Annotated in this window: 98 protein-coding genes and 1 tRNA gene (1 of these 99 running past the window's edge); 44 read left to right on the top strand and 55 right to left on the bottom strand. The window is 66.1% G+C overall.

Going from position 1 to position 99,861, the window contains the following annotated elements:
* Positions 1-16: the end of an efflux RND transporter periplasmic adaptor subunit gene (locus tag FOF45_RS16930; protein WP_158986926.1), read on the top strand. 1,109 nt of this gene lie to the left of the window's left edge; 16 of the gene's 1,125 nt are visible here — the last part of the coding sequence; its start codon lies beyond the left edge, outside the window; its stop codon occupies positions 14-16.
* Between the two features lie 22 nt (positions 17-38).
* Here FOF45_RS16930 and FOF45_RS16935 read toward each other — a convergent pair whose 3' ends face one another.
* The 10 genes from FOF45_RS16935 to FOF45_RS16980 form a co-directional block, all read right to left on the bottom strand.
* Positions 39-737 carry a MarC family protein gene (locus FOF45_RS16935; RefSeq protein WP_158986928.1) on the bottom strand — a complete coding sequence of 233 codons (699 nt, stop codon included), beginning with the start codon at positions 735-737 and terminating at the stop codon, positions 39-41.
* Between the two features lie 70 nt (positions 738-807).
* Positions 808-3,903: a discoidin domain-containing protein gene (locus tag FOF45_RS16940; RefSeq protein WP_158987631.1), complete on the bottom strand. Its 3,096-nt coding sequence runs from the start codon at positions 3,901-3,903 to the stop codon at positions 808-810.
* Between the two features lie 41 nt (positions 3,904-3,944).
* Entirely contained in the window at positions 3,945-4,727 is a 783-nt protein-coding gene (locus FOF45_RS16945) for a carbohydrate ABC transporter permease (RefSeq protein ID WP_158987633.1), read from the bottom strand.
* 35 nt (positions 4,728-4,762) lie between these two features.
* Positions 4,763-5,647 (bottom strand): carbohydrate ABC transporter permease, encoded by an 885-nt coding sequence (locus FOF45_RS16950; RefSeq protein WP_158986930.1) that lies wholly within the window; start codon positions 5,645-5,647, stop codon positions 4,763-4,765.
* Positions 5,644-6,942: a sugar ABC transporter substrate-binding protein gene (locus tag FOF45_RS16955; protein WP_158987635.1), complete on the bottom strand. Its 1,299-nt coding sequence runs from the start codon at positions 6,940-6,942 to the stop codon at positions 5,644-5,646. The genes FOF45_RS16950 and FOF45_RS16955 overlap by 4 nt, the downstream gene beginning before the upstream one ends.
* Before the next feature lie 16 nt (positions 6,943-6,958).
* A complete protein-coding gene (locus FOF45_RS16960; RefSeq protein ID WP_158986932.1) occupies positions 6,959-8,599 on the bottom strand; it encodes a glucoamylase family protein in 1,641 nt (546 codons plus the stop codon).
* An 85-nt stretch (positions 8,600-8,684) separates the two neighbouring features.
* Entirely contained in the window at positions 8,685-11,714 is a 3,030-nt protein-coding gene (locus tag FOF45_RS16965; protein ID WP_158986933.1) for a TonB-dependent receptor, read from the bottom strand.
* Between the two features lie 89 nt (positions 11,715-11,803).
* Positions 11,804-12,817: a LacI family DNA-binding transcriptional regulator gene (locus FOF45_RS16970; protein WP_233264179.1), complete on the bottom strand. Its 1,014-nt coding sequence runs from the start codon at positions 12,815-12,817 to the stop codon at positions 11,804-11,806.
* A gap of 180 nt (positions 12,818-12,997) precedes the next feature.
* Positions 12,998-13,291: a BolA family protein gene (locus tag FOF45_RS16975; protein ID WP_233264245.1), complete on the bottom strand. Its 294-nt coding sequence runs from the start codon at positions 13,289-13,291 to the stop codon at positions 12,998-13,000.
* The gene (locus tag FOF45_RS16980) at positions 13,291-13,590 is read right to left on the bottom strand and encodes a YciI family protein (RefSeq protein WP_158986935.1); all 300 of its coding nucleotides are present in this window, start codon (positions 13,588-13,590) and stop codon (positions 13,291-13,293) included. Before FOF45_RS16980 ends, FOF45_RS16975 begins: the two co-directional genes overlap by 1 nt.
* A 357-nt stretch (positions 13,591-13,947) precedes the next feature.
* Between FOF45_RS16980 and FOF45_RS16985 the strand changes: the two genes are divergently transcribed.
* From FOF45_RS16985 to FOF45_RS16995, 3 genes are all read left to right on the top strand, one after another.
* Positions 13,948-14,862 carry a segregation and condensation protein A gene (locus FOF45_RS16985; RefSeq protein ID WP_158986937.1) on the top strand — a complete coding sequence of 305 codons (915 nt, stop codon included), beginning with the start codon at positions 13,948-13,950 and terminating at the stop codon, positions 14,860-14,862.
* Positions 14,863-14,936: 74 nt separating this feature from the next.
* Positions 14,937-15,881, top strand: coding sequence for an SMC-Scp complex subunit ScpB (gene scpB / locus FOF45_RS16990; RefSeq protein WP_158986939.1), 945 nt, complete (start codon positions 14,937-14,939; stop codon positions 15,879-15,881).
* The gene (locus FOF45_RS16995) at positions 15,874-17,541 is read left to right on the top strand and encodes a pseudouridine synthase (protein ID WP_158986941.1); all 1,668 of its coding nucleotides are present in this window, start codon (positions 15,874-15,876) and stop codon (positions 17,539-17,541) included. Before scpB ends, FOF45_RS16995 begins: the two co-directional genes overlap by 8 nt.
* A 74-nt stretch (positions 17,542-17,615) precedes the next feature.
* On the opposite strand, the gene FOF45_RS17000 is transcribed toward FOF45_RS16995, so the two are convergent.
* The 7 genes from FOF45_RS17000 to FOF45_RS17030 form a co-directional block, all read right to left on the bottom strand.
* On the bottom strand, positions 17,616-18,374 hold the full coding sequence (locus FOF45_RS17000) for a slipin family protein (protein ID WP_199244520.1): 759 nt from the start codon (positions 18,372-18,374) through the stop codon (positions 17,616-17,618).
* Between the two features lie 21 nt (positions 18,375-18,395).
* Positions 18,396-19,826: an NfeD family protein gene (locus FOF45_RS17005; protein ID WP_158986943.1), complete on the bottom strand. Its 1,431-nt coding sequence runs from the start codon at positions 19,824-19,826 to the stop codon at positions 18,396-18,398.
* Positions 19,827-19,908: 82 nt separating this feature from the next.
* Positions 19,909-22,158, bottom strand: a complete 2,250-nt coding sequence (locus tag FOF45_RS17010; protein ID WP_158986945.1) for an AsmA family protein — start codon at positions 22,156-22,158, stop codon at positions 19,909-19,911.
* Between the two features lie 63 nt (positions 22,159-22,221).
* Entirely contained in the window at positions 22,222-22,683 is a 462-nt protein-coding gene (locus FOF45_RS17015; RefSeq protein WP_158986947.1) for an aminoacyl-tRNA deacylase, read from the bottom strand.
* A gap of 159 nt (positions 22,684-22,842) precedes the next feature.
* Complete coding sequence (locus FOF45_RS17020; protein ID WP_158986949.1) at positions 22,843-23,430, bottom strand: OmpA family protein; 588 nt, start codon at positions 23,428-23,430, stop codon at positions 22,843-22,845.
* 357 nt (positions 23,431-23,787) lie between these two features.
* The gene (locus tag FOF45_RS17025; protein WP_158986951.1) at positions 23,788-24,585 is read right to left on the bottom strand and encodes an amidohydrolase; all 798 of its coding nucleotides are present in this window, start codon (positions 24,583-24,585) and stop codon (positions 23,788-23,790) included.
* An 8-nt stretch (positions 24,586-24,593) separates the two neighbouring features.
* Positions 24,594-25,742: a pyridoxal phosphate-dependent aminotransferase gene (locus FOF45_RS17030; RefSeq protein ID WP_158986953.1), complete on the bottom strand. Its 1,149-nt coding sequence runs from the start codon at positions 25,740-25,742 to the stop codon at positions 24,594-24,596.
* Between the two features lie 163 nt (positions 25,743-25,905).
* On the opposite strand from FOF45_RS17030, the gene FOF45_RS17035 reads away from it, so the two are divergent.
* From FOF45_RS17035 to FOF45_RS17155, 25 genes are all read left to right on the top strand, one after another.
* On the top strand, positions 25,906-26,379 hold the full coding sequence (locus FOF45_RS17035) for a DUF3293 domain-containing protein (RefSeq protein ID WP_158986955.1): 474 nt from the start codon (positions 25,906-25,908) through the stop codon (positions 26,377-26,379).
* Between the two features lie 94 nt (positions 26,380-26,473).
* Entirely contained in the window at positions 26,474-27,124 is a 651-nt protein-coding gene (gene ccmA, locus FOF45_RS17040) for a heme ABC exporter ATP-binding protein CcmA (protein ID WP_158986957.1), read from the top strand.
* Positions 27,121-27,810, top strand: a complete 690-nt coding sequence (gene ccmB, locus FOF45_RS17045) for a heme exporter protein CcmB (protein WP_158986959.1) — start codon at positions 27,121-27,123, stop codon at positions 27,808-27,810. The genes ccmA and ccmB overlap by 4 nt, the downstream gene beginning before the upstream one ends.
* 104 nt (positions 27,811-27,914) lie before the next feature.
* Entirely contained in the window at positions 27,915-28,667 is a 753-nt protein-coding gene (gene ccmC / locus FOF45_RS17050; RefSeq protein WP_158986961.1) for a heme ABC transporter permease CcmC, read from the top strand.
* Positions 28,664-28,837, top strand: coding sequence for a heme exporter protein CcmD (locus FOF45_RS17055; protein WP_158986963.1), 174 nt, complete (start codon positions 28,664-28,666; stop codon positions 28,835-28,837). The genes ccmC and FOF45_RS17055 overlap by 4 nt, the downstream gene beginning before the upstream one ends.
* A gap of 21 nt (positions 28,838-28,858) precedes the next feature.
* Positions 28,859-29,332, top strand: a complete 474-nt coding sequence (ccmE, locus tag FOF45_RS17060) for a cytochrome c maturation protein CcmE (RefSeq protein WP_158986964.1) — start codon at positions 28,859-28,861, stop codon at positions 29,330-29,332.
* Complete coding sequence (locus FOF45_RS17065; RefSeq protein ID WP_158986966.1) at positions 29,333-31,309, top strand: heme lyase CcmF/NrfE family subunit; 1,977 nt, start codon at positions 29,333-29,335, stop codon at positions 31,307-31,309.
* Entirely contained in the window at positions 31,306-31,878 is a 573-nt protein-coding gene (locus tag FOF45_RS17070; protein ID WP_158986968.1) for a DsbE family thiol:disulfide interchange protein, read from the top strand. Before FOF45_RS17065 ends, FOF45_RS17070 begins: the two co-directional genes overlap by 4 nt.
* Positions 31,875-32,324: a cytochrome c-type biogenesis protein gene (locus FOF45_RS17075; protein WP_425481943.1), complete on the top strand. Its 450-nt coding sequence runs from the start codon at positions 31,875-31,877 to the stop codon at positions 32,322-32,324. The genes FOF45_RS17070 and FOF45_RS17075 overlap by 4 nt, the downstream gene beginning before the upstream one ends.
* Complete coding sequence (locus tag FOF45_RS17080; protein WP_158986972.1) at positions 32,324-33,331, top strand: tetratricopeptide repeat protein; 1,008 nt, start codon at positions 32,324-32,326, stop codon at positions 33,329-33,331. Before FOF45_RS17075 ends, FOF45_RS17080 begins: the two co-directional genes overlap by 1 nt.
* Positions 33,332-33,463: 132 nt before the next feature.
* Positions 33,464-34,600 (top strand): homoserine O-acetyltransferase MetX, encoded by a 1,137-nt coding sequence (metX, locus tag FOF45_RS17085; protein WP_158986974.1) that lies wholly within the window; start codon positions 33,464-33,466, stop codon positions 34,598-34,600.
* 102 nt (positions 34,601-34,702) lie between these two features.
* Positions 34,703-35,281, top strand: coding sequence for a cysteine dioxygenase family protein (locus FOF45_RS17090; protein WP_158987643.1), 579 nt, complete (start codon positions 34,703-34,705; stop codon positions 35,279-35,281).
* 77 nt (positions 35,282-35,358) lie between these two features.
* Positions 35,359-35,811, top strand: a complete 453-nt coding sequence (locus FOF45_RS17095; protein WP_199244521.1) for a DUF2214 family protein — start codon at positions 35,359-35,361, stop codon at positions 35,809-35,811.
* Positions 35,812-35,850: 39 nt separating this feature from the next.
* Positions 35,851-35,937 (top strand) — tRNA-Leu (locus FOF45_RS17100).
* A gap of 228 nt (positions 35,938-36,165) precedes the next feature.
* Positions 36,166-37,389 (top strand): tyrosine-type recombinase/integrase, encoded by a 1,224-nt coding sequence (locus tag FOF45_RS17105; RefSeq protein ID WP_158986976.1) that lies wholly within the window; start codon positions 36,166-36,168, stop codon positions 37,387-37,389.
* Positions 37,390-37,392: 3 nt separating this feature from the next.
* On the top strand, positions 37,393-37,980 hold the full coding sequence (locus FOF45_RS17110) for a hypothetical protein (protein ID WP_158986978.1): 588 nt from the start codon (positions 37,393-37,395) through the stop codon (positions 37,978-37,980).
* Positions 37,981-38,113: 133 nt separating this feature from the next.
* On the top strand, positions 38,114-38,311 hold the full coding sequence (locus FOF45_RS17115) for a helix-turn-helix transcriptional regulator (protein WP_233264247.1): 198 nt from the start codon (positions 38,114-38,116) through the stop codon (positions 38,309-38,311).
* A gap of 140 nt (positions 38,312-38,451) precedes the next feature.
* Positions 38,452-38,709, top strand: a complete 258-nt coding sequence (locus FOF45_RS17120; protein WP_158986980.1) for a CHC2 zinc finger domain-containing protein — start codon at positions 38,452-38,454, stop codon at positions 38,707-38,709.
* Positions 38,706-39,188: a DNA primase gene (locus tag FOF45_RS17125; protein ID WP_158986982.1), complete on the top strand. Its 483-nt coding sequence runs from the start codon at positions 38,706-38,708 to the stop codon at positions 39,186-39,188. The genes FOF45_RS17120 and FOF45_RS17125 overlap by 4 nt, the downstream gene beginning before the upstream one ends.
* On the top strand, positions 39,185-40,363 hold the full coding sequence (locus FOF45_RS17130) for an AAA family ATPase (protein WP_158986984.1): 1,179 nt from the start codon (positions 39,185-39,187) through the stop codon (positions 40,361-40,363). Before FOF45_RS17125 ends, FOF45_RS17130 begins: the two co-directional genes overlap by 4 nt.
* 325 nt (positions 40,364-40,688) lie before the next feature.
* Positions 40,689-41,033: a nucleotide pyrophosphohydrolase gene (locus tag FOF45_RS17135; protein WP_233264180.1), complete on the top strand. Its 345-nt coding sequence runs from the start codon at positions 40,689-40,691 to the stop codon at positions 41,031-41,033.
* A gap of 212 nt (positions 41,034-41,245) precedes the next feature.
* On the top strand, positions 41,246-42,019 hold the full coding sequence (locus FOF45_RS17140) for a hypothetical protein (RefSeq protein WP_199244522.1): 774 nt from the start codon (positions 41,246-41,248) through the stop codon (positions 42,017-42,019).
* Positions 42,020-42,134: 115 nt separating this feature from the next.
* On the top strand, positions 42,135-43,916 hold the full coding sequence (locus tag FOF45_RS17145; RefSeq protein ID WP_158986988.1) for a GmrSD restriction endonuclease domain-containing protein: 1,782 nt from the start codon (positions 42,135-42,137) through the stop codon (positions 43,914-43,916).
* Between the two features lie 112 nt (positions 43,917-44,028).
* Positions 44,029-44,955, top strand: coding sequence for a PIN domain-containing protein (locus tag FOF45_RS17150; RefSeq protein ID WP_158986990.1), 927 nt, complete (start codon positions 44,029-44,031; stop codon positions 44,953-44,955).
* Positions 44,956-44,957: 2 nt separating this feature from the next.
* Complete coding sequence (locus FOF45_RS17155; RefSeq protein ID WP_158986992.1) at positions 44,958-47,363, top strand: hypothetical protein; 2,406 nt, start codon at positions 44,958-44,960, stop codon at positions 47,361-47,363.
* 88 nt (positions 47,364-47,451) lie between these two features.
* On the opposite strand, the gene FOF45_RS17160 is transcribed toward FOF45_RS17155, so the two are convergent.
* The 4 genes from FOF45_RS17160 to FOF45_RS17175 all read right to left on the bottom strand — a co-directional run bounded on the left by FOF45_RS17160 (position 47,452) and on the right by FOF45_RS17175 (position 49,911).
* Entirely contained in the window at positions 47,452-47,874 is a 423-nt protein-coding gene (locus FOF45_RS17160; protein ID WP_158986994.1) for a hypothetical protein, read from the bottom strand.
* Positions 47,875-47,934: 60 nt separating this feature from the next.
* Positions 47,935-48,819, bottom strand: coding sequence for a FliH/SctL family protein (locus FOF45_RS17165; protein ID WP_158986996.1), 885 nt, complete (start codon positions 48,817-48,819; stop codon positions 47,935-47,937).
* A gap of 73 nt (positions 48,820-48,892) precedes the next feature.
* On the bottom strand, positions 48,893-49,453 hold the full coding sequence (locus tag FOF45_RS17170; protein WP_158986998.1) for an AbiU2 domain-containing protein: 561 nt from the start codon (positions 49,451-49,453) through the stop codon (positions 48,893-48,895).
* Positions 49,454-49,509: 56 nt separating this feature from the next.
* A complete protein-coding gene (locus FOF45_RS17175) occupies positions 49,510-49,911 on the bottom strand; it encodes a hypothetical protein (protein ID WP_158987000.1) in 402 nt (133 codons plus the stop codon).
* 721 nt (positions 49,912-50,632) lie between these two features.
* On the opposite strand from FOF45_RS17175, the gene FOF45_RS17180 reads away from it, so the two are divergent.
* Entirely contained in the window at positions 50,633-50,857 is a 225-nt protein-coding gene (locus tag FOF45_RS17180) for a hypothetical protein (protein ID WP_158987002.1), read from the top strand.
* A gap of 27 nt (positions 50,858-50,884) precedes the next feature.
* Here FOF45_RS17180 and FOF45_RS17185 read toward each other — a convergent pair whose 3' ends face one another.
* A complete protein-coding gene (locus FOF45_RS17185; protein ID WP_158987004.1) occupies positions 50,885-51,391 on the bottom strand; it encodes a DUF1579 domain-containing protein in 507 nt (168 codons plus the stop codon).
* Positions 51,392-51,435: 44 nt separating this feature from the next.
* Positions 51,436-51,642, bottom strand: coding sequence for a hypothetical protein (locus FOF45_RS17190; RefSeq protein WP_158987006.1), 207 nt, complete (start codon positions 51,640-51,642; stop codon positions 51,436-51,438).
* Positions 51,643-51,821: 179 nt separating this feature from the next.
* On the opposite strand from FOF45_RS17190, the gene FOF45_RS17195 reads away from it, so the two are divergent.
* Both FOF45_RS17195 and FOF45_RS17200 read left to right on the top strand, forming a co-directional pair.
* On the top strand, positions 51,822-52,619 hold the full coding sequence (locus tag FOF45_RS17195; RefSeq protein WP_158987008.1) for an NRDE family protein: 798 nt from the start codon (positions 51,822-51,824) through the stop codon (positions 52,617-52,619).
* Between the two features lie 113 nt (positions 52,620-52,732).
* Positions 52,733-53,650 (top strand): rhodanese-like domain-containing protein, encoded by a 918-nt coding sequence (locus FOF45_RS17200; RefSeq protein WP_158987010.1) that lies wholly within the window; start codon positions 52,733-52,735, stop codon positions 53,648-53,650.
* 6 nt (positions 53,651-53,656) lie between these two features.
* Here the strand turns inward: FOF45_RS17200 and FOF45_RS17205 are convergent, their stop codons facing one another.
* The 8 genes from FOF45_RS17205 to FOF45_RS17240 form a co-directional block, all read right to left on the bottom strand.
* Positions 53,657-54,103 (bottom strand): hypothetical protein, encoded by a 447-nt coding sequence (locus FOF45_RS17205; RefSeq protein ID WP_158987012.1) that lies wholly within the window; start codon positions 54,101-54,103, stop codon positions 53,657-53,659.
* Positions 54,104-54,135: 32 nt separating this feature from the next.
* A complete protein-coding gene (locus FOF45_RS17210; protein WP_158987013.1) occupies positions 54,136-54,345 on the bottom strand; it encodes a PspC domain-containing protein in 210 nt (69 codons plus the stop codon).
* Between the two features lie 46 nt (positions 54,346-54,391).
* Complete coding sequence (locus tag FOF45_RS17215) at positions 54,392-54,778, bottom strand: YfeK family protein (protein ID WP_158987015.1); 387 nt, start codon at positions 54,776-54,778, stop codon at positions 54,392-54,394.
* A gap of 7 nt (positions 54,779-54,785) precedes the next feature.
* A complete protein-coding gene (locus tag FOF45_RS17220; RefSeq protein ID WP_233264181.1) occupies positions 54,786-55,487 on the bottom strand; it encodes an SGNH/GDSL hydrolase family protein in 702 nt (233 codons plus the stop codon).
* A 109-nt stretch (positions 55,488-55,596) separates the two neighbouring features.
* The gene (locus FOF45_RS17225) at positions 55,597-56,673 is read right to left on the bottom strand and encodes a class III poly(R)-hydroxyalkanoic acid synthase subunit PhaC (RefSeq protein ID WP_158987017.1); all 1,077 of its coding nucleotides are present in this window, start codon (positions 56,671-56,673) and stop codon (positions 55,597-55,599) included.
* The gene (gene phaE, locus FOF45_RS17230; protein ID WP_158987019.1) at positions 56,673-57,710 is read right to left on the bottom strand and encodes a class III poly(R)-hydroxyalkanoic acid synthase subunit PhaE; all 1,038 of its coding nucleotides are present in this window, start codon (positions 57,708-57,710) and stop codon (positions 56,673-56,675) included. Before phaE ends, FOF45_RS17225 begins: the two co-directional genes overlap by 1 nt.
* A gap of 62 nt (positions 57,711-57,772) precedes the next feature.
* Positions 57,773-58,387: a CDP-alcohol phosphatidyltransferase family protein gene (locus FOF45_RS17235; RefSeq protein WP_158987021.1), complete on the bottom strand. Its 615-nt coding sequence runs from the start codon at positions 58,385-58,387 to the stop codon at positions 57,773-57,775.
* Between the two features lie 97 nt (positions 58,388-58,484).
* Positions 58,485-60,305 carry a D-(-)-3-hydroxybutyrate oligomer hydrolase gene (locus FOF45_RS17240; protein WP_233264182.1) on the bottom strand — a complete coding sequence of 607 codons (1,821 nt, stop codon included), beginning with the start codon at positions 60,303-60,305 and terminating at the stop codon, positions 58,485-58,487.
* A 96-nt stretch (positions 60,306-60,401) separates the two neighbouring features.
* On the opposite strand from FOF45_RS17240, the gene FOF45_RS17245 reads away from it, so the two are divergent.
* Entirely contained in the window at positions 60,402-61,067 is a 666-nt protein-coding gene (locus FOF45_RS17245; RefSeq protein WP_158987023.1) for a response regulator, read from the top strand.
* Positions 61,068-61,168: 101 nt separating this feature from the next.
* Here the strand turns inward: FOF45_RS17245 and FOF45_RS17250 are convergent, their stop codons facing one another.
* Together FOF45_RS17250 and FOF45_RS17255 are read right to left on the bottom strand one after the other, a co-directional pair.
* A complete protein-coding gene (locus tag FOF45_RS17250; RefSeq protein ID WP_158987025.1) occupies positions 61,169-64,519 on the bottom strand; it encodes a hybrid sensor histidine kinase/response regulator in 3,351 nt (1,116 codons plus the stop codon).
* A gap of 302 nt (positions 64,520-64,821) precedes the next feature.
* The gene (locus FOF45_RS17255; protein ID WP_158987027.1) at positions 64,822-67,059 is read right to left on the bottom strand and encodes a TonB-dependent receptor; all 2,238 of its coding nucleotides are present in this window, start codon (positions 67,057-67,059) and stop codon (positions 64,822-64,824) included.
* Between the two features lie 201 nt (positions 67,060-67,260).
* On the opposite strand from FOF45_RS17255, the gene FOF45_RS17260 reads away from it, so the two are divergent.
* Positions 67,261-68,658: a GntP family permease gene (locus tag FOF45_RS17260; protein WP_158987029.1), complete on the top strand. Its 1,398-nt coding sequence runs from the start codon at positions 67,261-67,263 to the stop codon at positions 68,656-68,658.
* 5 nt (positions 68,659-68,663) lie between these two features.
* On the opposite strand, the gene FOF45_RS17265 is transcribed toward FOF45_RS17260, so the two are convergent.
* On the bottom strand, positions 68,664-70,073 hold the full coding sequence (locus FOF45_RS17265) for a pyridoxal phosphate-dependent decarboxylase family protein (RefSeq protein ID WP_158987031.1): 1,410 nt from the start codon (positions 70,071-70,073) through the stop codon (positions 68,664-68,666).
* Between the two features lie 128 nt (positions 70,074-70,201).
* Here FOF45_RS17265 and FOF45_RS18415 point away from each other — a divergent pair, with 128 nt between their 5' ends.
* On the top strand, positions 70,202-70,837 hold the full coding sequence (locus tag FOF45_RS18415) for a hypothetical protein (RefSeq protein ID WP_233264183.1): 636 nt from the start codon (positions 70,202-70,204) through the stop codon (positions 70,835-70,837).
* Positions 70,738-72,045 carry a cation:proton antiporter domain-containing protein gene (locus FOF45_RS17275; RefSeq protein WP_233264248.1) on the top strand — a complete coding sequence of 436 codons (1,308 nt, stop codon included), beginning with the start codon at positions 70,738-70,740 and terminating at the stop codon, positions 72,043-72,045. The genes FOF45_RS18415 and FOF45_RS17275 overlap by 100 nt, the downstream gene beginning before the upstream one ends.
* A gap of 26 nt (positions 72,046-72,071) precedes the next feature.
* On the opposite strand, the gene FOF45_RS17280 is transcribed toward FOF45_RS17275, so the two are convergent.
* On the bottom strand, positions 72,072-72,425 hold the full coding sequence (locus tag FOF45_RS17280) for a YciI family protein (RefSeq protein WP_158987035.1): 354 nt from the start codon (positions 72,423-72,425) through the stop codon (positions 72,072-72,074).
* 164 nt (positions 72,426-72,589) lie between these two features.
* Here FOF45_RS17280 and FOF45_RS17285 point away from each other — a divergent pair, with 164 nt between their 5' ends.
* Complete coding sequence (locus FOF45_RS17285; RefSeq protein WP_158987037.1) at positions 72,590-73,789, top strand: serine hydrolase domain-containing protein; 1,200 nt, start codon at positions 72,590-72,592, stop codon at positions 73,787-73,789.
* 171 nt (positions 73,790-73,960) lie between these two features.
* On the opposite strand, the gene FOF45_RS17290 is transcribed toward FOF45_RS17285, so the two are convergent.
* From FOF45_RS17290 to FOF45_RS17305, 4 genes are all read right to left on the bottom strand, one after another.
* Positions 73,961-74,389, bottom strand: a complete 429-nt coding sequence (locus FOF45_RS17290; protein WP_158987039.1) for a VOC family protein — start codon at positions 74,387-74,389, stop codon at positions 73,961-73,963.
* A 67-nt stretch (positions 74,390-74,456) separates the two neighbouring features.
* Complete coding sequence (locus FOF45_RS17295; protein ID WP_158987041.1) at positions 74,457-74,984, bottom strand: BON domain-containing protein; 528 nt, start codon at positions 74,982-74,984, stop codon at positions 74,457-74,459.
* A gap of 112 nt (positions 74,985-75,096) precedes the next feature.
* Positions 75,097-76,023, bottom strand: coding sequence for a hypothetical protein (locus tag FOF45_RS17300; protein WP_158987043.1), 927 nt, complete (start codon positions 76,021-76,023; stop codon positions 75,097-75,099).
* Positions 76,020-76,352 (bottom strand): hypothetical protein, encoded by a 333-nt coding sequence (locus FOF45_RS17305; RefSeq protein ID WP_158987045.1) that lies wholly within the window; start codon positions 76,350-76,352, stop codon positions 76,020-76,022. Before FOF45_RS17305 ends, FOF45_RS17300 begins: the two co-directional genes overlap by 4 nt.
* 486 nt (positions 76,353-76,838) lie before the next feature.
* Between FOF45_RS17305 and FOF45_RS17310 the strand changes: the two genes are divergently transcribed.
* The gene (locus FOF45_RS17310; protein ID WP_158987047.1) at positions 76,839-80,174 is read left to right on the top strand and encodes a hypothetical protein; all 3,336 of its coding nucleotides are present in this window, start codon (positions 76,839-76,841) and stop codon (positions 80,172-80,174) included.
* A gap of 71 nt (positions 80,175-80,245) precedes the next feature.
* Positions 80,246-80,791: a peroxiredoxin gene (locus FOF45_RS17315; protein ID WP_158987050.1), complete on the top strand. Its 546-nt coding sequence runs from the start codon at positions 80,246-80,248 to the stop codon at positions 80,789-80,791.
* A 65-nt stretch (positions 80,792-80,856) separates the two neighbouring features.
* Here the strand turns inward: FOF45_RS17315 and FOF45_RS17320 are convergent, their stop codons facing one another.
* Together FOF45_RS17320 and FOF45_RS17325 are read right to left on the bottom strand one after the other, a co-directional pair.
* Positions 80,857-81,324, bottom strand: coding sequence for a YciI family protein (locus FOF45_RS17320; protein WP_199244523.1), 468 nt, complete (start codon positions 81,322-81,324; stop codon positions 80,857-80,859).
* A 29-nt stretch (positions 81,325-81,353) separates the two neighbouring features.
* Entirely contained in the window at positions 81,354-82,268 is a 915-nt protein-coding gene (locus tag FOF45_RS17325) for a dienelactone hydrolase family protein (protein ID WP_158987052.1), read from the bottom strand.
* Between the two features lie 162 nt (positions 82,269-82,430).
* Between FOF45_RS17325 and FOF45_RS17330 the strand changes: the two genes are divergently transcribed.
* A complete protein-coding gene (locus tag FOF45_RS17330) occupies positions 82,431-84,374 on the top strand; it encodes an outer membrane protein assembly factor BamB family protein (RefSeq protein ID WP_158987054.1) in 1,944 nt (647 codons plus the stop codon).
* A 129-nt stretch (positions 84,375-84,503) separates the two neighbouring features.
* Entirely contained in the window at positions 84,504-85,130 is a 627-nt protein-coding gene (locus tag FOF45_RS17335; RefSeq protein ID WP_158987056.1) for a DUF4136 domain-containing protein, read from the top strand.
* Between the two features lie 4 nt (positions 85,131-85,134).
* Here the strand turns inward: FOF45_RS17335 and FOF45_RS17340 are convergent, their stop codons facing one another.
* A complete protein-coding gene (locus FOF45_RS17340) occupies positions 85,135-85,860 on the bottom strand; it encodes an extensin-like domain-containing protein (RefSeq protein WP_158987059.1) in 726 nt (241 codons plus the stop codon).
* 193 nt (positions 85,861-86,053) lie between these two features.
* Between FOF45_RS17340 and FOF45_RS17345 the strand changes: the two genes are divergently transcribed.
* Both FOF45_RS17345 and FOF45_RS17350 read left to right on the top strand, forming a co-directional pair.
* Positions 86,054-87,046 carry a GGDEF domain-containing protein gene (locus FOF45_RS17345; RefSeq protein ID WP_158987061.1) on the top strand — a complete coding sequence of 331 codons (993 nt, stop codon included), beginning with the start codon at positions 86,054-86,056 and terminating at the stop codon, positions 87,044-87,046.
* An 86-nt stretch (positions 87,047-87,132) separates the two neighbouring features.
* Positions 87,133-87,786, top strand: coding sequence for a VIT1/CCC1 transporter family protein (locus tag FOF45_RS17350; RefSeq protein WP_199244524.1), 654 nt, complete (start codon positions 87,133-87,135; stop codon positions 87,784-87,786).
* Positions 87,787-87,789: 3 nt separating this feature from the next.
* On the opposite strand, the gene FOF45_RS17355 is transcribed toward FOF45_RS17350, so the two are convergent.
* Complete coding sequence (locus FOF45_RS17355; protein ID WP_158987063.1) at positions 87,790-88,071, bottom strand: hypothetical protein; 282 nt, start codon at positions 88,069-88,071, stop codon at positions 87,790-87,792.
* 81 nt (positions 88,072-88,152) lie between these two features.
* Positions 88,153-89,316 (bottom strand): glycoside hydrolase family 18 protein, encoded by a 1,164-nt coding sequence (locus FOF45_RS17360; protein WP_158987659.1) that lies wholly within the window; start codon positions 89,314-89,316, stop codon positions 88,153-88,155.
* 188 nt (positions 89,317-89,504) lie between these two features.
* Here FOF45_RS17360 and FOF45_RS17365 point away from each other — a divergent pair, with 188 nt between their 5' ends.
* On the top strand, positions 89,505-90,989 hold the full coding sequence (locus tag FOF45_RS17365) for a hypothetical protein (protein WP_158987065.1): 1,485 nt from the start codon (positions 89,505-89,507) through the stop codon (positions 90,987-90,989).
* A 38-nt stretch (positions 90,990-91,027) separates the two neighbouring features.
* Here the strand turns inward: FOF45_RS17365 and FOF45_RS17370 are convergent, their stop codons facing one another.
* The 11 genes from FOF45_RS17370 to FOF45_RS18420 form a co-directional block, all read right to left on the bottom strand.
* Positions 91,028-91,951, bottom strand: a complete 924-nt coding sequence (locus FOF45_RS17370) for a M14 family metallopeptidase (protein WP_158987067.1) — start codon at positions 91,949-91,951, stop codon at positions 91,028-91,030.
* A 71-nt stretch (positions 91,952-92,022) separates the two neighbouring features.
* Entirely contained in the window at positions 92,023-93,222 is a 1,200-nt protein-coding gene (locus FOF45_RS17375; protein WP_158987069.1) for a site-2 protease family protein, read from the bottom strand.
* Positions 93,223-93,280: 58 nt separating this feature from the next.
* Positions 93,281-94,165 carry a bifunctional helix-turn-helix transcriptional regulator/GNAT family N-acetyltransferase gene (locus tag FOF45_RS17380; protein ID WP_158987071.1) on the bottom strand — a complete coding sequence of 295 codons (885 nt, stop codon included), beginning with the start codon at positions 94,163-94,165 and terminating at the stop codon, positions 93,281-93,283.
* Between the two features lie 82 nt (positions 94,166-94,247).
* Positions 94,248-94,670, bottom strand: coding sequence for a YqaA family protein (locus FOF45_RS17385; protein ID WP_158987073.1), 423 nt, complete (start codon positions 94,668-94,670; stop codon positions 94,248-94,250).
* 20 nt (positions 94,671-94,690) lie between these two features.
* The gene (locus tag FOF45_RS17390; protein ID WP_158987075.1) at positions 94,691-95,791 is read right to left on the bottom strand and encodes a Gfo/Idh/MocA family protein; all 1,101 of its coding nucleotides are present in this window, start codon (positions 95,789-95,791) and stop codon (positions 94,691-94,693) included.
* 152 nt (positions 95,792-95,943) lie between these two features.
* Positions 95,944-96,399, bottom strand: a complete 456-nt coding sequence (locus tag FOF45_RS17395; RefSeq protein ID WP_158987077.1) for a hypothetical protein — start codon at positions 96,397-96,399, stop codon at positions 95,944-95,946.
* Between the two features lie 103 nt (positions 96,400-96,502).
* A complete protein-coding gene (locus FOF45_RS17400) occupies positions 96,503-96,955 on the bottom strand; it encodes a hypothetical protein (RefSeq protein WP_158987079.1) in 453 nt (150 codons plus the stop codon).
* A gap of 13 nt (positions 96,956-96,968) precedes the next feature.
* Positions 96,969-97,454, bottom strand: coding sequence for a hypothetical protein (locus FOF45_RS17405; protein ID WP_158987081.1), 486 nt, complete (start codon positions 97,452-97,454; stop codon positions 96,969-96,971).
* Positions 97,444-97,911, bottom strand: a complete 468-nt coding sequence (locus FOF45_RS17410) for a hypothetical protein (protein ID WP_158987083.1) — start codon at positions 97,909-97,911, stop codon at positions 97,444-97,446. Before FOF45_RS17410 ends, FOF45_RS17405 begins: the two co-directional genes overlap by 11 nt.
* Before the next feature lie 13 nt (positions 97,912-97,924).
* A complete protein-coding gene (locus FOF45_RS17415; protein ID WP_158987085.1) occupies positions 97,925-98,389 on the bottom strand; it encodes a hypothetical protein in 465 nt (154 codons plus the stop codon).
* A 1-nt stretch (position 98,390) separates the two neighbouring features.
* Positions 98,391-99,861: phospholipase effector Tle1 domain-containing protein (locus FOF45_RS18420; protein WP_199244525.1), on the bottom strand; the 1,471-nt coding region annotated here is incomplete at its 5' end.

Below are 99,861 nucleotides of genomic sequence, written 5' to 3' on the forward strand. Positions count from 1 at the left end.
CGTGGAGAAGAAGTAACCGGGCGATTACCCGGGCTGCGTCAGCGCGGTCCGGGCATCAGCGGCCCGAGCGCGCCCGTGTCCAGTGGCAACCCCAGCTGCGCCAGTGCGACCACCATCAGCTGCAACGCCAGTCCGACCTGCAGGATGCCGAGCACCGCGCCCAGGATCTGCAGCGGCAACAGCCCGATCGTGCGCATCAGTGGCCGCACGAACAGCATCGCCAGCAGGTTCAGCGCCATCACCGCGATGGCCAGTCCCAGCACCGAGAACGAACGCTGCATGTCCGCGCTCATCGCCATCATCACGATGACCGTCGCCACGCCGTAGGGCGTGACGGTGACCGGGAACACCAGCCGCAACAGTTGCGGTTCCACCGACTCTCCTTGCGGCGAGTCGGTCTCCTGGTACTGCGACAGCACCATCTGCAACGCGACCAGCAGGAAGATGAGGCCCGCCGCGAGCTGCATCACCGGCGGCGCGATGTGCCAGTTGCGCAGCAGCACGCGACCGAGCAGGCCGGCGATGAGGATCGCCACCACCGCCAGCGCGAACACCTTCCACGCCATCGCGCGGGCCTGCTTCGCCGGCAGCTCCCGCGTCTGCACGAAGTACGGGCCGAGCAGCTTGAGCGGCCCGAGCATGATGAAGAAGAACAGGAAGATGTTCGACGACGAGATCAGGTACGCGCGCGGCTGCGGCTCCACCACCGCGGCCTGCATCAGCATTTCCAGCGTCATGGCCGCTCCTGCGTCGGGAGCGGCTACTGCATTCCGGCAGGCGTGAAAGCCGGGTGAATCCGACAGCACCTCAACGCGGCGGCAAGGCGACTTCCACCTTCGACGGCGCCTTGCGCAGTCGCAGCTCGCCGTTCTCCCACTGCGCCGGACGACCGTCCACGCGTGTCACGCCCGGTGCGTGCTCGTACGGCCAGGCCAGCACGACGCCACCGGCCGGAACGCGCAGGCCCTTCGCCAGTGTGAAGACCAGCGTCCGGTTCGTTTCCTTGAGCGTGTAACCCAGCGGCCCGTTCGGCGTGCGCAGGCCCGAGACCTCGACGCCCTGCCCCGCGAGCCAGTCGGAGGGAATGCCCGCGGCCACGACCAGCGCATCGTCGATGTCGCGCGTATACGCGAACAGGTCGAGCGCCGACCGCACGTAATCCGAACCGACCCACGCGTGCGGCAGGTCGCCGACGAAGAACGGTTTGCGTGGCGTGCGCGAAACGACTTCGGCCCACTGGTTCCAGCTGCGCGGCTGCTGGTCGGCGAAGAAGAACGCCAGGGACTCGTGCGCGCGCTCGCGCCAGCCCAGGCGGACGAACGTACCGATGGTGCGCAGTTCGTAAGGCGTGTAGTCCTTCCACTCGCGCGTGCCGTCGCGGCGCGCCACGAACTCGCGCCAGTAGCGTTCGAAGGTGTTGTCGAGCAGGTCCTGCGGCAACCGCCCCTGCTCGCCGCCGGGTGCGAGCGCGATGGTCGTGGACGTCGCGTCGAAATCGCCCAGCTCGGCCGCGCCGGGCAGGAAATCGATGTCGTGTTGCTGAGTGGCCGAACGCAGCGATGCGTACAGATCGTCGCGGAACTGGTCGCGCGACGCGGCAAAGCGGCGCGCATCCTCGTCGCGACCGAGCCACTGCGCGATCTCCACCGCATCCTTGTAACCACGCAGCGCCCAGAAGTTGTCCCAGTACGAATGCATCGGCTTGGCCGAATAGCCTTCGTGGCTGATCGAGGCCGGCATCATTCCGTAGAACGCCGGATTTCGTGCGCGATTGGCTTCGGTGCGCTCGCTCACTCGCAGCTGGTCCATGTACGCCACCGCGCCGACGACATGCGGCCACATCACTTCCAGCAGCGCACGGTCCTGCGTGTAGCGGTAGACCTCGGCGACGGTGAAGACCAGCTCACCGTGGCTGTCGTTCTCCGGGACCGGATCGCTGCCGCGATCGTCCACGCAGCACGGCACTTTTCCGTTCTCGAACTGGTACGGCGCGTACCAGCGCAGGAATTCTTCGGCCACGTCCTCGCGGCCCATGCGCAGCAGGCCTTCGCCGATCATCGCGCCGTCGCGGATCCACGCGCGCGAATACGAACGCGTGCCCGGCTGCAGGCGCGGACCGATGCGGCTGATCAGCATGTGCGCCAGCGCCGTTCGCAGCGTGTCGACGACGTGCTGCCCCTGCGCGGGCACGCGCAGGCGCACGCGGTCGAGCTTGTCGCGCCATTGCGAGGCGACGGCGCGCTGCATCGCTTCTGCGTCGCCGGGCGCGAACCCCGTCGGCATCGCACCGGTCATCGGCGCGATCCAGTCGAGCTCGAACGACTCACCCGAACCCAGCCGAACCGGGTAGTCGAGCGCGCCACTGGCCAGCCCAGTCGGATCGTCAACCGATGCGACCTGCTGCGACGGTTGTGCGTCGCCCTCACCATCGAACGTCGTGGCGAACCACGCGCCGGCGTTGCGCGACATCGAAACGCGCGCGCGGCCGTCCACGTCGATGCGCTCGCCATCCACGCGCAGCGTATGGATCGGACTGACGCCACCGACCGTGTTGAGGAACTGCGTCGGCGGATTCACCTGCAGCGGACGTACTTTCAGGCGCAACACGTAATCGCGGGCCTGCGACGTCGGGTTGCTCAGGCGATAGCGACCGACCAGCTGCGACTGCGCCTGCGTGCCCTGTGCGAAACCGGTGATGTCGAGGTGGAGGTCGGCGTGTTCCCAGTGCACGGTCGGTACCGGTAGATAACCGTTCTGCAGCGACTGGGTGATGCGCGCGTCGGCCCATGTGGTCGCGCGACCGGACGCGATCACCACCGGCTCCACGCTGAAGGCGCCCTTGCCCAGCTCGATCGCACCGTCCTCGCCGATCAGGCCCTGCTCGGTGCCGCCGTCGATGCCGAGGATGGTCCAGTACGGCTGCTCGCCGCTGAAACCGCGCGGATACGTGCCTCGCGGTGCCGCCGCCGCGACCGAGCGCACGAAATCGTTCGGCGTCGCCGCGAACGCGAGCGGTCGTACTTGCAGGCTCGCCAGTCCGATGCGTCCACCCGGCGCACGCAGCGGTGTCAGTCGCAGGTAACGCGCTTCCGATTCGGGCAGCGCGATGAAATCGGTGCCGCCATCCGCGCCAGCGACGTCGCGCACGACGCGCCAGTGCTCGCGATCATCGGAGAGTTCGATGCGGTAATCGCGTGCGTGCTCACCCGGCAACCATTGCAGGACCACGCCACCGAACTCGCGCGGCTTGCGCAGGTCGAGCACGAACTGTGGCGGCGCGACTGGATCGACTGGCGCGCGCCACGCCGTGCTGGCGGAATCGTCGAGTGCATCGCGCGCAGGGCCGCTGCGGTCCTGCGACGTCGCCGTGGCCTCGCCGATCAGCGGCGAATCGTCCTGCGGCGGCAATGCGCGGAACGTCAGCTCGTCGAAGCACACCGAGCCCTTTCCGCCGGCGCTGTTGTAGATCGTGAATTCGATCTTGCGGCTGTGTCGTAGGGTCGGGTCCGGCGCCGGACCCCAGGCACGGCTGATGTGACGTTGCTTGTAGACGACCTGCGTCCACTCGCGCGGGAATTCGTAACGCGGACGGTTGACCCACCACACGTTGTCGCCGCTGTCGTCGACCAGCTTGAACTGCAGATCGTTCGCCGGCGAATCGCCGCGCAGGCGGAACGAGAACGCATAGTTGCCGGGATAGTCGATGGGCAGCTCGCGCTGCAGGCCGGCGTAGCCCGAGACACCGTGGAAGTCGTAGTCCAGGCACACGGCCTTGCCGCTCACGCCGGCCACGCTGCGCAGGCTTCCGCCCACCTGGTCGGACGTGACGACCTGCCACGGCGTGCTCGACTCGAATCCGTCCAGCACTCGCGCCGATCCGCCCTTCTGTGCCAATGCCGGCATCGCCAGCAATGCCAGCAGCACCGCACCGCCCTTCCGCACGCTCACCCCTTCACGCTCCCGACCAGCAGGCCCTGCAGGTAGTAGCGCTGCAGCACCAGGAACAGGACCAGCACCGGAAGCACCGTCACCACCGAGCCCGCCATCATCAGTTCGTTGTCCTGCACGTGTTCGCGCGAGAGCGACGCCAGCGCGACCGGCAGGGTGAAATGACTGCTGTCGCTGAGGATGATCAGCGGCCACATGAAGTCGTTCCACGCGCCGAGGAAGACGAAGATCGCCAGCGTCACCAGGATCGGCTTGAGCACCGGTAGCACGATCTGGAAGAAGATGCGCAGCTCGCCGGCGCCGTCGATGCGCGCCGCTTCCAGCAGTTCGTCCGGAATGGAGCGCGCGTACTGTCGCACCAGGAAGATGCCGAACACGCTCGCCATCAGCGGCACGACCGCACCGGCATAGCTGTTGACCAGCCCGATCTGCTTGAGCATCAGGAACAGCGGCATCATCGTCACCTGCGCGGGAATGATCAGCGCCCCGAGCAGCAGCTGGAAGATGCGCTCGCGACCGGCAAATCGCAGCTTGGCGAAGGCGTAGCCGGCCATCGTGTTGAGCAGCAGCGCGACCAGGGTGGCGGCGCTGGCGATCAGGAAACTGTTGAGCAGGTAGCGGCCCATGCCGGCGCGCGCGAACAGCTCGTGGTAGTTGTGCAGCGTCGGCGCCTTCGGCCACAGTGGCGGCGGGAAGGCGCTCGCCTCACCGGCCTGCATGAACGACACCGACAGCATCCACAGCAGCGGCGTCAGGCTGATCACCGCCAGCGCGATCATCAGACCGTTGACGATGGCCCGGGCCAGGCGCGGGTTCACGATTCGGCTCCCTTGCGCCGTGCGAACCACATCAGCCCGCTGGTCACGGTCACCATCAGCACGAACAGCAGGAACGCGACCGCCGAGGCGTTGCCGAGGTTCCACCACATGAAACCCTGTTCGTACATCAGGTACAACACACTCACGGTGCTCTGCATCGGCCCGCCGCGGGTCATCACGTAGGGTTCGGCGAACAGCTGGAAATAGCCCGACAGCGTGATGATGCTGACCAGCAGCAGCACCGGCCCGAGTTGCGGCAGCGTGATGTGCCGGAACTGCTGCGTGCGGCTGGCGCCGTCGATGCGCGCGGCTTCGTACAGGTCTTCCGGGATCGACTGCAGGCCAGCGAGGAAGATGATCATGTTGTAGCCGAAGTTCTTCCACACGGCGAACAGGATGATCGTCGGCATCGCCCACGTCGGATCCCCGAGCCAGTCGATGGGGTCGATACCGAACCACGAAAGGCCCCAGTTCACCAGCCCGTAGCGCGTGTGGAACAGGTAGCGCCAGATCACCGCCACCGCGACCACGGTGGTGACCACCGGCGCGAAGTACGCGGTGCGGAAGAACGGCTTGAACGAGCCGAGCTTCGAATGCAGCAACAACGCCGCGCCCAGCGACACCGCGATCGACAGCGGCACGCCGACCACGACGAAGTACATCGTGTTGCCCAGCGCCTGCCAGAACAGCGCGTTCTGCAGCAGCGCGGCGTAGTTGCCCAGCCCGACGAAGCGCAGGTTGCCCATGTCGGCCAGCGCGTAGATGTCGAAGTCGGTGAGGCTCAGCGCGAAGGCGGCCAGCACCGGCAGACCGAAGAACACGCCGATCACGGTCAGTGCGGGCGCGGCAAACATCCAGCCGGCAGTCGACGCGCGGATCATGGCGCGGCTCCGATCGTCCGGTGGTCGAGCATCCAGCGGCGTTTCTCGAGGATGGCGTCGGTGCGGCGGTCGAGCTCTTCGGCGGCACCGTCTACGTCGTAGCGTCCGCCGATCATCTCCTCGCCGACGATGCGGATCTCCTGCGCGATGCGCTCCCATTCCGGCACCTTCGGTGCGGCACGGGCGCGTTCCAGCTGCTCGCGGAACGCGCGCGCATACGGGTCGCGCGTGAGCGCGGGGCTGGTCCACGCACTTCGACGTGGCGGCAGGTCGCCGGTCAGCGCATGGAACTGTGTCTGCACCTGCGGCTCGGACAGGTAGGCAATGAGCTTCCACGCCGCGTCCTTGCGCTGCGAGGAACGGAAGATCACGAAGCTGGTGCCGCCCATCACCGATGCTCCCGGACCATCCGGACCGGGCAGCGGCATCGTCATCCACGAGCCAGCCACGCTCTGCGGCAGGCGCTTGCGGAACTCGGCGATATTCCAGGGACCGCTGACGTAGAAGCTGAAATAGCCGCGACCGAACTCATCCCAGACATTGGATATCTGGTTATTGCTCACCGGCGGCGCCCAGCGCTGGTCGAACATCTCCTTGTAGAACGCCAGCGCCCGACGGAATCCCGCGCTGCGAAAATTGCCATAACGCCCGTCGTCGCGCAGCAGCGGATCGGGCTGCTGGATCGCCAGGTTCAACAGTGGCTCGAACTCGTTGAGCGGCAGAAGGATTGCGTAGCGGTCCGCGCCCGCGCGTTGCTTGACCGCGGCGAGTGCCGCGCGCCATTCATCCCAGTTGCGCGGCGGCGCGGCGATGCCGGCTTCGCGCAGCAGATCGGTGCGGTAGAACGGCACCCGGGTCTCGGCGTACCACGGCACCGCGTACACGCTGCCCTGCAGCTCACCGGATTCCCATGCACCGTGGAAGTAATCGCCCGGTTCCACCGACGGTGTGGCCGCCAGGTAGGGATCGAGCGGCGTCAACGCGCCGAGCAGCGCGAATTCCGGGATCCACGTGTTGCCGAGCGAGCACACGTCCGGCAGCGCATCGCCCGCGAACGCGGTCAGCAGCTTTTCGTGCGCGGCGGTCCACGGTAGCTGCTGCACGTCGACGCGGACGTCGGGATGGCGCCGTTCGAACTCCGGGATCAGCCGGCGCACGATCTCGCCTTCGCTGCCCATCGCCCAGAAGCGCACGACCTGGCGATCGTCCTGTTCGCGCGCGCACGATGAAAGCAGCAGCAGCGACAGAAGCGCCGCTGCGACAAGCCCCCATCGCCGTGTGCGCGTCGCCCGCATGCCGGTCACCCTACCCTCATTTCGACTTCTGCGGCGTCTCGGGCGTGGGCTTCGGCGACTGCGACGCACGTGTGGCGCGCGATTCCGCCTCGCCCAGCGCGCGTGCGGTGGCGGCGTCCTTCTCGGATTGCGTCTGCGGCTTGGGCTGCGTCGCCGGCTCTTCGCCTTCCTTTACCGGCTCCAGCCATCCGCCCTTGAAGCCGGCCTTCTGCAGGCCGTCGCGGATGTACTTGTTCTTCTTCATCACGTTCCAGACGAAGTCGTTCCGGTAATTGCTGATCATCGCCAGGATCGGCCCCTGGTCGATGCCGATGTAATCGCTGGCGACCCAGCCTTCGCCCGGCACGAGGCGCCCGGTCTTGAGCGGGATGTCGTAGGTGAAGCTGGGATTGAACGAATCGAGGAATCCGTAGCTGGAGTACAGGAACTCGCCATAGCGTTCGTGCAACGCCACGGTGCTGGGGATGACGATCTCCGGCGCGAACGGCAGCGAAGCGATCGCCGCGGTCGGCGCGATGGTGCCGTCGTCGAAGGTGTCGCGCAGGCCGGCACCGCGCGCGGAGTAGTGGCGGAACTGGCGCTGTTCGCCGCGATATTCCTGCAGCGTCTGCTGCGGACCATCGCTCGCGGTCAGGCCCCATACTTCGGGACCGTAGTCTTCCCACTTCATCGGATTGGCGATGGCGTAGGCACGCTGCGCGTAGGCCGCGCGACGGCTGTTCTCGAAGTAATCGATACCGCGCTCGCGCATGTAGTCGTCCTGGATTCCGCGGAAATCGATCCAGACGTGGCTGTACTGATGGCCGAACAGCGGGCCGAACGCGAGGTATTCCTCGCCCTGGTACACGCCCCAGACATCGTTGTAGGTACGCGTCCACACCGACCATGCCGCCGGCTCGACCGGATGGGTCGGCGAAGCCATCGCCAGCACGTACAGCAGCATGGCTTCGTTGTAACCGGTCCAGTCGTGCTGGATGAAGCCGCTCTCGGGGAACCAGCCCATCGAGATCAGCGGCTTGTTGCGCTGCAGCCACGTCCAGTCGACGCGCTTGTAGAGTTCATCGGCGAGGTCGCGGATCTGCTTCTCGCGCGGATCGTCGCGGTCGTAGTAACTCTGGGCGAACAGCACGCCCATCATCAGCAGGGCCGTGTCCACGCTCGAGAGCTCCACCCAGCTCTGGTAGCGATGACCCGTGTCCATGTCGAGGAAGTGGTAGTAGAAGCCGTTGTACGCGCCCTTCTCCGTGGCCTGCGGGCCGGACGGAATATCGCGGAAGAACTTCAGCGTGGTCAGCGTGCGGTCCACCGCCTGACGGCGGCTGACCCAGCCGTTCTCGATGCCGATCGGATACGCGGTCAGCGCGAATCCCACCGAGGCGATGCTCGCGAACGGGCGCGACGGGAAACGGTCGGGCGTGAGACCGTTGATCTCGCTGGTCGTGTCCCAGAAGAACTGGAACGTGCGCTTCTCGATGTCGCGGAACAGCGGCGGCAGCTCGAGCTTGGTCGCCTTCAGCGGTTCCACCTGCACCGGCGGCGCCGAGGCGATCGGATACGTCGTCGAAGCCGGCTCGCTCTGCCGGCCGCAACCGGCCACGAACACGAGCACCGCCATCAGCGATGCAGCCCCCCAACTGCGTCGGAACGAATCGAACATCACCACGCCACACCATCATCGAGTGAAGGAACATGCCCGAAGGCGCCGCCGGCCGCCACGACGAGTAGACGGCCGGCGGCCCGGGTCACCAGGAAATACCGAAGGACAGCTTGAACGAACGCGTCGGCAGAGTGATCTCGTCGGTGTGGTCGCCGTACACCGGGTTGATCACGCCGTCCACGCCACGGAAGTTCTGGAAGCCGGTCCAGTTGCGCGCATTCGTCACGTTGAACACGTCGCCGCGCACCATGTACTTAAGGCCCGCGCCGGTGTCGAATTCCTTCTGCACCGCCAGGTCCCACTGGAAGAAATCGGCGTCGTCGAAGAAAGCCGAATCGATGCGACCGAAAGCGCAGTTGTCGAGCGCCGGGTCGGGCGTCGGCGCGAGGCAGTCGGTGATGTCGCGCGCGATCGGGCTGCTCCACGTGACCTTGGTCGAGAACGTGAAGCCCCAGCGCTGGTAGATGCCCGTACCGACGAAGCGGTGCTTCGGAACACCGACCGAGGCGACCCACGGATGGTCGTCCAGGTTGGGATAGTCGAAGACGTAGTGCTCGTCGGTGTTGGCGGCGTTGGCGCGGTTCTCTTCGCCATCCGAATAGGTATACGCCAGCGTCACGCCCCACGGCGATTCCGCGGTGAGCGGCTTTTCCGCCCACAGCAACAGCTGGTTGAGCTTGGTCTCCACACCGTTGTCGGCCTTGATCAGCGAACCGAAGCCCGGGATCGTCTCGCCGAACGGAGCGCCGCCGAAAGTGCGACCCGGCCCGTAGAAGGTACCGTCGTCGTAGCGATTGCCCAGCGTGAAGATGATGCCGTCGTGGCTCTCGATGCGGACCAACGTCACCGACGTGTTCCAGTCCACGCTGCCCAGCTTCACGGCATTGCGCATGCCCAGGCTGAACTGGTCGGAGTACGGAACCTTGAGGTCGTTGTTCATCAGGTTCACTTCCGAACCGAGGTCCGGATTGGCCGCGACCATCGCGTACAGCTCCTGCAGGTTCAGGAATCGCGGATCCCACTCGAAGCACGTGGTGTTGTTGACCGTGCAGGGATTGCCCGGCGTGTTGAAGAACCGCGTGTAGGTCGGGAAGGTGCTCTTGGACTGTTCGAGCGCGAGGTAATCGAACAGGTTGCGGTCGTAGGCACGGCCGGCGCCGCCGAAGAACACATGGCGCTGGTCGGCGAACAGGTCGTACGAGAAGCCCAGGCGCGGCTGCCATGCATCCTTGAACGCATCGCGGTTGTTGCCGGTGCTGATGTAATCCTCGATGTCGTAGCCGACACCCGGCTGATGGATGTTGCTCCAGCCGCGCAGCGCGGCGACCAGGTCGGGCGGCGTGACGTAATCCTCGTAGCTCGGCGTGCTCTCGTAGTCGTAACGCAGGCCGAGGTTGACGATCAGCTTGTCGTTGACCTGCCAGTCGTCCTGGAAGTAGATGCCGTACTGCTTGTTCTTCGAGGCGATGTTGCGGTCGCCCACGCCCGGCAGCGGCGCACCGAAGCGCACCTGGTAAGGCTGGAACGTCGACAGCGACGTGTTGCCCATCAGCACGACGTTGGCGGGATAGTTGATCGAATACTGCGCGTTGAACGGCTGCTGTTCGAACGCGTTGATCTCCACGTCCTTGTACTTGAAGCCGGCCTTGAGCGTGTGGCCTTCGATGCCGGTGTAGGTCAGATCGTCCTGGAAGCCCCAGCCCTTCTGGCCCTTGTCCTGGTAGTCCTGGCCACCGCCGACGTTGAGCACGCCGCCGCGTTGGCTGTTCTGGATGATGAAGCCGGGCGCGAGGGTGATCGCACGGGGATTGAACTGCTCGTCCTCGTGCGTGATGTGCATGTCGTTCAACCAGTCGGTGTTGCTCCACTGGTAGCGCAGGTCCAGGCGCGTGCTGTCGTTCTTGTTGGTCTTGCCGTAGCTGTCGGTGTTCTGGCCGCCGAGATCGGTGATCTCTTCTTCCTCGCGTACCTTCGCGCTGAATTCGACCAGGTTGTTGTCGTTGACCTGCCAGGTCAGCTTGCCGAACCACAGGTCTTCGTTGAAGGGTTCGGTGGTCGGACCGGTCAGCGCCAGCAGTTCAGGAGTGAGAGTGAAGCCTGGATCGAGCGATCCCGGCGCGATGGTGTCGGGCGTCTCGAACTCCTTCGCTTCGTACGTTACGAAGAAGAACAGGCGGTCCTGGATGATCGGGCCACCGAACGATGCGCCGTACTGGGTCTCGCCCGAAGGGCTCTTGCCCTGCCCGGCGCGTTCTTCGGCCGGAGTCTGTTCGCGCCACTCGGGAATGTTGGCCTTGTCCCAGAAGAACTGGCCCTGGAACTCATTGGTGCCGGACTTGGTCACCGCGGTGACGGCCGCGCTGCTGATCTGGTCGTACTCGGCCTTGTAGTTGGACGTGATGACCTTGTACTCGCCGATCGCGAGCTGCGGGAACGGATTGCCCTTGCTCTGGTCCTGGCCGCTGATGCCGCCTTTGAGCACGTAGTTCTTCTGGCCGACGCCGTCGATGAAGACGTTCACGCCGTTGGAACTCTGCGCGCCGCTACGCAGCTGCGAAGTGCCGTTGGACTTACGGTCGAAAATCATGCCGGGCACGATGTCGGCGAAGGCGAGGAAGTTGCGCGAGGACTGCGGCAGCGATTCGATCTGCACCTGCGAAACGTAGGTTGCCACTTCCGGCGTGGTGGTCTCGAACACCGGCGCGGCGGTGACCGTGACGGTATCGACCGTGGTGGCCGGACCCGACGGCGCGGTTTCGGCGACGCCGCCGGCGGACAGGTTCAGCGTCGCGGTCTGGCCGACCTGCACGACGATCGTGCGCGAAGCGGTCTGGCCATTGACGTTCGCGTCGATCCGGTAGGTGCCCGGCGGCAGGCCGCCGATGTTGTACGAGCCGTTGCTGGCCTGGACGCGACGGGTCAGCCCGGTAGCGGTGTTGGTGGCGGTGACTTCGGCCTGCGCGGCCGGCGCGGAATCGACGGTGATCTGGCCGCGGACGGTCGCGGCGGTGCTTTGCGCGAACGCCGACGGTGCGGCCATCGCAAGACAGCTGGCCAGTGCGCAAGCCAGCAGGCGGGGGGCCGGCCTGCGGGGGGATCTGGACTGCGACTTCATATGCTTCCTCTCTCCAAAAGCATTCGAAATGTGTGGAATCGTTTACAGCGAACAGCCACACGGGCACGTGATTGCCGCAGGGAACGGCGTCACGAAAGCGTGCGGGGCGGGATGCCGCTGGACTCGCGGACGATCAGCTCCGTGGCGATCACGGAGGTTTCGCTGGCCGCTTCTCCGGCGACCTGGGCGATGAGCAGGCGCGCGGCACGTGCGCCAAGTTCTGCGATGTTGACCCGCATCGTCGTGAGTGCGGGGTGTACGTAGCGCGCCAGCGGAATGTCGTCGAATCCCGCCAGTGCGATATCGCCGGGGATGGCGACGCCGGCCTGCGCGAACGCGAACAGGCAACCGAGCGCCATCATGTCGTTGGCCGCGAACACCGCGTCCGGGCGCGGCGAAGCGGCGAGCAGTTCGTGGCCGGCACGATGTCCGGAGGCTTCGTCGAAGTCGCCCTGCACCACCCATTCGTGCGAACCGGGCTGCAGTCGTGCGAGCGCGTCGCGATAGCCGCGCAGGCGCTCGTGCGCGTCGAAGTTGTCGCGCGGACCGGCGATGAAGGCGATGCGGCGATGGCCGCGCGCAACGAGGTGCTCGACCATCGCCACCGCGCCACCGTAGTTGTCCACGCCGAGCACGGCAGTGCCGTCGAGCCCGGCCTGGCTGTTGATCAGCACCGTCGGCAGCGAAGGCTCAAGTTCCTCGCTCAGCAGCGCGGGGGCCGCGACGATCGGCGACATCACCAGCAGCCCGTCGACGCGCCCGCGCATCGCGCGCAGGGCCGCGCCCTGCTCTTCCGGATTGCCGTGGTAACTGGATACGAGCAGGTGCAGGCGGTGCGCCCGCGCGACCTGGTCGATGCCACGCATGAGTTCGGAGAAGAACTCGCCGTGCAGGTCGGGCAGGACCACGCCAAGGGTCTGGGTGCGGCGGCTGCTCAGGCTGCGCGCGGCGGCATGCGGCGTGTAGCGCAACTGCTGGGCGGCGGCGAACACGCGGGTGCGGACGTCTTCGGCGACGTTGCCGTGGCCATTGAGGGCCCGCGACACGGTGGCCACCGATACCTGGGCCACCCGTGCGACATCTTTGATGGTCACGTTCGCCACGCTTTCACCATCCCGGCGCTCAATGCGCGCGGACTGTAAACGTTTACAAACACGAATGTAAAGCAGATGTTACGAAAGCTGCGACAAGGTCGCGAACTCGCGGCCAACGTCACTTCTTTGCGAGGTCCCGATGCTGCAACGCCGCATCATCGGCGCGCGTAGGCAGTCGCCCTGTCGGAGTCAGGATGCTGCTTCGCGCGGCGTGCGCGCACGGATCGACAACGCGTGGATGTCGGTGTTCATCAGATCGCCGAGCGCGCCGTAGATGGCACGGTGTCGCGCGATCGGACCGAGCCCTTCGAATGCCTCGCTGACCACGTCGACACGAAAGTGGCCGCGCCCGTCCGCCGCACCGGCATGGCCGGCATGCCGATGGCTTTCGTCCTCGATCTCCAGCGACCGGGGCGCCAACGCCGCCTCCAGCGCGGCACGGATCGCCGCGACGCGCTGCTCGCGCGGCAGCGATCCCGGGATCACGGCAGCACCTTGCGGAACGGCCGGACCTGGACCCGCTCGTAGACGCCGGCGGCCACGTAGGGGTCGGCATCGGCCCAGGCGCGGGCGGCTTCGAGGGATTCGAACTCGGCGATCACCACGCTGCCGCTGAAGCCGGCCGGGCCCGGGTCCTCGGAATCGATGGCCGGGCACGGCCCGGCGAGGAGCAGCCGGCCCTGATCGCGAAGCGCCACCAGCCGGGCCAGATGTTCCGCACGCGCCTGCATCCGGCGCTCCAGCACGTCGTTGCCGTCATACCCTTCAATCACGTACCACATCACGAAAGTGCTCCATCGAGCCCTGAACCGGCCCGAATTGTAGTCGCGGCGCGGCTGGACACGACCGGGACGAGGCCGTACCCTAGCTTTCACGCCCAAGGCCGGCTGCAGCGGCCCGTCGCGACCGGTCTCCCCACACCGTCGCCACGCAAGCACCCCCGGTGCGACGCTGCCCCCCGACGGTCCACGCGCCCGCAACCCTACGTCGTTCGCCGCCGCACGCCCGTGCGACGCGCAGACCGTAGCCGTCCGGTCGCAGCACGACCTTATCAGCAGTCCGTTTGCATCCACGGTGGCCCAGGGCCCCCGCACCGAAGCGATTTAGCAGTGCCGACGGCCCGGAGGGGCCGGTCCCGAATGACCGAAGAACGCGCAGCCGACGCGAGCGATCCGCAATCCGTGGCCGCCCCGGCCTCCATCTCGCCTCAGCAGCAGGAAATGCCGCTGGCGATGGTGCATGGCCAGCCGGTGCTGCAGATCCCGCAGGACCTGTACATCCCGCCGGACGCGCTGGAGGTCATCCTCGAGGCGTTCGAAGGACCGCTCGACCTGTTGCTGTACCTGATCCGCCGGCAGAACCTGGACATCCTCGACATCCCGGTGGCGGACATCACCCGCCAGTACGTCGAGTACATCCAGGCCATGCACGAGATGCGCTTCGAGCTGGCCGCGGACTACCTGGTCATGGCCGCGATGCTGGCCGAGATCAAGTCGCGCATGCTGCTGCCGCGCGCGCCCAACGAGGAAGGCGAGGAAGAGGATCCGCGCGCCGAGCTGGTCCGCCGCCTGCAGGAGTACGAGCGGTTCAAGAAGGCGGCGGAGGACATCGACTCCCTGCCCCGCCAGGACCGCGACACCGCGCCGGTACAGGCGTTCGTGCCGGACCGTGCGTCGGTGCGACTGCCGCCGCCGGTGGATCTGAAGGAAATGCTGCTGGCCCTGCACGACGTGCTCAAGCGCGCCGAGCTGTTCACCCAGCATGCGATCAAGCGCGATGCGCTCAGCGTCCGCCAGCGCATGGGCGAGCTGCTGGAACGCATGAAGGACGGCAGCTTCCACCGCTTCGAGTCGCTGTTCACCGCCGAGGAAGGAAAGCTCGGCGTGGTGGTGACGTTCCTCGGCCTGCTCACGCTGGCCAAGGAACAACTGATCGAGATCGTGCAGGAGGCCGCCTTCGCGCCGATCTACGTCAAGTCGCTGGCCTTGCTCAAGGAAGGCGAGGAAATCGAACTCAGCAGCGAGTTCGACGAGCCGGCGGCGAACGATGAGTAAGCGGCCCACGATTCGGGCCGCTGCAAAGGGGTTCCCGCCCGCGCGGGATTGAACCAACGAGATCTGTCCATCCTATGGATCAACAGCTAGTCACCCGCATCGTCGAGGCCGCCCTGCTCGCGGCCAACCAGCCGCTGACCCTGGCGCAGCTGCACGCGCTGTTCCCCGAGGACCAGCCGGCGCCGCCGGACAGCGTCGAACAGGCGCTGGAAACGCTGCGCGACGCCTGCGCCGAGCGCGGCGTGGAGCTGGTCGAGGTGTCGTCCGGCTTCCGCTTCCAGGTCAAGGCCGACGTCCACCCGTGGGTCGCGCGCCTGTGGACCGAGCGGCAGACGCGCTACACGCGCGCCACGCTGGAGACACTCGCGCTGATCGCCTACCGCCAGCCGATCACGCGCGGCGAGATCGAGCAGGTGCGCGGCGTGGCGGTGAACAGCAACATCATCAAGGCGCTGGAAGAGCGCGAGTGGATCCGCGTCGTCGGCCACCGCGACGTGCCGGGCAAGCCGGCGCTGTTCGGGACCACCAAGGTGTTCCTGGACTACTTCGGCCTCAAGCGCCTGGACGAACTGCCGCCGCTGTCGGAACTGAAGGACATCGGCGAGCTGGAACCGCAGTTGCAGTTCGAGAACGCACCGATCGCCGCGGGCGGCATCGCCACATCGGACGATGACACCGCCGGCAACGACGCCGATCCGATCCCCGCGCAGGACATCGCGGACGAGGCGGACACGGCATCGGAAGACACAGGCACCAGTGCTGACAACGACATCGTCAGCGCCGATGCCGGAACCGCGGACGCGCAGGCGGACGCGGGCGACACCCACGACGACGACGAGGTCGACGACCTCGACATCGACGAAACCGAATACGCCCCCGAGGGCAACCCCGAAGCCGCGCCGGGCGAGCGCGCGGCGGACGTGAACGATCCCGAGCAAGACAACGCCGTCGAGACGACGACCGTTCCGATTGATGACGAGGCCGAACCGGCTTCGTCGGAGCAACACAGACATGACTGAAGAAAAGAGCCGCAAGCTCACCCTCAAGCGCATCGGCGCCGACGCCACGGCCGAAGCGCCGCGCCTGGAAGAACGCCTGCACAAGGTGCTCGCGCAGGCCGGACTCGGTTCGCGCCGCGCGCTCGAGCAGCGCATCGCCGACGGCCTGGTGAAGGTCAACGGCGAGATCGCGCAGGTCGGCATGGGCGTCAAGAGCGGCGACAAGATCGAGCTCGACGGACGCCAGTTCGTCGCCAGCGCGCTGACCGATCCCTCGCGCGTGCTGATGTACAACAAGCCCGAAGGCGAAGTGACCACGCGCGAAGACCCCGAAGGCCGCGCGACGGTGTTCGAGGCCCTGCCCGCGCTGAAGGGCGCGCGCTGGATCGCGATCGGCCGCCTCGACATCAACACCACCGGCCTGCTCCTGCTCACCACCGACGGCGAGCTGGCCAACGCGCTGATGCATCCCTCCTTCGAGGTCGAGCGCGAGTACGTCTGCCGCGTGCGCGCCCCCGAAGGCGAGGACGTGGTGCCGGACAACATCGTCGACCGCCTCGCGCGCGGCGTGGCGCTGGAAGACGGCCCGGCCAAGTTCGACGAGATCGAACGCATCGGCGGCACCGACTCGCACGACTGGTTCCGCGTCGTGGTGAAGGAAGGCCGCAACCGCGAAGTGCGTCGCCTGTGGGAGTCGCAGGGCTGCCAGGTGAGCCGCCTCAAGCGCGTGCGCTACGGCGAGGTCTCGCTGCCGCGCGAACTGCTGCGCGGCCAGTCGCGTGAGCTGACGACCGACGCGGTCGAAGCGCTGCGTGGCAAGCTCGGCCTGGAAGACGGCACGCCGTCGGCGCTGACGCTGCAGCCGGTGATCGGCCAGCGCAAGGCGACCAAGGCGACCATCGACCTGACCGGCAAGAGCCGTTCGCACGGCTACGTGGGCGGTCACAACACCGCCGACGAAGGTCGCGAGCTGCGTCGTTTCGATCACGTGCGCGAAGACCGCGGTCGCGGTCGTGGCGGTCCGCGCAAGCACGGCGGCCTGACGGTCAGCGGCGAAGCCGCCGCGAAGGCCGGCAACAAGCCGTTCAAGCAGCGCAAGGACAAGGGTCCCAAGCCCCTGCCCGAAGGCAATCCCGCCGCGTTCCGCACCTGGTACGTGCCGGACGGCGTCGAGACCGGTCCGAGCGGCCATCGCAATCCCGATGGCGCGCGCGGTCCGCGCAAGCCATACGGCGGCAAGCCCGGTGGTGGCGGTGGCGGTGGACGTCCCGGTGCCGGTGGACGCCCCGGTGGCGGCGGCGGCCGGCGTGAAGGCGGCTTCGGCGACGAGCGCCGCGGTCCCGGCGGCGGTCAGGGTCAGGGCCAGCGCAGCTCGCGTCCGTACGGACATCCGGGCAACGCGCCGAGCTTCCCGTCCGATCACGCCAATCCGGGTGGCTTCAATCCGTACGGCGACAAGCCGCGCAGCCCGCGTCCGGGCGGCAGCCGTCCCGGTGGCAATCGCCCCAGCGGCAACCATCCCGGTGGCAATCCGGGCGGTGGCCCCGGCGGAAATCGTCCGGGCGGCAATCGCCCCGGCGGAAATCGTCCGGGTGGCAACCGCCCCGGCGGCGGTCCGCGTCCGGGCGGCCCGCGCGGTGGTGGACGCCCCGGTGGCGGGCGCGGTCCGCGCGGCGCGTAACGCAACGCCGACATGACGAAGAAGGGCGCCCACGGGCGCCCTTCTTCGTTTAGGCATCGACGTTCGGTTCGGAATCACGAACGCCCGCGCGTCGTATCCAGCATCGACTGGATCAGTTCGATCGGCAGCGGGAACACGATCGTCGAACTCTTCTCGCCGGCGATCTCGGTCAGCGTCTGCAGGTAACGCAGCTGGATCGCACGCGGATCGCCACCGAGCAGCCGCGCCGCTTCGACCAGCATCGCCGCCGCCTGGCGCTCGCCCTCGGCGTGGATCACCTTGGCACGACGCACGCGCTCGGCCTCCGCCTGGCGCGCGATCGCCCGCACCATCGTCTCGTTGAGATCCACACGTTTGATCTCGACATTCGCCACCTTGATGCCCCAGGCATCGGTCTGGCTGTCGAGGATGGTGCGGATGTCGTCGTTGAGCTTCTCGCGCTCGGCGAGCATCTCGTCCAGGTCGTGCTGGCCCAGCACCGAACGCAGCGTGGTCTGCGCCAGCTGGCTGGTGGCTTCGTAGAAGTGCTCGACGTTGATGATCGCCTTCTGCGGATCGACCACACGGAAGTACACCACCGCGTTGACCTGCACCGACACGTTGTCGCGCGAGATCACGTCCTGCGGCGGCACGTCCATCACCACCGTGCGCAGGTCCACGCGCACCATCTGCTGCACCACGGGAATCAGCAGGATCAGGCCCGGCCCCTTCACCTTCCAGAAGCGGCCGAGCTGGAACACCACGCCACGCTCGTACTCGCGCAGCACCTTGATCGCGGTGAGCAGCACGAACACCACCAGCACGATCAGCGGGAAATACATCGCCAGGTACATGAGCCTCCTCCTTCGCCCGGTTCATTCGGCCGCGGTCGCGCCGCCTTCGGGCACGACCTCCAGCACCAGTCCGTGCAGCGCGTGCACGCGCACGCGCTGTCCGCGCCGCACCGGCGACGCCGAATCGGCCTGCCATTCCTCGCCACGGATGCGGACGCGTCCGCGCCCGTGGAAATCGCGCGTCGCCACCGCGACCTGTCCGACCAGTTCCTCGATGCCGGTGACCACCGGCCGACGCCGTGCGCGCGCGGCGAGCCAGATCATCGCCATGAAGCCCAGCGCGCTCGCCACACCGACACCGGCAATCAGCGCCCCGGGCACGCCGAAACCCGGCACGTCCGTGTCGAACAGGATCAGCGAACCGGCCAGCAGCGACACGACGCCGCCGATGCCGGCCGCGCCGAGACTGGGCATCGCGAACTCCAGTGCGATCAACACCACGCCGATCACGATCAGTGCCACGCCCGCGTAGTTCACCGGCAACACCTGCAATCCGTACGCGGCGAGCAGCAGGCAGATCACGCCGACCATGCCGGGCAGGATCGCGCCGGGGCTGTAGCCTTCGAACACCAGTCCGTACAGGCCGATGAGCAGCAGCAGGTAGGCGACGGTCGGTTCGGTGAGCACCGCCAGCAAGCGCGCGCGCCAGTCCGGCACCACCCGTGTCACCGGCTGCCCAGCCACGTCGAGCGCGAGCTCGCCGCGCGCGAGCCGCACCTTGCGCCCCTGCGCCTGTCGCAACAACGAGTCGAGATCGTCGGCGACGATTTCCACGACCTGTCGTTCGCGCGCCTGCGACGCGGTGAGCGTGGCCGCATCGCGTACCGCCGCTTCGGCGAACTCGGCGTTGCGGCCGCGCAGTTCGGCGAGGCTGCGCAGGTAGGCGACGGCATCGTTCACCGCCTTGCGCTCCATCGCACTGCGTGGTTCGTGTCGTTGCGCGGGAGCTGATGAAGGCTCGCCGGATTCGCGCGCGGGTTCGTCCTTCTGCCGCGGTTCCCGTTGTTCGGGACCGCGTTGCTCCGGTTCTTGCCCGAGTCCCGGGCCGCCCATCGACACCGGCGTCGCGGCGCCGAGCGAGGTCGCCGACGCCATCGCGGCGAGGTGGCAGGCATAGAGGACGTAGGTGCCGGCGCTGGCGGCGCGCGCGCCGGACGGCGCGACCCAGCCGATCACCGGAATCTCGGAAGCGAGCAGGTCCTGGTTGATGTCGCGCGTCGCCGCATCCAGCCCGCCGGGCGTGTCGATGCGCAGCACGACCGCGCGTGCGTTCGCCTCACGTGCGCGCTTCAGGCCCGCACGCACGTAGTCGCGCGTGGCCGGACCGATCCCGCCCTTGATGTCGAGCAACAGGACGCCGCCGTCCGTCGCGGGCGTTTCGGGGGCGGCACGCAGCACCGGCACCAGCAGCAGCGCGGCGAGCAGCCAGAAGACTCGGAAGGTCTTCGCCATGACGCAGGCCACGGCGGCATCGGAGCCACCGTCGCGACATCAGTTAACACCCGCCGCCGTTAAGCGGCGGCGACGCCATGCCTCAGCGCAGCAGTGCCGGCTGCCCGTCGTACCACTCCCGCGCACGGATCATGTGGAAATCGCGCTGGCCGTTGTTCACCGCCACCGCGCAGCTCAGCACGCCCCATTTCGCGTACAGGCTTCCAGTGCGGCTCTTGCCGCGCAGGCGCAGGCGTGCCTTCAGGTCGTAACGCTGGTTGCTCGCGTCGACGCGGTCCAGCACCAGCACGTCGCCCTTCCACTGCACGTTGCCGCTGACCTGCGCCTGGCCAGAGTCGATCATCTTGTAGACCCATTTGGGGTAGTCGCGTTGGCGCGAGAACATAGACAGCAGGAACCCGACGTCCTTCATCGCCACGCGCGCACGCGCATCGATGCTGATCGGACGATCCCAGTCCATGCGCGCGCGTTCGAGCTGGATCCGCGCCCACCAGCCACTGCGCGATTCGCCGCCCGGCTCGGTGAAGCTGATGCCGGTCAGGTTCAAGCGTGTGCCGTCGATGTTGAAGTTGTGCCCGCTCAGGTCGGCGCGGCGCAGTGGCGTGTCGACGTCGATGTTGCCGCGCAGACCGATGCCGGCGGCGTGCAATTGCGCGTTGCTGGCCTTGATGCGCACGCTGCCGCTGCCCACGTCGCCGGCACCGTCCAGGCTCAAGTCGCCGCTGAGCGTGCCCGAACCGCCGTCGAAACGCAGGTGCGACTGCGGCAGGTAGCGGTTGTAGGCGCGCAGGTCCGGTACGCGCGCATCGCTGAAGGTAAGCCGCGCCTTCATCGCTTCGCGCACCTGCTGCATGGCATCGGGCTTGCGCAGATCCTCGCGCTGGAACGAGGACACCGTCTGCATCGTCAGGCGCAGGTCGTGCCCATCGACGTACGGCTGTGTCGGCGCATCGTCGGCGGCGATGTTGAACTGCTCCATCACCAGTTCCAGACTGGGCAGCGGCTTGCCGTCCGGGCCCGCATCGAGGCGGCCGTCCGCGCGTGCGCGTCCGCGGATGCGATTGCCCATCACATGGGCGACGGCATCGACTTCGGGCACGCTGATGCGGCTGCCTGCGGCCACGCGTCCATCGACGATGCGCACGTCGGCATCGACCGCGCCGGCGCCGTCGAGCGCCAGCCACGGCGCATTCGTGAAGAATGCGCCGAGCCAGCGCAGCGAGGCGAACTGCCAGCGGCCGACCACGTGACCGGAGCTGCGCGGGATCAGGCTGTGGAAATCCTTCAGCGGAATCTGGTTGCCGCGCACGCGCAGATCGGCATCGAGCGTGAGGTTGCTGTCGGTTCGCGAGGGCGCCCTCGCCTTCACCACGATGTCGCGATCCACGTCCATCGAAAGATCCAGCGCGCCACTGCGCGGACGGCCGGCGACATCGGTGCCGGTGATCGGCATGTGCCATTGCAGTTTGCTGCCGGGCGTCAACACACCACGCGCGAAGCCGAGTTTCGCACTCGCGCGGCCGTCGCCCGGAACGGTGTCGACGGTGAAATGGCCTTTCGAATCGATACCGGTCTTGAGCGTGGTGGTCACACCGTCCAGTTGCAGCTGCGCGTCGGTGAGCAGCAGCTTCTGCGCGCCGGGCGCCTGCGCACGCGTGTGCCGGGCGATAGCGAAGCGCGCGTCGATGGTCGCGTCGTGCAGCATCTCGTCGCCCTTCAACGCGAGCTTCGCCTTGTCGAAATGGGCGGTGGACGGCATCAGTTCGAGCGCACCGCCGCGCAGCTGCTTGTAGAAACCGACTTCGGCGCGACCGGTGCCTTCGAGCGTCAGTGTCTGGAAACGCCCCTTGCGGATCGAGTCGCTGCGGATGCGTTCGAAGTTCAGTACCCAGCCGCCGGGACGAGCGACCGGCGGCGGCCGGCGCGTGGGCAGCATGTCGACCTCGCCACTCACGTCGGTGGCGAACACGTCGGGGACGCGAACTTCCTTGCGCAACAGCGGCCAGATCGCGACGCGTCCGCTCGTCTTGCCGGCGACGACGGACCACTTCGTGCGACCCGCCTGCCCGCCCATCTTCACGTCCCACACCGTCACGCGGCCGGGCCAAAGGGTGAAGCCCGGCCCCCATTCGATGTGGAACTTCTCCGGCTTGCGGTTCGCGGTCCACTCGCCGATCGGCGTGTTGATGAAGACGTTGCCGGCGAGCAGGTACAGCGCGTAGAGGAGGACCAGCGCGAACAGCCCGCGGCCGATCCACGACTGTCGCCAGCGCGGCGGGATCCGGGCGAGGAACCGGGCGAAGCGCTGGCGATCCTTCGGGGCGCTGTTCATGTCCGCAGCATAGCCACGGGGTGCATGCGCGGCGTCAACGCCGGGGCGCCGCGCAGGAGGGCGTCAGTGCCGGGCGAGGCTGGCCAAGCGCGGGTGCACGAGGCGCACGAAATCGTGCCACTCCATGCGCATCAGTTCGCGATGGTTGCCCGAGTTGAACGCAATCCGGTCGCCGTCCAGCGTCACGGACGCATAGACATCCATGCCGTACAGATTGCCGAACGGTGGCATCGCACCGACCTCGCATTCGGGGAAGCGATCCTTGAAGTCGGATTCGCTGGCGAGCGCGACCTCGTGCGCACCGCTTGCATCGCGCAATCGCGCGACGTCGAGCCACTCGTCCGCCGGCAGCACGGCCATCGCCAGTCGGCCGTCGAGTTTCACCATCACGGTCTTGGCCATCTCGTGGCCATCGATATGCGCACTGGCCGCGGTTTCCTGCGCGGTGAACGCATGCGGGTGGGTCATCGTGTCGAAGGCGACGCGATTGGAATGCAGGAATTCTTCGAGACGTGGTGAGGACATGGCACGCTCCTGTGATCGAGCGGAGGCCGGTCGCACCGCAGCGAGAGCGACGCGGCGCGCCGGCGTCCTTGTCTGCAACAGAATGGGCCGCGCATGGCGGCCCATCCAGTGTACTGCGCGAAACGCGCGTGGGCGGATGTCCGCCCGTCGCGTCGCGAATTACAGAGAAGCGGTCGGCGCAGCGGTGGCCTGTGAGACGCCGGCGTAATCGACCACGAGCGAGACACGGCGGTTGTCGCGTCCGGCATCGCCGCTCTGGCCTTCGCGCACCTGGCGATTGCGGTCCTCGCCGTAGCTGACCGCGCGCACCTGGTTCGCATTCAGGCCCGCGCTGACCAGGTAGTCGCGCACCGACTGGGCGCGCTTGAGGCCGAGGCGGCGGTTGAGTGCGGCCGATCCCGACGGATCGGCGAAGCCTTCCACCGTGATGAGCGCGTCGGAGTGGTTGTCGCGGATCACGCGCGCGAAGTCGTCCAGCAACGGCTTGTCTTCCTCGCTCAGCGTGGCGTCGTTGGTGGCGAAGTGGGCGCCGGTCTCCACGCGCACGCGCCCGGCGAGCTGGGTCACCAGCGCGTCGTGCTTCTGCGAGAGCGAATCGATCTGCCCCTGCAGCTTCTGGTCGGTCGCGCGCAAGTCGGCGATGGTGGTGTCGAACTCATCGCGCTTGATGTACTTGGTGCAGCCGGTCAGCGCGACGGCACCCAGCGCCACGGCGAATCCGGCATTACGAATGGTGCGAGCAACCATGATTTCTCCTTCAATTCGCGTGCGGGGGCACGCAATGTCGTGCAGGTCCGGGGAAGGCCCTGCAGCTCTGTGTTGTGCTTCTACTTTTGTGTTCTTTGCGCGGGGCGCGCGGTGTAGCGGCTGGTCAGGTTGTTGAGGGAGACGTATGAATGCCACGCCGAACATTAATGGCTCGTTGCCTGAACAGGCCGCAGCGCGTCGCCAAAGGCGAAGCTGCGCACGGTTCAGTGAAGTCAAGACGGATTTAACGCGCGACGTATCGGCGCCATTCATCGTTCGCGGCACGGCGCGAAGGCGCGGAGATGATGTTCGAACAGTCGGGGCGGCGCGCGGCGCCGCCCTGTTCACGCGGTCGGATCAGACCAGGTTGAACGCATCGCCATCGAGCATGGCGGGGAAGCGTTCACGGTGCGCGAGCAGTTCCGCCGCCTGCAGCGTGGTGGTGACCACCACTTCCTCGTCGGCGCACTCGCTGATGGGATGGCCGAGGAAATCGATGACCGCGCTGTCGCCTGCGTAGTGCAGGCCGTTGCCGTCGGTGCCGACGCGGTTCACCGCGGCCACGAAACTCAGGTTCTCGATCGCCCGCGCACGCAGCAGCGTCTTCCACGGATAGCTGCGCGCCGACGGCCAGTTGGCAACGAACAGCATCAGGTCGTAGTCGAGGTGGCCCGCGCGCTCGACGTCGAAACGATTGCGCGAGAACACCGGGAAGCGCAGGTCGTAGCAGACCAGCGGACAGATCCGCCAGCCGCGCCACTCGACCGTGAGACGGTCGCGACCGGAGGCATAGCGTTCGTGTTCGCGTGCATACCGGAACAGGTGACGCTTGTCGTACGTGCTGATCGCACCGTCGGGCGTGGCGAACAGCAGGCGGTTGAACACGCCCTCCTGCGTGCGCAGCTGCACGCTGCCGGTCACCGCCGCGTCCAGGCGCGCGGCCTGCTCGCGGATCCACTCGACGGTCGGCCCGTCCATCGTTTCGGCGTTGCCGATGGCGTCGTTGGAGAAGCCGCTGGTGAACGTCTCCGGCAGGATCACCAGGTCGGTCGTGCCGTGCAGCGGCGCGATCAGGCGGCCGTAGTACTCGCGATTGCCGGCCGGATCGTGCCAGCGGGTGTCGCCCTGGATCAGCGAGACGCGAAGGTCATTCATGTGTGCCCTCAAAGCTTCTGCAGTCGTTCGATCGCCCTGTCCAGCGTGGCTTCGTTCTTGGCGAAGCACAGGCGCGCCAGGCGCTGTCCGGACGGGGGCGACTCATAGAACGGAGAAAGCGGGATCGCCGCGACGCCCTTCTCCACCGTGAGCCAACGGCAGAACGCGGCATCATCGAGGTCGCTGACCGCCGAATAGTCCACCAGCTGGAAGTAGCCACCCGGCACCGGCAGCGGCTTCAGGCGCGTGGTCAGCAGCTGCTCGCGGAAGCGGTCGCGCTTGGACTGGTAGAACGCGCCGAGCTGTTCGTAATGCTCCGGCTCGGTCTGGATCATCTCGGCGAACGCCCACTGCGCCGGGGCGAAGGTGCAGAAGGTGTTGTACTGGTGGACCTTGCGCAGCTCCAGCGACAACGCCGGCGGCGCGATGCAGTAACCGACTTTCCAGCCCGTGCAATGGTAGGTCTTGCCGAAGCTCGACACCACGAACGCGCGTTCGCGCAGTTCCGGATAGCGCAGCACCGATTCGTGGCGGCGGCCGTCGAACACGATGTGTTCGTACACCTCGTCCGATAGCAGCCAGATGCCGGTGTCGCGCAGCAGCGCGGTGAGCTGGGCGATGTCGTCGGCGCTGAACATCGCGCCGGAGGGATTGTGCGGCGAGTTGATCATCAGCAGCCGCGTCTTCGACGTGACCGCGGCGCGGATGAGGTTCCAGTCCGGCGCGAAGGTCGCCGGATCCAGAGGCACGTGCACCGCGCGGCCGCCAGCCAGGTCGATCGCCGGCTCGTAGGAGTCGTAGCAGGGATCCAGGACGATCACTTCCTCGCCCGGGCGCACGACCGCGGCGACGGCGTCGAAGATCGCCTCGCTCGCACCCGATGCCACGGTGATCTCGCTGTCCGGATCGGGACGATGGCCGTAGCAGCGCAGGGTCTTGTCGGCGATGGCCTGGCGCAGCGCCGGGATGCCGGTCATCGGCGCGTACTGGTTCTTGCCCTCGCGCATGGCGCGGTCGAGCGCCTCGATCAGACGCTCGGGGACGTTGAAGTCGGGAAATCCCTGGCCGAGGTTGACCGCGTCGTGCTCCATCGCGAGCTGCGACATGACGGTGAAGATGGTCGTGCCGACCTTCGGCAGCTTGGTTTGCAGGGTCATCGGAAGGTGGGGGTCAGTAATCAGGAAACGGGAAACGGCGAAGTGTAAGGATGCACGTTGCGGGACGTCATGACGAAACCTCATCACGCGATCCCGCTGAGGGTAACGACGGGGGTGACCCTCAGCCGTTGCACGACCGCCACCGCCCCAGCAAACTTGGGCCATGCGCGAGCTGCAGATCGTCGACGCCGTCGAACTGGCCACCGCCTACGCCGCCGCGGACTACGCGGTGGTGCTGGACGGGGATCCGTTGCCGCTGCGCGTGGGCGAACGCGCCATCGACCTGGAAGCCTACGCGCCAGCAGCGCGCTACGCTTTCATTACCGCATGGAATCCCGCGTCGCAGCCCCGCTCGGACACCGCCAACGAGGCGGCCGACGCGCTGCTCGTGGCTCAGCTGGACGCCGCCGGCGTGGTCCGGCATCCGGCCTGGGCACAGGGTCCGCTGGGCGAGTGGCGCGAACCGGGCTGGCTGGTCGCCGGGCTGGACGAGGCATCCGTGCTGCGGCTGGCGATGGAGTTCGGCCAGGCCGGGGTGCTCGACTGGAACGCCGGCGAACCGGTCCGGCTGCGCATGCTGATGCCACGCCCGCACGCCGCGAACGGGGCCACCCACACCGAGTGGGTCACCGCCTGAACCCACGCCGGACCGCCGGCAGCCGCCAAGCGGCGCGTGGAGCCAGTCGAATAGAATGGCGCACCGCGGCCGACCGGCCGTTCATGTCAGCCCGATGACGCCCAACGACCGCCCTGTCCCGCCGCTGCTCGCAGCCCGCGGCCTCCGCTTCGCGCGCAACGACGAGCCGGTCTTCGGCCCGCTCGATTTCAGCGTCGACGCCGGCGAAGCCCTGCTGGTGCAGGGCGACAACGGCGCGGGCAAGACCACGCTGTTGCGGGTACTGGCCGGCCTGCTGCGCGCCGAGGGCGGCGAGATCGACCTCGACGGCGAACCGGCCGGGATCGCCCGCCGCGCCCGCGCCATCGCCTACCTCAGCCACCTGCCCGGCCTGAAGGCCGACCTCAGTGCGCTGGAGAATCTCAATTTCCTGTGCGGCCTGCAGGGACGCCGCCGCGCGCAGTTGCCGGAGAACGCGCTGTCGATCGTCGGCCTGGCTGGTTACGAGGACACGCTGGCGCGGCAGCTCTCCGCCGGGCAGAAGAAGCGCCTGTCGCTGGCCCGCCTGTGGATGTCGCCGGCGCCGCTGTGGCTGCTCGACGAGCCCTACGCCAACCTCGACCTGGAAGGCATCGAACTGGTCAACCGCATGGTCCAGGCGCACCTGCGCGAGGGCGGCGCGGCGCTGGTCACCACGCATGGCGCGTATGCAGCGCCGCCGGTGCGCACGCGGATGCTGGTGCTGTCGCGCGGAGGCATGGCATGAACCCGGGAACCCCGACGCTCGCCGGCGCCGCGCGTGCCCTGCTCGCCCGCGACCTGCGCCTGATCTGGCGCCGTCGCGGCGACGCCTTGCAGCCGGCACTGTTCGCGCTGCTGGTGGTCGTGCTGTTCGCACTGGCGCTGGGCGGCGAGAAACAAGCACTGGCGAAGGTCGCCGCGGCGGTGCTGTGGCTCGCCGTGCTGTTGGCTGGCCTGCTCGCGCTGGACACGCTGTTCCGCGGCGATGCGGAAGACGGCTCGCTCGAGCAGTGGATGCTCGCCCCCGTGCCGCTGGCCTGGCTGGTCGGCGTGCGCACCTTCATGCACTGGGCGACGACCGCGCTGCCGTTGCTGGTCGCAACGCCCTTCCTGGGCGAGCTGCTGCACCTGCCGCACGCGCAGCTGCCGGTGCTGATGGCCTCGCTGGCGCTGGGCACGCCACTGCTGAGCCTGCTCGGCGCGGTGGTGGCCGCCCTGACGGTCGGGATGCGGCGCTCCGGTATACTCGTGGCCTTGCTGGCGCTGCCTTTGTACGTGCCGGTGCTGGTGTTCGGCGCGGGCAGCGTGGCTGCCTCGGCGCAGGGGCTGGATCCGATCGGCGCGCTGCTGTTGCTAGGCGCAGGGCTGGCGGTTGCCCTGGTGCTGGCCCCGCTCGCGGCGGCCGCCGCCATCCGGATCGCCCTGAGCTGAGGGCATCACTTGAGCCGGATCAAGCCCCAGCGCGGCGCTGCCGCGACAATCCGCCGCAATCTGCCGCTGCCCGGCCCGACGGTCCGGAGGCGGAGCGAGAAACGATGAATCCGATCATCCGCTGGTTCCACAAACTCGGTTCGCCCCCCTACTTCGACCGCTTTGCCGCGCGATGGGCGCCCTGGGGTTACGGCCTGGGCCTGCTGGTCATGGCCTGGGGCCTGTACGGCGCACTGTTCCAGGTGCCGGCCGACTACCAGCAGGGCGACAGCTTCCGCATCCTCTACATCCACGTGCCCAGCGCCTGGATGAGCATGGCCGTGTTCGGGCTGATGGCCGTCTATGCCGCGATCGCGCTGATCTGGCGGATCAAGCTGTGCGAGATCCTGGCGATGGCCTGCGCGCCGATCGGTGCTGCCTTCACCCTGATCACGCTGCTGACCGGTTCGATCTGGGGCAAGCCGATGTGGGGCACCTGGTGGGACTGGGATCCGCGCCTGACCACCGAGCTGATCCTGCTGTTCCTCTACCTGGGCGTGATCGGCCTGTACAACGCCATCGACGACCGTCGCGCCGCCGCGCGCGCCGCCGGCCTGCTCGCGATCGTCGGCGTGGTGCTGTTGCCGGTGATCCGATATTCCGTGGTGTGGTGGAACTCCCTGCACCAGGGCCAGACCATCCGCCTGCTGGGTGAGTCGAGCATGGACTCGAGCATGATCGGCCCGCTGGTGTGGATGATCGTCGGCACCAAGCTGTGGTTCGTCGGCGCACTGCTGGCGCGTGCGCGCGCCGACAACCTGCGCCGCGAGAGCGGCAAGGCGTGGGTCGCCGGACTCGCGCAGGGGAAGCAAGCATGAGCTATGCCAACTACGTCATCGCCGCCTACGCGGTATTCGCGGCCGTGCTCGGCTGGGACTTCCTCAGCACGCAGTTGCAGATCCGCCGCGAACTGCGCGGCGCCCGCCTGCGCGCTTCGCGCGAGGCGGCGCGCCCGGGGAAGGGCGCGGCCAACGAACTGACCCGATAACGACCTGAAGAGCCTGTCCAGATGAATCCCGTACGTCGCCGCCGACTGCTCTGGGTGATCGCCCTCGTGGTGGCCGCCGGCATCGCCACCGCGCTGGTCGCGATGGCCCTGCAGCGCAACATCGCCTACCTCTACACGCCTGCCGAAGTCCTGCGCGGCGAAGCAGGCGAGCACGCACGCTTCCGCCTCGGCGGCATGGTCGCGGCCGATTCGTTCAAGCGCGCCCCGGGCTCGCTCGAAGCCAGCTTCCTCGTCACCGACGGCGACGCGCAGTTGCCGGTGCGCTACACCGGCATCCTGCCGGACCTGTTCCGCGAGAAGCAGGCGGTGGTCGCCACCGGTCGCATGCAGGGCGACACCTTCGTCGCCGAGGAAATCCTCGCCAAGCACGACGAGACCTACATGCCGAAGGAAGTCGCCGACAAGATGGGCGTCGCGCACAAGAAGCACGACGTGCAGGCGCCGGCCGCCGGTACCGGCAAGGAAGCGCGCTAAGTGCTCGGCGAACTCGGACAGATCGCGCTGATCCTCGCGCTGCTGGTGTCGGTGCTTCAGTCGGCGCTGCCGCTGGCCGGCGCGCAGCGCGGCGTCGCACCGTGGATGGCGGTCGCACGCCCGGCTGCGTACGCGCAGCTGGCACTGGTGTTCATCGCCTTCGTCATCCTCACGCATGGCTTCGTGACGCAGGACTTCTCGCTGCGCTACGTCGCCGAAAACAGCAACTCGCTGCTGCCAGTGATGTACCGCTACACCGCGGTGTGGGGCGCGCACGAAGGCTCACTGCTGCTGTGGGCGCTGATCCTGGCGCTGTGGACCGGCGCGGTCGCGCGCTTCTCGCGCAGCCTGCCCGATCCGGTGATCGCGCGCGTGCTCGGCGTGATGGGCCTGGTCAGCGTGGGCTTCCTCGCGTTCCTGATCTTCACCAGCAACCCGTTCCTGCGCCTGCTGCCGGCTGCCGGCGAAGGCCGCGACCTCAATCCGCTGCTGCAGGATCCGGGCATGATCATCCACCCGCCGATGCTGTACGTCGGCTACGTGGGCTTCGCGGTGCCGTTCGCGTTCGCGATCGCGGCGCTGCTGGACGGGAAGATCGATGCACGCTGGCTGCGCTGGACGCGGCCGTGGACCAACGTCGCATGGGCGTTCCTCACCCTCGGCATCGCGCTGGGCTCGTGGTGGGCGTATTACGAACTGGGCTGGGGCGGCTGGTGGTTCTGGGATCCGGTCGAGAACGCCAGCTTCATGCCGTGGCTCGCCGGCGCGGCGTTGCTGCATTCGCAGGCGGTGACCGAAAAGCGCGGCAGCTTCCGCGGTTGGACCCTGCTGCTCGCCATCGCCACGTTCTCGCTGTCGTTGCTGGGCACGTTCCTGGTGCGTTCGGGTGTGCTGACCAGCGTGCACGCGTTCGCGGCCGATCCGGCGCGCGGTCTGTTCATCCTGATCTTCCTCGGCGTCGTCATCGGCGGCTCGCTGCTGCTGTACGCGCTGAAGGCGCCGTCTTCCGAAGATGGCGGCAAGCCGTTCGAGGCCGCCTCGCGCGAAACGCTTCTGCTGCTCAACAACCTGCTGCTTTCCACCGCCTGCGCGATGGTCCTGCTGGGTACGCTGTATCCGCTGCTGGCCGACGCGCTCGAGCTGGGCAAGATCTCGGTCGGTCCGCCCTACTTCGCACTGATGTTCGTGGTGCTGATGACGCCGCTGGTCGTGCTGGTGCCGTTCGGTCCACTCACGCGCTGGCAGCGCGAGCAGGTGTCCAAGCCGCTGGCGATGCTGGCGCCGTGGGCCGGCCTGGCGCTGGTGCTCGGCGTGGTCGCGTACTTCTTCGCGCCGCAGGGACCGGTGAAGGTCGCGGCCGGCGTGCTGGGTGCGGCGTGGGTGTTGCTGGGCACGTTGCGCTTCGTGTGGTCGCGACTGCGCAGCCAGACCAGCGGCCAGCGCTTCACCGCCGAGATGCTCGGCATGACGCTCGCGCACTTCGGCATCGCGGTGTTCCTGGTCGGCGCACTGCTGACCGAAGGCCTGACGCAGCAGCGCGAACTCGCAGTCGCACCGGGCCAGACCGTGGAACTGGGTCGCTACGCCTTCCGCTTCGACGGTGCCGCGCATTCGCAGGGCCCGAACTACGAAGCCGATCGCGGCACCGTCACCGTGTTCGAGAACGACAAGCCGCTGACCGTGATGCATCCGGAAAAGCGCGCTTACGTCAGCGGTGGCCAGGTAATGACCGAAGCGGCGATCGAGCGCGGCATCACGCGCGATCTCTACGTCGCGCTCGGGGAACCGCTCGGCGGCGACTCGTGGGCGCTGCGCGTGCACATCAAGCCGTTCGTGCGCTGGATCTGGGCGGGCGCGATCCTGATGATGCTCGGCGGCCTGGTCACGGCGACGGATCGGCGTTTCCGCCGCGCCACCGCGAGCGACACGCTGCCCGCTTCCCCTGCGACGGCCGCAATCCCGGAGCCCGCACGATGAGCGAATCGGTGCCGCGCAAGTCCTCGATGCGCTGGATCCCGCTGGTGATCGTCGCCGCGCTCGGCGCGCTGCTGTTCGCCGGCGTGATGCTCAGCCGCAACCCGAATCGCGAGGCCCTGCCCTCGCCACTGATCGGCAAGCCCGCGCCGGCGTTCCGCCTGCCGGTGCTGCACGAGCCAGGCCGACTGGTGACCGACAAGGACCTGCGCGGTGCGCCGTACCTGCTCAACGTCTGGGGCAGCTGGTGCCCGGCGTGCCGCGACGAGCATCCGGTGCTCACGCGTTTCGCCGAGTCCAAGCGCCTGCGCGTGATCGGCTTCAACTGGAAGGACGAACACGCCGACGCGATGCGCTGGCTGGAGCAATTCGGCAATCCGTACTTCATGGTCCTCACCGATTACGAGGGCAAGGCCGCGATCGACTGGGGCATCTACGGCGCGCCGGAAACCTTCCTCGTCGACGCCGGCGGCACGATCCGCTGGAAGTACGTCGGCCCGCTCACCGACCAGGTGATCGAGAACGAACTGCTGCCGAAACTCGCGCAGCTCGACCGGGGCGCGCCGCTGTGATGCGCGCACTGCTGCTCGCCTTCGCGCTCCTGCTGGCGACGGGTTCCGCGTTCGCGCAGGCCGCGACCGATCCGACGCCGCTCACGTTCACCAGCCCGGCCGAAGAGAAGCGCTTCCACGCGCTGATCAGCGAACTGCGCTGCGTGATGTGCCAGAACCAGTCGCTCGCCGAATCCAACGCGCAGATCGCCGTGGACCTGCGTCGCGAAGTGCTGGAACTGATGCGCAAGGGCAAGGACGACACGGAGATCAAGGAGTTCCTGGTCGCGCGCTACGGCGAGTTCGTGCTGTATCGCCCGCAGGTCGAATCCAAGACGTGGCTGCTGTGGTTCGGCCCAGCGGTGGTGCTGCTGGCCGGTGGACTCGTGGTGGTCGGCGCGGTGCGCCGGCGTTCGCGCAATACGACGCCCACGGCCGACGAGCGCAACGAAGAACAGGAGTGGTGATGAGCGGTATGACGGCAGGTTTCATCGCCGCCGGCCTGGTATTGGCCGTGTTGACCCTGGTGTACGTGCTGCGTCCGTTGTGGCGCACGCGCCGCGTCGCCGGACTTTCCGCCGTCATCGGCCTGGTCCTCGCGACCGGACTGATGTACGTCGCGATCGGCACGCCGGCCGCGCTGGATTCGAGCCAGCGCGAAATGCCGAAGACGCTGGAAGAGGCCATCGCCAAGCTCGAAGCGGAGCTGCAGCGCGATCCGAACCAGGTCGAAGGCTGGCGACTGCTCGGCCGCGCCTACGTCGCCCAGGGCGAACCCGGCAAGGCCGCCAATGCACTCGGCAGTGCGCTCAAGCTGATGCCCGACGATCCGGACCTGCTCACCGAAACCGCCGAGATGCGCGCACTCGCCGCGCCGCAGCGCCAGTTCGATGCGCAGGGCGTGACGATGCTGCAACAGGCCATCGGCATCCAGCCGATGCACCAGCGCGCGCGCTGGTTCCTCGGCATCGCCCAGCGCCAGGCCAAGCAGCCCGCCGAAGCGGCGCGCACGTGGGAGCCATTGCTGGCCGTGGTCGACGTCGCGGCGGCCGCGCCGCTGCGAGCGCAGATCGATGCCGCACGCGCAGAAGCCGGCCTGCCCCCGCTGCCCAAGCCGGACGCCGCGCCGACGTCCGGTGGCCTGAAGGTGAAGGTCTCGCTGTCGCCCGCGCTGGCGTCGAAGATTCCGGCGAATGCGACCGTGTTCGTGATCGCCCGCCAACCGGGCGGTCCGCCGATGCCGGTCGCGGCCGAGAAGCTCGCCGCGAAGGATTTCCCGCTCGAAGTCACGCTCGACGACAACGACAGTCCGATGCCGACGCTGAAGCTGTCCGAGCTCGATCGCGTGGAAGTACTGGCGCGCGTCTCCGCGTCGGGCAACGCGATGCCGCAGGCCGGCGACCTGGAAGCCACCGCGAAGCCGTCCGGCAATACTGGTCGCGTCGAGCTGTTGATCGACAGCGTTCGACCCTGAGCGATCCGCCAACGCACACCGCGTCGGCGGCGCATCGCCTCATGCCATTCGCAAAAGGCGCATGGCACTCCGTCATCGCATCGGCATCCGGCCACGCGTGCCCCGTTCCGCCCGGCCCGTTAAGCTTGTCTCATGACTGAATTCATTCCGCCCGGCACGCTCTGGTTCGACCTGCCCTCGCCCTTCGCGATGAAACGCGGTGGCGCACTGCACGGGGCGCACGTGGCGTACGAGACCTGGGGCACGCTCAACGAAGCGCGCGACAACGCGATCCTGATCGTCACCGGCCTGTCGCCCGACGCGCACGCGGCCGCCAACGCCGGCAACCCGGAGCCGGGCTGGTGGGAGCCGATGCTCGGGCCCGGCAAGCCCATCGACAGCGACCGCTGGTTCGTGATCTGCGTGAACTCGCTGGGCAGTTGCAAGGGTTCGACCGGGCCGGCGTCGATCGACCCGCGAACCGGCGAGCCATACCGCCTCGATTTCCCCGAGCTCTCGGTCGAAGACGGCGCGGACGCCTCGGCGCACCTCGTGCGCGGGCTCGGCATCGAGCGCCTCGCCTGCATCATCGGCAATTCGATGGGTGGCATGACCGCACTGGCGTTCCTGCTGCGGCATCCGGGACTGGCGCGCAACCACATCAACATTTCCGGCGCACCGAAAGCGCTGCCGTTCTCGATCGCGATCCGCTCGTTGCAGCGCGAGGCGATCCGCCTGGATCCGAACTGGAACCACGGCCGCTACGACGACGCGACCTATCCCGAATCGGGCATGCGCATGGCGCGCAAGCTGGGCGTGATCACCTATCGCTCCGCGCTGGAATGGGACGGCCGCTTCGGCCGCGTGCGACTGGACTCGGACCGCGGCGAAGACGAACCGTTCGGCCTGGAGTTCGAGGTCGAGAGCTACCTCGAAGGCCACGCGCGCCGCTTCGTGCGTCGTTTCGATCCCAACTGCTATCTCTACCTCAGCCGTTCGATGGACTGGTTCGACATCGGCGAGTACTGCACCACGCGCGGCAACGGCGAAGCCGACACGCGCGCGGGCCTGGCCAGCATCCGCGTGGAAAAGGCGCTGGCGATCGGGGTGCACACCGACATCCTGTTCCCGCTGCAGCAGCAGGAGGAGATCGCCGAGGGTCTGCGCGCCGGCGGCGCGGACGCGCGGTTCCTGCCGCTGCCTTCGCCGCAGGGCCACGACGCCTTCCTGGTGGACATCGCCCGGTTCGGACCGGCGGTCGCGGATTTCCTGAACACGCTGCGGACGTAACGCTGGCGTACGATTCGTGGCGTACGGTCACGGATTGGTGCGTCGCAAGAAGCCGCATCGGAACGGCACGGTAGAATCGCCGGCATGACTGCCAACGACGCAATGCCCGACCTGGATTTTCCCGGCCACGACAAACTGGTCGCCGCGATCGACGCCGCCGTCGGCGCGGGCGACGAACACGCCGTGACCGCAGCGCTGCGCAGCACGCTGTGCGGCATGATCCGCGACCGCGACGTGCAGCTGCCCTCATGCGTGCACGATCCGATCGACGATCACTACGCCCGCCGCGAGCTCTATCGCAGCCCGCGCCTTGGCTATAGCGTGGTCGCGATGACGTGGGGCCCAGGCCAGGGCACACCGGTGCACGACCACTGCGGCCTGTGGTGCGTGGAAGGTGTGTGGGACGGCGAACTGGAGATCACCCAGTACGAACTGCTCGAACGCGATGGCGAGCGTTTCCGCTTCCGCGCCGCCGGCGGCATGCACGCCGGTCCCGGCAGTGCCGGCAGCCTGATCCCGCCGCACGAGTACCACACCATCCGCAACGCCAGCCGCGACGCCGTCGCCGTGTCGCTGCACATCTACAAGGCGCCGATGGAAGCGTGTTCGATGTTCGTACCCAACGAGGGCGAATGGTTCGCGCGCGTGTCCAAGGAACTCAAGACCGACGCCGCGGCCTGATCGAAACTGACCTTCGGCACCTTGGCGTCGCCATCGGCGCCGATTAGGGTGGGCGCTTCCCGCACGGAGCGCCGCCCATGATGACCGACTTCCTGCTCGCATCCCTGCACCATTTGCTGGTGTTCGGGCTGGTGTCGATGCTCGTCGCCGAATCGGTCCTGCTGCGCGGCACCGTCGACCACGCCGTACTCAAGCGCCTGGCCGGCATCGACGCCGGTTACGGCATGACCGCGATGGCGCTGATCGCCGCCGGCATCTGCCGCATCGTCTTCGGCATCAAGGGCTACGACTTCTACCTGCACAACCCGTGGTTCCACGCCAAGATCGGCGCGTTCGTGCTGGTGGGCCTGCTCTCGATCCTGCCGACGGTGCGCTTCCTGCGCTGGCGCAAGGCACTCGCCGCCAACCCCGCCTACCTGCCCGACGCGGCGGAAGTGGCGAAGCTTCGCGGCATCGTGCGGTTCGAACTGATCCTCGTCGCCGCCATCTTCGTACTGGCCGCGGCGATGGCCCGCCACGGCGGCCTCTGAGCCAAAGCCCCCGCGCGGTCGGCTATACTGCGCGCCCGCGCCGGAATGGCGGAATCGGTAGACGCAGCGGACTCAAAATCCGCCGCCCTTAAAAGCGTGTGGGTTCGAGTCCCACTTCCGGCACCAGCGTAGGATTTCAGGAAGTCCAGAGAAGTCCGAGAAAGGCATCAAAACCCCGCGGAAGCGGGGTTTTTTGTTGCTGTAACGTCCAGGGTCGTCCGCTAGAATCCAGATCACGGAAGGGGCAAATACTGGGGCAAACGGGGCAACCATTGGTGTTGTGCCCAATTTGGGGGCAAGCAACTTGCCCCCTCGCTACAGCTTGCCCCCTGGCATTGAACTGAAGGGGCGGCAATGGCGGGCAGAACGGCAAAGCTGACGGCGCTAGCAATCAAACACGCGAAGCCTGGAAAGCTGTTTGACGGCGGCGGCCTCTACGTGGAGACCAAGGAGACCAAGACCGGACTGTCCCGTCGCTGGTATCTGAAGTACACCCGCCCCGATGGCCGGGAAAACCGCCTCTCATTTGGCCCTTGGCCGGAGGTGGGCATCCCCGAAGCCCGAGAACAGACTGAGAACGCACGCGCGCTGCTTCGCAGAGGCGTAGACCCCGCGGCAGCCAACTCCGATAGGCGAGAAGCAGCCAAGCGTGAGGCCGGATCGCCCTTTCCGAATGTGGCCGCCGCGTGGCTGGAATGGATGCGGCCGAGCTGGGCAGTTGAAACACATCGCAAAGCGGCCTACGTGGTTGCTGCCTACTTGGGCCCTGCCCTATGCCGCCAATCGATTACCACCCTGACCACAAAACAGGCCGCAGACGCACTGATGTGCATTCCGCCATCGCTGGCGGCCAAGGCGCGCGGTTACCTGGTGAACATCGTCCGCTATGCCATCCGGGAGGGCCTGCGCGATGAAGGACGCTTGTTGGATTTGAATGGTGCGTTGCCCAAGACAGTGAAGGGGCATATCCCCGCTGCTGTTGATCTGGCCGACGTGCGCAAGGTGGCGACCGCGGTTGAGAGCTACCCGATTCCTGTCACTCGCGGAGCATTGAGGTTGGCGATGCTAACCGCCCAGCGCCCCGGCAACGTGGTGACCATGGAATGGAGTGAAGTTGACCTCGATTCCGCGGAATGGTCGATCCCAGCGGAAAAGATGAAAACGCGGCACGCACATATCGTCCCGCTGTCATCGCAGGCGCTGGAAACCCTGCGCGGAATGCTCGCCTACACCGAAGGCGCACGCTACGTATTCCCGCCACTGGCGAGGCAAACCACCCCGCACCTGCACCGCGACGCGCTCAGTTCTGCCCTGCGCCGGATGGGCTTTCAGGGCAAGCACGCCACACATGGCTTCCGGGGCATGTTTCGTACCGTGGCACGAGAACGCCTGAACATTCCATCGGATGTATTGGAAGCACAGCTAGCGCATGCCAAGAAGGATGAGATCCAGAAGGCCTACGATCGCACTGCATTTGTGGGTGAGCGAAAGGATGCAGTGCAGCGATGGGCGGACTATCTCGACGATCTGCGAGCTGGCTCTGCGAACGTCGTAATCATGAAACGTCGAAGCGCATAGTCAATGAACAAGAAGAACGTGAGCCAGGATCTTGTCGAAGGCTTCCGCCGGGAGTTGGTCGCCAAAGCGCAAGAATTGGAGATGACCAAGAGCTCGCTGGACCATCCCGCATTCGATAAGCCCGAGAACAATGCGCTGGCCGATCTTGAGCATGCATGGCGCGCCATTGCCAGTGGCGCGGGCGCCCCCATGCTGCCGTTCTTTGCGGAGGTCCGGAATTGGCATCCCGACAACTACGGAGAGCCTTTAGGCGCGTTGACTCTCTACGTTAACCAAGGCCATTACCCGCCACCGGAACTGCTGCTTGCAGTTGCACACATGTATCAGGCCTACATGGATGGTGAAGGCAAGCTAACCATGGAAGAGTGCTTCTTCGGCAATGAAAAAACCAAGGCCGGGAACCATGCGGCGCGCCAAGCCAAGCATCTCCAGGAACTTCTTTGGACCGTTGAGGTTGCAGTGCACGGCGGGGACGCCGATAAAGATGCAGAGGTCGCAGAGATGATCGTCGCACGCGATAAGCTACACATGGGAGCTGAATCCGTCCTGCGAGCCGTACGCAATCATTCGAAGAAGGTCAAGGAAGAATAGGTGGGGGGATTCTTCCTAGCTTAGGCGGGCGTTGTGTTGAGAATTCATTGTCCTAAGCCGCCCATCCCGGTGCGGTTATGGACGAAGAACCTTGAATCAGACACACCCGCTCCCCCTGCCCGAAACGGGCTACTTGCGCCTTCATCAGATCATCGGCCGGCCGGCCCACAAGGATCGGCCCGCGACCCCGGCAATCATCCCCGTTAGCAAATCCACTTGGTGGGCGGGCGTTCGTACGGGCCGCTACCCCAAGCCGGTAAAGATTGGCGAACGCGCAACCGCCTGGCGCGCTGAGGCAGTCCGCGCGCTTATCTTGGAGGCATCCGTATGAGGCCGACGGAGCTCCTGAAATCGCGAATCCTGGAGCCTAGCCAGGGCACGATGGAGCAAGGAACACTGACGCCTCGCAGCAACGTTGCGCGCGGGCGGCCCAGGTTGGAACGGGCGCAACTGCCCCCCAACTGGCACTACATGCTGCCGGAGTCCAAGGGCTATTTTGGCCCTCGCGTCGTCGACCTGGGCAAGCCGAATAACGTTGGCTGGGCCCAAGGGAAGTGTCCTTTCCATGAAGATCCGGCGGCTGCGTTCCGCGTGAACGTCAAGTCGGATCAACCGCTGTGGCATTGCTTCGGCGGCTGCGGTGGGGGAACGATGGTCGACTTCCATAGGCGCCTGTACGGGCTGACCTTCGAGGAAGCGGTAGCCGAACTGTTGCAGGGGGTCGCATGAACGCCTCCCTCCACGCCACTGATGCCACCGCCGCCCCCTTGCTGCAAAGGCTTGAAGGCGTCCAAAAGTCCGGTACTGGCTGGCGTGCCCGTTGTCCCGCCTGCGGTGGAGCATCTCGTAAGGTCAGCGTCTGCCAGGCGGACGGCCGCGTGTTGGTGCATTGCTTTGGGTGTAACGACGCAAATGCCGTGCTGGCAGCAGTTGGCCTGAACTGGGCGAACCTCCAGCCGCCGCGCCATTGGCCTCAGACCCAGGAAGAGCGCCGCCGCGCACGGCGTTCAATCTGCGAGGCTGGTTGGTCGACCGCCCTGTCAACGTTGGCGTTGGAAGCCGCTGTGGTGCTGATTGCGGCCCGGCAACTTTCTCACTGGCAGCCGCTGAACGAAGCAGACGACACGCGCCTGTCCCAGGCGGTTGAGCGCATCGATAGCGCGGCCGCTGCATTGACGGAGCCCCGCTTCTGGAGGCCGGCTGCATGACCGCGCTTACCCTGGAACAACGGGCCTGGCAGCATTTGGATCCCTCAACGGACGATGACTTGCCGCGTGCAGAATTGCTGCGGGGCGACGCCGTCACGCCCGAATCCGTCGACTGGCTTTGGGAGGGGTGGCTGGCCGCTGGCAAGCTGCACATCCTCGGCGGGCAGCCGGGTACGGGAAAGACAACCATTGCCCTGGCGCTCGCAGCCTCCATCACGACCGGTGGGGGATGGCCGGACGGAAAGCGGGCCGAGCTCGGAACTGTTGTTGTTTGGTCGGGCGAAGATGACCCGGCAGACACGCTGGCCCCGCGCCTGCGGGCCGCGGGGACGGACATGCAGCGCGTCCATTTTGTGCAAGGGGTACGGGAAGGTCTTGACCACCGCCCGTTCAACCCATCGCAAGACGTTGGCGCTCTTCGGACGGCCCTCGCCGAGTTGTCCGACGTACGTCTGCTTATTGTTGACCCTATCGTGTCTGCGGTGTCGGGCGACTCACACAAGAATGCCGAGGTGCGTCGCGGGCTTCAGCCCCTCGTTGATCTTGCGAGGGAGCATCGCTGCGCACTGCTTGGAATCACGCACTTCACCAAGGGCACGTCAGGGCGTGAGCCGGTCGAGCGCATTACCGGATCACTGGCCTTCGGCGCGTTGGCGCGCCTCGTCCTCGTTACCGCCAAGGGGGAGGCCGGCAATGGAGAACCGGCAAGGCGCTTTCTTGCCCGCGCCAAGTCGAACATTGGCCCGGACGGCGGCGGCTTCATCTACGACCTGAGCCAGGGGGAGCTGCCCGACTTCCCCGGCGTCATGGCGTCCTCGGTGCTCTGGGGCTCCGCCTTGGAGGGGTCGGCCCGCGAACTGCTCGCCGGTGCCGAGCAACAGGAGGACGACCCGACGGGCGACGCCGCCGGCTTCCTGCACGAGTTGTTGCGCTACGGGCCGCGCCCGGCCAAGGGAATCTTCGCCGAGGCCGGAAGCGCGGGGTTCTCGAAAGATGTCATGCACCGTGCGAAACGGAAAATTGGTGCTGTGGCATTGAAGCAAGGCATGGAAGGCGGCTGGGCTTGGCGCCTGCCCACAAGCGAAGGTAGCGAAGGTGGCACACAGAATCGCTCACGTTCTTCGCGACCTTCTGGAACTGGATTGCTGCCTTCGATGGATGATGGTCCCTTCTAGATCGACCGTGTGCAGCCGGGTTCGGATCGGACGTGACCCGCCGTGAAGCGGCGGGTCCTTCCGTGAGCCCGGCCCATGCGGCGTCCCCGACACCGCCATGATTGCAGTGTGCGTGGAGTTGAAAATCAGACTTTATGTTTCTGTACCAGCAAGTACAGCAAACAGAAGCGCAGATTGTCACGAGCAGCGCGACTCGGCCTCCCCTGGCCTTGGCCTGCTAGGGCTTGATAGGGTGTATCGAGACGGTGGTGGACGATTGGGCCGACCACATGGGCTTCGAAGCCGGCTGCTAGCGAAGACGGCCCGCCTTACCGGGAGACAAGGCTTGGACCTCGCCAATATTCAACGTCGCATCCGCGAATTTAGGGATGCACGGGACTGGATGCAATTCCACAATCCCAAAAACCTAGCGATCTCCATCGTTCTTGAAGCGACGGAACTTTTAGAACACTTCCAATGGAAGTCGCCTGACGAAAGTGAGGCGCACGCCAAAGCAGCTCGTGACGATATCGCGGACGAAATCGCGGATGTCAGCGTCTACCTCATCGAACTAGCCGACAACCTCGGAATCGACCTTGAGCAGGCGATACTGAGAAAACTCGACAAGAATGCCGCCAAGTACCCGGCCGAAAAGTCGAAAGGGAATGCCAAGAAATACACGGAGCTGTGACCAATATGCAACTTGTACTCCAACCGTGCGGTGACTCGGACGCCATCGAGCACTACGTCGATACGATAAAGAACCCGGTCCCTCTCGAACGAATTCTTCCATTCCTGCCCCCCTCAGAGCATGAGCGCTTGCGGGCGACGTTTGGAGAAGCTGTAGCGGTGTGGGGCGTGACTCCTGGAAAGACGGGGGGCAACGCGAAGAAGTGGTCCAGGATGCAACTGGGCGACATGGCAATGCTTTACCGGGATAAGCGTTTCTTCTTCAAGGGGGAAGTCGCCTACAAGGTGCATTCACCCGCATTAGCGCGGGAGCTTTGGCAGGAGCGCGCCGATGGCGCCACCTGGGAGTACGTATTCTTTCTCAATGACCTTGAGTCGGTGGACATAGATGTAGCGCGCTTCAATGCAGCCGCGGGATACAAAGACAACAACATTATTCAAGGCTTCAATGTGCTACTGCCAGACCACAGCGCTGCGGTCATGGAAGCCCTGAATATTGATCCGAGCGTTGGAGGGATCCTGCTCTCTGATGACGAGATCTCGGCCGCCAAGGACGCCTTGGGGCAACTTGACGGTGACCTTGACTTGCCGGCCACCACTCGCCGACGTGCTGAGCAGGCACTGCTGCGTCGAATTCGCCTAGGCGGCAAGAGGAGCGCACCTTGCGCAATCTGCGCCCGTGACCTTCCGGTAGATCTTTTGGTGATTGGTCACATTCGGAAGCGCCATTCCTGCGATTCGACCCAGAAACGGGACGAGTCAAATGTCATGGCCGTCTGCACTTTAGGGTGCGACAGGCTATTTGAGAACGGGTACATCTACGTTGATCAAATGGGTGTCGTACGGGCGTCCGACGGCGTCAAGGGTGGCGGGGATGAACTCGGATCAGTCATCCAGGCCCTGGCAGGTAAGCAATGCCTCGCGTGGTCGTCTAAATCTGCGCCGTACTTCGAATGGCATCAAGAACACCCTCGTAGGTTCCTATAGATCGGCACCTAACGGGAGCCGAAACACGGCTAGCACGCTGGCGGCCCCACGCGATCTCCACCGGAAGCACGCGAGCATCCTCAGCAGCGCCACATACATCAAGAGCAGACTCCAGATGAGCGATACGAAGGCAACCTCACTCAAAACGATCCTCAAAAAGGCCAAAAGTGGCGAGTACAAGCTGCCCGCGTTTCAGCGGAAGTGGAAGTGGACAACCCGTCAGGTGATGTCGCTTTATGAGTCGCTCCGGCTTGGCTATCCGATCGGTTCCTTTCTCTTCCTCACATCCGACGAGGGCCAGAAGCTCGGGCCGCGCGCCTTTCACGGCGCCGGGCAGATGGCTTCTGGTCACCCTGACAGCGAAAGCCTTGTCCTCGATGGACAGCAGCGGATCACAGCAGGAATTTCGATCTATTACGGCCTTCACGATGTCGATGGGAGCGAGTACTACATCGACTGCCGTCAGGTTGACACCTTGCTCAAGGAGCGAAAGGTGAATGTCGATGACGAGGATCAGGTCAAGAAGTTCTCTAAGGAACTAGACCTAGAAGACAGTTATCTGGTCGCTAAGCCAAGGAAGCTAGACAGGAAGGCACATTTTTCGAAGTCTGGCCTTCTGTGGACTGCACTACTTACGGATGAGCGCGCCACTGAGCTCGACGAACTACTGGATTCTGCCGATAAACGAAGAAAGGACGTAGTTCGAAAGGTCGTTCGGGCCCATCTCAGACCAAACGCGAACATTCAGGTGCCTGTTATTGAGCTTGGAAAGGAATTTGACCTCGCAGCGATCAGCAAAGTTTTTTCAACCATCAACAGCTCGGGAAAACTGCTTACGCCATTCGAGCTCGTTGTCGCCATTCTCTACCCGCATGATATTCGCTTGGAGGATGACGTCGAAGAGTTCAAATCCAAGTTTCGGTACTACGGAAACATGGATAAGAACGGAGAGATCCTCCTGCAGGTCATCGCCCTCCTCTCTGGAAAGTCTCCAAAGAAGGCTGATCTGCCAAAGACGATTGACCCTGTCATGTACAAGACTCACGCGGAAGCAGCCGCAACTCAGCTGAATTCTGCCGGCGAGTTTCTGAGCTCAAGCATGGGCGTTGGCCTGGACGTCACCGACAAGCTAATTCCTTACGACGCGCTATTCGCGCCGCTTGCCATTGTCTATGACAGGCTCTCAAAGAAGGGCTTCAAGCATGCCGAGATGGGTGTCGCTAAGCAAAAACTGCGCAGGTGGTTCGTAGCGTCGGCAATCGATCAACGTTACCAAGAGGGTGTTCACAATAAGCAAGAGAACGACATCCACGAAATCGAAAGCTGGATCGACGGCGGCCCCGTCCCGAAGTGGATTGAGTCGACAGTTGCCACCCCCGCTGTGAAGCATGCCAGCCCAAGCGGCGCGATTGGCAAAGTATTCCTTTGCCTAATTAACTCACAGCAACCAAAGGATCCGATACAAAACTCGGTGATCGGGTTCCGTGATGGCGCGTCTTCGTCCCAAGTACACCATGTTTTCCCCACGCGCTGGGCTCCGAAGGGCATTTCCGACTTCAAGAAAGACCTCATGGAAACCAACGTAGCGCTCAACACGATGTTCCTATCGACTGAGACGAACTCCGATTGGCTGAACTTCGACCCCCTGACCCAGATCGGCCAAGCTGAGAAGGCACTTGGTGTCTCCGCCGCTACTTCAGCCTTCGGTAGCCAGATGATAGGTGTCTCTGCGCTTGAGTGCTTAAGGAAGCCAGGGAAGCTGATCGCCGATTACGACGCATTCCTAGAAGCTCGTTATCGCTCGTTCGTAGACAAGCTGCTTGAGTTCGATATCCAGAGTTCCTCAAAGCAGAGTGAACTTGTTGAACTCGACGAGCCATCCATAGTCGAGGATTGATGCGCGCCGATCGCCCCAGGACAATAAGCCTGAGAAAAACCCCAGAGATCAAGTTCGGATGACGAAGGACGCCTCCTTCATCGCCAACCCCAAATAACACGCCCTGTGAGAAATGGACGTCTTCCACGTAGTCATCGACACGAGCATGTTGCGCAGGGCGCACTTCCGGCACCCCAACTTCGCGCGACTCTTGAGGCGTTCGCAAATGGGAAGCCTCAAACTCTACATTCCGCACATCGCACTCGAGGAGCTGCGAACACACCTAATCGCAAAACATGAAGACCTCGCCCACTCCATTCGGGCGGACTTCGACAAGCTTCAGCGAAGCGACCTGGGCATGTTAATCGATGGCTTGCCACCTCCGGTGTTGTCGCTCTGGCGTAAAGATGAGGTGGTTCGCAATTCTGAGGCAGTCTTCGCAAGGTTCCTGGAAGACAATAAGATCGAAGTAATTCCGATTTCCATCGAAGACGCCACAGACGCGTGGAAGATCTACTTCAACGCCGACCCGCCGTTCGACCCAAACCAGGAACGCGAAGATAGACGCAAGGACATCCCAGACTCGTGGATATTTGTGGCCGCACAGGGGATCAAGGCGAAACGAGGACGCCATTGCGCACTGGTCGCCGACGGCAAGCTAAAAGCGGCGCTGGAGGGGGCAGGATTTGAGATATACGACGACGTCGAGAAACTCGACAACGCGGTCGAGATCGCTACGTCGGTAACCCGCCCGAAGCTCACGCCGGACGACGAGGCTCCGATCCAGCTCGACGAACTTCGCGGCGCTGCCTTCCAGGACATCGACGTCATCGTCCTGGGGGTGAACGAAGCACTCAATACTCCAGCAAAAGCCGCCCTCTTCTCTGCACTTGAACGGGCTGGAGTTGACCGAGCGATCGCCGAACATGAAGCACAAACGCTCGTCCTGTCCGGCAGGCTGACAGATACTGGCAGCCATCTAATCCCGACGAATCAAACTTTGTCCCGCCGCGCCATGGGGACCGACGTAGTGACCAAAATTCTGTTGAAGATTATCTGACAATGGACCTCGAACTACGCTTAGCCGCGCTCTCGAAGCTAATCGACACCCATTCCGAGGCCGTCGATCGGCGCCTTGGCGAGGAGTTCAGACGCGCCGAGGATGTGTTGCTGGGAAGCTCGGAATTTGACGAGCTCTCTGACTCCCTGAAGACCCTGGCCGTTCTCGCGCCTCGCTTCCATATGGCGCTCCTACCAATACTGAAGACCTTTGCGCGGTCAGTCCCCTCACGAACCCTTACACATGGCGATGCACTGATCTCCCGATCAATGTTGCGATACCGATCAGCGGAAACTTTGGTTTCTCTAGCTATCGACGTCTCAAAGCAGATCCGATACCTGCATACCGAGCAGGTCGTCGATTTCATGCTCGAACTGTCGCGCGCCGAAAGCACAGAGGTTCAACGTAAGGCGGAGCAAGCGCTTGAGGAGCTGGCCGAGTTCAACCTAGACATCTTCTACGAGCGGCGCCAGGGCGCTTCGCCGCAGGACCGCATCGTTTCTCACTTTGCCGGACTGGACGATCCAAGCTTAACGACGAACTCGAGTGCGGTTCTGCGAGCACTCGCCAAGGTACTGTCCCCTTCGATGGAGGGCCATTCCTGGACTTACAGCAGCATGACAATCCGAAGAGGATCAATTGTCAGCGACGGTGGCGTTGCCGAGATGCGCGAGCGAGCAATTACCTTGCTCAAGCGAATGTACATGCTGGATACGTCCGTCGAGTTCCGGCAGAAAATTCTGCGGACGATGGACGTGGCGACTCGACGCGAACACCCAGCCGACAACTCGGAAACATCCCGAATGTTCGATCGCGACGCGATTTCGGTCCTCGAATTCCGGCGTAGTCTCGTGACAACTGAGGCGCTTCCGCTGGTGCAGACGATAGAGCACCAGACTTACTGGGACTATTACCATGCTGCAACGGCAGAAATCGAGTTCAAGGCTCTACAGGTTCGGGACGAGCTGGCTTCGCATGCCGAGTACCAGATCTACAAGCAACTGATTGGATTTGAGGGGATCTTTGGCACCTGGGAGAAGCTTCGCAGCTCCGAGGAGGCTCGTGACTACAGTGACAATCGGCGTCGCATAGCAGCGCGTCAGTACGTCAATGAGATTGACGACGCCACCTACGACCGATGGCTTAGTCGAATCCTCGAGTTCTCCAAGACCCGGTCGAACGACCTAGCGACATTCCCTGTCTACTACGAGTTTCTAGAGTCTGTCGGTCGCGAGAAGCCGCGCCTGGCGCTTGAACTTGTCACGCAGCACGAACACATCATGTCGCCATTCTTGATCCCGTTACTGCGCGGGCTCTGGACAAGCGAACAAACGTCCGACATCGAGTCCATTGTGGACCGATGGATCGCGGATGGCACGCATCTGGCAGCGATCGCCAAGTCCCTCTACAAGGTTGGCGCTTCACGTCTTGCCACCCTAGAAGCTGTCATCGCCCGCGGCGTCGAGCTCGACTGCCGAGACGCGGTTCTTGAGACAGTTGGCGTAGCTTCGAGCCTGTACGCTGAAGGAAGCGGCCCGGCCAAGTCGGTATTCATGCATGCACTCCGCGAACTGGCGAAGCGCGGCGATGCACGCTGGATCAGCGTTGTATGGTTCAGTGACGCGTTCCAGCTCTTGGTCGATGCCATGACTGAGCCGGAGCGAGTCGAAGCATTGGCTTCGCTGACGTCGCTTCCTGAGCTGGACTATCAGGCCGAGGAAATTCTCTCTGTCATCGCAGAGAAGGACGTCGAGGCCGTGCTCGACTACCTGATTTCCCGACTAAAGCGGGAAAGAGAGCTACCAAGCCTTGATGGCAGCGCCGAAGCCACTCTCGGCGAGCGATTCGAAGCTATCCCGTACCAGCTCCAAAAACTGGACAAACACCTCGCCCGAGTGCCCGACAAGCTAGTATCGGCATTGCGGCGGGAGTTCGATGAATCGCCTGGACTATTCACCTACCGCGGCGCTCGTTTGATTGAGGCGACTTTCCCTGATTTTTCCGCACCTCTCGAGCAGATGCTCCTGAAGTATGTCGAAAGCGGGAAAGAGAGTGACATCGATTTCGTCCTTGCCATCTTGCGTACTTATGACGGCCCATCTGCAATCTTGGATATCTGCAAGGCGATCATCAAAGCAGTACCGCAAGACTCGAAGCAATGGAACGAGGTCGCGGCGGCCATCGAGTCAACTGGCGTTGTGTCTGGGGAGTATGGCCTGGTCAATGCGTATGAGCAGAAGCGGGCTGAAGTTGCTAAATGGTTGAACGACGATGACGGACGAGTGCAAGCCTTCGCCAAGTGGCTCATCGAAGGACTTGACCGCATGATTGATCACGAGAAAAAGCGCGCTGACGAGGGCGTTGCGCTGCGAAAGTACAAGTTTGGCGCTGACAAGGACGAGACTTAGCCATACGCAACTTGACCCAAGAGGCCAGCTGCATCATCGACAGCGAGCCGACGGAGAAGTTTGGCTTGAACATGCTCACGCGGACGAGCTAGCCAAGGCTAGCTACGCCCAGAACGAGACCAATTACGCCCAGAGCAAAACCAACACCTCCGAGCCAAGCGGCCAACCGGACCACCACCTGGGGATGCCCCACACACGCCCGGAACTGCCCAAACCATGAGTTCTTGGCTACGATCTTTAGCCGTACATCAGTCTGCGTCGAGAGACCGCCCAGACCCGCGCGATACCATGCCCCAATCACCAATGAGCTCGCTGGATCGTTGATGGTTATGCGGGGAGACTGGTTGTAACCCTGAAGAAAGCTAACGTCCATTTGCAGTGCTTCGCAGTGAACACTCTTTCTCGTTGCCAGATTAGTGATCTTGACGACGCAACGGGGCGGCAAGGTTGGATCCTGCAGCCAGACCCAACCTTGATGCGCGTCATCGCCCAGGGCAGCGAAGATTCTCATGCGATTTCCAACCTAAGTTGAGCCAAGCCTGGAAATGACCTTGCCTGTCGGCATGAACTATTAGGCGTCACTCTTCGACTCCACCCGAATAATAGTCAACGCCTGCAGCGCCCAATTGGAGTCATTCGCCAGATCGAAAATTTCGCTCTTGCTCTTCCCCTCGCTCTTCCCCTCGCTCTTCCCCTCGCTCTTCCCCTCGCTCTTCCCCTCGCCTTCGGCCTCGCGTCGCTCCGCGCGGATCTGCGCCACGCATTCAAAGAGCCGCGTGGCCTCCTCCCGAGGAGACTCACGCAACCTGTTGGCAAGCTCGCTTGCCATTTGCTCAGCGCTGATTGCAACACCGGAAACAGGCTTACTACACCAAGTCGGGTCCATTGATGGAAGATCGAAGAATATGTGGTGCTTCTGGTGGTCCTTAAAGTCACCTGGGCAGCTGGCAACATCGACGAGATGGAGCTTGCCCAGATCAGCGTCAACCTTGTAGAGCTCAGCCTTATCAAAGATGGATGGGCACGCATAGTAAGTAAGCGCCCCCTTGTTCTTGCACAAGTTGAACAAGAGCTCGTGCTGTGAAAAACCAGTGTTGTCGTTTGCCTGACTACTGATCGCGACTCGGCCATACGGAGTTGACGTTACAGGATGCGACTTATTCTTAGGCTTTCGCACCATGCGCCGAACCACCTTGTACTGCAGAAAGTAACCAACGTATTGACTTTTGAGCTTATACGACGCGTTCTGCGCGGCCTGCTTTAGATCACCAAACAACTCTTCATCCGACACGTCGGTCATTACCCACGCTTGATCGAACCCAACGAAGCACTCCTTCTGGGGCGAGTACTTGTAAAAGCTGATCTTCCCAGTTGGCCCCACACCAAGCGTCGACCGGAAGAGGTCCATGAGCGCATGGTGGAAGTGCATCTCCAATACGGTTTCGTTGATCGACATACCGACAATCTTTCCTTGATGTGCCAAGCGCGTGAATACGACCTAGTGTTGGTCGCTTCGCCTTAAATTGCTGTCAGGCGTCGACCGCATGCGCCAACGCCGATGCCATCATTTTGAAGTGAGCCCCAATAAACGGATTGAAGGCAAAACCTGCTCCCCTAATCTCCCTGGAAATGATATCCGCGAACCTACCCAAGTTCTCAAAGTAGATAACGTCCTCATTCCCTTCAAAGCCACCAATCACGCCACCCTCAAGAATCGAGGGAAGATCATTGTGTGAAAGCGCTTTGTTGCGCACATGACGGAGGTTTGACGCGAAGGACCGCAGTTGTGTAGCGAGGCGCTCTAGCTCTGCAAGCGTTCCCGGCGCCCACTCCCCGTAGTTGAGGATGTAGTCAACCGTTAGGTTCTCTCGCCCCGCAACGCTCGATTTGTCATGCAACTTGACTATCTGCAATAGACTGTACTCGAGAGTAAAGCCACTCAAGACTCCGAAGCCATAGCCAAATCTAGAACCAGTTACTCGATCGACATCGGGATTGTCGTCGAAGAACGACCGGTGCAACTGGCATGCTTGATATGCCCAGTCGCAGAGCGCGCAGAATTCTGAAACAACCAGCGCGGAAACCTTCATGGACGCCAACACCCTTAGTCGAAAGAAGCCGCGAGGCGGTCGAGGGGAAACAATTGCTAGACGTTCAGTGAAAGCCAAGCGTCAACCTGATTCTTTAGGGTATGTAGCTGCATTTCGTAGTCGCCTGGCCATTCTCGGAAGGCTTTGCTCCGGATGAGTTCCAGCACATCGTCTGGAACTTGAGAGTTCTCGTAGCTGAAGAATTCTGATGCGGCGCCAAACTGGCTCTTCACCTTATGAAGTTGCATTTCATAGTCGTCCGCCCACTCTGTTAGGGCGGACGAAAAGACTTCGCTCACGAAGTCGTTTAGCTCAAGCCGCCCATAAAGATCCTGCAGCTCCCGGTAGGCGTTGATCTGACTGTCCAGGGTATGTCTCTGCATCTCGAAGTCATCAGGCCACTCTGATCGCGCCTTTGCCATGATCTGCGCGCGCACGTCTTCCGGTATACCTGTCATACGCCCCCTCCTGACGAGTCGGTAGCTACTGATCCACGAGCCTGCATCGGCATAACATCGGCATGTGTGCGAAAACGCGCCGGGGACGCCAATCGTTGGATCTGATGAATGGGATACCCCAGGACCCCGTCGCCTCCTGCGCAGCGCTGGCCCAGGGGGAGCTTATCGCAACGGATTCACCCCATCTGACGCAACCCGGCGACGGCCAGAGGCGGGGACAGGACCACCCGTCGTGACGATCGGTACAGCGCCCTGCTCGACCGGTCACGATGCGCCGGCACCGTTCGAAAGCTCTCGACTAGGGGGGGGGGCAAATTCAGGGGCAAGCGACGGCACGCCGTCGTCACAAACAGCCTTTTTTATGGCCATTTTCTTGATACTTCAAGTCCCACTTCCGCACCAGAAACATGCTGAAGGCCAGGTTTCGCGACCTGGCCTTCTTCTTTTTGTAGCGAACCATCGCCGCGCAACGCGTTGCGCGGAGATGCGACATTTTCCTTGCGCCATCGGCGCTGTTCGATGACGACGTGCGGAATCGGATATCTGCTGCGTCCGGCCCCTGTCAGGCGCGCCCCTATTTCACCCGACCCGGTTCGGCCTGAGCATTCGCCGTCGCGCGGGTGTCGAGGGCGGGCCGTCACGGCCCCTTCATCCTCCCTCCATCTCAATCTGCGAGACACGAAGCGTCGATGCTGGCGCGCCACGTTCCCCGGAGCACACCATGTCGTTCGACACGTTCTGCGCTTACGACGATGACGGCAATCGCTATACGGTCTACGTGCGCCGCACCTACATCGATATGCGGGGCAGCGGCGGCAGCGTCCGGGTGGAGGGTTTGCGCTCGTACCATCTCGGCGATGGCGGTGCGGTCGACCAGCTCGACGAGGAACGTTTCTCGATCGCCGCGACGGGGCGCGAGCTGCGCACGCGCAGCATTGCGGCCTGAGGCGGAACGACGCGGCGCGGCTGCGGACTACACGCCGGTCGCCACGCGGCGGTAACGCACTTCGACCGCCTTTGCCGCTTCGCCCTGCGGCGAGATGTTGGTCATGGTGATGATCAGCTCGTCGTCGCTGGGCTGCTCGATCTCGGTGCGCCAGTCCCAGCGCGGACCGCCCTGCCCGTCGCCGTAGCTTCCGAGCACGTTGAAATGGTCCGCGCTCGCCGGGCCGGCGGAGAACATGATGCTGGTACCGGTGGCGAAGCTCTCCACCCACGCCGACTCGAAGGCGTTGTCGTCCAGGTGCAGGCCGTAGATCGCGACGCCTTCGATCGGATCGTCGCCGAAGCGCGAGCGGTATTCGTGCAGCAGGAAGCGGCCGTCGAGGATGCCGCGGATGGTGCCGCGCTGCGGCGATTCGCAGGCGACGTGGTCGGGCTGGAACCACAAGCGGAAGGTGCCCTCCCATTCGCCGATCATGCGGGCGAGGCGGCGATGGCCGCCTTCGGCGATGGAGGCTTCGAATTCCTTCCTGCCCATGCGGCGCTCCCGTTGGCGTGACGGCGGGCGCCTGCGGACGCCGGTCAGGGCAGCAGCGTACCGAACACCACGCGCGAACGCTCGTCGTAGATGCGAAGCCACAGGGCCTGGCGGCAGGATTCGGCGCAGCGCTTGGCCTGGGGCAATACGGCGGCGAGCGCGGCTTCGGCGCTCACGTAATCGACGGAGGCCTCGGCAAGCTGCTGGGCGAGTGCGCCACCGTCATGGCGGGAGAGTTCGACGCGGTACATTGGTCCTTCCAGCGGGGGCTTGGGTCCACGACGTGGACGGAAAGATGGCATCCGCAGGTTGCCGCACGAGCCGCGCCGCCGCAGTCAGTCGCGGTCGCGGGTGACTGTAGGAGTTTCCCTACGCCAAACTTCCGGGTGGAGCTGAACGTTCACATGTATCCGCTTACAGAGCGCCGCGTATGTGCCTGATCGCCCTCGCGTGGCGTGCGCATCCACGTTATCGGCTGGCGCTGATCGCCAATCGCGACGAGGCGCATGCGCGCGCCGCCGTGCCGGCCGGGGTCGACCCGGACGACCCGACGCTCTATGGCGGCCGCGACCTGCTCGCCGGCGGCAGCTGGCTGCTGGCCTCCACGCACACGCGCCTGGCCGCCGTCACCAACGTGCGCGCCGGCGCGGCCGAGGGCACCATGCCGCGTTCACGCGGCGCGCTGGTGCGCGATTTCGCCGGGGGACGTGACGCCAGCGACGCGTTCATCGGTGCACTCGCGCCACACGCCGCCGAGTACGGCCGCTTCAACCTGCTCGCCTGGGACGGGGAACGCCTCGGCTTCGCAAGCAACCATCCCGGCTTTCGCACACAGGACGTCGCGCCGGGCTTCCATGCGATGTCCAACGGCCCCTTCGACGCCCCGTGGCCCAAGAGCAGCCACGCGGTGGCGGCACTGAAGGCCTGGCTCGACGGTCCCGCTGCGCGCGATGGCGCGATCGAAGATGGCGCGCTCGCGCCGCTGTTCGACGCACTCGCGGACACCACGCCCGGACCCGACGACGCCCTGCCCGACACCGGCGTCGGACTGGACCTCGAACGCCGCCTGTCGCCCGCGTTCGTGCGCGGGCTGCACTACGGCACGCGCTGCAGCACCGTGGTGCTGGTGGACGAGGCGCGCGTCGTGTTCGTCGAACAGAGCTTCGGCCCGGAAGGCGTGCCGCTGGGGCGGACACGGGGCGTCCTCACGCTCGATCCCCCACGGTGACGCCAGCTCCTGCCCGCGTCGTTGCGCGAGACGGACACAGCAGTGCAATCGCGTACAAGGTGGCGGGCGCGCATCGGCCTAACATGTGTCACCCCGCCCCTGCCCCCGCCCTCATGGAAACCCTGGTCCACCTGATCGCCGTGTACGGCCTGCTGGTCGTATTCGTCAGCGTGTTCCTCGACCAGGGCGGCATTCCGGTCCCGGCCTATCCGCCGATCATCCTCACCGCCGCGCTGGCGGTGGACCAGGGCAAAAGCCTGTGGCCGATCGTGCTGGTCGCCGCGGGTGCGGCCGTGATGGCCGACTGGCTCTGGTACATCGGCGGGCGCCGGCTCGGCGCGAAGCTGTTGCGGCTGATGTGCCGGCTCTCGCTGTCTCCCGATTCGTGCGTGCTGATGACGCGCGGCATCTACGGCCGCTGGGGCGCTCCGTCGCTGATCGTCGCCAAATTCGTGCCCGGCTTCGCCGCAGTCGCCACCACGCTCGCCGGCGAAACCGGTACGCGTGCGGGCCGGTTCCTTCTGTTCGACGGCATCGGCGCGCTGCTCTGGGCCGGACTCGCGGTCGCGCTCGGCGCGATATTCCACGAAGCCGTGAACAGCGTGCTCGAACGCCTCGAAGACCTGGGCCGCTACGCGCTGCCGGCCATCCTCGGCCTGATCGTCATCTTCATCGCGTGGAAGCTGTGGCGTCGCCAGAGTTTCCTGCGCCAGCTGCGCATGGCCCGGATCACGCCCGCCGAGCTGAGCCAGCTCATCAGCGGCGGCACCTCGCCACTGATCCTCGACGTGCGCCCGGAACCGCAACGCGCGCTCAGCGGCTGGATTCCCGGCGCGGTGTTCGTGCGCACCATCGGCGAAGCGGCGCTGACGCCGCACGACGAAGTCGTCGTGTACTGCGACTGTCCGAACGAAGCCTCCGCCGCGGTGCTCGCGCGCGCGCTCAACAAGCACGGCTTCAAGCGCGTGCGCCCGCTGGCTGGCGGCTTCCAGGCATGGAAGGACGACGGCCACGACGTGGCCTTCGAGTGAATCGCGCTACGCGCGCGCCCACGGCCACCAGCCGCGCCCCGTGCTCGCGTAGCGGTCGGCCGCACGCTCGAACCGGTTGCGCACGCTGATCCCACCCGACACGAGATAGAGCGGCAGGAACAGCGGCCCCAGCACGAGGTACTGGTACACATGCGCGCGTTCGTGGTCGGCCAGCAGGATCGACGGTTCCTGCGCGTGTCCGGCGCGGTGCGCGTAAGTCACGCACGGCGATTCCAGGTCGTCGCCGGTATGCAGGATCACGTTGCCGAAGGTGATCGCCCCGCCCGGCCCCCACGGCCAGCGATGGAACACCAGCGCCATCTCGCGGCGACGCCAGTGCGCGTGCGCGCCGAACATCAGGCCGGCGGCACCGAGCATCAGGCCCAGCAGCGTGTTGGGCAGCGTCCACAACGCGCCCAGCAGCACCAGCAATCGCAGCACGGCGGTCGGCATGGGCGAAGCCTAACCGATCGCAACCGGCACCCTCATGTGGTGCGGCAATCCTCTTCCGGGATCAGCAGCCAGAGGATCAGGTACACGAGGATGCCGGGGAACGCCGCCGAGACGATCGATGCCAGCACGTAGCCCACGCGCAGCAGGGTCTTGTTCCAGCCGAAACGCCGGGATATCCCGGCGAGGACGCCGGCGACCATGCGGTCGTCGCGGCAGCGGAAAAGGGATCGCGTGACGTTCATGCGCGCGCTCCTCCTCGGGGCGACGCGCGCAGTCTAGTCCCGGGGCTCAGGGCGCGGCGTGACGAATCGCGCTCAGGCGCGCACCCAGCCAGGCGGCCGACGACATGGGGGACTTGCCGGGGCAGCGCACCGCGTAGGCCTTGCCGCTCATGCTGCTACGGGTGCCCGCGCCCTCGATGAACTGCTCGGCGCTGGCGACGAGGTCGCGCTTGACCAGGTAGTCGTATTTGCGACGCAGGTGCGCCTGCGCCTCGTCCGCGGGGTACCAGCGGCCGTTGCGCTGGAACTCGCAGCCCGACGTGCCCAGCGCGACGATCAGCTGCTCGATCTCGCGCTGCGCCTTGGCCGGCGGCGCCGCCTGCGCAAGGCCTACGACGACCAGCGCCAGCAGCGCGGCGCTCAGCAATCGCGGTCGGCGGACGGCGTCGTTCATGCGTCGATTACAACCCCGACAACCACGGCCGCACCACCCCGGTCCAGATCGCGTAGCCGCTCGCGTTCAGGTGCAGGCCGTCCTCGACGAACAGTTCCTCGCGCGGCTGGCCCTGTGCGTCGAGCATCGGCAGGTACACGTCGAGATAGGCGACGTCGTGGTCCTTCGCATACGCGCGCACCCGTGCATTGGCCTCGCGCACCTTCGGCAGCAGCGCCGCGCGCGAGGGACTGGGCTTGATCGCTATGAAGGCGATCGGCAATCCCGGCTGCGCTTCGCGCACGCGCTCGACGAACGAGACGAAGTCGTCGCGCACCTGCAGCGGCGTGCGACCTTCGAACAGGTCGTTGTCGCCGGCGTAGAACACGACCGCGCGCGGCTGGTACGGCGCCACGATGCGGTCGGCGTAGTAGGTCGAATCGCGCACGCGCGAGCCGCCGAAGCCGCGATTGATCAGCGCCACGCCCGGGAAATCGTCGTGCAGGCTGTCCCACAGACGGATCGAGGAACTGCCGACGAACACCACCGAGCCCGGCATGCGCCGCACCAGCGCGTCGGCCTGTTCGAACGCGGCGATGTCCGCTTCGAACTGGCTGGAGTCTGCGACCACCGGAGGCGGCGGTGCGGTACTGGTGGACGGCGTGTTTGCCGTGTGCGTGGCGCACGCGCCGAGGAAAACGAGGCAGGACAACAGTACGAATCGGATCACGGGGCATTCCTTCTGGATCTGCCAAGTGTGACACGCGATTCCGTCGACGATGCGACACGCAATGCGGATCGCCGACCGCGATCACATCGCGATCGCGCATCGCGTTTCGTCAACGCGAACGCTGCGCCAGCCAGTCGTGGATCGCGCCCGGCACTTCGCGCTGCGCACGACTCGACACATAAATGCCGATGTGACCACCCTTGAACGAAAGCTCGCTGTAGTCGTCGCTGCCGACCAGTCCCGACAGCGCCTTCGACGATGCCGGCGGCACCAGGTGATCCTGCTCGGCGAAGATGTTCAGCACCGGCATCCCGACGCTGCGCAGGTCCACCGCGCGACCGCCGATGTCGATGCCGCCCTTGACGAAACCGTTGCCCTGGTAGAACTGCTTGACGAACTGGCGGAACGCCTCGCCGGCCTGGTCGGGCGAATCGAAGATCCACTTCTCCATGCGCAGAAAATCCTCCAGCGCCTTGCGGTCGTCCAGCACGTCGACCAGTCCCACGTACTTCTGCACGAACAGCCGCCACGGCTTGAGCGTGAGGTAGCACCAGTTCATCACGTCCGCCGGCACGTTGCCGAGGGTGTCGACGAACAGGTCCACATCCAGCCCACGCGTCCAGTTGCCGAGCATGTTGTCGCTGGTGTGGAAATCCACCGGCGTCACCATCGTGATCAGGTTGCGCACCTTCGCCGCGTTGAGCGCGGCGTAGCACAGCGAGAACGCGCCGCCCTGGCAGATGCCGAGCAGGTTCACCGCGTCCATGCGGTATTCGCGGCGCAGGTGGTCCACCGCGCCGCCGATGTAGCGCTGGATGTAGTCCTCCAGTTCGAGGTAGCGGTCCGAGCGGTCCGGATAGCCCCAGTCGAGCACGTACACGTCCTCGCCGCGTTCGAGCAGGCCGCGCACGATCGACTTGTCGTCCTGCAGATCGACCATGTACGGACGATTGACCAGCGCGTAGACGATCAGCAGCGGCACCTTCGCCGTCGGCGCGCGCTCACCGCGGAAGCGGTACAGCACGACCTTGCCGTCGCGCCAGACTTCCTCGCGTGCGGTCGCGCCGTAATCGATGTCGTGCACCTGGTGCAGCGTGTCCAGACCGGCGCGCAGCTTGGCCTGGAAGCGCAGCGATTCCTGCGCCAGCACGTCGGGGGTGAAACCCAGCGGACCCAGTCCGTCCATCAGCGCTTCCTCGCCTTCTTCGCCGCTGCGGGCTTCTTCGTCGCCGATGCGGACTTGCTCGCCGGCTTCGATGCGGGCTTGGATGGCGCAGCAGCGGCCTTGCGTGGAGCTGGCCGCTGGACGACCGTGCGCGGCTCGGCCGCTTCCGCGGCGTGCGGCGCGGCGTCGAGCCGGTCGCGCAGGCGGCGCAGTTCGCGTTCCAGTTCGACGATCTTGCGATGCGCCGAGTCCACTTCCGTGCGGCTGGGCATGCCCCACTGCGCGCACATCAGCTCGACTTCCTTCTGCAGGCGGCCGCGCAGGGTCATCTGTGCGTTGACCATCGCCGCGTAGGCGTCGCGGAAGCGCGGCGAGAGCGCAACCTCGGCATAGGCCTCCTCGGCCGCGTCGATCCACAGGTCGAACAGTGCACGTACCGAATCGAGCTGCTTGCCCGGCGCGCTGCGTTCCTCCAGCTTGCGCTCGAAACGCACGAACGCATCCTGCGCCGCTTCGCCCATCAGCGTCTGGTAGGCCTGGCTCTGATCCTGCAGGTCGAGCTGCGCCTGCGCGAGATGCTGCCAGCGCTCCTGGTGCTCGCGCGCGAAACCGAATGCCGGCACGCCCAGCCACGACTTCCCTTCGCGCCACATCGCCAGCCACGGCGCGAAGGCTTCGAACGCCTGCGCGGGACCGGCCTGCAGGTTGCCGGGCATCGCGCCGAGCATGTCCGCGAACGGATTCGCGCCGTCGCCACCGAGCGCCTGCTTCCACGCCGAGGCGATGTCGGCCGCGCTCGCCCGCTGGCCGGCGAACTGCGCCGCCAGCTGCTGCATCTGGCCGAACCAGCCCTGCGCCTGCGACTGGAAACGGCCGACCGCCGCGTCGCCCTGCTCGACACCACCGCGGGCGAGCTGCGACCACCAGCCGAGCGCCTCGTTCCAGCCAGGCATGGCCGATCCGGCGGGCTGCGTGGAGCGCAGGGTCTCGCCCCATGCGTTCCAGTACCGCCGCGTCCACGTTTCGAAATCGTCCAGGCCCTGCATCGCGATCGCCATCGTCCGGTTTGGACGGTCATGGTACCAATGCGGTGTTTCCGCGCCGCGACGGCGCGGCGCGCTCAGGGCTTGGGAATGTGCAGGGTCTTGCTGATCATCAGCGAGCCCGACAGCGCGAACAGCAGCACCAGCGGATGGAACTGCCACGGGCCCAGCTGCACCATGCCCAGCCACAGGTTCGTGCCGATCGCGCCCTGCGAGGCGGCCACGGCCAGCACGATCACCAGCACCAGGCTGGTCGGGATCGGCGTGCCCTCGAAGTACTTCACCTTGTCGCTGCCACCCGACAGAGCCTCGGCGGTGACGTTGTAGCGCGCCAGGCGGCTCACGCCGCAGCCGACGAAGTAACTCAGCACGATCCAGTCCCAGCCGCCCTGCAGGCCGCAGGCATAGGCCAGCGCGGCCGGCGCGACGCCGAAGGAGATCACGTCGGCCAGCGAATCCAGCTCACGGCCGAGGGTCGAGGCCGAGTTGCGCCAGCGGGCCACGCGTCCGTCGAGCGCGTCGAAGATGAAGGCCAGCGGGATCAGCGCCATGCCGATCAGCAGGTCGCTGACCACGCTGTCCTGCAGGAAGCGCATCGCCGCGAAGATCGCGCCCGTGCCGCAGAACGCGTTGGCGAGCGTGAACCAGTCGGCGAGGTGAAACTCGCGCAGCATCGAAAAATGGCGCTTCATGCGGCGCTCCGTGACCATCGAAGCCGCCAGCGTGCCAAACCCGGCGTGAACCCAGCAAGAGGCTGGGCGAACCCGGCCTCCCACCCGCGATCGGGATTCAGCGCGGCATAGCCAGATGCGCGGCCTGCAGCGCCGTGCCCGGGCCACGCGGTTGCGTCGCGATGACGGCGTCGGACGGCAGTGCCGCGCCGGTGTCGAGGTGCGCGTCCACGCGATCGAGCGCGGCGTACACGTACGGCAGCAGCGGCAGGTAGCGCGCGCCGTAGTCGGGCAATCCGAGGAACGCATCGAAATGCTGCGCGTTGCGCACCTGCCAGTAGCGCACGTCGCGCCCGGCCGTCTGCGCCTGGCGCACGTACGGCGCGCTGCTGAAAGCCGGTGGGATCAGGCCGTCGTCGGTGCCGTGGATCACCACCACCGGCAGGCCCTTGCGCGGGAGGGCCGCGCGCGTTTCGTCCACACCGCGATGCACGCGCTGCGCGTCGGCGTCGTCGCCGGTCCACAGGCCACGCAGGCATTGCAGCGACTTCAACGGCGCCGTCGGGTCCGCATCGACGAGGTGCACGCCCGCGCCCGGAGGAATGCCGCTCGCATCCGACCACCAGGCCGCGCGTTCCGCCGCGGTGGCCGCGCGCGGCAGGAAGTCGGTGCCAAGCGCCGAATAGCGATTGCCGCACGGCATCTCGCCGAAACCGTAGCGGCCGTAGGCAGAGGCATACGTCACCGCCACCGCACGCCACAGGTCGAAGCCCACCGACAGCGCGCCGGCCTGCAGCGATTCGTCGGTCCAGCCGTGGGCTTTCAGGGCTTCGTAGGCGGAGCGAGCCTGCGCGGCGGTGTCGTCGCCTTCGATCAGTCCGGCCGCCTTCAATGCCGCGCAGCGCTGCGTCCACAACGGCGCGACCTGCGCCGCGATCGGCGGCTGCGGCAGTCCCTGCTTGTGCAGCAGCGCGCACGGCATCAGCAGGGCGGCTTCGGTCGTGTAGTCGTACAAGGCGCGACTGCCTTCGGCCGAGGTGTAGACGTTCGGCTCGCCGGCGACGACGGCGTCCAGCCAGTCGTCCTTCTCCTCCGCCGCGCGCAGCACCGCGCCACCGCCGTTGGAAATGCCGACCGCGATCACCCGCGTGTTGTCGAAGGTGAACGGCGCCGCCTGCGGGAACGCACGATCCAGCGAGACCAGCGCGAACTGCGCGGCCTGCTTCACGTGGCGCCCCCAGTCGGCCTCCGGGTTGTCCTGCGAATGCGCGTGCTTGAAGGCGACGCCGCTGGTGGCGCTTGCGGTCGCGGCCGGCTCGAACGCCAGACCTTCGCCGCGCGCGCCCACGCTGCCGTCGGCACGCACGCCCTGCCCCGCGTCGAGGTCGAAGTAATCGGTGCCGGCACCCTTGTCGGTGTACGCGACCGCACAGCCCCGGGGCAGGCCCCACGCACCGGCGACGGCAATCGCGCCGTAGATGCCGCGCGAACCGGACGAGGCGGTGACGACCACGCAACGTTTCTTCGCATCGAACGCGTCGGGCACCTGCACCAGCACGCGGTGCGGCTGCTTCGCGCCGTCGACCTTCGCCAGCGCGCTGAACTCGCGGCCCGGCACGTTCGCGGCGCTGCCGTACAGCTCGCCGTAGCCACCGCCCGGCGCGAGGTCGGCGATGCCGCGCCAGTTGGCCCAGAGCGCACGCCGGCGCAGTTCTGCCGGCGTTGGCTGGGCGGCATCGGCAAACGCCGGCGGCGCCATCGCGCGCAGGCCGGCCAGGCCCAGTCCCGCGGTCAGCAGGTCGTCGCCGTCGCGATGTTCGGTGGTGCGCGGCGCATCGAACATCGGCGCGCTCTCCTTCGTGCTGCGCGTGGACGTGGCGCAGGCGGCCAGGACGAGCATGGCACCGGCGACGGCAAGGCGGAGGGTCGGCGTCTTCATGACCGCGAGCCTAGCAAGGCGTGCGGTCGCGCCCATCGTACTTTCGTACCAGCGCGCCCGTGTTGCAGGCCCGGTGCCGCTTGCTAGGCTGGGCGCATGCCGACCCTGCTGATCGCCGACGACCATCCCCTGTTCCGCGCCGCCCTGCGCCAGGCCGCGATGGAGGCCGTGGCCGATGCGGAGATCCACGAGGCCGGCAGCCTCGAAGCGGTGCTGGCGGCGCTCGATGCCGATCCGGGCATCGACCTGGTGCTGCTCGACCTGCACATGCCGGGCAACCACGGCCTCGCCGGACTGGCCGCGGTGCGCGCCCAGCATCCGGGCGTCGCGGTGGTGGTGGTCTCGGCCAACGACGACCCTCGCGTGGTGCGGCGCGCGCTCGACCACGGCGCCGCCGGCTACCTGCCCAAGAGCGCCGGGCTGGACGAACTGCGCGACGCGATCCGCGCCGTGCTCGCCTGCGAACAATGGCTGCCTTCGTCGCTGCGTGCGGCCGTGTCGCGCACCCAGAGCGACAGCGGCGACGCCGACCTCGCGGCGCGACTGGCGAGTCTCTCGCCGCAGCAGTTCCGCGTGCTGACGCTGGTCGCGCAGGGCCTGCTCAACAAGCAGATCGCCGACCGCCTCGAAGTGCAGGAACGCACGGTCAAGGCGCACCTGTCGGCGATCTTCGAACGCCTCGGCGTGCGCAACCGCACCCAGGCCGGCGTCGTGCTGCGCGAGCTGGAGCTGGTCGATCCGGCAAGGCAGATGGCGTCGTGATGACGTAGCCCGGGTAAGCGAAGCGCACCCGGGGTTCGATGCACATCGATGGTCGACATCCCGGGTGCGCTTCGCTTACCCGGGCTACTTGATGGCGATGGCTACGACCACTCCACTTCACGCGCGGCCAGCACGCGATCCAGCACCGACTTCAACGCCAGCGGCTTGACCGGCTTGGCGAGCAGCGACAGGCCGGCTTCGTGCACGGCACGGCGCACGTGTTCGCCGCGGTCTGCGCTGAGGACCAGGGTCGGATGCGGTCCGAACAGCTCGGCCAGGCGCGAGGCGAGTTCGACACCCGTGTCGCCGTCGTCGAGGTGGTAGTCGAACAGCCACAGCGCAGCCGGTGCGCGGCGCAGCGCCACTTCCGCCTCGACGCCATCGCCGGCGGTGACCACCTCGTAACCCCAGCGCGCGAGCACACCAGCCAGCGCATCCATCGCCTGCGGATCGTTGTCGACCACCAGCACGCGCAGGCCGTCGCCTTCGCGTGGCATCGACGTCGGCAGAGCGGCCGGTCGCGGCGCGCGCCCCACCCGCACCGAAAACGCGGTCCCCCGCTCCATCCCACTGCGCAATGCCAGTGGTGCGTCGAGCAGCTGCGCAATGCGCTCGGCGATCGATAAGCCAAGACCGAGTCCCTGACCCGGCGCATCTTCGCCGCGACGGAATTCCTCGAAGATCGCCGTTTGCTGCTCGACCGGGATGCCCGGACCGGTGTCGAGCACTTCGATACGCAGGCCATCGCCGGCACGACGCACGCCCAACAGCACGCTGCCGCGCTCTGTATAGCGCACCGCATTGGCGAGGAAGTTCTGCAGCACGCGGCGCAGCAGCTGCGGATCGGTATGCGTCCACGCGCGCGTCGGCACGAAGCGGAAGCGCAATCCACGCGCGGCGGAAATCGCGCGGAACTCCGACGCCAGCGGTTCCAGCACGTCGGCCAGCGGGAACGCGCGCGGCTGCGGCACCAGCCCGCCCGCTTCCAGCCGCGACATGTCGAGCAGGCCGGTGAGCAGGTCGTTGGTCGAGTCCAGCGCGCCGCCGATCTGCGCCACCGTCTCGCGCTGGCGCGGCTCCTGCAGCTGCTGGCCGAGCGAATCGGCGAACAGCTGCGCGGCGTGCAGCGGCTGCATCAGGTCGTGGCCGATCGCGGCGAGGAAGCGGCTCTTGGCTTCGTTCGCGCGTTCGGCCTCGCGCTTGGCGACTTCGAGGTCGGCGGTGCGCTCGACCACGCGCAGTTCCAGCGTTTCGTTGGCCATGATCAGGCCGGCCTCGGCACGACGGAACGCGGTGACGTCGGTGAAGGTGGCGACGAAACCGCCGCCCGGCATCGGATTGCCGCGGATCTCGACGATGCTGCCGTCCGGCAACACGCGTTCGGACAGGTGCGGCGTACCCGCGCGCATGAAGGCAAGTCGCCGTTCGAGCGCGCGTTCGAGTTCGCGCCCGCTCCATCCACGCGACGGCAGTCGCTGCAACGCCCAGCGCGAGAGTTCGGCGATGGGACGTCCCACCTGCAGCAGTTCCGGCGGGAACCCGAACAGCTCGGCATAGCGCCGGTTCCACGCGACCAGGCGCAGCTCGGCATCGACCACGCTGATGCCCTGGCTCATGTTCTGCAATGCGGCTTCGAGCACGCGCTGGTTGAAGCGCAGGTCGGCGGACGCTTCGCCGACGATGGCGGCGACGGTGTCGAGATCATGCCCGGTCGCGCGACGTGCGGCATCGAGCAGCACGCGCGCCGACGCCGAACCCAGCACCGCCGCGAGCTCGCGTTCGATGTGCGCTTCGATCGATGCCGCGACCGGCTCGTTCGCTGGCACGTCCTGCAGCAACTGCATCACGCGTTCGCGCGGCAGGAAACGCAGGCCGGCGTCGCGCAGGGTCTGCACGTCGAGACCGCGATGCGCGGCACGCGGCGTTTCGCGACGCCACATCGCCGCGAGCACCGTGGCGAACGTACCCACGAACAGGCTCGCGCCGACCGCGCGGCCGAGACGGCTCCATCCTGTGAGCCCGAACAGCCCATCCGGCGCGAGCCAGCCGAAACCGGCGGGACCGGCATGGATCCATGAGGGTGGCGTACCGCGCGCTTCCAGCGCCATCGGCACCAGCAACACCCACGCCCATGCAGTGAAGCCGCCGACGATACCGATCACCGCCGCGCGTGGCGGCGTCTGCGGCCGCCACACCGCGAAGCACAGCGCCGGCGCCAGCGTCGCCAGTGCGGAGAACGAAACCGCGCCGACGTCGGCCAGCGCATCGCTGCCGGCGAGCAGGCGGCTGTACGCCCACGCCAGCAGCATGATCACCACGATGCCGCTGCGTCGCAGCGCCAGCACGCTGCCGCGCAGGTCGCTGCCGTCGTTGCGCGACCACGCGCCGCGCAGCAGGCCCGGCGCGAACCAGTGGTTGCCGATCATCAGGCTCAACGTGAGCGTGCTCACCACGACCATGCCCGTGGCCGCGCTGAGCCCGCCGAGGAACGCGAACAGCGCCAGCCCTTCCTGCCCCTGCGACAACGGCAACGCCAGCACGTGCAGGTCCGACGGCACGCCGCTGCCGCCGAGCAGCGCATGACCCGCCGTCGCCAGCGGCAGCACCGGTAGCGCGATCAGCACGAGATACAGCGGGAACTGCCAGCGCGCGGTGCGCACGTCGCGCTCGTCGCGGCATTCGACGACACCGACGTGGAACTGGTGCGGCAGGATGAACATCGCCAGCGCACCGAGCAGCACCAGCGGCGCGAACCCGTCGGCCGGTGCGACCGGTGCCGGCACCGGCGGCGCTTCCGGCAGGTCGCCCAGGCCGATCCACACGAACAGGCCCAGCGCCAGCATCGCGGCGAGCTTGAACACCGACTCGAACGCCATCGCCAGCACGAGTCCGCGGTTGTGTTCGGCGGCGCTCGCTCGGCGCGTGCCGAACAGCATCGCGAACAGCGCCATCGCCAGCGCGACGTACAGCGCGCTGTCCTGCCACGCCGGCGCGATCGCACCCTCTGCGGTGCGCGTGGTGAGCATGGCGAAACTCATTGCCACTGCCTTGAGCTGCAGCGCGATATACGGAATCAGCCCGAGCGCCGCGATCAGCGTGACCGTCGCCGCGAGCCACGCGTCCTTGCCCAGGCGCGTGGCGATCAGGTCGGCAAGCGAGGTGGCGTTGGTTTCGCGCGACAGCCGCACCAGCCGCACCATGAAGGCGATGCCGAGTGCGTACAGCAGGATCGCGCCGAGGAATGTCGGCGGAAGTGGCCAGCCGTAGCGTGCGGCCTGCGTGACCGTGCCGTAGAACGTCCACGACGTGCAGTGCACCGCCAGCGACAGTGCATAGACATGGCGCCAGTGGCGCGCGAGGACGGTCGGCCGTCGTTCGGCGTAGAGCGCCGTGCCGAACATCAGCGCCAGCCAGGCGAGGCTGGCCAGGGCGACGGTGGTGAAGCTCAGCATGGATACGCGGCAAGGCTCATGGGGTCAGGATAAACAATGCTTCCCTTCGCGCGGAGGCCGTCACGCCCACGCCGCTGCGCGTCGCCCCTCTTCCGCCCTGCGGCACCTTCTCCCGCAAGGGGAGAAGGGATACAAGCCCTTTGGACTGCGATGTCCCTCTCCCCTCGCGGCGACCGAAGGGAGTGCAGAGCTGAGAGGGACAGGCCGCCGAAGGCGGCCAGGGAGAGGGGCGTGGCACGCGCTTCTCCCCTCTTCCGCCCTGCGGGCACCTTCTCCCGCAAGGGGAGAAGGAAGTACGCCCATCAGAAGTCGTAGCGCACCGACAACGTGTACTGGCGCGGCGGACCGTAGAAGCCGGTCAGCACGCCCAGCGCGGCGTTGAGGTTGTAGCCGGTGGTCCGGTACTCCTTGTCGGCCAGGTTGGTGCCCTGCAGCGACAGCGACCAGGCATCGTCGATCTGCCAGACCACGCCCGCGTTCACCAGGCCGTAGCCGTCCTGGGTGATCGGCAGCGCGCCGGTGCGGACGATCTCGGTCGTGGCGACCACGTCGCTCTGGTAGGTGTAGCCCACGCGCGCGGCAAGGTTGCCGCCGCCGGACAGGTCGGTGCGGTATTCGACGTTCAGCGCGCCCGAGAAGTCCGGGGCGTTGGTGAACTCCTGCTCGTCGGCGATGTTGACGTTGGCGTACATGAACTCGTCGTACTTCGCGTCCAGCCACGCCAGGTTGCCGCTGATCAGCCAGTTCGGCGTCGGCAGCCACTGGTATTCGACTTCCACGCCTTCCACGGTGCCCGAACCGGCGTTGGTGAAATCGCCGAAGAACGCATCGTTGACGCCGTCGCCATTGCTGTCGTAGGAGGTGAACACCGACAGCTGGATGTCCTCATACTTGTTGTGGAACGCGGCCAGGTTGAGGAACAGCGTCTGGTCAAGGAACGCCATCTTGCTGCCGATTTCGTAGCTGTCGACCGACTCGTCGTCGAACGGCTCGGCCGAACGCGGCACCGCGGTCGCCTGCGCGCGGATGTTGTAGCCGCCGGACTTGAAGCCGCGCGTTGCCAGGCCGTAGACCATGATGTCGGGCGTGATCTGGTAATCCAGCGAGATCTTCGGCGAGGTGTTCTCGAAGCCGATGCGCTTGTCGAAGTTCGCCGCGATCGGGGTGGGGTTGTTGGCCGCGCAGCGCACCGCCAGCGTGGTGAACGTGGCATCGGTGTAGCAGCGGTTGAGCACGACCGCGTGCTTCTTCTCGTCGGTGTAGCGTGCGCCGACGTCGAGCTTGAGCCTGTCGGTCAGGTCGAACGTCCAGTCGGCGTACATCGCGAGCTGGTCGGTGAAGATCGTGCCCTGCGTGTCGCCGAAGGACAGGTTGAAGAAGTTGTTGAGCACCTGGCCGCCGGCCTCGCCGTCGAAAGCGTAGAGACCGACCACGCCGCGGCTGCGGCCGCCCGCGTCGTAGTTTACCTGCAGTTCGTTGCTGAGCTGCTCGTCGCTGTAGAACGCCTTCACGTCGGCGATCTTGTTGGGCAGCGTGTCGAAGTCGATGTTGGTCTCGGTGTCGGACTCGCGCTTGGCGAGGACGTACTTGAGCGTCCAGTCCTCGTTGATGCGCCAGTTGACCGTGGCCGAAGCGCCCTTCATGTCGGTGTCGTTGACGTTGGGCATGCCGCTGCGGATGTCGTAGCGGTCGTCCAGCGGCGCGACGCCGGGGGCGAAGCGGTTGGGCGCCAGCATCTTCGCGCCGCGCACGCCGGACTGGTCGTCCATCCAGTCGAAGGCGAACTGGATGTCGAGATCCTCGTTCACGTACGCGCCGAGCTGGCCGCGCATGGCGAGGATCTCCTTGTCGCTGACGTCCTGCCCGCTGAACTCGTTCTCGCCGAAACCGTCGCGGTTGAAGCTGCCCACGGCCAGGCGGCCGCGCAGTGCGCGGTCGCCGACCGATCCGCCGACCGACGCCTTCACGTCGAGCTGATTATAGTTGCCGACGGTGATCGAGGCGCGCCCGTCGGGCTCGACCGTGAGGCCGCGCGAGATGTACTTGATCGCACCGCCGATCGTGTTCTTGCCGTACAGCGTGCCCTGCGGGCCGCGCAGCACTTCCACGCGCTCGGCGTCGAACACGTCCAGCAGCGCGCCCTGCGGACGGGCGATGTAGACGTCGTCCATGTAGATGCCCACGCCCGGGTCCACGCCCCACAGCGGATCGGACTGGCCGACGCCGCGGATGTAGGCGGTGACGGTGCTGCTGGAACCGCGCGCGGCGTAGATGGTGAGGTTGGGCACCTGCGCGTCGAGATCGCCCAGGTCCTCGATGTTGAGCTTGTCCAGCGCGTCGGCGGTGAACGCGGTGACCGCGACCGGCACTTCCTGCAGCGTCTCCTCGCGCTTGCGCGCGGTGACGGTGACGGCGCCGAGGTTGGTGGCCTTCGCCCCTTCCTGCGCGGGCGCGGTGTCCTGCGCCATGACCGGCGGCGCCATCAGCGCGCAGGCGATGGCGATGCTCAGTCCGGTGCGGTGCTTGTTGCTGTGGATCATTCGACGCTCCTCCCCCAATCGTTGGCCGAACCGGCCAGCGGCCGGGCGAAATGGACGACGGACCCTCCCCCGTCTTGCGGCAAGACTAGGTCCGCGCGCCACGCCGACGCTGCTGTACCTTCGGACAATGCCGGCGTCAGTCGACCGCGCGGAGACTCGCTGCCACGAGGGGGCGTCCGCAAGCTCCACAAGGACCGGGGAATGGCATTTCTGATCGTGCTGGCCGCGCTGTGCTTCCTGATGTTCGTGGCCTACCGCGGCTACAGCGTGATCCTGTTCGCCCCCGTCGCCGCGCTCGGCGCGGTGCTGTTGACTGACCCGACGCTGGTCGCGCCGATGTTCACCGGCCTGTTCATGGACAAGATGGTCGGCTTCCTCAAGCTGTATTTCCCCGTGTTCCTGCTCGGCGCGATCTTCGGCAAGCTGATCGAGCTGTCGGGCTACTCCAAGGCGATTGTCGCCGCGACCATCCGTCTGTTCGGTGCGGGCCGCGCAATGCTGTCGATCGTGGTGGTGTGCGCGCTGCTGACCTACGGCGGCGTGTCGCTGTTCGTGGTGGTGTTCGCGGTGTATCCGTTCGCTGCCGAGCTGTTCCGCCAGAGCGACATCCCCAAGCGCCTGATCCCCGGCACCATCGCGCTGGGTGCGTTCACCTTCACAATGGACGCGCTGCCGGGAACGCCGCAGATCCAGAACATCATCCCGACCACGTTCTTCGGCACCAACACCTGGGCCGCGCCGTGGCTGGGCACGCTGGGCGGCGTGTTCATCCTGATCGTCGGCCTGGCGTATCTGGAGTGGCGTCGGCGCGCGGCACTTGCGAAGGGCGAAGGCTACGGGACGGAACTGGTCAACGAACCGGCGTCGTTCGCGGGCGAATCGCTGGCGCATCCGCTGATCGCGATCCTGCCGCTGGTGCTGGTCGGCGTGGCGAACAAACTGCTGACGGTGGCGATCCCGCGTTTCTACGGCGACAGCCACAGCTTCGATCCGGCGGTGATCGGCAACGCCGCGCCGGTGGTGCAGGAAGTGGCGAAGATCTCCGCGATCTGGGCCGTGCAGGGTGCGCTGTTGATCGGCATCGTCACCGTGCTCGTCTTCGCGTGGAAACCGGTGATGGCCTCGTTCGCCGAGGGCACGAAATCCGCGATCGGAGGCGCACTGCTGGCAGCGATGAACACCGCGTCCGAGTATGGCTTTGGCGCGGTGATCGCGGCACTGCCGGGCTTCCTCGTCGTCGCCAACGCGCTGGGCGCCATTCCCAATCCGCTGGTCAACGAAGCCGTCACCGTCACCGCGCTGGCCGGCATCACCGGCTCGGCATCCGGCGGCATGAGCATCGCGTTGGCCGCGATGTCGGACACTTTCATCGCCAACGCGAACGCGGCGGGCATTCCGATGGAGGTGCTGCACCGCATCGCGGCGATGGCGTCGGGCGGCATGGACACCCTGCCCCACAACGGCGCGGTCATCACCCTGCTCGCCGTCACCGGCCTGACCCATCGCCAGGCCTACAAGGACATCTTCGCGATCACGCTGATCAAGACCGCCGCGGTGTTCGTGGCGATCGGCGTGTTCTACGCGACGGGACTGGTGTAACGCGCTCAGCGCCCGCGCAGGCCGCGGAACACCTTGAGGATCGCCGTCACGCTGCGCGCCGCGTCGTCTTCGGTCGTGGCCCAGTTCGACACCGAGATGCGCATCGCGCCACGCCCCTGCCACACGGTGCCGCCGAGCCAGCACGTGCCTTCGCGCTGCACACCGTCGATCACCGCGCGGGTTACGTCGTCATCGTCGTCGAAGCGCACCAGCACCTGGTTGAGCACCACGTCGTTGAGGATGCGCACGCCGTCTTCGCCCGCCAACGCCTCGGCCATCTGCGTCGCACGCGCGCAACTGCGCGCGATCAGGTCCTGGATGCCGTCGCTCCCCAAGGCCCGCAGCGTCGCGTAGACCGGCACGCCGCGCGCGCGGCGCGAGAACTCCGGCACCCAGTCCACCGCGTCGCGCTCGGCCCCGCGGGTCTGCACGAGGTACGCGGCGGTGGACGTCATCGCCGTGCGATGCGCCTCGGCGTCACGGACCATCGCCACGCCGCTGTCGTAGGGCACGTTGAGCCATTTGTGTGCGTCGGTCGCCCACGAATCTGCCAGGTCGATGCCGTCGGCGAGCGCGCGATGCGCGGCGCTCGCGCGTGCCCACAGGCCGAACGCCCCGTCGACGTGCAGCCACGCGCCATGCGCCCGCGTGGCCTCGCCGATTTCGCGCAATGGATCGAACGCACCGGTATTCACATTGCCGGCCTGCGCGCAGACGATGGTCGGCCCATCAAGCGTGGCGAGCAGTTCGCGCAGCCGATCCGCGCGCATGCGCCCTTGCCCGTCGCTTTCCACGCGCAGAACCGAGCGCGTGCCCAGGCCGAGGTAGCGCAAGGCCACGTCGATGGTGATGTGCGATTCGGCCGAAGCCACCACATGGATGCGCGGGGCGCCGATCAGTCCGTCGGCCTCCACGTCCCAGCCCGCGCGTCGCAGCACCGCATGCCGCGCCGCCGCGAGGCAGGTGAAGTTGGCCATCTGGCAACCGGTGACGAAACCTACGCCGGCGTCGCGCGGCAGGTCGAACAGGTCCAGCAGCCACTGCGCGGCGACTTCCTCCAGCACCGACACCAGTGGCGAGATCGCATAGATGCCGGCGTTCTGGTCCCAGGTGGACACCAGCCAGTCCGCCGCCAGAGCGACCGGCGTCGCGCCGCCGACGACGAAACCGAAATAGCGCGGCGAATTGCACGCGACCGCGCCGCGATCGACATGCCCCGCAATCAGGTCGATCACCTCGCCGCCTTCGTCGCCGTGTTCCGGCAATGGCGCGCGCAGCGCCGCGATCAACTCTTCGCGCGTGGCTTTCGCACCGACGTGGCGATCGGGAAGCCGGCGCAGGTAATGCGCGGCGTGCCGGCCGGCCTTCTCCAGGTATTCGTCGAAGACGGCGGACTGGAAGCGATCGGTGGCCATGACGAGGTTCCGTTCGAGGGTTGGCGAAGGATACGACCCACCGGGCCGACAGCGGTCAACGTCCACGTCGCGGTGCGTGCACGCGCGGCCGCCTAGGCTGGTCCCGAACACTGGCACGGAGGCCGCCAATGGCCGGGCAACACCCCGATCCGCCCCGGGAGTACCTCGACAAGCTGCGGCTGGTCTGCCTCGACCTGCCCGATGTCGCCGAGGAACAGGCCTGGACCGGCACGCGCTGGTGCATCGGCAAGAAGAACTTCGCGCACGCGGTGATGATCACCGACGGCTGGCCGCCGGCCTACGCCAAGGTCGCCGGCACCGACGGCCCGCGGTGCGTGCTGACGTTCCGCACGCCGCGGCCGGTCGCCGAAGTGCCGCGCCTGTCGCGACCGCCCTACTTCCTGCCGCGCTGGTGGCCGGACATCGCCGGCATGGCGCTGGATGTCGACACCGACTGGGACGACGTGGAGCAGCACCTCGTCGCCAGCTACTGCGCGATGGCGCCGAAGAAGCGCAATGGGTGCAGGCCAACCGCGCCTGAGGCGCGCGTGGACGCGCGGCGGCGTCCGGCTATAGTCGGCGCATCCAGCCTCAGGACCGCCGCATGCAACAGTCGCCATCGCACCGTGCCACGCCGCGTTTCCCGTGGCGCTATCTGGTGCTGGTGGTGGTGCCGCTGGCGATCGCGGTGGCGATGTCGCATTACCCGCTGTCCTCCGTGCCCGCCGTCGCGCCCGCGGCGCAGGCCACGCACGACGCGCTGACCTCGCCGCTGTCGCGCTTCCTGATGCAGTTGCTGGTGGTGCTGGCGGTGGCCAAGAGCGCGGGCTGGCTGCTGCGCCGTTTCGGCCAGCCGGCGGTGATCGGCGAGATGGCCGCGGGCCTGCTGCTTGGACCGCTGCTGTTCGGCGCGGTCTGGCCGCAGGCGCAGGGCTGGCTGTTCGCGCCGGAGAGCCTGGGCGCGCTCGGTCTGGTCAGTCAGTTGGGCGTGTTGATGTTCCTGTTCGTCGCCGGCGCGGAACTCGACCTGTCGAGCCTCGACGGCCGGCGCAGGTTTGCGGTGCTGGTGAGCCATGCCGGCATCGCGCTGCCGTTCCTGTGCGGTGTGCTGCTGGCGTTCGCATTGCGCGCCGAGCACACCCCGGCCGGTATCGGCTTCGACAGCTTCGCCCTGTTCATGGGCTTGTCGCTGAGCATCACCGCGTTCCCGGTGCTGCTGCGCATCCTGTCGGATCGCGGCATCGCAGGCACCGAGCTGGGGCGCATCGCGGTCGCGTGCGCGGCATTGGGCGATGCGAGCGCGTGGTGCCTGCTGGCGGTGATCATCGCCACGGTGCAGGCCAGCGGCTTCGGCATGGCGGCGGTGAGCCTGGTCGGCACGCTGCTGTTCGCGGTGGCCGTGATCGCGCTGCTGCGCCCACGCATCGCGCGCCACGCACTGAGCCCTGAACACGAAGGACGCGCGCTCATCGCGCTGCTGATGCTCGCGCTGGTGTGCAGCCTGATCACCGAGCTGCTCGGCATCCACGCGCTGTTCGGCGCGTTCCTCGCCGGCGTGGCGGTGTCCGGCCACGCGCGCCTGCGCGAGGTACTGGTGGAACGCGTGGAGCCGTTCGCGATCTCGCTGCTGCTGCCGCTGTTCTTCGCCATGACCGGTCTGCGCCTGCGCATCGACGGCTGGCGCGCGGAAGACCTGCTGCTGGCGCTTGCCATCATCGCCACCGCGACGTTCGGCAAGGGCGTGGGCACCTGGGTCGCCGCGCGCAGCGCCGGCATGCCCAACACCGATGCCCTGCGCCTGGGCGCGCTGATGAACACGCGCGGCCTGATGGAGCTGATCGTGCTCAATCTGGGCTACGAACTGGGCCTGATCGGCGATCGCCTGTTCGCGATGCTGGTGATCATGGCGCTGGTCACCACCGCGATGACCGGGCCGCTGCTGGAGTGGATCGAGCGGCGCGCGCGACGCTGAGCGCGCTGCGCGCACCGCCGCACGGCTCAGAACTCCGCTTCCTCGAGCTGGCGCACTTCGCAGTCGAGGTTCCACTCGTCGCCGTGCACCTTGAGGAAACGGCGCGTGAGTTCGACTGCCTCGTCCATCGAGTCGGCCTTGAGGATGGCGAAGCCGCCGATCACTTCCTTGGTCTCGGTGAACGGCCCATCGACCGTGGACAGCTTGCCGTCGCGCAGGCGCACGCGCACGCCCTGCGCGGAAGGCTGCAGCCCGGCGGTATCGAGCAGCACGCCGGCAGCGGTCATCTCCTGGATGAGCTGGCCCATTTCCCGCATCAACCGCTCGCTGGGCACCTGCCCGGTGTTTTCCTCGACGCGGACCATCGACAGATAGCGCATGGACATCTCCTTTCGTGGACGGCGCACGGCCGCCGGGCCTCCCGGCGTGGAACCGCGCTCCTGTAATGGCGACGAACGGGAGTCGCCCGGATCGACAAACCGCGTCGGGTTCGACGCGCGGACAGTCGGCTATGCTCCGGCCTCCTCTCCGCCGCCTGCCGCCCATGACGCCGACGCGCCTGCTCGCCCGCCTCCATGCCTTTGCCCTGCTGTGGCTGCTGCTGTGCACGGCGGCGTGCGCCCAGGAGCCGGCCGGCGCGTACTTCCCGCCACGCGGCGAATGGGCGCGCATCGAGCCGGCCCAGGCCGGATTCGATCCGCGCAAACTGCAGCAGGCGATCGACTATGCGAAAGCACATGAAGCCAAGGAGCCGCGCGACCAGTCGCTGGCGCTGGCGCAGAGCTTCGGCGCGAAAGAACCCTTCTTCGACGGCCAGATCGGCCCGACCTCGACGCGCGCCGGGCTGAACGGGCTGATCGTGCGCCGAGGACGCGTCGTTGCGGAGTTCGGCGACACGCGCAGCGTGGACATGAGCCACAGCGTCACCAAGACCTTCCTCAGCACCGTGGTCGGCCTCGCCTGGCAGCGCGGGCTGATCCGCGACACCAACGACCGCGTCGCCGATTACATGCCGCGCGACGTCGACCTGTTCGCGTCCGAACACAATGCGCCGATCACCTGGGAACACCTGCTGCGCCAGACCAGCGACTGGCAGGGCACGCTGTGGGGCAAGCCGGACTGGGCCGACCGACCGTCCGGCCCCGCCGAGCAGTGGCCCAACCGCGAACGCCACGTGCCCGGCTCGCACTACATGTACAACGACGTGCGCGTGAACGTGCTCGCCCTGGCCGCGTTGCAGGTGTGGCGTCGTCCACTGCCGGAGGTGCTGCGCGAGCAGGTGATGGATCCGATCGGTGCGGGCTCGCGCTGGCGCTGGCACGGCTACCGCAATTCGTGGATCGAACTCGACGGCCAGCAGATGCAATCGGTCAGCGGCGGCGGCCATTGGGGCGGCGGCATGTTCATCGACGCCCGCGACATGGCGCGCTTCGGCTACCTGTTCCTGCGCAACGGCCAATGGAACGGCCAGCAGCTGATCGCGCGCGAGTGGATCGACAAGGCGCGCACGCCCGGCCCGGCCAACGCCGAGTACGGCTATGCCAACTGGTTCCTCAACACCGGCCGCAAGGCGCTGCCGTCGGCACCGGAGAGCAGCGTCACCTTCCGCGGCAACGGCCAGAACATCGTCTACCTCGACTGGGACAACGACCTGCTGATCGTCGTGCGCTGGATCGATCGCGGCGAGGCGCTCGACCGCTTCATCGGCATGGTGCTGGACGCGCGAACAGGCGCGAATCCCTGACCCTGGTTCCGCGTGTCCTCGTCCTTGCTCGTCATTCCCGCGAAGGCGGGAATCCAGCTGTGCGAGCTTCACGCTTTCCGGAGGACAGAATCGGGCCGGCGGGTTGGATCCCCGCCTCCGCGGGGATGACAGCAGGGACGTTGCGAATGATGGCAGGCACGGCAACCACTTCTAGAACGTGATCTTCACCGACGACGCGCTGCGTTTGGCTTCGCCGTGGTACACCGCCTCGACGTTGTTGCCATCGGGATCGAGCGCGAACGCCGCGTAGTAGCCCGGGTGGTATTGCCTTTCACCGGGCGCGCCGTTGTCGGTGCCGCCATTGGCGAGCGCGGCCTTGTGAAAGGCGTCGACCGTGGCGCGATCCGGTGCCTGGAATGCCAGGTGATGGCGGCCGGTCAGCTCACCCTGCGCCTCTTCGCTGTCGGCGGTCGAGACGAACAGTTCGTCGGCCCAGAAGTTGGTTTCCGCGTTGCTTTCCATCGGCACCTTGAGCACGTCGAACACCGCGCTGTAGAACCTGCGGCTCTTGTCGAGATCGCGAACGACCAGCTGGACGTGGTCGATGAGACGACCGCGATGCAGTTCCTGCGTTTCCATGAAGGCTCCTTGTGGCGCGCGCGAGCGGCGCCGCGACGGGCGCCGATGCCGCGCTCATGCGCGATGGTCAGTGGTGGGACGGCGGGAACGGCGACGGCGACGGCGGGTGCGCCGATGACGTGCGCAGCAGGCTTTCGAGGTTGCGCACGCCGCGCATAGACGACAGCGTCGCGATCAGGTGGTGCAGTTCCTCGTCGAGCACTTCGCCCTTGAGCTGCACGCGACCGTCGTGCACGTGCACTTCGATCGAGCCCGGGTGATCGACCAGGCGCCCCAGCTTGGAACGGATGCGATCGTGCAGCAGTTCGTCGTCGAGCGGTTCGGTCGACAGCCGGTCGCGCGTGCGCGCCAGCGCGCCGCGAACCTGGTCGGCCGCGCGCTTGGTCTTGCCCTGCACAAGATGGGCGGCGCCATGCCCCATCGCCGCGCCACGATCGCGCGCCACCGCGCGCCGGCGACGGCCGGTGTTCGGATCGAACAGGTACATCAGCAACGCCCCGGCGGCGAACGCCGCGGCCGCGCCGAGCACGGTGCCCAGCGCACTCCGGGCCGGCGTCTGGTTTCCCTGCAACATCGACAATGACGGACGTCGCATGCGTGCTTCTCCTTCGATCCTGCGGAACCGGGATCGTGCCACCGCCATTGAAAACGCCGCGCGAAGATCGCGGCAGGCCCGCCTTAAGCGCGCCTGCCGCGGTTCATGTTCCTCAACGCTGCCGGTCGAAGGCGTATGTCAGCACCAGCTCGAACGATTCGTCCCGCAGGAAACCGCTGTCCGGATCGCGACCGACCCGGTACTCCAGCGAGACCGCGGCAACCTGCTTCGACTTGCCGTCCGCGGTCTTCGTGTCGAGGAACTGGTACGCGATGCCCGCGCCACCGAGGTTGGCCGACTCCGGCAGCGCGTCGTCGCCGCTCTGGCGCTGGCGCGTGGTCCAGACCGCGAACAGGCGGATGTTGCCTGTTCCGATCTTCGGGAACGGATACCAGTCCGCCGCCACCGACACCGTCGCGAACACGCCATCCAACGTGCTTTCCGCCTCCTCGGGCTGGTAACCGGAGTAGTACTGCAGCCCAGGCCGCACGCCGTACGCGTACAGCGGCGTGTTGTCCTCCTTGAGCCCTTCGCCGCCGAGCCAGCCCACGCCGTGGCGGTAGCCGTCCGGCCCCATTCCCGACAGCGCAGTAGCGGCGAAGTCGACGCCGACGTAGCGCATCGTCGTGTCCTTCTCGATGTTGCGGCCATATTTGGCGACCGCAGTGAACTCCTTCCACGTTCCCGCGAGCGGCATCTCCGCGTTCGACCAGCCGTAGCTGTAGGTCGCACCGCCATTGGCCAGTTCGACCGGCGCGTCGTCGCTGGTGTCCAAGTGGTACTCGCCACCCATTTCGAACTGGTACTGGGCGTTGCCGCTTCCGCATTCGCGCGCGTACATCGCCGCGACCTGCGCCAGACCGACGGTGTCGTCGCCGGCAGAATGCTGCAGCGCGACCGACGCCGGCTTCAACACGAAGCCCGGCTTGTCCAGGCGATTGCGGATGCGCAGGTTCGAATCGCACAGCCCCTCATCCGCGAACGCCGGCACCGACATGGCGAGCAGCGCCGCCGCGGCCCACACGGCCCGCGCCCTCATGGCAGCGCCTTGTTGGCAGCGTCGAAGACCGCCTTGACGCGCGCCTCGTCGGGCTGTTCGCGTGCCCCGCGACGCAGCAACAACTCAAGCACCTTGGCGACGTTCGCGTCGGCCAGGTCCGACGTCGTCATGCGCGACTGCGTGCCGTCGTCGCGCACCTGATCGGCGAGCGAGCGCTGCCACACCGCAAGCTGCTTCAGCTTGGCATCGCCGTAGCCGAGGTTGTCGACCAGCGAGTCGGTGGGCTTGAGGTCCTTGGCGGCCTTCCGGCACAGGCCGGAAATGTTCCGCAGCGTGCGCTTTGCTGCTTCCCCTACTTCCATCGTCATAACGTCCCCTGTTGTTCGACTGCCATGTCCCGCATGCGCGCGCACCACCGTGCTCCACGCGGCGGAGTGAAGATCCTGCGACTTCCAGGGGGGCGGATGCGCCCGACATGCGGGCTCCCCGCATCCGTGCTCCCCGTCACGGATCCTAGCGCCTCGGACGGCGCCGTGCGCACGTCGGCGGCAACAACCGTGCCAGCCGATACGACCGTTCGCGGCCGGAATCGCGGAATGCGTGCGTTGGCAAGACATGTCCGGCGAAATCACCGGGCAGGCGTGCAACGCGACAACGCGTATCCCAGGAGGGCACATGGCGCGCACATCCCGCAAGGCCGCTGAGCCGGCCCCTGAATCCATCCGCGACGCGACGGTGTCGCTCATCCGGGAAAGCTCGCGCAAGGAGCAGCGGAAAAGGAACTGAAGCGACGAGAGCAACGGCAAGGCTGAGATGGCGCGCGGCGCGGTGCGCGCGCATCGAGGAGCCATGACATGGACATCCAGGACACGACAACCCGCGGTCGCACCAGACGCGCGGCTACTTTGCTGGCCATCCTGTTCGCCTGCCGACTGGCAACGTCCGCGCAGGCCGCAGAGCCGCTCCCACCTGCGTTGAACACGCCACAGATCGCCAACGCGCTGCGACCGCTCGACGGCATTCCGGGCCAGATGCAGGTGCACGCGGCCGTAGCCACGATGCCCGACCCGCTGGAAACAAGGCAGGGCCGATCCTTCGACATGACCCTCGCCGCTGGCATCGCCGGTTTCCAGGCGCACGGCTACGTGCTGGATGGATTCGCGCTGCAGTGGCCGCTGCGGACACAGAGCGGCGGTGGCAAGGATGGGACCTCCGGGACTCCGGACGAGGCGCCCGCTACTACAAGCTCGAAACCTCCCGGTGGCGATAAGCACGCATACCGGGACCAGCCGGGGGTACTCGTGTTCCGGCGGGACAACTGGCGCCGGCAGGGCTGGAGTTCCGACATTGCGCCGACCGAGTACTTCCTCGTGTTCGTCGTCGGCGAGTCCCCGGCATACGGCGTCCAGCCCGCGGCATTCCAGGTGGCCGCCACCTGTGCCTTGAGGCTGGACGGCACGACGCGCGCGCCCCGATACGGAAGCAAGGGAAGCTGCCACAACCTTCCGCTACCGCTTCCCCTCAAGGGCGTCGACGAACGGGCGTTCCAGCGCGAGCTGCTGCTTCCCGTCATCGGCACCCGGTCGCGCCCCGATGGAATGCGAACCATCGTTCCTCCCGCCTGCACGACACCGACAGAATGCGCGAACGACCTCGCCCGCGTGCCAGCGACCGATCGCGTCATGTTGTGCAGGGAGGGCGAATGTCCTGCGCATTTCCCCCGGCAACTCAACATCATCGGACCCTCGTTCTCCGGCTCGGTCCAATCGATCCTGTCCGCGCTGGAAACCCTCTGCGACGCGCCGGGCGAGTGCATCGATCTGGACGTTCTGCTGCTGAGTCCTTCCGCGACGGCTACCTCGAACTGGCAGGCGATTGCGCGCGGAATTCCTGCGAAACCCGCCGTTCAAGCTGCGCCACGCCCGATCTTTCCCGGTTACGTTCCTCTCGCCTGGGGTTTGAAAACGCAGTTCTCGCTCCTGCAGAACCAGCTCTGCCCTCCCGGACTCCCGAAGTGGAAGCAACTCAGCGTCGCCGTTCTCGCCGAAGAGTCGACGTACGGGAACGAAATGCTGGCCGTCACGCGCGATGCCGAAAAGACGGGATGCATCAGGACGATGTCGGTGGCCCAGTTCCCGCCAAGCATCGCGTCCATCCGGACCGAGCAGGCGCGCCTGACCCGGGCGCAGAAGAACCAGCGCCGCAATCTCGTTCCGGGCGCGAGTCGCCTGCTGGAGTTCAATCTGGACACGATGGACGAAGGCATCGACCGCCCTCCGCCGTATCAGCCCGAAGTGAGCTCCCGTTCGGACGAACTGATGCTCTATCGGACGATGGACGCGATGCGCCTGTACGTCAAACCGGACGTCGTCATCATTATCGCAACGGAAATCCGCGACCGCCTGTTCCTGCTTGGCGAGGTGCGCAACCAGCTTCCCGCCGCGGTGCCGGTCCTGTTCGAACAGGATTACCTCCTGGTGCATCCGGACTACAGGAAGATCACCCGCGGAACGATCGTGGTGCCGACTTCCGACCCGCTCGTCTGCATGGACACGCAAGGCCTGCGAATGTCGATCTGTGGACGCGACTCGCAATACCATCCGATGCCGAGCGACTACGCAGCAAACGGCTTTCGCGCTACTTCCATACTCGCCGAGTACAGGCAATCGGAGGGACCGCCGTCGACGCCGAGAGTGTTCGCCCAGGCGGCGGTCGAGCGCATGAGGTATGCGCCCGTGAACTCCACGCGCCCCAGGGTTCTTGTGGCCACGCTGGCAGGTTTCCAGGGAATCGATGGAGCCGCGGCTGGCCGATTCTCATTGGCCGCGGCCGAGACGAGGATGGTCGCGCAGCTTCCCTCGTACATCGCGCTGACGGCGCTGTCGGCCTTCGCCTTGTTCGTGGCGTTCTGGATCCTGCGCGACCAGCACGGCGGACAATGGGAGCTCTCGCTCGCACGCCAACTGTTGAACGATCTCCCCATCGCACGCGGTCCCGGACGCGCAAAACGCTGCGCCGCACGGCACTACGACCGCGATGACAGCCTTATCCCCACGAGGAGTGGGATCGGAGTGTGCCTGTTGCTGGTGCTTTCCATGTTCGCAGTGGCGCTCTCCGTGGAGCGGCTGATCGCCATAGCCAACTGGGAAGCAGGTCCTTGCGTCCGTGGATGCACGGATTTCCCGCTGGTGCATGGGCGTGACGGCGTCGCGTTGGCCTGCCTGTGGTTGCTGTACGGGTGCGTGGCCGTGGTCGGGATCGCACGCGTGGACATCCTCGACCGCCGTTTTCATCGGCTCATACGGCAGCTGTGTCCACACGAGATGCGCAAGCAGTTCCTGTACTGGACGGGCGCCAGGCACTCGTGGCTGCTTCCCTCGTTGGCCTTCACGGGCGTCATGCTGATCCTGTGGCGCGAATACTCCATCCCGAAGGGCGTCGATCCCAGTTGGCCGTGGCTGCTCTCCATCGGTGTACTGGCGCTCGGGGTGGTCTTTCTCGCCCATCTCATCCGTCTGCACCGCCTGCAGCGCCGGCTCAGCATGTCCCTGATCCGCATACGCTCCTTCGCGGGCCCGGACTGGCCCAGATACGTCGACATCGGCGAGCCGCCGGGAACGCCGTTCAATCTGCGGCTGCGGCGCGTCCTCGACCTTGAGCCGCTCACATCGATTCCGCTGGCTGCATGGGTCCGGCAGACCCGGTTCCTGCTCGATGGAAGGGCGCCTGTCCGCGGGCCTGGCCGGATGATCTTCCTCGGCGGAAACGCACTTGTGCGGGTGTCCTATCCGATGACGTTCGCGGAATGGCAGACCCGACTCGTATCCGAGATGAAGCTGATCGCCACGACCATCCGCACCACGGCCTGGTGCGCGATGCTGGCGCCGATTGCGGTGCTGATCGGCACCAACGTGTATGTCCCGATCTACGAAGGATTCATCACCAGCGTCTGCATCGCGATGCTGGTCGGAACGTTTGCGCTGACCGTTTTCATCGTCCTGCGCATGGAAGGCGACCCCATGTTCGGTCCGATGTTCACCCGCGACGGCGACAACCTCACTTTCGGCGGCGGGCTGCGTGCCCTGTGGCCGAAGTTCGTGGCGATGGGGCTGGTGCTGCTGCCGCTGGTCGCGCCCGACATGTGGCGCTGGCTGCACGGCCTCCTGCGGTCGGTGAACTCGCTGCAATGAGACGGAGGGAGTGCCAGACCGCACGACGCGGGCGTATCGTATGAGCCCCGTCCGAGCAGACACCGACCGCCATGAAACCGCTGCAGAAACTCGCCGTGCTGGGCGTCCTTGCCTTCGCCGCGATCGCCATGCCGTCCCTTGCCGCGCTTAAGACCGGCGCGAAGGCCCCCGATTTCTCCGCACCGGCCTACCTCGCCGGCAATCCGTTCACCTTCAAGCTGTCGGACGCGCTGAAGAAGGGACCGGTGGTGATGTACTTCTTCCCGGCCGCGTTCACGCCGGGCTGCAACCTCGAAGCGCACCTGTTCTCCGAGGCCATCGACCAGTTCAAGGCGCAGGGCGCTACGGTGATCGGCGTGACCGCCGGCAACACCGACCAGCTCGCCGAGTTCTCCAAGTCGACCGAACACTGCGGCGGCAAGTTCGCGGTCACGGCCGATCCGGGCGCGAAGATCGCCAAGCAGTACGACGCGATCCTCGACAAGAAGCCGGAATGGTCGAACCGCACGTCCTACGTCATCGCGCCCAACGGCAACATCGTCCACGTGTATTCGGACCTGACCCCGAACAAGCACGTGAAGGAAACGCTCGATGCGGTGAAGGCACTGAAGAAGTAAGCCGCGACGGCACCGCAATGCAGAAGGCCCGCCATCGGCGGGCCTTTCTGTTTGCGCCGGGAACCTCAGGGCGCCTTCGACTCCAGCTTCGTATGCAGCTCCGGGATCATCACCAGCGCCGCCGAGCTGTACCAGGCGTGGTACTCGGCGACCATCTCGCCCTTCTCGATCACCGGATCGGTCGCGACCAGCTTCTTCGCTTCCTCGATGTCGTCCACCGCGAACACGAACAGGCCGCGCCAGCCGGCGGGATCGTTGGAGAACGGGCCGGCGACCACCAGCTTTCCTTCCTTCGACAGACGCTCCATGTTGGCGAAGTGGCCGGCGAACATCGCTTTGCGCGCATCGCCTTCGGGCACGCGGGTCGGTCCGGTCTTGAGCACCACCAGCACGAACTTGCGCATGCCGTGTTCGTCCGCGCCGAGCCGCTTCGCCAGTGCGGCGTCATGGCCCGTGGCGGGTGCCTGCTGCGCGATCGCCGGCGATGCGGCCAACAGTGCGGACATCGCCACCATCAGGATCGTGCGTTTCATGCGTCCTCCTTCCACTGCAAGCGAGAGCGTCATGCGCCCTTGCCCGCCTTGCGCAGGTTGCGTTCGAACAGTGCCAACGTGCGCTTCCACGCTTCCTTCGCGGCGGCCTCGTCGTAGCGCGGCGTCGTGTCGTTGTTGAAACCGTGCTGCGTGCCGGGCGGCTGGAACAGCTCGTATCGCACGTTGGCCTGCTTCAGTGCCGCCTCGTACGCGGGCCAGCCGGCGTTGACGCGCTCGTCGGTCGCCGCCAGCACGACCAGCAACTCGGCCTTGATCTTCGGAACGTCCTCCACCGCCGGCGCCGGCCCGTAGAACGGCGCCGCCGCAGCGAGGTCGGGCAACTGCGTGGCAAGGAAGTTGGACATGCCGCCGCCGTAGCAGAAGCCGACCACGCCCAGCTTGCCGTTGCCGCCTTCGACGCCCTTCAGCCAGTGGGCCGCGGCGATGAAGTCCTGCCGGGTCTTGGTCTGGTCGAGCTTGGCGAATTCCGCACGCGCCTTGTCCTCGTCGCCGGGATACCCGCCCAGCGGGAACAGCGCGTCGGGCGCGAAGACGATGTAACCCTCCAGCGCGAGACGGCGGGTGATGTCCTCGATATGCGGATTGAGTCCGCGGTTCTCGTGCACCACCAGCACGGTCGGCAGCGGCCCCTTCGCCTTGGCCGGCCGCACGAGGTACCCACGCGCCTTGCCGTAACCCTGCGGCGAATCGAACTCGACGTACTTGGCCTGCAGGCGCTTGTCGTCCGGCTTGACCTGCTGCGCTGCCGCGAACTGCGGCGTCAGCGCGGCGAGCAGGCCCGCGGCGGTGGTCGCGCCGACCGCGAAACGCGCGGCGCCGGTGAGGAAACCGCGACGATCGATGACACCGTGCACGTACTGGTCGAACAGGCGCAGCACTTCCGGATCGAAGTCGCTGGCCGTCTTGCGGGGAGGGGTCGCCATTGGGAGCCTCGTGCCTGCGGGTGGACGTGCGCGGACCTTACTCCGTTCCGGTGGGGGGCGTGCAAGGGCCGTGCCGAAGCCCCTACACTCGGCCCGGGATTCTCCGCTGGGGAGCGGGAACCCATCACAACGAGCAATGGATGCGCCCTGGGGAGGGAATGGATGAAGACGTGGCAAGCGTTGGCATGCGCGTGCGTGCTGCTGGGCATCGTGGGTTGCAAGGGGGGTGGCGGTGGCAAGAAGGCGCAGCAACAGGCGCCGGCGGCCGCAAGCGTCAGTGTTTCGATCAGCACGCCGGAAATCGTGGGGGAATCGATCGTCGGCGACTCCGGATACCGGGCCGCGTTGAACGGCTCCTGGAGCGGCAGCAATCTTGGTTCTGGCCAGGTCTGGCTTGAGGTCAGCGACAGTGCGGGCAGCTTCGTGATGCCGGCCCGCCAGCAGGCCAGCGGCAGCGCCTTCGGCTACACGCTCGTGCAGGCCAGCGGCCTCGCCGAAGGCGCGCGCAGCGGCAACCTCACCGTGCGCGCCTGCAAGGACGCGCAATGCACGCAGCCCTATCCGAACGCCTCCGCGTCGGTCGGCTACCGGCTGCAGGTACGCGAGCCGGTGGTGCGCGTGGCGATCGCCACGCCACCGCTGGCGGAAACCGTCGACCCGGACGATGCCTTCACCACCGCCGTCGGCGGTACCTGGACGGCGACGTATCTGGGATCGAACCCGGTGTACCTGCAGATCAGCGACAACGCGGGCACGTTCGTCTCGCCCGCGCCGGCGACGGCGTCCGGCGACGGTCGCTTCCAGTACACGCTGCCGCTCGTCGGCGGGTTGCCCACCGGCCCGCGCGGCGGCCTGATCACCGTTCGCGCCTGCCGCGATGCCCTGTGCACGCAGCCGTACCGCGACGCGACGATGAGCATCGCCTACCAGTTGCAGATCGCGCGCATCGCCGAGTGGGAAACGCACCAGCGCAACGCCGCGCACGACGGCTACGTGCCGATCACGCTCGACTACCGGCGTTTTGCGAAGGTTTGGGAGTGGCAGCGTCCGCCAGGAGTGGAACCGATCGGCGGCATCAATGCGGTGGCGACCAGCAACGGCACGGTCTACACCAGCACCGACGTCTACTTCGGCGAGGCCACGCTCCATGCACTGGACGAAACTACCGGCCAGCCGCGCTGGAGCCAGGCCATCGGCTACGCGCCGGCGATGAACCCACCGGCGTACCACGACGGTCGCGTCTATGTGTCCACGACCGGACACGCCGACACCTTCCTGTGGTCGTTCGATGCCGCTGACGGCACGCTCCGGTTCAAGTCACCCTTCAGCACCCAATGGAGCAACGTTCTCGCGCCTACGGTGGACGGCGACCAGGTCTTCACCGACGGTGGTTACCAGGGGGGAGTCGTGTATGCCTACGACCGGCTGAGCGGTGCGAGCCAGTGGGAGCACACCGGTGGCTTCCTATACATGAACACCCCGGCCGTCGATGCCGATCACATCTACCACCACACCGGCTACGCGCTGCGGATCGTGGATCGCCGCAGCGGCGTGCTTCTAGCGGAGATCGCCGATCCATCCTCCGGCATCAACTATTCCAACTACCACGGAGCGCCGGTACTGGGGCGACGCGACAACGTCATCGCCTACAGCGGCACAGGCTTCAGCGGCCGGCTCGCCGCCAGCAGCGAGCACACACAGCAGCGCGCACTGACGAGCTTCAACATCGGCGCGCGGACGCGGGAATGGTCCACCCAGCAGGCCTACTTGACCCAACCCGCACTGGCTAACGGCGTGCTCTATGCCGGACGGAACTATCCGATGTCGCTGGACGCGATCGACGAGACCACCGGCCAGGTGCTGTGGAGCTGGACGCCGCCGGCGATCTACGGCGACAGCTCGTTCCAGCGCAACGTCGTCGTAACCCGCAACCTGTTGTTCGTCAGCACGGACCGCTCGGTGTACGCGATCGACCTGGCCACGCGTCAGGCGGTGTGGCGATACGACGAGCCGGGCATGCTCGCGATCTCCGCCAACCGCACGCTCTACATCACCACGGGCGCATTCCTCAGCGACGGCAAGCTGGTGGCGATCCGCCTGAAGTAACGCCGGCGGCGACGGTCATCCGCGAGGCCCGGCGTGAACCGCCGGGCCTCTCGTTTCCGGCACCCGCCTCACGCCGCCGTGATGCCGCTGCTTCCACAGTGGCGCATCTTCGAACGGGGAGTCGCTGCCATGAGGATGCTCGTGCTTGCCTTGGCCTGCGGTGCGTCGCTGCTGCTGGCCGCGCCGCAGCCTATTGATGCGCAGTCGCGCAAAACGCCGACCGCGCAGGTCGAGGTCTCCAAGCGGGCCACGTCCCTGCCCGGCCCGCGTTATGCCTGGGTACCGATGCCCGCGCAGCTGGAAGCGGAGTTCGACCGCCGCGTGCAGGATCCCAACCTGCGCACGCGCCTGCAGGCGGCACTGGACAAGGCATTGCAGGCCAAGGGTTACCGGCGCAGCGACGACCTGCGCCAGGCCGACGTCGCCGTGGCTTACCGGGTCGGCGTGCGCGACGTCCAGCAGGCGACGGTGCGCGACACGAAAGGTCCGTCCGCCGCGAATGCGTCGGCGCTGGAATGCACCCGCGACGGCTGTTCGCAGATCGTCGTGCAGTCGGCCAATGGCACGCCGAAGATACGGGTCGACACCGTCGATTCGGTCGAAGGCGGCCTGATGGTCGAGGTGCTGCAGCCCAACGACATCCGCGTGCTGTGGCGTTCGCTCTATCGCGGCTCGGTGCGCGCCGGCAAGGCCGGCAAGGTCGATCTCGACGCCGTCGCCCGCCAGACCCTGGCCGAGCTTCCGCGCGCGCCCTGAGCGCTCATCGGCAGATTCGCGCACGACCGCGATCGAAATGGAAGTGGTCGGCATGCGCGCGGTTGTAGTCGGGACCGAGGACCACGTCGAAGTAGCCGCACGCACCGTCGTGCACAGCGCGCAGGAAGGCCGCTTCGTCGGATGATCCAGACGACGCGGCACGCCAGTCGTGGAGCACGCTGACACGACGCCCGTCTTCCATCACGAACGCCGCGATGTCCAGCGCATCGGCGGTGGCGTGCTGGCTGCGGCGACCGCCCTGCTGGCTGTAAAGGTTGCGGCAGGCGTACGAACCCAGATGTTCGATGCGCCGCACGCGTACGCCCAGGTGCGCCTGCGCCGCCTGCTGCAGGGCATGGCGTTCCCACATCGCCAGCGACAGCGCCGCGCGGCAGCTCAGCGAGAACGGCTCACTGACGGCCACGGAGCTGCGCTCGATGCGTACCGCGTTGTCGAAGCCGCAGTGTTCCCCGGTGATGCGATCGGGCAGCGGCACCAGCCGCATCGATGCCTGCGACAGCGCCACCCGGCAGGCGGCCCGATCCTCGGAATCGCGCTCGAGTTTGTAACGCGTGAGGAAATTCGGTGGTGCGTCGATACGCAGAGGTGCCCAGGGATTCCACTTTTCCGGAATCTCGATCCGCCCTGAACGCACGGCCCATACCGCCGCCAGTGCGAGCGACAGCGGAAGCAGCCAGAGCAGATGGCGTACTGGCGATGGAATCGGCATGCGCGGACCGTCGGAGGGGGCAGGCGGGATGGTCGTGCAGTTTCATGGAAGTCGCGCCTGCCAAGCTGAACGCCGCGAGATCGTTCCCGGGCTGACGCACCGCCCGGCGCCATCGGCGCGGGAGGGAGGCACCGGATAAAATGGCCGCATGAAGCCCGATGTCGCCCTACCCGTTCCGCTCCCCTTCGCCCTGATGGCCGAGTCCGTCTCCTCCGCACGCACGCTGGAGGAGCTGGTCCGCCCGCTGCTGGAAGTGCTGGAAGCCTTCACCGGGATGGAGTCGACCTACCTCACCACGGTCGATGACGAGGCCGGCGTGCAGCACGTGCTGTACGCGCGCAACTCGCGCCAGCTGCAGATCCCCGAACAGCTCACCGTTCCGTGGTCCGACACGCTGTGCAAGCGCGCGCTCGACGAGGATCGCCTCTACACCGACGACGTGTCCGACCGCTGGGGCGACTCCGATGCCGCACGCGCGCTCGGCATCCAGACCTACGTCAGCACGCCGGTGCGGCTGGAGGACGGCACCCTGTACGGCACGCTGTGCGCGGCCAGCGCCCAACGTGTGCCGCTCGCCGACGACGCCGAGCGCGCCCTGCGCATGTTCTCGCGTTTGATCGGCCAGCAGCTGGAACGCGAACGCCTGCTCGGCGAACTCAAGCAGGCCAACGCCGCCCTCGCCGCAACCGCGCTGGTCGACAGCGTGACCGGCCTGCCCAATCGCCGCGCGCTCATGCAGGAACTGACCCGTCGCATCGCCCACTGCGAGCGCCAGCACGAAGCGCTGGTGGTGGCCTTCATCGACCTCGACGGTTTCAAGGGCATCAACGACCGGTACGGCCACGACGTCGGCGACCGCTTCCTCGGTGCGATGGGCCGCGCGTTGTCGGGCGCGCTGCGTGCGGACGATTTCGCCGCGCGCCTGGGCGGCGACGAGTTCGTCGTCGTCGGCACCGTTGGCCACGCGGAAGGCGAGCACGCCATCGACGCTTTCCATGCACGACTGGCCGACTGCACGCGCGGTCGCTTCACACTGGGCGGGACGACGCTCGACTACGACGGCGCCAGCGTCGGCGTGGTGGTCGCGGGCGACGACCGCCCCGATGCGGAGACCCTGATCGCACGCGCGGACGCGGCGATGTACGCCGTCAAGCGTGCGCGCCGGAACGGGGCCGCCGTCCGCTGACGCTGGCGGGCCGCTGGCCCGTCGCGCGACTTCGCTACGTTGGTCCCGGTGGTAGCCTGCGAGCGGCCACCCTGCGCGTCAACGCCATGTCGAGCCGGACTCCATCACGACGCATCCTCGAACCGAGCGAGCGCGCAGCGGAAATCCTGTTCGCGCTCATCATGACACTGACCTTCACCGGCACGCTCAGCGTCGTCGATGCCGGACGCGATGACGTGCGCGCCATGCTGATCGGCGCGCTGGGCTGCAACCTCGCCTGGGGCATCATCGACGGCATCATCCATCTGATGGACCGGCACTCGGAACTCAGCGGCAACCTGCTCGCACTGCGCGAAGCGCGCAACGCCGACGCAGCCACCGCACGTGCCCGCATCGCCGATGCGTTGCCGCCCGTGGTGGCCTCGGTACTGCAGGACGCGGAACTCGAAACGATCCGCCAGCGCCTGTCCACGCTGCCCGAACCGCCACGCCACGCGCGGCTGGCGCGGCGCGACTGGCTGGGTGCGCTGGGCGTTTGCCTGCTGGTGTTCACGACGACATTCCCGCTCGCGGTGCCATTCCTCTTCATGCAGCACCTCGTCCCTGCAATGCGCGTGTCCAATGCGGTCGCGCTGGTGCTGCTCTTCCTCACCGGCGTGGTCTACGCGCGCAGCGTGAACCGGCCGGCGTGGCGGGTCGGCACCTGGATGGTGATCCTCGGCTGCGTGCTGGTCGCGCTCACCATCGCGTTGGGCGGCTGAGGCTCAAGCGCCCTTCTTCTCGTTCTCCATCGCCTTGCTGACGATGTCTTCGTAAAGCTGGACGATCTGCACGCCCAGCGTGTGGAACTCCGGATTGCGCGCGACGTAGTGCTGGCCATCCTGCGCGTCTTCCAGCGCGACCTTGAGGAAGGCGATGTCCGCGTCGGTCAGGCGCTCGCCCGCATCGACGCGCTTCTTCACGTTCAGCGCACGCGGCAGGCGGAACTTGACCAGCCGGTCCAGCAGCGCTTGCAGGGTGGCGTCGTCGTCATGGGGATCGGCCATGATCCGCTCCGATGAATGCGCGGGAGGCTCATTCTTGCGCCGCCGCCGCGCATCGAACCTCACGCGGATTTCACGGCACGGCTAGCGTTCGAACGGCTTCGCCATCGCATCCAGCAACGAATGGCGCGCATCGTCGCCGGTGAGCTCCCACATGAAGACGCCACGCAGCCCTGCGTCCTTCGCGAAGCGCGCACGCAGGCCGATGGACCTGGAATCCTCGTAGCTGACGAAGATGCGCTCCTTGGCGTTGAACAGCCACGGCGTTTGCGCGACGGGATGCCAGTGCTGCGCCCAATCCGGGTTCTTCAACAGCTTCGACTCGATGTTGCGCCAGTCGCCGGCATCGTAGGTCCCGCTGTAGGACTGGTACAGACCTTCCCTACCAGTACCGGTGACGCGGAAACCACGGCCGTAGAACGGCACGCCGAGCACCAGCTTGTCCGCTGGCACGCCATGCTCGCGGTAGTACGCGACTGCGCCTTCGACGTTGTTCCAGCGTCGCAGTTCCGGTGGCAGCGGGTCGTTCGCGACCTCGCGCAGCGGTGCGTTGAAGGTGGACACCGTGGAGAACGCGGTGCCCATGTCGTAGGTCATCAGGTTGATGAAATCCAGCACGCGGCCCAGTTCTTCCAGCTCGAAACTGAGCACAGGATCGTACGGGCCCGCCGATTGCATGCGCCCGACCGGCAGCGCCGCCGTAAGCAGGTACGACTGGCCGCGCGTCTTGCCGAGCGCGTCGAGCTGGCGACGGAACTCCTGCGCCAGCAGCGTCATGTTGCGCCGGTCCTCCGGTCGTGCCGCGATCTCCTTCGGCCCGCCGTACACCGGGAACTCCCAGTCGATGTCCACGCCGTCGAAGCTGCCGCGATGCGCATCGAAGAACATCGCCACACACGAAGACACGAAACGCCTGCGACTGTCGTCATTCAGCGCCGCATCGGAGAAGCCGCCCGCTTCCCAACCGCCGATGGAGATCAGCGTGTGCAGTCTCGGGTGTTCGCGCTTCAGCTCCGCCAGCGCCTTGAAGTGCGCATCGGCCTGCGGCGCAACCACGCAGCGTCCATCCTCGATGCGCGCGAAGGCGTAGAACAGGTGCGTCAATCGATCCGCCGGAATGTCCTTTACCGGATAGCGTTCGGCGGAGCCGCCCGGGTAGTACGCACCGACGATGGGCTCCGCGAGTGCGTGGGGAATGGGGCCCAGGGCCACGACGAGAGCCAGGAAGATCAGGAGCTTGCGCATCAGCGGACGGTCCGAATCGAGTCGCGTCGATGGTACCGGACCCGTTCCGGTCTGCCCCACGCCGGCGTAAACGTCCCGGGAGGCTGCGCTTCCCGGGCGCCCCGCCACCCGGCAAACGGTGACCGCCCCAGGGTGCCGAAGTCGTTGCCAAGGGTGGGTTTCCCCTCAGCCGCCGCACGAGGGCTCTGCTCGTGTCCATCGATGTCCTGGTAGAAGAGCTGTTCCAACGATTCCCTGGGCTCCGCCGCGTGCTGCGCTGGTTCGCGCTGACCTCTATGGCGCTGGGGCTGCTGGCCGCGATCCTTGGGCACGTTTCGGAAATCCGTGACGGGCTGTTCGAGATTCTGGGCCCGAACCATCTGTTGACGATCCACTTCGGCATGGCGCTCCTCGTGGGCGTCACGTTTCTTGCCGCCTACCTCGTACTGTTCGTCTGGATCTACAGGCGCCACCTGGCACGCATCGAGAAGGCCGCCCGACGCAGGACGCTTGTTTCCGCCACCGTCCTCCTCGTGAGCGGACTCGCGGCCGGAAGCATCTACGCGGCGTTGCCGCCGAAACCCGACCTTGAGCGCGTGATGACCAGCGAAGCCGGCAAGATGCGCAGGGAACTGATCGAACTGGGAAAACCCGAAGGAGGCATGCGGACCAATCGCATCGACAATGCCTCGATGCTGCAGGTCTGGTCGTCGGCGCAGTGTCTCGTCGCGATCATGTCCAGCCCGGACGCAATGACGGACGAGGAAGCACGCCAGATCCGCGATCATCTCGATTTCATAAACCGCAGCCAGTTACCCGGAGCCGAAGGCTGGGGCTACGTCCACGAACTTCGCTGGGGCGTGACCGAAGTGAATGCGTGGGTCGTGCTTGCCGAACTCATGTCGACACGACCGGATCTCATCGGAAGGATCTGGGGCAACCGATCGCCGGAAGCCATCTCGCGCCTGGCCCACCATGTCGACGACCTGTCGCACCGGCAGACGCGTGGCGGCGGGTGGGCGCCCATCAACGTCACCGACAAGGACGAATACGCCCGCACCTATTCGACCGTCATGGCAACGTGGGCGCTGGTCGAAGTCGAGCGACGCGCCGATCTGAAGCTGTCGTCGCAGAAGGATGCGATCAACGGCGGGATCCGCTGGCTCCTGAAGTATTACGACAACGACATGGAAAGCTGGGTCCCCAACCCCATCCGACAGCAGCAGACCGAAAGCTATGTCGGATTGACCACACAAACACTGTATGTCATCGAGCGAGCCCGCCCACTGCACTTCTATCTTCTCGACGGCAATCCGACCTACGAACGCGCCCAACGGCACATGGCGGACCTCATGTCCGACTCGCGGCGACGCACGACGGATCCGCTGAGTGATCGACCAGTCGGAAGGAACGACAGGACACACGATTCCGACGTCTACATCGGCGACCGCATGCTGGAGGGAAGTACGTTCCTCTGGTTCCCCTGGACCGCCGCCTACTGCTCCGAAATGAAGGAAGGTCGCTTGACCGACCCACGAATCGATTCGGGCTGCACGCTACTCGCCCAGCGGAGCAACGAACTCATCAAGCACGCACGCGCAGAACCCTATGCCTATGTGATGGCGGAAAGCCTGTACGCCATCAACGTCAACCTGGCGCGTGTCGCGCGGCGCCCTCCGGTATCGACGCAGGACTGATGCCGCGCGGCACCACCGGAATCACGCGCCGATCCGCCTCAGCGCGGCGCCAGTGCGAAATCGATCGCGGCGCAAACGGCCGCAGCCTGCGCGGCGTTGCACTGCTCGGGCGTGGCGCGCGGGCTGTCGGGATAGACCTCGGTAGTGGTCTTGTAGCGCGCATCGGTCATGCCCGCGCACAGGCCGAGCTTGCGCAGCGGATAGCGGATGACGCCGGGCGCGACCACGGTCGAACCGATGATCTTGCCCTCGGCATCTGCCGGCGCGATGTGCGTGACTTTCGCGACCGCATCGATCACCGCCTGCTGGAACGCCGGCTGCGGATGTTCGCTGTCGTCCACCAGATAAAAACCATCGGGAATGCCGTCGGGCTCGAACGGCTTGCCGTCGCGTGCGGCGAGCGCGGGACGGAACTCGGACTCGTCGCTGTCTGTAGTCTCGTGCAGGTCGATGTGCACTAGCACACGCTCGCGCAGGGGCGCGACCAGTCGCATCAGCGCGGCAGATTCCTCGGCCGGGCTGTCGTCGCGGAAGGAACGGTTCGGGTCGACCGCGTTGGCGTTCCAGCGATGGATACGCTCGTACGCCCACGGACTGACGCACGGCGCGACGAGCAGGTTCGCGCGACCGGCGTACTCGTCCGCATGACGATCGACGAAGCGCAGCGCGCCGTGCACGCCGCTGGTTTCGTAGCCGTGTACGCCGCCGGTGACGAGCACGACAGGCAACGCATCGTTCCAGTCGCGATTGCGCAGCGCGAACAGCGCATGCGTTTCATCGGCGTACGTCAGCTGTCCGTATTGGACGACATCGAAGCGCTCGCGCAGCCGGTCGATCTCGCCGACCACTTCATCGGCGTAGCTGCGCTGCCGGCGCTGTCGCGACAGCCATTCCGCCTTCTCCGCCGCGCCCCACGCGATTCCGGGCGTTCCGATGGGATAGAAGGCGGTCGTGGCGTTCATTCGGGGGGCTCTGGCGTCGTCGCGGAAAACGCGACTTTAGCATCGCGGCACCACGCGGACCGGGCTCCGGTTCACGCCAGCGCGTCGATGCGGGCCATGACCATCGGACGGATGAGGTCTTCGCTGCGCTCCAGCGAGCGGTCGAGGCTGCGCCGCGCCCAGGCTTCGGATTCGCCCATGCACCGACGCGCGGACACCGCGTCGCCCTGCATCGCGAACGTCAGCGCCTGCAGGCGAAGCTTCACGCAGGGCAGCGCCCATGCCACGTCTCGGTCGAGCTCGCCATCGAGCGGACCTTCGACCACATGTCCGGCCATCGCTGCCGCGAAACGCAACTCGCACCATGCCAGCGAGATGAAGCCGAGCATGGCCTGGTACACAGCCGGCTGCATCGCACCGACCTGCGCCTCGATCTCCTCGCGCATCGCGGCCGCTTGTTCCCACTCGCCGCGGTGATGGAACTGCTTCAGCCGCAGCCACGCATGCATGAAGGGACCGGGCTGCGCGTAGCGTTGCAGCGCCTGAATGTCGCGTTCGGGCAGGTCCTCGATGGTGCTACCCCACATCAGCAGGCTGTTCAGGCGCGCCATCACCATTGGCGGCTCGTCGTCGTCGATGCCGCGGAACCAGCGCCACAGCTGCAGGCCATCACTGCCGAAGGCGCCCGACGGCGTAGGAATCAGGTTCACGATGGCGATCGCGAGGTTGAACACGCACAGCCCAAGCAGCAATGCGCCCGTCTCGTGGTGGCGCAGCGCCGATGCGCCGGCAAACGCGACTGCCGCGACCAGCAGATTCGCCAGAGGGCCTCCGGCGATCACGATGACGGCCTGTCGCGCCACCGGACGGTCCGGCGCGAACATCGACTGCACGAAGCCGGCGAACTCGCGTGGACCGCGCTTCCAGCGCATGCGCAGGCCCCGGCGCATCAACTGGATGTTGACGCGTCCCACCTGCACCTGGACCACGCGTCCGCCGACCAGCAGTGCGCCAGCCGCGTGTCCGGCCTCATGTGCGACGAACGTGAACAGCACCGCCGCACACCAGAACGGAATGAACCACAACGAATGCATGACGATGCCGCTGAGCAGCAGCAGGCCGAAGCCAGCCAAACCGACGAGCACCTGCAGCGCCTTGAAGATCGTCGTCAGCCAGGCCGGCGGCAGCCAGTCCGCGCCACCTTCGGCCAGGCCGAGCATGTCCAGCGACAGGCCAGCCGCAGCCAGCACTTGCTCGTCACTGTGCGCCGCCGTTTCTTCGATTCCGTTCATTCCGCCCCCAGCGGATGTCCCCATGCGCCGATGGTATCGCTTCGCCGGCGCGCGCGGCTCAGCGCAGGCGCTTCTCGAACCAGTGGTCCGCGTACGGATTGTCGTTGTACGGGGCGATCTCGCGGTAGCCGCTGCGCGCGTAAAGCGCACGCGCTTCGGTCAGGCTGCGATTGGTGTCCAGGCGGATGGTGCGCAGACCCATGTCGCGCGCCTGCAACTCCAGCGCATCGAGCAGGCGTTGCGCGATGCCCAGCCCGCGCGCGGACGGCGCGACCCACATGCGTTTGATCTCGCCGACGCCGCGACCCAGCACCTTCAATGCGCCGCAGCCCAGCGCATGCTCGTCGAGGCGTGCGAGCAACAGCACACCCGAGGGCGGCACCAGTTCCTGCGGATCGGCCGACGGCCCGCGCGAGGGATCGAAGCCGGATTCGAAACGTTCCGCCAGTTCGCGCAGGTAAGCGTCGATGCAGGCGTGCGCATCGTTGCTGGAGGGATCTTCCGCGGCGACCGTCACCGACGCCGCACGCATCAGGCGCTCCACCTCCGCCATCGCCGCGACGAGTCGTCCGCGCTGCGACTCGCCGAGCGATTCCAGCAGCGACGTCGCGAACGCCTCCGAGCAGCGGTCGAGCGCTTCCACCTCGCGCCGTCCCTTGGCCGTCAGTGTGATGCGACGCACGCGTGCGTCGTCCGGCGCGGGCTGCGACTTCAGCAGGCCCTGCGCTTCCAGAGAACGCAATAGTCGGCTGATGTAGCCCGAATCCAGCGACAGCCGCGCGCGCAGCTCGCGTACGGACGCACCGTCGCGTCCGATCTCGAACAAGAGCCGTGACTCCGCCAGCGGGCGGCCGCGTCCGAGGTAATCGTCGTCGAGCACGCCGATGCGGCGCGTGACCGTCCGGTTGAAGCGCCGGACCTGTTGGATCTGGCTTTCGTCCATTGCCTGACTTTAGTCAGACAATTGGTTCCGATCAAGCCCGCCATGTGCCCCGCCCGACCGACGGTATCGATGACTGCTCCGGTCACGCGTAATGCGCCGCGATCATCGCCACCACCACATAGCGCGCGACCTTGGCCACGGCGACCAGCACCAGGAACACCCTCAGCGGTTCGCGCATAACGCCGGCCGCCAGCGTCAGCGGATCGCCGATGATCGGCATCCAGCTCAGCAGCAGCGACCACTTGCCGTAGCGTGCGTACCACGCCTGTGCGCGCGCCAGCTGCGCCGGCTTGACGGGGAACCAGCGGCGATCGGCGAAGCGCATGACTTCACGCCCGAGGAACCAGTTGACGGTGGAGCCGAGCACGTTGCCCACGCTCGCCACCAGCACCAGCAGCCACGGCACATAACCCGCCACGACCAGCCCGGCGAGCAGGCCTTCCGATTGCGCGGGCAACAACGTGGCGGCGACGAACGCCGCGGCGAACAGACCTAGGTAAGGCATCCCGCGATTCTACGGACCCGTCACGCCAGCGAAACCGCCTTGCCCGTGCGCACCGACTCGTAGATAGCCTGCATGATGCGCACGTCGCGCAGGCCTTCCTCGCCGGGCACCTTGGTCGGCCTGCTTTCGAGGATGCATTGCGCGAAGTCGTCCATCTCCGCGGCGAACAGGTCGATTTCCGGGAAGCGGATTTCCTTGCCGTCGCTGCGGCGGCCGTGGTTGCCGTCGTAGAAGAAGGCCGGATCGAGTTCGAACCAGCCGCGCTCGGCGTTCACGCGCAGGTTCTGGATGCGGCCGGCCTTGTAGCTGGTGCTGCAATACGCGACCACGCCGCTGGGAAACTTCGTCGTCCAGACGATGGTTTCGTCGACCTGCGCGAACTTCACCGGATCCGTCTTGGTCTCCAGCGCGGACACCAGCACGGGCTCTTCGCCGGTGAGGTAACGCGTGGCCTGCAGCGCGTAGATGCCGACGTCCATCAGCGCACCGCCGCCGGCGAGATCGCGCTTGAGCCGCCACTGGTCCGGATCGCCGACATCGATGGCGAAACCCGCCTGCAGGATCGTCGGCTTGCCGAAGATCTGCTCGCGGACCAGGCGGATGCATTCCAGATGGTGCGGATCGAACTGGCACCGATAAGCAGTGCCGAGCATCCGCCCCGCCGCGCGGCACGCATCGATCATCTGCTGGCAGCGCTCGACGGAGATCTCCAGCGGCTTCTCGCAGAACACATGCTTGCCTGCCTTCGCTGCCGCGATGGTGTGCGGCGCATGCAGCGCGTTGGGCGTGACCACGTAGACGATGTCGATATCGCGGTTATCGGCCATGCGATGCATCGTGTCGTACGAGTACACGCTGTCCGCGCGAATGCCGTACTTCGCCTTCCACGCCTCGGCCTTGGCAGGCGTGCCGGTGACGATGCCGGCCAGCCGGCAATGCTTGGTCTTCATCAATGCCGGCGCGATCTGGTGTTCGCTCAATCGCCCCAGCCCGCAGATCGCGATGCCTAGCTTGCGCGACTCGTTCGCGCGCGCCCGGGTGGAACTGGTGCTGATGAAAGGCGCCGCCGCCATCGCGACCGCGGTCGAAGCCAGGAACTGACGACGGGACACCTCGGGCATGACCGGTCCTCGAGCGGGTGCTGCGGGAGAAGGTAACCGGGCCAAGGGCGTGAGGCCAGCGGTCCTGCCGGCGACAGGCATGAACCGGGATCTGACCAGATGTGAACACCGCTGGCATGGTCGCGCATAACCAGATCGAAGGTGTTCGGGCACTACGGAGCATTCGACGTTGCGGTGCCCGAGTAGATCTGGCGGCGAATCCTTGGATGCCCCTTGTCGCCTGTGATGCCCGTCAGGACATTGACCTTGAGCGTGGTTGGTGTGGACAGGAATTCGAGCGTGAAGAGTTCTCCCTGCCATTCCTCATCCGTAACCTGGTCACGAATGGGCACCACAAAACGCACGACCACGCCATCCGGGGCCGGTGCAGTGCGCCATGTGGCCACCGCTACTTCGGGAAGTGGCATTCTGGCCATGTAGGTGCGCCCTCCCCCGAAGTCAGAGTCGCCCCGGTTGCCGCCAGGCAATACCGTCTTGCCGTAGTCGATGCGGTAGTCGTAAACGCGCGGGCCGTCAATATCCATGTCCACGCTGTGCAGCCGTGACGACGACTTTGATGGTGTGCAGGCCGTTAGACACAGCATCAGCGATAGGAGTATGGACTTCATGTTATGGGCCCTTTCCCGCACCAAACCCACCCAGACCGACGACGGCGGCGGGGACTCGGCATCCCAGGCAGTAGATGCGGGTCTGCGTGTCGGGCACTGCTCGTCATTGGTCCGGATCTGCGGTGCTGCTGAAGTAGATTTGACGACTTTGCTCGGGATGCCATTGGTTACCCGGAATGCCATTGGTGTCATTGACCTTGAGTGTGGTCGGCGTGGAATGAAATTCCAGCGCGAAGTGGTAGCCGTTCCATTCTTCGCTCGTCACCTGGTCGCGAATGGGCACTACAAACCGCACCACCGTGCCATCCGGGGCGGGTGCAGTGCGCCAGCTGGCCACGGCAACCTCCGGGAGCGGCATTTTGGCCATGTAGGTGAACCCACCCGCGAAATCCGAGAGGCCGCGATTACCGCCTGGCAGCACACTACTCCCATAGTCAATGCGGTAGTCGTAGACGCGATGGCCCTCGATGTCCATACGGATTGTATGGAGCTTGGAATGGGTCTTAGAGTCGCAGGCGGTCAGGCACAGCAGCATCAGTAACAGCACGGCTCTCACGTTGCAGTCCTTGTCACGGGTCAAGCGCCCCTGCGGGCGTTGCAGTGCCCGAGTAGATCTGACGGATTGTCTTGGGGTGTTCACGGTCGTTCGTGATGCCATTGGTCACGTTGACTGTGAGCGTGGTCGTCGTCGAATGGAACTCCAGCGCGAAGTGGAAGCCGTTCCACTCCGCTTCCGTCACCTGCTCGCGGATGGGCACCATAAAGCGCACGGTTGCGCCGTCCGGAGCCGGCGCGGTGCGCCAGCTGGCCACGGCGACTTCTGGGAGCGGCATTTTGTCCATGTAGCTATACCCCCCCCCAAAGTCCGGATCACCATGATTGCCAAATGGCAAAACCGTAGTTCCGTAATCAATTCGGTAGTCGTAGAGAGTTGGTCCCTCAATGTCCATGCGGATGGTGTGGAGCTTGGAATTGGTCTTGGGCGCACAAGCGACCAGGCACAGCATCATCAGTAACAGCACGGCTCTCACGTAGTAGTCCTTGTCACGGGTCAAGCGACCCTGCAGGCGTTGCAGTGCCCGAGTAGATCTGGCGGATTGTCTTGGGGTGTTCGCGGTCGTTCGTGATGCCATTGGTCACGTTGACCGTGAGTGTGGTCGGCGTCGAATGGAACTCCAGCGCGAAGTGGAAGCCGTTCCACTCCGCTTCCGTCACCTGATCGCGGATGGGCACCATAAAGCGCACGGTTGCGCCGTCCGGCGCCGGCGCCGTGCGCCAGCTGGCCACCGCGACCTCAGGCAGTGACATCACATCCATGTATGTGCGCCCCCCTCCGAAGTCCGGGTCGCCTCGGTTACCGCCAGGCAAGATTTTGTTCCCGTACTCGATACGGTAGTCATAAGCCACTGGACCATCGTTATCCATGCGGATGGTATGAAGCTTGGAATCGGTCTTTGGCTCGCAAGCGGCCACGCACAGCATCGTGAAGAGCAATAGCAGTACGACTCTCACGTCATAGTCCTTGTCACGGGCCAAGCGCCCCTGCAGGCGTTGCAGTGCTTGAATAGATCTGGCGGCGAATCCTTGGATGCACCTTGTCGCCTGTGATGCCCGTCAGGACATTTACCTTGAGCGCGGTTGGTGCGGACAGGAATTCGAGCGTGAAGAGTTCTCCCTGCCATTCCTCATCCGTAACCTGGTCACGAATGGGCACCACAAAACGCACGACCACGCCATCCGGGGCCGGTGCAGTGCGCCATGTGGCCACGGCTACTTCGGGAAGGGGCATTTTGGCCATGTAGGTGCTCCCCCCTCCGAAATCAGGGTCAGGGCCATTGCCGAAGGGCAATATCGTCTTGCCGTAATCGATGCGGTAGTCGTAAACGCGCGGGCCGTCAATATCCATGTCCACGCTGTGCAGCCGTGAGGACGACTTTGAAGGCGTGCAGGCCGTTAGACACAGCATCAGCGATAGCAGTATGGACTTCATGTCACAGACCTTTTCCAGAACCGAACCCGCCCTTCCACTCAGACGAAGGCGGCGTCAGGGGCGCAGCATGGTAGACGTCGCGTGGCGAGGAATAGGGCAGGTAGCGCGAGTCGTGCAATAGCAATGCCGGGCTGTCCAGTGACGGTGGCGAAAAGTCGCCCAGTGGCTTTAAGGGCACCCCCAGACGTTGCAGGTATTCATGGCCAAACTGCAGCGGGATGCGCGAGTAGTCGTTCAGATAGCCGCCGCCCAGTTCCGAGTGCGCGCCGGGCATGCCGATCTCCACCCAGTTCGGGTTGTGCTCGTCCCGGCTGGTGTGGATGCTGGTCAGCGGAAACCCGGCGCGCTGCTCGTCGTCCGCGGTGAGATGCAGTACCTGCATGTCGCGGCGCGTGTGCACGTCGTAGCCCGGATTGATGTCGTTTCCGGCCGCGCCCATTGAGCCCACGGTGTCGTAGACCAGCATCGCGGATTGGTCGATGGGCAGGTCCATTCTCTCGGCCTGGTTGGCCAGATCACGCATGGCGAAGGCGCCACGGCTGAAGCCGGTGTAGACCACGCTGATGTGGGCTTCGGGATCACGGGCTCGGATGTCTTCAATCTTCTCGCGCAACTGCCGCAATTGATCGTCAATACCCCTTCGACTACCGTCGCCCGTCGCGCCCCCGGCCAGGCTGTCAAGAACGCCATCAGTACCTACGCCACGCAGGTACAGACGCTCTACGCTGTCGCCTTCAATCAACAGGTCGTTGGTCAAAATCGCCGGATTGGTGTCATACACCATCTTCCTTGCATCGTTCCAGGTGCCGTCGCGGGTCACCATCAGCAGGTAGCTGTGCGGGTCGTTGGCGTCAAAGATGGGCCGGACGGGATGTGCCTGCAGCGTCGCGTGGGCCTGTCGAACGGCCTCGCGGTCGGCGGGCGTGAGCAGGCGCGCGGCGCTGAGCTCGGCGATCAGGTCCGCGGTTCGGATGTGAGGGTCCAACTCTTCCATCCGGCGCGCGTAGTTGATGGACTCCGGCCCGGTGTAGGGCTGCATCCACCTGGGGGTGGTGCTGTCGACAGTGGACGTGACGTCGGCAAAGCGCTCGTCGCGCGGTGCCGTGACCTGCACACGCTCCAGCGTGGTGATATCGGTGTGCCGCTCTGCCCCTATCAGCTGATTGGATGCCAGCGCATGGGGATAGCGCTTCAGGAACGAGCCCTCGCCGGAGGCCGCCAATCGCTTGATCTCATCAGCCTGCACCGGATTCTGCTGCGGCAGCCGGAACTGGAACAGGTCCGGCGGCGGGATCTCGGTGCCCCGTGGCGGCGGAGCCTGATAGGGCTGCGCGTGTGCATCAAGCTCGCCCTGCTCCGATCGCGACCGTGCACCACCACTGCGCCCGAACACCGAGTACGCCAGGAACTGGCCTAGCGTGCCCTGGAAGAACGCCGCCGCCATCGTCGGCACGGCCACCAGCAGGAGCGTG

It is taken from the genome of Lysobacter panacisoli (assembly GCF_009765165.1).
GTDB classification, from domain to species: domain Bacteria; phylum Pseudomonadota; class Gammaproteobacteria; order Xanthomonadales; family Xanthomonadaceae; genus Lysobacter_J; species Lysobacter_J panacisoli.

Coding starts and splice junctions, on each gene's coding strand:
- FOF45_RS17285 (WP_158987037.1), top strand. CDS start 72,590: ATGACGCCGACGCGCCTGCTCGCCCGCCTCCATGCCTTTGCCCTGCTG.
- FOF45_RS17165 (WP_158986996.1), bottom strand. CDS start 48,819: ATGTCGATCAACGAAACCGTATTGGAGATGCACTTCCACCATGCGCTC.
- FOF45_RS17195 (WP_158987008.1), top strand. CDS start 51,822: ATGTGCCTGATCGCCCTCGCGTGGCGTGCGCATCCACGTTATCGGCTG.
- FOF45_RS17290 (WP_158987039.1), bottom strand. CDS start 74,389: ATGGAAACGCAGGAACTGCATCGCGGTCGTCTCATCGACCACGTCCAG.
- FOF45_RS16940 (WP_158987631.1), bottom strand. CDS start 3,903: ATGCCGGCATTGGCACAGAAGGGCGGATCGGCGCGAGTGCTGGACGGA.
- FOF45_RS16965 (WP_158986933.1), bottom strand. CDS start 11,714: ATGAAGTCGCAGTCCAGATCCCCCCGCAGGCCGGCCCCCCGCCTGCTG.
- FOF45_RS17325 (WP_158987052.1), bottom strand. CDS start 82,268: ATGGCGACCCCTCCCCGCAAGACGGCCAGCGACTTCGATCCGGAAGTG.
- FOF45_RS17320 (WP_199244523.1), bottom strand. CDS start 81,324: ATGAAACGCACGATCCTGATGGTGGCGATGTCCGCACTGTTGGCCGCA.
- FOF45_RS16985 (WP_158986937.1), top strand. CDS start 13,948: ATGACCGAAGAACGCGCAGCCGACGCGAGCGATCCGCAATCCGTGGCC.
- metX (WP_158986974.1), top strand. CDS start 33,464: ATGACTGAATTCATTCCGCCCGGCACGCTCTGGTTCGACCTGCCCTCG.
- scpB (WP_158986939.1), top strand. CDS start 14,937: ATGGATCAACAGCTAGTCACCCGCATCGTCGAGGCCGCCCTGCTCGCG.
- FOF45_RS17015 (WP_158986947.1), bottom strand. CDS start 22,683: ATGTCCTCACCACGTCTCGAAGAATTCCTGCATTCCAATCGCGTCGCC.
- FOF45_RS17005 (WP_158986943.1), bottom strand. CDS start 19,826: ATGGCGAAGACCTTCCGAGTCTTCTGGCTGCTCGCCGCGCTGCTGCTG.
- FOF45_RS17025 (WP_158986951.1), bottom strand. CDS start 24,585: ATGAATGACCTTCGCGTCTCGCTGATCCAGGGCGACACCCGCTGGCAC.
- FOF45_RS18415 (WP_233264183.1), top strand. CDS start 70,202: ATGGCCGGGCAACACCCCGATCCGCCCCGGGAGTACCTCGACAAGCTG.
- FOF45_RS17110 (WP_158986978.1), top strand. CDS start 37,393: ATGAACAAGAAGAACGTGAGCCAGGATCTTGTCGAAGGCTTCCGCCGG.
- FOF45_RS17235 (WP_158987021.1), bottom strand. CDS start 58,387: ATGAAGCGCCATTTTTCGATGCTGCGCGAGTTTCACCTCGCCGACTGG.
- FOF45_RS17175 (WP_158987000.1), bottom strand. CDS start 49,911: ATGACAGGTATACCGGAAGACGTGCGCGCGCAGATCATGGCAAAGGCG.
- FOF45_RS17070 (WP_158986968.1), top strand. CDS start 31,306: ATGAGCGAATCGGTGCCGCGCAAGTCCTCGATGCGCTGGATCCCGCTG.
- FOF45_RS17155 (WP_158986992.1), top strand. CDS start 44,958: ATGGACCTCGAACTACGCTTAGCCGCGCTCTCGAAGCTAATCGACACC.
- FOF45_RS17210 (WP_158987013.1), bottom strand. CDS start 54,345: ATGAACGTCACGCGATCCCTTTTCCGCTGCCGCGACGACCGCATGGTC.
- FOF45_RS17295 (WP_158987041.1), bottom strand. CDS start 74,984: ATGCGACGTCCGTCATTGTCGATGTTGCAGGGAAACCAGACGCCGGCC.
- FOF45_RS17310 (WP_158987047.1), top strand. CDS start 76,839: ATGGACATCCAGGACACGACAACCCGCGGTCGCACCAGACGCGCGGCT.
- FOF45_RS17340 (WP_158987059.1), bottom strand. CDS start 85,860: ATGCCGATTCCATCGCCAGTACGCCATCTGCTCTGGCTGCTTCCGCTG.
- FOF45_RS16980 (WP_158986935.1), bottom strand. CDS start 13,590: ATGTGGTACGTGATTGAAGGGTATGACGGCAACGACGTGCTGGAGCGC.
- FOF45_RS16945 (WP_158987633.1), bottom strand. CDS start 4,727: ATGATCGCGCTGGCGGTGATCAGCCTGACGCCGCTGCTGTGGATGCTG.
- FOF45_RS17180 (WP_158987002.1), top strand. CDS start 50,633: ATGTCGTTCGACACGTTCTGCGCTTACGACGATGACGGCAATCGCTAT.
- FOF45_RS17170 (WP_158986998.1), bottom strand. CDS start 49,453: ATGAAGGTTTCCGCGCTGGTTGTTTCAGAATTCTGCGCGCTCTGCGAC.
- FOF45_RS16935 (WP_158986928.1), bottom strand. CDS start 737: ATGACGCTGGAAATGCTGATGCAGGCCGCGGTGGTGGAGCCGCAGCCG.
- FOF45_RS17000 (WP_199244520.1), bottom strand. CDS start 18,374: ATGTACCTGGCGATGTATTTCCCGCTGATCGTGCTGGTGGTGTTCGTG.
- FOF45_RS17265 (WP_158987031.1), bottom strand. CDS start 70,073: ATGGCCACCGATCGCTTCCAGTCCGCCGTCTTCGACGAATACCTGGAG.
- FOF45_RS17380 (WP_158987071.1), bottom strand. CDS start 94,165: ATGGACGAAAGCCAGATCCAACAGGTCCGGCGCTTCAACCGGACGGTC.
- FOF45_RS17385 (WP_158987073.1), bottom strand. CDS start 94,670: ATGCCTTACCTAGGTCTGTTCGCCGCGGCGTTCGTCGCCGCCACGTTG.
- FOF45_RS17315 (WP_158987050.1), top strand. CDS start 80,246: ATGAAACCGCTGCAGAAACTCGCCGTGCTGGGCGTCCTTGCCTTCGCC.
- FOF45_RS17120 (WP_158986980.1), top strand. CDS start 38,452: ATGCTGCCGGAGTCCAAGGGCTATTTTGGCCCTCGCGTCGTCGACCTG.
- FOF45_RS17030 (WP_158986953.1), bottom strand. CDS start 25,742: ATGACCCTGCAAACCAAGCTGCCGAAGGTCGGCACGACCATCTTCACC.
- FOF45_RS17125 (WP_158986982.1), top strand. CDS start 38,706: ATGAACGCCTCCCTCCACGCCACTGATGCCACCGCCGCCCCCTTGCTG.
- FOF45_RS17105 (WP_158986976.1), top strand. CDS start 36,166: ATGGCGGGCAGAACGGCAAAGCTGACGGCGCTAGCAATCAAACACGCG.
- FOF45_RS17130 (WP_158986984.1), top strand. CDS start 39,185: ATGACCGCGCTTACCCTGGAACAACGGGCCTGGCAGCATTTGGATCCC.
- FOF45_RS17140 (WP_199244522.1), top strand. CDS start 41,246: ATGCAACTGGGCGACATGGCAATGCTTTACCGGGATAAGCGTTTCTTC.
- FOF45_RS17205 (WP_158987012.1), bottom strand. CDS start 54,103: ATGCCGACCGCCGTGCTGCGATTGCTGGTGCTGCTGGGCGCGTTGTGG.
- ccmC (WP_158986961.1), top strand. CDS start 27,915: ATGAATCCGATCATCCGCTGGTTCCACAAACTCGGTTCGCCCCCCTAC.
- FOF45_RS17370 (WP_158987067.1), bottom strand. CDS start 91,951: ATGAACGCCACGACCGCCTTCTATCCCATCGGAACGCCCGGAATCGCG.
- FOF45_RS17080 (WP_158986972.1), top strand. CDS start 32,324: ATGAGCGGTATGACGGCAGGTTTCATCGCCGCCGGCCTGGTATTGGCC.
- FOF45_RS17250 (WP_158987025.1), bottom strand. CDS start 64,519: ATGCTGAGCTTCACCACCGTCGCCCTGGCCAGCCTCGCCTGGCTGGCG.
- FOF45_RS16950 (WP_158986930.1), bottom strand. CDS start 5,647: ATGATCCGCGCGTCGACTGCCGGCTGGATGTTTGCCGCGCCCGCACTG.
- FOF45_RS17240 (WP_233264182.1), bottom strand. CDS start 60,305: ATGAAGACGCCGACCCTCCGCCTTGCCGTCGCCGGTGCCATGCTCGTC.
- FOF45_RS17020 (WP_158986949.1), bottom strand. CDS start 23,430: ATGGTTGCTCGCACCATTCGTAATGCCGGATTCGCCGTGGCGCTGGGT.
- FOF45_RS16995 (WP_158986941.1), top strand. CDS start 15,874: ATGACTGAAGAAAAGAGCCGCAAGCTCACCCTCAAGCGCATCGGCGCC.
- FOF45_RS17375 (WP_158987069.1), bottom strand. CDS start 93,222: ATGAACGGAATCGAAGAAACGGCGGCGCACAGTGACGAGCAAGTGCTG.
- FOF45_RS17200 (WP_158987010.1), top strand. CDS start 52,733: ATGGAAACCCTGGTCCACCTGATCGCCGTGTACGGCCTGCTGGTCGTA.
- FOF45_RS17095 (WP_199244521.1), top strand. CDS start 35,359: ATGATGACCGACTTCCTGCTCGCATCCCTGCACCATTTGCTGGTGTTC.
- FOF45_RS17190 (WP_158987006.1), bottom strand. CDS start 51,642: ATGTACCGCGTCGAACTCTCCCGCCATGACGGTGGCGCACTCGCCCAG.
- FOF45_RS17225 (WP_158987017.1), bottom strand. CDS start 56,673: ATGGACGGACTGGGTCCGCTGGGTTTCACCCCCGACGTGCTGGCGCAG.
- FOF45_RS16960 (WP_158986932.1), bottom strand. CDS start 8,599: ATGTTCGATTCGTTCCGACGCAGTTGGGGGGCTGCATCGCTGATGGCG.
- FOF45_RS17335 (WP_158987056.1), top strand. CDS start 84,504: ATGAGGATGCTCGTGCTTGCCTTGGCCTGCGGTGCGTCGCTGCTGCTG.
- FOF45_RS17255 (WP_158987027.1), bottom strand. CDS start 67,059: ATGATCCACAGCAACAAGCACCGCACCGGACTGAGCATCGCCATCGCC.
- FOF45_RS17090 (WP_158987643.1), top strand. CDS start 34,703: ATGCCCGACCTGGATTTTCCCGGCCACGACAAACTGGTCGCCGCGATC.
- FOF45_RS17280 (WP_158987035.1), bottom strand. CDS start 72,425: ATGCGCTATCTGTCGATGGTCCGCGTCGAGGAAAACACCGGGCAGGTG.
- FOF45_RS17035 (WP_158986955.1), top strand. CDS start 25,906: ATGCGCGAGCTGCAGATCGTCGACGCCGTCGAACTGGCCACCGCCTAC.
- FOF45_RS17260 (WP_158987029.1), top strand. CDS start 67,261: ATGGCATTTCTGATCGTGCTGGCCGCGCTGTGCTTCCTGATGTTCGTG.
- FOF45_RS17330 (WP_158987054.1), top strand. CDS start 82,431: ATGAAGACGTGGCAAGCGTTGGCATGCGCGTGCGTGCTGCTGGGCATC.
- FOF45_RS17150 (WP_158986990.1), top strand. CDS start 44,029: ATGGACGTCTTCCACGTAGTCATCGACACGAGCATGTTGCGCAGGGCG.
- FOF45_RS17145 (WP_158986988.1), top strand. CDS start 42,135: ATGAGCGATACGAAGGCAACCTCACTCAAAACGATCCTCAAAAAGGCC.
- FOF45_RS17185 (WP_158987004.1), bottom strand. CDS start 51,391: ATGGGCAGGAAGGAATTCGAAGCCTCCATCGCCGAAGGCGGCCATCGC.
- FOF45_RS16955 (WP_158987635.1), bottom strand. CDS start 6,942: ATGCGGGCGACGCGCACACGGCGATGGGGGCTTGTCGCAGCGGCGCTT.
- ccmB (WP_158986959.1), top strand. CDS start 27,121: ATGAACCCGGGAACCCCGACGCTCGCCGGCGCCGCGCGTGCCCTGCTC.
- FOF45_RS17390 (WP_158987075.1), bottom strand. CDS start 95,791: ATGCCCGAGGTGTCCCGTCGTCAGTTCCTGGCTTCGACCGCGGTCGCG.
- FOF45_RS17305 (WP_158987045.1), bottom strand. CDS start 76,352: ATGACGATGGAAGTAGGGGAAGCAGCAAAGCGCACGCTGCGGAACATT.
- phaE (WP_158987019.1), bottom strand. CDS start 57,710: ATGGCGATCGCGATGCAGGGCCTGGACGATTTCGAAACGTGGACGCGG.
- FOF45_RS17345 (WP_158987061.1), top strand. CDS start 86,054: ATGGCCGAGTCCGTCTCCTCCGCACGCACGCTGGAGGAGCTGGTCCGC.
- FOF45_RS17245 (WP_158987023.1), top strand. CDS start 60,402: ATGCCGACCCTGCTGATCGCCGACGACCATCCCCTGTTCCGCGCCGCC.
- FOF45_RS17355 (WP_158987063.1), bottom strand. CDS start 88,071: ATGGCCGATCCCCATGACGACGACGCCACCCTGCAAGCGCTGCTGGAC.
- ccmE (WP_158986964.1), top strand. CDS start 28,859: ATGAATCCCGTACGTCGCCGCCGACTGCTCTGGGTGATCGCCCTCGTG.
- FOF45_RS17350 (WP_199244524.1), top strand. CDS start 87,133: ATGTCGAGCCGGACTCCATCACGACGCATCCTCGAACCGAGCGAGCGC.
- FOF45_RS17215 (WP_158987015.1), bottom strand. CDS start 54,778: ATGAACGACGCCGTCCGCCGACCGCGATTGCTGAGCGCCGCGCTGCTG.
- FOF45_RS17395 (WP_158987077.1), bottom strand. CDS start 96,399: ATGAAGTCCATACTCCTATCGCTGATGCTGTGTCTAACGGCCTGCACA.
- FOF45_RS17300 (WP_158987043.1), bottom strand. CDS start 76,023: ATGAGGGCGCGGGCCGTGTGGGCCGCGGCGGCGCTGCTCGCCATGTCG.
- FOF45_RS17055 (WP_158986963.1), top strand. CDS start 28,664: ATGAGCTATGCCAACTACGTCATCGCCGCCTACGCGGTATTCGCGGCC.
- FOF45_RS17010 (WP_158986945.1), bottom strand. CDS start 22,158: ATGAACAGCGCCCCGAAGGATCGCCAGCGCTTCGCCCGGTTCCTCGCC.
- ccmA (WP_158986957.1), top strand. CDS start 26,474: ATGACGCCCAACGACCGCCCTGTCCCGCCGCTGCTCGCAGCCCGCGGC.
- FOF45_RS17160 (WP_158986994.1), bottom strand. CDS start 47,874: ATGAGAATCTTCGCTGCCCTGGGCGATGACGCGCATCAAGGTTGGGTC.
- FOF45_RS17415 (WP_158987085.1), bottom strand. CDS start 98,389: ATGAAGTCCATACTGCTATCGCTGATGCTGTGTCTAACGGCCTGCACG.